This is a genomic window from Niabella soli DSM 19437 (assembly GCF_000243115.2).
Lineage (GTDB): Bacteria > Bacteroidota > Bacteroidia > Chitinophagales > Chitinophagaceae > Niabella > Niabella soli.
On sequence record NZ_CP007035.1, the window covers coordinates 2,825,232 to 2,940,574 of the forward strand.

The window sequence follows — 115,343 nt, forward strand, 5'->3', positions numbered from 1 at the left end:
GCCGGCGTCGCTTCACTGATTTTATTTTTAATCTCCAGGAAACTGAGTAAGTTAATGGAAGGTGCATAAGCATTGGCCGTGCGTTCTTTTTCCGGAGAATTGCACCGGCCCCGGAGCAGAAATGCCGTATTGAAATTTATCACTATCATTCGCAATCTTTCGTCTTTCAATCAAAACAAGTATGTCAGAAAAATCATCATTCAAACCCTTTGTGCCGGATGAGGCACGTATGGCTGAATTCACATTAAAATCGGTGTTAACCGGCGCTGCTTTTGGGATCATCTTTGGCGCCGCTACGGTTTACCTGGCCCTGAAGGCCGGATTGACCGTTTCAGCCTCCATCCCCATAGCAGTGATCGCCATTACATTAGGACGAAAGTTTTTAAAAACCACTATCCTGGAGAATAACATCATACAAACGACAGGGTCAGCAGGCGAAAGTATCGCCTCGGGCGTGGTGTTTACCCTTCCGGGATTTTTATTTTTGAGTGATGGAAGTGGCGCCCAATTCTTTAATTATATGACCATCTTAACGTTGGCGATCATTGGGGGCATCCTCGGCACCCTGATGATGATCCCCCTGCGCCGGTCTTTGATCGTTAATGAACATAAAACCCTGCCCTATCCCGAAGGAACTGCCTGCGCAGATGTACTGAAGGCCGGAGAAAAAGGCGGCGATTTTGCCAAGACCGCTTTCTGGGGCCTGGGCTTTGCCTTTGTATATGCCGTGTTGCAAAAGATCGTACACGTTATTGCCGAAACGCCGTCGTTTATAACTAAACAGACCAACAAATTCTTTCCTTCAGCCAGGGTAAGCGGCGAGATCACACCCGAATACCTCGGTGTCGGATATATTATCGGACCCAGGATTGCGGGGGTACTGGTAGCAGGAGGCGTGCTGGCATGGCTTGTGCTGATTCCGCTGTTATCTTCTGTTGTTTCACCGGAACTCATCGCAGCACAACAGGTAAAACTGGGGTATCTCACCAATATAGGTGCTGCAGGCGGTAAAGGGGGCTGGGATCCGGCAGCAAAAACATTTGGCGATTTTTCATCGGCTATTTATTACGCCTATATCCGGCAGATCGGCGCGGGCGCCGTGGCGGCAGGAGGTTTTATTACCTTGTTAAAAACGATACCCACTATCATCGCTTCATTTAAAGGAAGCCTGGGCTCCATCAAAGGGGGTGCCGCAGCGGAAACAACGGTGAAAAGAACCGAGCGCGACCTGAGCATGAAAGTTGTCGGCTTTGGCAGCCTGGCCCTGGTACTGTTGATCGCTTTATTGCCCCAGATACCCGGAAATACCATTTTTCAAAAACTGCTGATCGGCATCTTGGTGGTTATTTTCGGAGCCTTCTTCGTTACGGTTTCCTCAAGGATCGTGGGGCTCATCGGATCATCCAATAACCCGGTAAGCGGCATGACCATCGCCACGTTAATGGGCACCTGTCTTATTTTTATTGCGGTAGGATGGAGCGGGAAAGCCTATGAGCCGATGGCACTGGTGGTTGGTGGCCTCATCTGTATTGCCGCCGCCAACGCAGGGGCGACTTCTCAGGATCTGAAGACCGGCTACATCATTGGGGCCACGCCAAAATATCAGCAAATAGCGTTATTTGTAGGGGTTGTTGTGGCTTCCATTGTGATAGGATTTACCGTAAACTTCCTGGATAAGCCTACTGCTGCCATGGTGGCAAAAGGCATTACCGGCCACGCTATCGGGTCAGAAGCTTATCCGGCCCCGCAGGGAACCCTTATGGCAACGTTAGCCCGCGGAATTTTGTCGTTCAATTTGGACTGGCAGTTTGTACTGGTAGGTGTTTTTATTTCAATAGTGCTGGAGCTTTGTGGCGTAAAGTCGCTGAGCTTTGCTGTAGGTGCGTACCTGCCGCTTTCTACCACGCTCCCTATTTTTATCGGAGGGTTAATAAGAGGCGCTGTAGACAAAAAAGCCGGCAAGGCCGCAAGTGCTGAAGAAGAAGAACTGGGCCGCGGCAATCTTTTTGCAACCGGGCTCGTAGCCGGAGGCGCCGTTGCCGGAGTGATCATCGCGATCCTGTCCGGATTTGACGGGCCTGCAGCCGCATTAGCTAAGGTCAATGCAGAGCACGGGCTCACCCGGGTCTTGCACGAAGACGGTTATTATATTTTGGGAACACTGGCCTTCGCAACAATGGCCTTTGTGCTTTACCGCGTAGGTTTATCAAAGAATAAAGAGTAACAGCTTAGAAGCTTGACTGGATTTTTTAGTCAGCCCTAACGCGAGCCCAGAGTTTTTTGTATACGGGATTTTCTATTGATTGGGCAGATTCACATTCAAATAGCATCATTTAATCTGCTGCTATTTACAAGTATGCTGTTATGTTTTTGAGATAAAATTTAACTGCTTAAAATATGACTTACAATATAAAACAATCATCCCCCTGGTTATACGTTCTGACATTGCTGACAGTGATTTTTTCGGGAATAGCATTTTTAATTTTTTTAGATAAAAATCAAATACTGCCCAAAGGTGGACTCTGGTCATTTATATTATCCTTCGCCCCAATTTTGGGGCTTGCTTTTTATTTACCAAGATATACGGCAATCGCAAACATAGAAATTGAAATAGATAATGAGGGTATAAAAAGAAGATGGTTGAGCCAGTTTCTCCTGCACAACAGACAGGCGATAGCAATAAAATGGGCAGACATAAAGGATTATGCATTTCAGCCTGACCGGCAATTCGACCAATTCAAATTAAATTTAACGGACGGCACAAAGTTTAAATTCTACCATAATAACGACCACGACGATAAGGATGATTTTAGAAAATTCTTTTCGGACTTTATTGAAAAAGTAGAGCAGTTAAACAATGCTGACGACAATAAGTGTAATGATATCAGGCTTGGGAAAACAATTTACGAGACGACATTGGGGTTATTAGTAGCCATTTTGGCTGCAATAATGATTGTTGGATTCCCAATAATGTTGTTCATACTACCTCACAAAGGAACAACTAGTACAAGTAGTTATTTTTATCTTGCCGCTTCATACATAGGAGCTATATATTTTGTATTTCAGGTATATATTCACAGAAAGAGAAGAAAAGAATATGAAAACAGGTTCAAATAATCATCATTCAAACTTGACGAGGTACTTTTTGGTCGACTAATTCACAACTACTGCTAATTGAGGCTGGCGTCAGGCAGGCTGAAGTGAAGATGTAATGTATATTTTGGGTGGTTCCTAAAAATTGCCTGAAACTTTTTAGCCGGGGAAGCAACCGTGCGATAAGTCTGAAGTAAAAAACAAAAATTCCCGCCTATTTTTGCTGCTGACAGTCAGTTGTCAGCACCGGTTGTTTCCTTTGTGTAGTTAAATACTACAGATGGAAAAATCAGATCTCACCAAAATCTACCGTTCCTATTTCACCGCAAAAACACAGCCGGAACTTGTTACAATAGCGCCCGCTCAATTTCTTTCCATTATTGGTAAAGGCGACCCTTCGGGCGACAGTTTTAAAAAACATATCGAAGCATTGTATTCTACCGTCTATACGATCAAATTTGCATTTAAAACACAAGGAAAAGATTTTGTGGTTTCAAAGCTGGAGGGACTCTGGTGGTTTGACGAAAGCCGGTTTGGAACACCCGCCGCTTCGGAAACGCCGTTAGCTATTCCGCGCAGCGAATGGGAATACCGCCTGCTGATACGGCTGCCGGAGTTTATCACAAAAAAGGAAGTACAGAACGCCCAGGAAGTTGTGCTACTAAAAAAGCGGTTGATCGAAGCTCAGTATCTTGAATTATTTGAAATGAATGAAGGACTTTGCGTGCAGGTACTGCACCAGGGGCCTTTTACTACAGAACCCGGATCATTAAAAAAAATTATTGCCTTTACAGAAGAACGGCGGCTCACCCGCAACGGCCTGCATCATGAAATTTATTTATCAGATTTCAGAAGAACGAAGCCGGATCAGCTTAAAACCATTTTGAGGGAGCCGGTAAAATATTTTTGGCCGGGAAAGCGGTAAGACGGCAACGCAGAAACGACGAAAAAAATAAATACTTCCCGCCGCTGCGCCTTCCCGGCTATTGCTTATTTACATAAACGCATCACTTTCCCGGTAAGCCGCAATTAGCCTGTCTTCACCGGCTTTTCCGGGTTGAGAGATACCATGTTCCATACCCAGGATACCTTTATACCCTTTTTCGTGTAACCATTTAAACACATTCTTATAATTGATCTCCCCGGTAGTGGGTTCTTTTCTTCCGGGGTTATCACCGATCTGGACATAACCGATCTCCTCCCAGGCCAGGCCCATATTGGTGATCAGGTTGCCTTCGTTTTTCTGCATGTGATAAATATCATACAGGATCTTGCAGGAAGGACTGTTCACCGCTTTGCAGATCGCATAAGTTTGCGCCGATGTTCTTAAAAAAAGATCGGGCGTATCGCTCAACGGTTCCAGGACCATTACAATACCATGCGGCTCCAGGATCGCAGCGCCTTTGCGCAATGCTTCCACCACATTCGCCGTTTGAATATCCAGTGGTAACCTGCGGTCAAAATCCCCGGGAACCACCGTAGTTAATTTACCCCCGCAACGCTTGGCCGTTTCCACGGATTTGCGGCAACCGTCAAGAAATATATCAATATGCTCCTGCTTTTTGGTGGCCAACGTATTAGCGCCGTTCCCTCCCTTGGGCAAAACAAAAACACCCATATGCATCCCCAGCTTCGCCAGCGCTTCGCCTATTTTTGTTTGCATTTCGGGCGTGCGGCTGGTCATGCCATTATCCTCAATGGAGCGGAACCCCCTTTCGTACATATATTTTATCTGATCCAGAAAATCCTTACCGGCGCTATTGGCAAACATCCCATCATGGGGAGCATAGTCCAGGTTAAAGGGTTTATCGGCGGCAGCCGTAGTTCCGGAAGACCGCGCCCACAGGCCCGTGCCCATACCCAGCGCGGTTGCCGTTAAAACATTATTCTTTACAAAGCTTCTGCGATTCATAATGGCAATATTTATTTTCGAATTAAATATAGTAAACTTTGATATTTATAAAAAAGGAAAAGTATATATTTTTAAATTGTTGTATTTTATTACCATAATAATTGTCAAAATAAAAATTTAACTATCTTCGGATCAATGAAACAGATGATTGCCGCAGTTTTGTGCCTCAGTACTGCCCTCCTTAATGCCCAGGACAAGAAAGACGCCCCTTTTCAGAAATATGAGCAAACGATCTCCGGGTCTGATGTAAAATTCACCATGGTGCCCATCCCCGCAGGGAGTTTTAAAATGGGCCGTAATGCCAAAGATCCCGGCAAGGATGCCGACGAATTGCCACCGGTAACCGTAAAACTGGATGCCTTTTATATGGGCGAAAAAGAGGTCACCTTCGACGAATATGTATTGTACCTTAATGATGAAAGCCTCGGTCAGAATGTAGATGCGGATGCCGTTACCCGGCCTACCACGCCTTATATCGATCTGACCCTGGGTATGGGAAAAGAAGGTGGCTTTCCCGCCAACAGCATGCAGCAACGCGCGGCAATTATGTACTGCAAATGGCTTTATGCAAAAACAGGCGTCTTTTACCGGTTACCTACAGAAGCGGAATGGGAATACGCTGCACGCGCGGGTGCCGAAGGTCCCTGGTTTTTTGGAGCAGATGAAAAACAACTGGGCGATTATGCCTGGTACGAAAAAAACAGTGATGGCAAATACCACAAAGCCGGTCTGAAAAAGCCCAACCCCTGGGGACTGTATGATATTTATGGTAATGTTGCTGAATGGGTGCTGGATCAATACCAGGCTGATTATTATACAACATTGGGCAAGGAAGCTACCAACCCGGTGCGTATTCCCGAAACCCGCCACCCGCGCATTGTACGGGGTGGCAGTTATAAAGACGATGCCCCGGAGCTGCGCAGCGCCAAACGAACCCAATCGGATCCCATCTGGAACCGCCGCGACCCCCAGATACCTAAAAGCAAATGGTGGAATGCTGATGCGCCTTTTGTAGGCTTCCGGCTGGTACGCCCGGCCAAACAACCCGATAAAGAAACTATTGAAAAGTTCTTCTCAACCTACATTTTGTAATGAAATTGTTCAAACCACATAGATACAGTAGAAGTCATAGCGCTCAAAGCGGTATAGATTCCCCGCCGCGACGGGGAACATAGCTGATGTGTTTTTATGTTCCTTTTTTCTGCTATCATAATTCTATGTACCTATGTGCCCGCCCGGATGAACTCCGTTCGGACAGGGTTAAGTTTAAAAAGTGTAAACAAGTTTAATTTTTAGCGATTAAATACCATATAACATGAGCAACAAAACAACAAGAAGAGATTTTGTAAAAAACGGATCGCTGATCGCCGGCGGTCTTTTGGTTGCCCCATCCCTGGGTAACATCAACTTTTTTTCCGGAGCCAAAGGAGAAATAAAGATAGCCCTTATCGGCTGCGGTGGCCGGGGTACCGGAGCGGTAACACAGGCTTTATCAACAAAGCAGAATGTGAAGTTAGTGGCTATGGCCGATGCGTTCAGGGATCGCCTGGATGGATGTTATAAGACCATCACCGCAAAAGATATGTCGGACAGTGGTTTGAAGGGAAACCTGCTCAGCAAGATCAATGTGCCCGAAGAAAATAAATTTGTCGGATTCGATGCGTATAAAAAAGCAATAGCATTGGCCGATGTGGTTATTCTTACTACACCGCCGGGCTTTCGGCCCATCCATTTTGAAGAAGCTGTAAAACAGAATAAACATATTTTCTCGGAAAAACCGATGGCAACCGATCCCGCAGGTATAAAAAAAGTGCTGGATGCGGCAGCAATTGCCAAGCAGAAAAAACTGAATGTGGTGGTAGGACTGCAACGCCGCTACCAGGATTCTTACCGCGAATTATTTAAGCGCAAAGACATGATCGGTGACATCATTTCCGGGCAGGTGTGGTGGAACAACTCCGGCGTTTGGGTAAAACAACGCGAACCCCAACAAACGGAAATGGAATACCAGATGCGCAACTGGTATTATTTTAACTGGCTTTGCGGCGATCATATCAACGAACAGCACATCCACAATATTGATGTAATGAACTGGTTTATGGAAGGGCATCCCGTTAAAGCACAGGGCATGGGTGGCCGCCAGGTAAGAACCGGGAAACAATACGGCGAAATTTACGACCACCATTATGTAGAGTTCCATTATGCCGACGGAACGATCCTGAACAGCCAGTGCCGTCATATTCCGGGCACCATGAGCAAGGTGGATGAATTGATCGTTGGCACAAAGGGCTCGATATTTGGCGATGCGTCTGTGATCAAAGACCGCTCGGGAAAAGTGCTGTTCAGCTTCGACAAAAAGGGAGGCGAACGCAATCCTTATCAAACGGAACATGACGAGCTGTTCGAAGCGGTAGCTAAAGGCGAGTATAAATTTTCGAATGCAGATTACGGCGCCACCAGCACCATGACTTCCATTATGGGTCGGATGGCAACCTATAGCGGCCAGGTGATTGAATGGGATAAGGCAATCAACTCCGGCATTGATATTATGCCCAAAGAATACAGCTTTACAGCAACGCCTCCCGTATTGCCTAATGCAGACGGTTTTTACCCCGTTGCCATGCCGGGCAAAACGAAATATTTTTCGTAAGAATTAACTCAGGTACTTTAAAAAGAAAAGCCCGGTTTTACTCCGGGCTTTTTTAATTATTGCCGTACAATTTCTAAAATCATTAAGTCGTTAACAGACCCTGATGGTTATTAAGCGGCTTCAAAGAGTTCCTCCACCTTCTTCCAGTTCACCGCGTTCCAGAAGGCTTTTAAATAATCCGGGCGTTTGTTCTGGTATTTTAAGTAGTACGCGTGTTCCCACACATCTACTCCTAAAATGGGCGTACCTTTTACTTCAGCCACATCCATAAGCGGGTTATCCTGGTTGGGGGTTGAAGTTACTTCCAGCTTGCCATCCTTAACGATCAGCCAGGCCCAGCCGCTTCCAAAACGGGTAGCGCCGGCAGTATTCACTTTTTCTTTTAATCCGTCCAGTGAACCAAAGGTTGCATTGATGGCATCCGCTAATTTACCGGAAGGAGCGCCACCGCCATTGGGACCAAGAATCTCCCAGAAAAAAGAGTGGTTCCAATGGCCACCACCATTGTTCCGAACCGCCGCAGAAATACTCCCCGCATTTTTTACTAATTCATCCAACGATTTAGTTGCGTTCTCCGTTCCTTCAACCGCCTTATTTAAATTATCAACATACGCTTTGTGGTGCCTGTCGTGATGGATTTCCATTGTTTCCTTGTCAATGTGCGGCTCCAGTGCATCAAATGCATAAGGGAGGGCTGGTAGTGTAAATGCCATGATCTTATTATTTTTTAGTTGTGATTAAATCATTTGCTTTGTAACTATAACAAAAGTAGCCTATTATAGTTGTGTAACACAAACAAATACAACAAAAATTCAGCCATAGCAGATTCAAAAGTATTATTTAAAAGTTAGTAAAATAATTAGCAAAAACCAGGTCGAACATATTAACGTTTGCTTTTTTAGTTTTTAAATAAGCACCCGGCATCATTATTTTATTGAGATCCCGGTAAAGAACCAGTTCTGTTTTAAAATGCGATTTTAATAATTGATCTATAAGAGCTATTTCTTCCTGGTACCGCCGGTAACCGGCCTCATTATTAAGACAAAACTGATCATGATCCAATAACATTGCCCCATTATATTCCATAAAATCCGTCACCACTATACTATGCCAGGGCATTAAAACACTTAAGAGGATGTGCACTTTAAACAACCCACGGTTTTCGTTGGACGCATAATCCAGGTAAAAACAAAATTTATTAAGATACAATTCCGTCTGATCTTTTAACTGATGCGGCGGAAACCGTTCCTTTAAAGCGCGCATAAACGCCTCCCATTGCGGGCTAAGCCTTTCCTTCATGATCCGGGCCGAACGCTTCCTTCTTGCATAAGCCCTGTCATACCCCACCTGGTCCGCAGCCGGGGTCAAACCCTTCGGGTAATAATCGTATACCTTTTTTACAAGCTGCGTCTTATTCATATTTAATATTTTAAGTATATTTTATTATAATATTAAAACGATTTTTTTATCTTTTATAATTAAAAAATGACATAAACAATATACAAAATAATTAGTAAATACCAGTAAACAAATGAAATAATTAATATATTGATAATTCAATATATTTAAATAAAGTACCGAACTTCTCCGATCGATTTTATAGATAGCATAAAAACTACGCCGGAATTTTATAAAGAATAGTGATAATGGGAACAGGAGGCCGTCAATCAAAGGCCGCCGGAAGGCCTGAAGGTCTTGTTTTTCAATGGGGTTTGCCGCGGCCAAAGAATGTTTTTGGCATATTTTCAATGGCAGGCGGTTACCGCTTATTTCTGAAAAATTCCTTCATCAATGCAGCACATTCTGTTTCGAGGATACCTGTAGTGAGTTGTGTTTTGGGATGAAAAGGCGAGACGCCGGGTTGTACGCGACTAAAACCGTTCTTGCTGTCTGAAGCGCCCCAAACCACCCGGCTGATCTTGCTCCAGTACAAAGCGCCGGCGCACATAACGCAGGGCTCCACCGTAACGTAAAGCGTCGCGTCCGGAAGGTATTTTGCGCCCAGGTGATTAAAAGCAGAAGTCAACGCGATCATTTCCGCATGAGCGGTAGGATCATTCAACTTTTCGGTCATATTATAGCCGCGTGCAATTACCTTTTGCTGTGCTACTACAACGGCCCCGATGGGAATTTCTTCCTCCTCAAATGCCCGCGCAGCTTCCTTTAAAGCCAGTTGCATAAAATATTCGTCCGTCACGTAATTTGTTTTAACAAAGAAAGCAAAATTAAAAATACACAAGATAGAATTATAAGCAGAACAACATTTTTATTCTCGCAGATTGCACAGATTTACACAGAACTATTTGCATTTTCAGTTCAATCTCTGATCTTTTCTGTGAAAATCTGTGTTTTCTGTGAGCCATTTTTTAAGTTATGCAAAACAATTCATTTGTGCATTCTGTACAACTAATGTTAAGTCAAGTCAATAATATCTGTTGCCACTAAGACACGAAGGCGCAAAGAATAATGACTTAGTGGCCTTGTGCCTTTGTGGCCTAATAAAATGTATTTGACATAGCACTTAATTGTTTTAACCACAGGGGAAAGAGAGCGTTAACACAGAGAACGCAGCGCCCTGCTAATCAATGGGCCTCCTCTGTCATCTCTGCACCTTCTCTGCATTATTCTCTGTGGTTTATCTTTATATTCCGTTGTATCCCTAAATCATGCTGCAATGTAGAACGATGGAATTCGTGGCTTCTCGGAGCTAAATAATCCGGAATTTGTTAACTTGTTCGCCCATTACGGGTTTAAACTGTTAACTATTATACGCATGTCGTTTCCCAAACAAAAAATAGAAGAAAAATTTAAAGAAACCTACCAGCGCCTGAACGAACAGCAGCGGATGGCAGTGGATACCCTGGAAGGACCGGTAATGGTTATTGCCGGCCCCGGCACGGGCAAAACCCAGATCCTGGCGGCCCGCATCGGGAAGATCCTGCTCGAAACGGACGCGCTGCCGGAAAACATTCTTTGTCTTACCTATACAGACGCGGGCGTGGTAGCCATGCGCAAACGCCTGCAGCAATTTATTGGTGCGGACGCCTACAAGGTTAATATTTACACCTTTCATGCTTTTTGCAATGATGTGATCCAGGACAACCTATCCCTTTTTGAAAAAACTGCGCTGGATCCTGTTTCTGAACTGGAACGCATTGAGTATTTTAAACGGCTGATCGATGGCTTCCCCAAAAATCATCCTTTAAAACGGTACCGGGGAGATGTATATTTTGATGCGCTGCACCTCCAAAACCTGTTCTCCGCCATGAAACGCGAGGGCTGGACGCCTGAATTCATCAACCAAAAGATTGATGCCTATATCAATGATCTTCCCAACCGGGAAGAATACATCGCCAAACGGGCGGTAAAAGAATTTAAAAAAGGCGACCTGCGCACGGACCAGATTGCGGAGGCAACGGAAAAGATCGAACGGGTGCGCGCTGCGGTAAATGAATTCAACCGGTTTCAAAAACTGATGAATGAAGAACGGCGCTATGATTTTGACGACATGATCAATTGGGTCATCCGCGCCCTTGAAGAAAATGAATCTTTACTGCGCGACTACCAGGAACGGTATCATTACATTCTGGTAGATGAATTCCAGGATACCAGCGGTACGCAGAACCGGATCGTACAGTTATTGATCAACTTCTGGGAGCGCCCCAATGTGTTTGTTGTGGGCGATGACGACCAAAGTATCTATCGCTTCCAGGGGGCGAATGTGCAGAATATGCTGGACTTTGCACACCAGTATCAGCAGGATCTGAAAACCGTGGTACTCACCAATAACTACCGTAGCATCCAGCCCATTTTAGACGTATCAAAGTCGGTGATCTCAAAAAATACCGAGCGGCTGGTAACCCAGCTTCCGGGCCTCAGCAAGGAACTGATCGCCGCCAACAACACCATCAATCAGCTTACCAACCCTCCGGAATTAACCGAATATAATAGCGAAAAGGAAGAAATGGCGGGTATTTGCTTGAGCGTGGAACAACTGGTAAAACAAGGTATCGCCCCGGGACGCATCGCTGTAATTTATAAAGAGAATAAATACGGGGAGGAATTAGCCAATTATTTCCGGCTGATGGGCATACCCGTTTTCAGCAAGCGGCCCATCAACCTGCTGCAACACCCTTTTATAAAAAAGATCATCACCATTTTAAGATATCTTGAGGAAGAACATGACATCCCTTATGGAGGCGATGAATTATTATTCGAAATACTGCACTATGATTTTTATAAGATCCCACCGATAGAAATTGCGAAATTGAATACAGAGGTCAGCCGGCGGCAATATAAAGGTGAAGCAACATCGCTGCGGCAATTGTTATCCGAAAAAGCAAAGGCGCCCGCAATCGATTTGTTTGATGCCGGCCTTCATGAAGGACTAAAAAACTTCAATGCCGTTTATGAACAACTGATCGCCGATGTATCCAATGTTACCTTGCAACAACTAACAGAGAACATCATCCGCTATGCAGGCGTATTGCCCTATACACTGCATCATGCGGAAAAAGCACTATTAATGCAGATGTTATCTTCTTTTTTTGATTTTATTAAAGAAGAGAACAGCCGGAACCCTGCCCTGGACCTGGAAGCGCTGATCAGCATCATCAACACCATGGAGAAAGAAAAGATCCCGCTTTCATTAATGCGCACTATTGGCAACGACAAAGGCGTAAACCTGCTAACGGCCCACGGGAGCAAGGGTTTGGAGTTTGAATATGTATTCCTCGCCGGAACCAATGCCAGCTATTGGGAAAAGAAACGGTCGATGCCGGTGATCTTCAAATTGCCTGATACGCTGTTTAGTTCGCAACCCGACGGAGATACCCTTGAAGAACTGCGGCGGGTGTTTTATGTGGCCATTACACGTGCAGAAAAATATCTGTACCTCTCCTGGTCCAAAATGAATAACGCAGGAAAGGAATTAGAGCCCTCCCGGTTTATTGCGGAGATACAGGAACAGCACGAGATCGTAATAAACTATCGTGAAATCGACAGCGATACAATGACCGCTTTCCGCCAATTGCAATTCACCGCCCAGGCTCCCACCATTGTTGCGAACGAAGATGATTTTATCACGCCCCTCCTCGATAAATTTGTAATGAACGTAACAGCGCTGAATAATTACCTTGATTGTCCGTTGAAATTTTATTATCAGAATCTGCTGCGCATCCCATCGGGTAAAAACGAGAATACGGAATTTGGAAGTGCCATCCACTTTGCATTGGAGCGCTTTTTCAAAAAAATGAAGGAAGACAAAGAGAGTAATTTTCCGGAGGTAGCCACCTTATACGAAGATTTTAAATGGTATATGCAACGCCACCGGCAGAACTTTACCAAAGAAGCTTTTGCCCGCAGGATGGAGCAGGGCGCTATTATCCTTCCTGAATATTATAACAATTATATTGACGCCTGGAACAAAGTGGTAGTGGTGGAGCTAAACATCAAAAACGTTGTATTGGATGGCGTGCCGCTAAAAGGGAAACTGGACAAACTGGAATTTAATGGTCGCGATGTAACTGTGGTGGATTATAAAACCGGCAGTGTAACCTATGCCCAGACAAAATTAAAAGCGCCGAATGAGAAAGAGCCCCTGGGAGGTGATTACTGGCGCCAGGCGGTATTTTATAAATTGCTGGTAGATCACTATGAACTAAAAAACTGGAAAGTAGCCAGCGCCGAATTCGATTTTATTGAGCCTGACGAAAAGAAACAATTCGTTAAACATAAAATCCTATTGTTGCCCGAGCATGCTGAAATAGTAAAACAACAGATAACCACCACCTGGCAACATATTCAAAACCGGGAGTTTTATAAAGGTTGCGGAAAAGAAGATTGCCATTGGTGCAATTTTGTGAAAGACAACCAGCTTTATACCCACCTGGAAGACGTAGACGAGGACCCGGACCTGTAGTTGACGGCTCGTAAAAAATAAGGATGAGTGACCAATTTACCTTTTCCGCTCCGGCAGGAGCAGCGTGTTTATAGAAAATATACGAGTGAGGATTGGGCTCCGTGTGTACGCGGCATCCTAACGGAGCCGGTGCGCTTCATCACTATGATGTTGCAAACACAGGGCTCCTATGGAGCCATAGCCATTTCGTCTGAATTCAACGCTTCTTTATTAAAGGGGAATTTGTTATATATCCAAAAATAATAGCGCCCGATTAGTTATTAGAAAAATTTTTACTTTTATATTGCAACCAAAACCAAACCGCATTTATATGACAAATATTTTTTCACCGGAGGGAGCTCAATCTTTTATAAAGCGTATCGACTTATTAACGCCCAAAAGTCAGCCGCAATGGGGTAAAATGAGCGTAGATCAGATGTTAGCGCATTTATGTGTGATGTACGAGCTGGTATACACCGATAAACATCCCCGACCGAAAGGATTTGTGAAATGGATCTTAAAAACCTTCGTCAAGAAAACAGTGGTTAATGAAGTTCCTTATAAGCACAACATAAGAACGGCGCCTTTTTTCCTGATCACCGGCGCGCGTGATTTTGAAAAAGAACAGGCACGCCTGATCGGGTACATCCGGCAAACCCAGGAGTTGGGCGGCGCTTATTTCAATGGGAAGGAATCGCATTCTTTCGGGCCGCTAACGGAACCGGAATGGAATAATCTTTTTGCCAAACACCTGGATCATCATCTCCGGCAATTTGGTGTTTAAAAGTCATTAATGGAAATCGGGGAAGCAAAAAATATGATCCGGGCACTGCCACTCTCCGGCACGGTCCCCCAGCTATGGGCAGATCTGGGTTGCGGCAGCGGCTTATTTACCCGTGCGTTGCTCAGTCTGCTTCCTCCAGCCGGCACTGTTTACGCGTTTGACAAAAGTCCGCAGGCTTTCAACGAACCAGGCATACAATTCTCCCGGCTTGATTTTGAAAAACAGGCGCTTCCGGTGCCACTATTGTCCGGTATTTTAATGGCCAATTCGTTGCATTATATCAGCAACCAGTTAGAGTTGATCACCCGGCTGAAAACCCAATTACGACCGCAAGGTATGCTCGCAATAATAGAATACGACACACGGGAAGCCAATCCCTGGGTGCTCTACCCTGTACCACCGGAAAAAGCAAGGAGACTGGCAATTGATGCAGGGTTTACAAATTTCAGCTTGCTTAACACCAGAAAATCGATTTACCAGGGAGGAGGTATGTATCTTGCCGCTATCTCCTGATATTGTATCAACTATTAAATGATAGATAAATCTCCCGCGGACTGCGCGAACGGCGCAGATATAACTTAATTTTAAAGCGAAAGATCCTATTAGTATGGAATCGCAAACAGTAGTACAGGAAGTTATTTACAATGCTCCTGTTGAAAAAGTGTGGCAGGCGCTTACCGACAAAGACCAGATGAAACAATGGTATTTTGACATTCCTGATTTTAATACAGCGCCAGGAAGCCGTTTTGATTTTTATGAAGGTCCGAAAAAAAAATACCGTCACCGGGCTACCATTACCGCATTGATCCCTTTGCAAAAATTACAGCATACCTGGGCCCACCCGGATCAAAGCAAGGGCACTTCTTTGCTCACCTGGGAGCTGTTTCCCAAAGGCGATCAAACCCGCGTACACCTCACCCATTCCGGCTTAGAGCAGTTGGCTGATGGCGGCCCCGCTTTTGCAAAAGAAAATTACGAACAGGGTTGGAATACCATTATGAACACGTCACTTCGCAATTTTCTGGAACGGTGAGTATTATTTTGGAAGAACCTGTTTTTTGTTTTGTTTCGATCTTCGGTACGGTTTTATAACGCACAATAAAAACAATACACAATCCCAATCCTGAAAGGGCCAACAGTGCCCCTACCAACGAGGGATAATTATATCCATACCCGTTTTTTAGCGGAACGCCACCCAAAAAGGCCCCCAGGGAATTGGCAATATTAAAAGCCGCCTGCATGATTGCAGCCGCCATCATTTCTGATTTTTTCGCAGAACGGATCATCATAATATTTACGGGCGTACCCAACGACATGGATAGGGCGCCGCAAATAAAGGTTAACGCCAAAGCTACCGGCTGATTTCCTGAAAAGAAGAATACACAAACCAATCCTGCCACCATCAGGCCCAATAAGATGGCGGATGCCTTTGCAGGAGGCATATGGTCTGCCATATAGCCGCCTATAAGGTTTCCGACCACCATGCCGGCTCCCGCAAGGATCATAATCGAAGACATGGTGTTCTCACTAAACCCGGTAACCTGTGTCATCAGCGGCGCTATATAACTAAACCAGGCAAACAGGCCTCCAAACCCAATCCCTGTAATGGCAATGATCAGCCAGGATCTTTTTGTCATCAGGAACTGCATATCTTCTTTAAGACTGGTCACTTTCTGGCTGGGAAGCGCCGGAAGCCAGAAATGCAGAAACAGAATAGTCAGCAGCCCTATTGATGACACCACACCAAACGCATACCTCCAGTTTAGGTGATGCCCGACAAACGTAACCAGGGGCACCATGGCCAGGTTGGCAACAGTTAACCCTGCAAACATCATTGAAATCGCCTGCGCCTGTTTGCCTTCTTTTGCCAGGCGTGAGGCAACGATCGATCCTACACCAAAAAAAGCGCCGTGTGGTAAACCTGAAAAAAAGCGCGCTAAAAATAAGGTATAGAAGCCGGGGGCCAACGCCGATAACCCGTTAAATAAGGTAAACAGCGCCATTAACCCGATCAGGATTCTTTTAGGCGGATATTTAGCCGATAGCGCCACCAGCACCGGGGCGCCTACCACCACTCCCAGTGCATAGGCTGAAATAAGGTAGCCCGCTGCCGGTATGGATATATTCAGCGAAGCGGCCACATCCGGCAACAAACCCATGATCACAAATTCTGTAGTACCGATGCCTAAGCCCCCCAACGCCAATGGAAATAGTTTTCTATTCATTCAAATTTATTTAATGTGTATAAAGTACACATTTTTAACCAATTAAAAAAATACGGCACCTCAATGGGAAGCGCCGCGGGTGCAAAGGTACAATTTTTTAAATTAACCGGCTTTTTCGGCCTTATAACCGTTCTGCAGGAGCGCCTGAACAACGGCTTTTTCGGCAATAGCACTGCCGGTGATCGTTAATATTCTATCTGTATCCTTCAGGTCAACGGCCCAGTCTTTTACTCCGTTGATGCTGTTCAGCGCCGGAGTTACTTTACTTATGCATCCTTCGCATTTCAGGTTTGTTTTAAATTTTACTATGTCCATTTTTTTGAGATTTATTTATACAAAGTTCCTAAGAACCGATACTATGGTTGTTACAGCATTCCTTCCATTATTTACAACATTTCCGGTTGCCGCAGCAACTTTTTACATTATTCCTTGTTCTATCCATTACCGCTATTAAATAATTGACAGTTAAAGGCAATTAAAACATCGCACCATGACAGGAAATCCGTTAACCGGCGTCCGCTACTCCATACTGGATCTTGCAACGGTTTGCAAAGGCGACACTGTTCACCAAACCTTTGAACGCAGTCTGCACACCGCACAGCACGCAGAAACCTTGGGCTATACGCGTTATTGGTTCTCCGAACATCATAATATGGAAAGCGTGGCCAGCGCCGCTACTTCCCTGCTGATCGGGTATGTGGCCGGGGGCACCCAAACGATCCGCGTGGGTTCCGGCGGTATCATGCTGCCCAATCATTCACCGCTGATCGTTGCGGAACAATTTGGAACGCTGGGCACCCTATACCCGCACCGTATCGACCTTGGGTTGGGCCGCGCCCCGGGCACGGATGCGCTAACGGCCATGACCATCCGGCAGGCTCCTATTAATATGCCTTACGATTTTAAGGAAGCCATTGAATCCTTGCAACAATATTTCAGGAAAGAAAATAAAACGGCAAAAGTGCGGGCATTGCCCGGGGAAGGCGTTGCCCTTCCGATATGGATCTTAGGCTCCAGCACAGACAGCGCCTTCCTTGCTGCCGAAATGGGGTTGCCGTACGCATTTGCCGCCCATTTTGCACCGCAGCAGCTAAAAGCCGCCCTGGAAATTTATCACAGCCGTTTTCAGCCGTCCGCTGTTTTAAAAGAACCGTATGCGATGGCCTGTGTTAATGTTATTGCTGCAGACAGTACTGCAGAAGCGGCATCCCTTTCAACCTCCTTATACCGCATGTTCCTGGGCATTTTTACCAACAGCCGCTCACCCTTGCAACCGCCGATCCCTTATGAAGAAATGGAGCAGTTATGGACGCCGGAACAAAAATATGGGGTAATGCATATGCTATCGGAAAGTTTTATTGGCACCAAAGAAAAGATCAAAGAGGAACTTACTGATTTCGTTACCGCAACCGGCGTTAAAGAATTAATGCTTATTTCACAGGTTTTTGATCAGCAAAAAAAATTGCATTCTTACTCCCTTATCAGCAACTTGTTTAAGGGCCGCTGATCAAAGTGCAACCCCGTGGCTGTCTTTTTTTGCAACCACTACAAAGCCTGTAGCCGGTTCTTAATACTTTTTAACCGCAGGGAAAGCGCTACCTGGGCAACGCCCAGCATCAATACCGCTACAGCAGTGTAAACTACGATGGTAAGCCCACCAAATACAGGGTTCGAGATCATCATCAGGGCAAAAACAATACCTAATATGGCCGCCATCAACGCCCAGCCCCAGCCCGATATGCCCAGTTTTTTCAACGCAAATGCGTGCATAATCCCCAGCACAGCCCGGAACAGGATCACAAACCCGATATACATCGGCAACACCGCCATGGTAAGCACAGGCGATGCAATCAGGAAGATCCCAAACACGGTGTCCACAATGCCGCCAAAAAGCGCCCAGCCCCAGCCCGCATCATGCCTCTTACTACTTACGGCATACAATACTTCAAAAATACCGGAGACCAAAAAAGCCGCGGCAAAAAAAACGGACAAGGCAAGGTAAGAAGCCAGCGGCTGATTCAAAATATAAAATCCCAATAAAATAAATAAGATACCCGAAACCAGGAGCAACCACCAATTCTTCAATCGCTCCTGCAGCATTTGTGTAGCCATTGTTTTTTGTTTTTGTGGTGAAGGACAAACTCTTTTACACCATTAAAATTACGCTATAGTTTCGCAACGTTCAAAAAACAATGTTTGACCCATATTCTGTAATTATCGTATCTTCCTTACAAGAATTGTTCGCTAATGAAATATTGTCTTTTTGTTTGGTTGCTGGCCTGCAGTGCAATGTTGCCCACCAGCGCACAGCATGTTGCTGATGCAGCTATCCTGAAATTGATGGATCAATATAACGCAATCGGGCTGTCTGTTGCCGTTGTAAAGAACAATAAAATCATTTATAACAAATCTTATGGCTATAAAAACAGGGAAGATAAAACCCTGATTCAAAATACCGATCTGTTCCGTATTGCATCGATCTCCAAATCTTTTACCGCAACCTCGCTGATGCAACTGGTTGACGCAGGAAAGATCAGTTTAGATGATGAAGCATCCAAACTGATCGGCTTTAAAATCAATAACCCAAAATTTCCCGATGTCCCGATCACCTTGCGCATGCTGCTGTCGCACACCTCCAGCCTGAATGACCAAAACGGTTACTTCAACCTGGATGTGATCAACCCGGGTAAAAACCCCGATTGGGCCCGGTGTTACAATGATTATAAACCCGGAACCGGTTATGAATACTGCAACCTGAACTTTAATCTTGCCGGAAGTATTCTTGAAAAGATAACAGGCGTGCGCTTTGACCAATACGTACAACAACACATCCTGCTGCCCCTGCATCTTTACGGCGGGTATAATGTTGATTCGCTCGACAGGAACCGCCTGGTGCCGCTGTATGAATATAACGATTCAACCAAAAGCTTTGCGGTAGCGCCCCGCGCTTATGCATCGCCCAAAGCAACCCTGGCGCACTATACAATGGGCTACAGCACGCCTGTTTTCTCACCTACCGGCGGTATGAAAATATCTGCACTGGACCTGGCAAAGTACATGATGCTGCACATGAATTACGGCACCGGCAATGGCGTGCGGATCATTTCGGAACAAAGCAGTAAGACGATGCAAACCAAGCTTTCTGATAAAGAGCATTACGGGTTGGCCTTATACTATACTGATAGCCTGATCGCAGGGAAACGAATGGTAGGGCATACGGGAGATGCCTACGGTTTGTACAGCAGTATGTTCTTCCAACCCGAAGAAAAATTCGGGTTTGTAGTCATCACTAACGGTTGTCTTCTTCAATATAAAAATTCGGTAGTAGCCTTGCTGTATGATGCGATAAATCTTCTTTACCAGGATTTCATTCAATGATGATACCTGATGTTAATGCTCCAGCAGATCAACATATTCCTGCGTATCATAGTTTTCCATGCCCACCATACTTTTTATTAACGCGCCCTTCTCGTCAAAAATAAAAGTAGCGGGGATGCCTTCCACATTAAATAAGGACGGTAGCTGCTCTCCAGGGAAGAAGACGGGCAACTCAATTTGCTGAGCTTTTTTAAATCCGATGCCGGCAGCGGGATCGTCGTCGACCGATAATAAAACAAACGTTACTTTATTTTTATCTGTTTTTTTAGATAATTTCTGAATGGAAGGCATTTCTGCACGGCAGGGCGGGCACCAGGAAGCCCATATATTTACAAATACCTTTTTACCTTTTAATGAATCAAGCGCCACGGCCCGTCCCTGTTCATCCATCATTTTAAAATGGGGAAGACCTGCAGTATGACTGCTATCTGCAGCAGGCTGATGCACGGTATCGTTTTGCACCGGCGCTGCAACAGTACCTGCCGCTTCCGCCGTTTTTTTATCCGCCCCGCTTTTACAGGCGGCTATTGTCAGTAGTGCAGAAAGCAATGCACCTGAAATAATTCTTGTTGTCATTTACTGGTTTTAAAGATATGCCGGATACTATTCAATTTACCGGATCGATGCGAATATAGACAAAAGCCCCGTAACCGGCGGCGTACCGCTCACCACACCAATAGCCAACCCTATTCCTAAATAGCCGCGTCCCCGAAGTGGGTGTACTCATTCAGCTTGGAAAGCTCTACTACAGTACCTTTTCCTTCCGGGGATTCATAGTATACCGGAACAAATTTTGCGCCATTCACAAACTCATCAAAGGTGTAGCTGGTGCGGGCTATAACGGTATTGGAAAAATCTTCATCAAATGCCTTCAGATACACCATCATTTCAAAATCGGCCGCCGCCAGCTCTTCCATCGTCATATTATAGACAGGACTGTCTTCGTTAATCGGATGCACTACCGTCCAGGTAATATGCAAGGTATTAATCGTATTGAATTGCAGGGGTAGTGAATAATATTTATAATTGGTGTCCCCGTTCGTATTAACCAGCATACTTATTGTTACCTGTATCGACACTTCGCTCAGCGTTGCATTTTTTATAGGCGCCAGCCGGAACATGATCGACTTGCCGCCCCGAAAAGGAGCGATAACGGCATGTTTACTAAACCGGATATAGGCTCTGGGTTTTACAAACCGGCCGTACAGCAGGCCGGTGATGATGGCCAGCGTCAATATGCCCACCAACGCCTCAATAGAGGCAATCGTATTAGTAATAAATCCCACAGGGCTGATACGTCCATAACCAACCGTAGTAAGTGTTTGAGACGAAAAAAAATAGGCTTCCTCAAAAGTCTCGAGGGGCGTTCCCCTCACTAATCCCTGCAAATGAGGGATACAGAAAAAATAATAAACCGTTGCAAATAAAAAGTTGATGGTGGTATAAAAGCCAAGGATCAGCAATACAAATTTAACGTTCCCGAGGTTGATCAGATAGTTATAGATACTGTATTTATCAAAAACAGAACCGGTCTTATTAATAACATTTGCAGACCCGTCCTTATTAATAAAACGGGCGAATTTAGAACTGACGGCTGTGTTTAATCCCGTATTATCAACGGTTTTGCCCATATCGCGTTTTCTGCCTATTGCCATTGTGTGAAATTATCGAAAAGCGACAATATTTCAAACGGGGATGCTGAATGCAGAACGCAAAATGCTGAATGCAAGATCAGGAGCCGGGAATCTGTATTCTGGGATAGATGACCAACGTCAAACGCCAGGCGATAACCGAAGAACGCAAACTGAACCTGCAAACTGAACCTGCAACCTGAAACCTGCAACCTGATCAGGCCTTGATCATCAAAATGGAACCAGCGGCGATCAGCACCACGCCCAACAAAATTTTCCAGTTAAAAGATTCACTTAGAAAAAGAAGCGATAAAATAAAAACAAACGGAACGCTTAATTTGTCCACTGCCGCTACCTGTGCCGCCCGGCCCAGTTGCAGCGCACGAAAATAACATAGCCAGGAAAGGCCGGTAGCTACGGCGGATATTATTAAAAAAATAAGCGAGTGTTTCGATATTGTGGCCAGCCCCTTCTGCTTCTGTTTTACAAAAACAATAGCCCAGGCAATGACCAATATTACTACTGTTCTGATGGCGGTGGCCAGGTTGGAGTTAACATTTTCAACACCTATTTTTGAAAAAATAGCGGTAAGGGCTGCGAAGAAAGCGGATAACAATGCATAGTACCACCACATAATAAAAATTTAGGGTAATAGTTTAACGAAGCCTAATCCATAGGAGTGAGCTGCCACCTGCGGGTAAAAATAGACGGTTTTATTTTCCTTGTTCTTTTTATTTCCGATCTGCAATTTGTTATAGAGGAGATAAGAGAGGTTGGTAGACGCAATACCAAAACCAGCGCCGGCAACAATATCGCCCAGCCAGTGCCGGTTTTTATACATACGCAACGCCCCCGTTGCTGTTGCGGCAACATAACCACCAATGCCGTACCAGGGCGATACATCCTTATATTCCCGTCGTAAAAATTCGGCGGAAGCAAATGCTGTTGAAGTGTGCCCGGAGGGATAGGACAAATTATTGCTGCCGTCAGGCCGCTCTTCTTTGGTAAGATGTTTCAGCGGCGTAACAAGGGCTGCGTTGATCCCAAGGGCCATTCCGTAAAGGATCAATTCGTGGGGAGCCGTATTTTTTCCCTTTATCCCCAGTGCCTGTAAACCAAAAACCGCCGCACCTGGTGCAAATTGTAAGACGTTATCCACGCGGGTTTTGAAGCCCGGGTGGCTCTGTGTAATTTTATCCTGCAAGGTTACATTCCAACGCTTTAAACCGGTACCATCAATAAGCGAACCTGCCGCAATTAATGCAGCGGGTGCAATAAATTGCTTTATTTTGATCTCATTGCCCGAGGCGGGTGCTGTGGCTTCTATTGAATCTGCAGGTGCCGCGGGAGGTTGGCCTCCTGCAACGGCAGCATCCTGTGCAAACACTCCTGCACTTCCGGAAAACAACAGAATGATCAGCACAATTTTCTTCATCAGCCTATTCTTTGTTGATCGCTTTTCAGCAAATATTTTCTTAACAAGCAACCTCTCTTCCTGCTTATAAATGTAGCCGGACGGATAAATTTATTACACGTCCCTCAATCGAAGCCCACAAGGGTTGAAACTGCGGATCTGTTATGGAACCGGTATACAGAGACTCTGCCTTGCTCTGACGATAATTTAACAGGTTCTCGCAATTCACTACCAAACTTACATGTTTCCCGATATCTTTTCGCACCATAGCCGCCATAAACATATAGTCCGGTGTGTTGGTAGCATCCAATCGTTTCTGGCTTCCAGTATAAGAGCCCTCCAACCCTACCATCCAGCCGTCTTCATCAAAATCGCGCACGAGCGTAAAGGCCATCCGGTTCCTGGGCGTTAGCGGCATAAATTGATTTTGCGCCAAATAATTGCGCGTAACCACTGTGTACGTATATCCTGCATACAGCTCCCATTCATGAATAACCGCTTTTATATAAGTATCAAAACCGCGGCTCACCACTTTTTTATCGCCATTCTGGTAATGAAGATAATTAGTAGCATCCACCGTACCGTAAATAGGGTCGGCAATCTGCGTTAAAAAGAATGCCTGGTTAATAAAGATCCGGTTACCGTTTTCCCATCGCTTTTTATAATTCACTTCCGCATTATAGCCGATCGATTTTTCAGGCATAATATTATCCGAGAGTGCTGCAATTCTGTCCGGGGTATAATCCATATACCAGGGCGTAAATGGATTCGGTGCTTTATAGCCCCATCCTATTCCCAGGCGTGTGGCCCAATGTTCCCCGAGCTTGCTGAAAAATGCCAATCGTGGTAAAAAGAAGTTGCCGTATTGCTGGTGAATATCATCCCGCAGGCCCAACTCTAACGTGGCAACCTCTTTAATGTTCCAGGTGTTCTGGGCAAAAGCGCCAACGGTATTGTTGTTCAACGCAGCAATGGGTATAAATAAATTTTGATGACTGGCTTTGAACTGGTCACCGGTCACATTCACCCCGGCCACAAAACTGTTCTTATTACCATAGGGAATCAGTGTCGACAGCTCGCTGTAATAGCTCAATTGGTTGCCCCTGTAATTCAGTTGCGCGTCCGAATAATTATTGGTAAAGTTGCTTACGGTATTTTTAAAATACAGGTTCTTACCATCGTTCAGGTGATGCTCCACGACGAATTCCCCGGTTTGCCGCAGGGTATTATTCTGCTCAAAATATTGATGGAAAGTATCGGCATGTCCATCCAGCACCTGCATGTCGCCCCCTTTTGAATTATTGGCGCTGGCACTATACCCAAAAATAATGGTGGTATTCTTCGGATAGAAAAACAAGCGGGGATGAACATTGTAATTGTCCAGACGCGGCACATCGGAAAAACCGTCCTTATTCACGTCCACAGGATTTTGATGCGTGTACCCCCCAAAGAATGTATACCCCATGCCCTTGTAACGTTTGGCCAGGTACAGGTTCGCATCGCTTTCTTTTAAGGTGGTCTGGTTCAGTGTTAACACTCCTTCCTGTTCTGTAGTGGGGCGTCGTGAAATAATATTCACCAGCCCGCCGATGGCCCCGCCACCATACAGAGTAGAGGCAGAGCCTTTTACCAATTCAATCTGCTGCAGATCCAATGGCGGAATGGTTAAAATACCAAAGCCTCCGCTGAAGCCATCATACAAAGGCATTCCGTCACGAAGTATTTGAGTATACCGGCCATCCAGTCCCTGGATGCGTACATTCGAGTTACCCGACACCGCGCTCGTTTGCTGAATTTGCACCCCGCTTATGTCGCCAAGAACACTGGCAATATTGGACGGCCGGATGGTATTCTCTTCACCCATCTCCTCTTTGCCTAGTACTTCAACTTTTATGGGCGCATTTTCTATCGGCTGATTATTCCGTGTGGTAGACACCACCACTTCCTCCAGTTCCTTTTCGTCGGCATCCATTTTTACCGGAAGAATTGTATCGCCGGTGATATTGATCAGCAATTTTTCCCGTTCATATCCTACTGCGGAAAAAGAAAAGCTGTGAATGCCCGCCTGTAGCGATAAGGAAGCGGCGCCGCTGGAATCAGCAACAGCAACGGTCTTTGCATTTTCTGATACGGTAACACCCGGAACCGCTTTGTGTGAAACAGGATTTTGAAATTGAAACTGCACCCGTGATTGGGCCTGCACGCCAGCAACCGCACAACAACTCATCAACAAAACTAAAACCTTATACATCTCTTCCACTACGTTTAATCTTTTTGCGCGCGCAGGAAAGCACCTTTTGCATCAAACAAATAATCCGTCTTTTTTATTTCAGCTTCATACTGAATGGTTCCGTCTGGCTTTACAATCTTGGCCGTTTCTTTTATGGGGCCCAGTTTCTTCTGTGCGATAAATTCTTTTGCAGCCCTGGGAAATTCTTCCTGGGATATGGCGGTTTCGGTTTCCTGCAGCTTGCCCTTCTCATCATATAAGGCACTGGTCTTTACATTTTTGCTGGTAAAGGAAGCTTCATAATTTCCGTCTTCCAGTTCCCATTTGGCTTTTACACCCGGGTATTGTTTTTGAAAGGCTTCCTTAACAGAAGCGGGAGGGGCTTTCACTGGTTTATCCTGTGCGAAGCCGGTTGCGGCTATTCCCAGGAAAAGGCTGGTCATTACGATAACTGTTTTCATTGTTTTTTTAATTAGAATAAAGCAATAAAAAATAACGATGTAAAAATGGGAGGCGATGTTGAAGAAAAACGGAATTTTCAAAGGCCACAATGCAGATAGAAAGAAAATATATCCGATTAGCAATCCTGTTCGAAATGGTAATAAATTCAGAATTCGAAAAAGTCTAAGAAGTTGTTTAGACTTTCAGGCTTCATTGCATTTCCCGCATTCCGATAAATCGGAAGCCGATTTTTTGCGCAGATCCCAGATAGCTATCGGGATCGCAGAAAATCAATCTGCGGAATCAGCGGGAAGGCCAGGCACACTACCGGAACACTACAGAAAAACAATGTTTATTATCGGCAAAATCATAAGTAAGTTTGTATCCATATAATGCCGTGATCTGTTTGCAGATCTCCAGCCCAAGGCCCATGCTTTTTACGTTGGCTGATTGTTTGCTAAACCGGTGAAAAATGTGTGCAGGATCCAGCGGCCCGTCCCCGGCTGTGTTTGAAATAGTAAATACTTTTTCTTTAAGACTGATATATATAGCACCTTCCCGTACCGTATGGCGCAATGCATTGGAAAAAAGATTACCGATAAGAATATCGATCAAAGAACTGTTGCCGCGAATGGTCAGTGCATTGATAGTTTCCCGATGCAGCGGGATATTTTTTTCCTGCGCCATCTCCGTAAATTGTTCCATTTGGTTTTCAATGACCTTTTGCAGCGCTATCGATTCCGTTTCGGGGAACTGATTGTTTTCAATTTTGGTAAGCAGCAGCAGGCTCCGGTTCAGCCGTTGCAGCTTCCGCACGGCTGTGGTCAATTCTTCTACCAGCCCCGCCTGCTCCTGGTTTACGGAAGTTTGTAATAACAGGTCCAGCTTGCTTTGTATTACCGCCAGGGGTGTCTGCATTTCATGCGAGGCATTTTCCGTAAATTCTTTTTGCGCCTTATAAAGCGACACGTTGCGTAGTAATAATTGCCGCAATGCCTCATTAAGATTGCTGAATTCTGTTATGCGTGTGCTGGCAAAAACAGGGGTAGCATGTTTATCAATACGGTAATGCGTCAGCTTCAGCAGCGTATCCTGAAATGGCTGCAGCATCTTTTTTGAGAACCAGCGGTTCATATAAAAGAGGCCGGTGAATAGTAACATAATTACAAGCAATTGTATCGTAAACACACTTGCAAAGAGATCATCATCTTCAAGCATTGATTTTTGTATCTCCAGCTCATAGTTCCGGCCATGCACATTAATAACGGTGTGCAGGATGCGGTGCTTCACCCGTTCATCATCTTCCGGTATGTACACTTTTTTGCTATAAAAACTGTCGGCTCCGGTTGTCAGTGTTGTTGGTTTTATTATTACACTGTTATTGTAGGAGGTAAAATTGATCGTTGTGTCCCGGTTCATCGTTTGGGCCACCCAGTATTTCTGATAGGTAAGCGACTCATCCAGGTTATTGAACATGATATGCTTTACCAGCAAATAAAATAAGGGCACCGATAACAAGGTCAATAAAAAAGTAAACAGTGCATACCGGGACGATATATAATAAATCAGCTTCACAGGATTTCCAGTTTATACCCCATACCATAAACCGATTTAAAATAATTATCACATCCCGCTGCCGCCAGCTTTTTTTTCAGGTTTTTTATATGCGCATAAATGAAATCGAAATTATCAAACAGATCTGCATCAGCGCCCGACAAATGCTCTGCTATAGCCGTTTTGGAAAGTACCCGGTTTTTGTTCACAATAAAATAAACCAGCAGGTCAAATTCCTTTTTCGTAAGCTCTACTGCTTCACTATTAATCGTAACAATGCGGGACGAAGTATCCACCTTTATTTCATTCAACACTAATTCACTACTGCCTTCAAATCTCCTGCGCCGGATCACCGCCGCCACACGGGCGCTTAGCTCAGGCAGGTAAAAGGGCTTGGCCAGGTAATCGTCTGCGCCTAGTTGCAGCCCGGATATTTTATCAGTCATTGAGTCCTTGGCAGAGATCACGATAACGCCGTCCGTACGCTTATCCTGCTTCAGAGCCTTTAAAACATCCAACCCGTTCCCGTCCGGCAGCATAATATCCAGCAGGATGCAATCATAATCAAATGTCTCCGTTTTTTCAATAGCCTCTGAGTAGGTAGTAGCAACTTCGCAGGAATAGTTTTCCTGTTTCAGGTAAGTAGCAATACTTTTACTGAGCGCGGCTTCATCTTCTACAATAAGGATCTTCATCACCGGCAAAGGTGAATAATAAAATTGAATGAAAGCTGAATTTTAGCTGTACCCCGGCCCTTAGAAGTGCACATCAATGATACTGCTTAACGGGATCAGCACCCCCCCTTTAATGGAAAGATACCTTTCCGCTAGTGACCAAACAGTCGTTTCAATAGATTTTGGTCCTTCCGTAGTATTAAAGGTTATGGTCGTTTTGCTTTTAAACTCATTGCCCAGTCGAACAGCGTATTCCAGCCGTTCTCTCCAGTGAGCGCTGCGGTCTTCTTCCGAATGGATTATCTGATAATGTTCAATCTCTTCCTTTGGGATCAAATTTTCAAACATACGGTCTTCTTTTTATCAATAATTCAAATCAAATTTAATAGTATTTATTATACTTGCTTAAAACGATTTTACTTTTTGTGCCTGCAGCGCCGGAGCGCCTGCCGGCAGCGATTCTTTTACCTTTATTTCATGAATGGATATGTGTAACTTTTTTGAAGGGTAGCTTCATATTTAAGTATATTTGGTATAATGAGCAAGTACAGGTCAAATTGTCCACTCGCCCGCTCGCTTGATATTGTGGGAGACAAGTGGACCTTATTGGTGTTACGGGAAATTGTGGCTTTCCGGCGCACTACTTTTAAAGAAATAGCGCAAATGAAAGAGGGCATCGCTTCCAATATTCTGGCGGACCGGCTGGAAAAACTTACAAAGGAAAAACTGGTAACCCGCAAACAAAGCACCACCAACCGGCTCGTTTACTACTACCAGCCTACACAAAAAGCCATAGACCTGTTACCGATGGCGCAAGCCTTAGCAGCCTGGTCTGTAAAATATCTCTTCAGGAAAAACGAAACACCGGCAGCAATGAGTCTTTAAAATATAGTGCCGCACCAGAACTTTTTAACAGATTTTATTAAAAAAGAAACAACCCCTGCCGCATGGAAAACATCATTACAGGAATGGGGCACCGCTGGTATCTTCCATCAGAAAAGTTAATCATTACCATAAAATAATCCATTATTTTCGCAAACTTATTTTTAGCATGACCCGATTTTTAACCCTTATAAGTATCCTTGCTATTTTATTGACGCCCAGCAGGTCAGCAGCGCAGTCGAGAACAGCATTTTATGAGGCATTTGCCGGCAAATCAACTACTGCTATTGATGCCCAGCTCCGCCAGTTAGGGAATTACGCCGGCGGCGCTGAAAAGCAGGCATTTGCCGGTGCGCTGGAGATGCGTAAGGCCGGGTTGCTGAACGTGCCTGCAAAAAAATTGGCGCTTTTTAAACAGGGGCATAAAAAACTGGAAGCCGCTGTTGCTGCCAGCCCGCAAAACGGGGAATTCCGGTTGTTGCGTCTTATGATACAGGAAAACGCCCCGAAAAACCTGGGCTATTCCAAAAATATCACAGAAGACAGCAAAATGGTAAAGGAACAATATACCTCCCTGCCACCGGCTGCCCGGCAAAGCCTCAGGAATTATAGTAAAATATCAAAATCACTAGCTGGACTTAATTAAACATGAATAAAAGGATATTAGCGGTTTACTACACACAATCCGGGCAAACAAAGCAAATTCTAGACTCTTTTTTGCAGCCAATGATTGCGCAGGATGTGGAGATCGATTACCTTCAGGTGCGCACCCAACACGTGTTTCCGTTTCCCTGGAGCACTCCTGTTTTTTTTGATACGGTTCCGGAATCGGTGGAAGTAATCCCGACTCCCCTACAGCCCTGGACCACAAAATATGACCGGTACGACCTGATCGTGCTGGCATGGCAGCCCTGGAATTTATCGCCCAGTATTCCAATAAACTCCATTTTACAGGACGATCGGTTTAAAGCGATCATAAAAGATACGGCGCTTGTAAGCATCTGTGGCTGCCGGAATATGTGGATCAACGCCATGGAGAAAAACAAAAAATTGTTTGCAGTTGCGGGAACAAAACACGTGGGCAACATCGCCCTGGCAGACCGGCACCTGAACCACCTTAGCTATATTACTATTTTTCACTGGCTGGGTACCGGGAAAAAAGACCGGAAATGGGGCATCTTCCCGCTGCCCGGTGTGTCCGACAAAGATATTGCCGGCGCAGCCGTTTTTGGCACTACCGTGAACGACTCCCTGGCAGCCGGAAATTGGGAAAATCTGCAGCCCGCATTGCGGAAGCAGCAAGCCGTGAATGTTAAATATTCCCTGATGTTTATTGAACGAAAAGCAGGGAAAATTTTCCAGAAATGGGTGAATATCATTAACCAACACCCACAGAAAAGGAAAAACATTCTTGTTGCATATAAATATTATCTTGCGGTGGCACTGTTATTGGCCTCTCCTATAATATTATTAGTAGATTTGATATTGATCCGGCCGTTTAACCAAAAAAAGATAAAACAGCAATTAGACTATTATTCAAGTGTAGATTATAACCCGAATATATGAACGACGTTTTTATTAACCGTACCTCGCATTATTTCCCTAACAACCCGGTTTCCAATGATGAAATGGAGGAATACCTGGGCTATATCAATGGAAAACCATCAAAATCAAGAAGAATTGTATTAAGAAATAACGCTATAACTAATCGCTATTATGCCCTGGAAAAAGGCGGAAAAATAACGCATACCAATGCGCAACTAACCGCGGAGGCCGTCAAAGAGCTTTTCAAAAATGACCCGGAAGGCATTAAACATATAGATGTATTGTCCTGCGGCACCTCGTCGCCCGACCAAATGATGCCTTCCCATGGCTGTATGGTACATGGCTGGCTGCCGGAGCTGGGCTCCATTGAAGTAGTGTCGCCTGCGGGGGTTTGCTGCGCCGGTATGCACGCGTTGAAATATGCATATATGACCATAAAAGGCGGTGACGCCCATACGGCGATCGCTACCGGGTCCGAACGTTTTTCAGCCTCATTGGTGGCCAACCAGTTTGAAGACGAAGTGCATAAACTGGAGGCCCTGGAAGAAAACCCTTACATCAGTTTTGATAAAGAGTTTTTACGCTGGATGCTATCCGACGGAGCAGCAGCCTTTTTATTATCCGATAAGAAAAATGAGGAAGGCCTTAGCCTGAAAATTGAATGGATGGAAGGCATTTCTTATGCCGACCATATGGAGGCCTGTATGTATATGGGCGCCGAAAAGCAGCAGGATGGCCATCTTAAAAGCTGGCTGGAATTTGATCATGAGGAACAGAATGAGCATTCCATCCTCAGCATTAAGCAGGATGTGAAGCTGCTAAGTCCGAATATTGTGCCGCTGGGTGGTAAAATTTTGCCGGAATTATTTGAGCGCCGCGGTCTGAACCCGGATGATATCACCTGGTACCTGCCCCATATGAGCAGTAATTTCTTTAAAGACAAAATATACGACGAACATATAAAACTGGGGCACCACATTCCCTACGAAAAATGGTTTGTAAACCTCAGCAGCGTGGGCAATGTAGGCGCCGCCTCCGTTTATTTTATGGTGGACGAGCTGTATAACAGCGGCAAGTTGAAAAAAGGCGATAAAATATTTTTACTGGTGCCGGAAAGCTCCCGTTTCAGCTATATGTATGCGCTGCTGACGGCGGTGTAGGATGCGAATAGGCAATGATGAAAAGTGAAAAGCATAAACAGTTTTTCACTTTTTTTGTTCCCGATTATAGCTGTTTGTTTCTGAAACTATTTAACCGCGAAGGCGCCAGGACGCGAGGCTTTTTAAATCTGCGCCATCTGTGAGCCTTACACTCTCTATTTTGACACACTAAATACCTTTTCAAAATTGCTTAAATTTGTAGGGAATCAGTTTTTGTGACAACAGCATTAAAACGCGAAAAATTGAGTAGGATTGCCGGACGATGCAGGGAGTGACACAACAGGCGCTGATAGTAATTCAAAAGCCCGATCAAAAATAAAAATGAAAAAAGAAGAAATTCCGCAGGATGAGGGTGCCTTGGGCAAAATTGCCAAAGAAGTGACCTATATAGTGGACGAGCAGGGCAACTATGCCACCGCGCAAAGTACCGGCTGGGAGGTGAAAACCGAAGCGCTGAATGTGGCCTGGCATGATGTGGAAGAAAAGATCGAAACAGCCAAACAAAAAGTATTAAGCGGCGAAGCCAGCCCCCTGCTTTATTTTATGGAGAAAAAGATCATGGATCCCGGCATTTTGGCCTCCTATATGGGCCATTGGAAATGGACCATAAAAAAACATTTAAAACCATCCGGCTTTCAAAAACTTTCAGAAGAAAATTTAAAAAAATACGCAGCACTTTTTGAAGTGTCCGTTGAAGAACTGAAAAATCCTTTTAACAAATAGGTCATGACTAATGGCTCATAGTTCATGGTGCTGCTATGAACTATGGACTATGAACTATAAACCATAAACGATATAACTTGGAATCTCAAACAGCAAATTTCAACCACCTCCAGGCTGCTCATTGTGAAAATGGCGTCACCACTGCTTTATTGGCCCATTATGGCGTGCATAAATTAACCGAGCCGCTTGTTTTCGGCATCGGCTCGGGACTGTTTTATATTCAATTGCCCTTTATGAAAGTAAATGGCGGACCCGCGATTTCCTTCCGCACTATGCCGGGATTAATTTTTAAACGCACCTGTAAATCCTTAGGCATTCCGGTGACCCGTAAGAAATACCGCTCCCACGAAAAAGCAATGGCAGAACTGGACGAGCGGTTGCGTGCCGGCAAACCTACCGCCTGCCAGGTAGGGGTTTTTTACCTGACCTACTTCCCCAAAGAATACCGCTTTCATTTTAATGCGCATAACCTGATCGTGGTGGACAAACGGGATGACAACTATATCATCAGCGACCCTATTATGGAAGGACTGGTATCATTGAACAGTTATGAACTGGAGCGTGTTCGTTTTGCTAAAGGCGCTTTTGCCCCACGTGGACAAATGTATTACCCCGGCGACAATCTGAAAGAAGCCACGGATGAGCAACTCCGCCAGGCGATCATTACCGGCATTAAGCGCAATTGCCGGGACATGCTGCATATTCCGGGGAATTTTGGGGGTGTCAGCGGCATTGCTTATACCGGGAAACAGATAAAAAAATGGAAAGAAAAACTGGGGGACCAAAAGGCCCGCAGCTACCTGGCACAATTAGTACGCATGCAGGAAGAAATTGGTACCGGCGGCGGCGGTTTCCGTTTTATCTATGGCGCTTTTCTGCAGCAGGCAAGGCAGTACCTGCATATGGATGAATTGCTGGATCTGTCGAAACAATTTACCGCTGCCGGTGATAAATGGCGCGATGCGGCCATACAGGCGTCGGGTATTTATAAAGGCCGGTTAACCACACAGGCTGATTATGACAATATGGGTGATCGCCTGATCGAAATTTCGGCGCTGGAAAAACAGGCCTTTCAGCAATTGAAAGCACTGATCAAAAAAGCGAAGTGAAGTTGCAGGTTTCAGGTTACAAGTTAGCGCCGGCATTAAGCATCAAGCATTCCGCGTTAAGCATTCAAGGCGAAAAGCCCGTTGTCCGAATGGGCCCTACCTGTAACCAGCAACCTGTAACCGGGAACAGAATTTAACGCTTTCACATTCCCGCATTAGTCTCTTTTGGATTAAATTTGCTGCATTCAAATACTATGTCGCAATCATCCTCCATCTTTCAGAAGAAAAGCAAAGAAAAAGCGTTTGACCGGGATCACCGCAAAGTGATCAATTTTAACATCGCTAAATATAATGCCGCTGTTCCCGGCGGGCAGGAGCAGTTTGCAGACCTTAACCTGGCGCGCGAACGGGCCAAAAATTTAAAATGGAAGGCCATTGAAGTGCTGGACCAGACACTGGAAAACTTCGAAGCTAATATTACCAAACGCGGCGCTAAAGTGATCTGGTGCGAAGATGCCAGACAGGCTAACGAAGCGATCCTGGAGATCTGTAAAGAAAAAAACTGCAAGACCCTGGTAAAAAGCAAAAGCATGGTTACCGAGGAACTACACCTGAACGATCACCTGGCTAAACATAATATTGAAAGTGTGGAAACCGACCTGGGTGAATATATTCAGCAACTGGACGGCGAACCACCTTACCATATTGTAACTCCGGCCATGCACAAAAGCCGGGAACAGATTGCACAGCTTTTTGCTGAAAAACTGGGCACCGACCCCAATGACAGCGCTGAGCAGTTAACGCTTACGGCGCGAGAAAAACTGCGGCAAAAATATATGGATGCCGAAGTAGGCGTTACCGGTGCTAATTTTTTAATTGCCGATATCGGAGGCATCGCTATCACCGAAAACGAAGGCAATGCCCGCCTGAGCTGCTCGATGCCCAAAACACATATCGTAGTAGCAGGTATTGAAAAAGTGATCCCTTCCCTAACCGACCTGGCGCTGTTCTGGCCGCTGCTCAGCAGTTTTGGAACGGGCCAGCGTATTACCTCCTACAGCACCGTTGTTACCGGCCCCCGGCAGGAAGGCGAAACCGATGGCCCTGATGAAATGTATATTATCCTTTTAGATAATGGCCGCACCAAAATGCTGGCCAATGAAAAAGCGCGCGAGGCCTTGTACTGCATCCGCTGCGGCGCCTGCTTAAATGCCTGCCCCGTGTATAAAAATATTGGCGGACATACGTATAACACCACTTACAGCGGCCCTATTGGTTCGGTGATCACCCCGCATTTAAAAGATATGAAGGAGTGGAAACACCTGAGCCATGCCTCCTCTCTTTGTGGTAATTGCACCGAAGTGTGCGCGGTGAAGATCAACCTGCACGAACTGCTGCTGGAAAACCGGCACGAAGCAGTAGAAGAAGGCTATGCACCCGTAGTAGAAAAAATATCCTGGAAACTCTGGAAGACCGCCATGCTAAAGCGCGGCATGATGAATATAGCCAATGGCAATATGAAAACTTCCTTTATTAACGCCGTTGCCGGCGCCTGGACCAGGAACCACAGCAAGCTGAAATTTCCCAAAGAGTCGTTCAACGAACAATGGAAGGAGAAGAATAAGAAATGAGAAACGTAAAATAAGGAATGTAAAACGTCATCCTGAACGAAGCAAAGCGAAGTGAAGGAACTCTTCCTTACCGTCGCACAGGTCTCCTTGTCCCACAAGTTACCTGGGCGGGACACTGGGACAATAGCGACACATAGAAATTTGCCTCCTGCCCTCTGAAACCGTCATTCCGAACGAAGCGAAGAGAGGAATCCCATTCTTATATCAGCAAAGTAAGTTGCAATACTTTTTTTTTAAGTAGGAGATCTCTCCTCGTCAGGCAAAGTCTTCCTCGTCGAGATGATGCTTCTTTCTATTACAGTCCCGCAGCCCGCACAAAAAAAGTGCAGAACCCTGATCCTGCACTTTCAATTTTTATATCCAACGGTTACTTAATCGTGAAATGTCAAAAGTGAAACGTGAGCTTCTGATGTTTATCGTTTCACGATACTATACGCCACTTTACAAGTAACCCATATACGTCTTCTCTTTACGATTCACAACTGCTACACACGGTAAGTGTGTTCACCAGCTCTTTGGAAACCGACTGGCTGCGCTGGTAATACAGGGTTTTTACGCCCAGCTTCCAGGCCTCAATCAGCAGCTTGTTCACTTCTTTCACCGGCAATCCCGGAGGAATGTTCAGGTTCAGGCTCTGGCCCTGGTCTACAAACTTCTGGCGGATAGAAGCCTGCTGAATGATCTCCAACTGGCTGATCTCACGGAAGGTCTTGAACACATCTTTTTCATGCTCGGTTAAACCCTCTACGTGCTGCACGCTGCCGTGGTTCAGCATAATACTGCGCCACACATCTTCTGTATCCAATCCTTTTTCTTCCAGCAACGCTTTCAGGTATTTGTTTTTACGGATGAAGTTTCCTTTTGACAAACCCGCTTTGTAATAATTGCTTACAAAGGGCTCAATTCCCGGAGAAGATTGTCCCAGAATTGCGGAGGAAGAAGTAGTGGGCGCAATGGCCATAACCGTAGTATTGCGGCGGCCATAACCTTTAAGCAGGTCCGGTTCCCCATAAATGCGGGCCAGCTCTATGGTTGCTTTTTCTGTTTTTTCCTGCAATTCAGCAAAGATCGAGTGCGTCAATTGCTTCGCCTTCATACTTTCAAAGGCGATCATGTTGCGCTGCAAATAAGAGTGCCAGCCCAAAACACCCAGCCCAAGCGCCCGGTGCCGTTTTGCAAAACGGTTGGCATTAGCCAGATAGTGGTTGCCTTCTGTTTTGGCAATAAATTCCTGCAGTACTGCATCTAAAAAGAACACGGCCAGCTTGATGGCATCGGTATCTTTCCACTCATCATACAATTCCAGGTTAAGAGAAGACAAACAACAGATAAACGATTCGTCCTCTGTAGAAGGCAGCATGATCTCCGAGCACAGGTTGCTTCCGTGCACCGTAAGGTTCTGGTCTTTATATACCTGGGGTTTATTGCGATTCACATTATCCGTATAAAAAATATACGGCAATCCCTTTTGCTGGCGGCTTTCCAATACCCGCGCCCATATTTCGCGCTTGGCAATATCTCCATCGATCATTTCCTGCATCCAGTAATCCGACACACAAACGCCGGTAAACAGGTTCTGTATGGGATGCCCGATATCTTTAATATTTAAAAACTCAGAAATATCCGGATGGTCAATATCCAGGTAAGCGGCAAATGCCCCGCGGCGCACTCCACCCTGTGAAATCGTATCCATTGCGGTATCAAACAGGCGCATAAAGCTTACCGCACCGCTGCTTTTACCATTATCGGTAACCGCACTGCCCCGCCCGCGCAGGGAACCAAAATAGGCAGAAGTGCCCCCACCGATCTTGGTTTGCATGATCACTTCGCCCAGTTTATGTGTAATGCCTTCGATATGATCCGGCATATGCACGTTAAAACAGGAAATGGGCAATCCTCTTTCCGTTCCCATATTGGCCCAGATGGGGGAGCTGAAGCTCATCCAGCCATTCTCCACCATTTCTTTAAAGGCGTCCTTCAGTTCCGGCTTATACAGGCGCTGCGCCGCCGCGCTGCATACCCGGTCGATCGCTTTCTCTACGGTTTCTCCGTTCAACAGGTAGCCCCTGTTCAGTATCTGCTCACTTTCTTCGTTTTTCCACCAAAGCCTTTCCATATATAAATTTCTTGTTTGAGGTTTATTGTTTCTTGTTGCCCTACACTTTTATTTTTTCCCCAGCTGTAATGCAGAGGGCATCCCGGTTGCGTCGCACTCTTCATCGTTCCGGTCACGGGGCATCAAACCCACTGCATCTTAAAAAAGATCGTTGTAGGTAATGCTCTTGTCGTGCTTGGTGTATTCTACCGGGCGTTTGGCAAAAAAGTCGTCCAGGCTGTTGGCAAACACTTCTTCTTCAAACCACTGCATCGGGCGGTATTGCTCCAACGTCACATTGAACTGTTTGGGGAAACCCAGTTTTTCAAAACTTTCATCCACGCGGAACTTCATAAAGTTCAGCAGGTCGGTTTTATTGATGGTATCAATTTCGCCTTCGCTAAAGATCCAGTCGATAATTTTGCTTTCCACGGCAATAGAATCCCGTACCAGGGCCATAATGCGGTATTGCATGGCTTCATCGATCAGTTCCGGGTATTCTTCTTTTATTTTATTGATCAGGTACACACCGGCATTGGCATGTATTTGTTCATCAACAGAGGTCCAGGCAATGATATTGCTCACATTCTTCATCAGCCCGCGGAAACGGGTAAAGGAAAGGATGATAGCAAACTGGCTGAAAAGGGAAACGTTTTCGATCAGGATCGAGAACAGGATCAGCGACAGGGTATATTCCCGGGGATCGGAAGATTTGGCATCTTTTAACGCTTCCGAGAGATATTGGATCCGCTCTGCGATCACCGGCTCATGGATCAGTTTTGAGAACTCATCATTATATCCCAGCACTTCCAACAGACGGGAATAAGCCTCTGAATGACGAAACTCGCATTCGGCAAACGTACTGCCCAGCCCGTTCAACTCCGGCTTTGGCATGTGGTTGTACAAATTGCCCCAGAACGATTTTACCGCCACTTCGATCTGCGCAATGGCCAGCAGACTGTTCTTAATGGCATTACGCTGCGCTACGTTCAAATGGCTGTGAAAATCCTGCACATCGGCTGTAAAATCCACTTCAGAATGTACCCAGAACGATTTGTTGATCGCTTCGGTAAATTTCAAGACCTCCGGATACTCGAAGGGTTTATAATTAATACGTTTATCAAATAAGCCCATAATATATTGTTCTTTAAAAATCAGTTTTTTAAAGGGTTATAGAGGCAACGATATGCCGCCGGAGAAACCTCACCCCCCTCCGGGACAACCTACTGCTTTTCACCCTGAAAGCATCACAAACGAGATACTGGAAAGGCTCTTTGGCAGTAAACCAGCGCGCCGGTTTATCAAAAAAGCCGACTACAAATTAATCATATAAAATCCAGACAATATAAAGTTGTTATACACAGCCTGTGGAAATATTTTACCTTCAGAATTGAAGCATTTCCCCGCCCCTTTCCCATAATTTTCCTATTTTATAGTCAGCACATTATAACAAAAAAATACCTGTTAGGTTTATAAAACCTAACAGGTATGGACAGATTTACTGAACGTTAATACGCTTGTTTATATAGCATTTTTTGTGCAGCCGTTGCCCACAATATAATGGCGTTTGCGATGGCTTCTATTGCCGCCAAAAAATCGACTGAAGCTACTTTTAATTGTAGCAGCACCATTGTGATTACAGCACAAACAACCAATGCAGCGGCGCAAAAAAAGTAGGGCCGCACTTTCATAAAGAAGGCCATTGGCACAAAATGAATGCCCACAATAATAGAAATTGCAGGGATCAGGTAGTCCTCTAAAGAGCCGTTCGTCAGCAACTGAAAAACAATATTCAGCAAAATAATTTCAATAATGAAATTGAGCCAGAAAAGCAGTCGCACTTTGCGATTGGCCCTGCTTTCCGGGGCAACGGGCGGGGGCATTGTTTTGCTGATCTTAATAAGCCCGGTTGCGTATCTTATAATACCAAAACAGATCACCACACTGATAACAGCAAGTAGCGCGCCGGCAGTTTTCGGCAACCGGACTAATCCGTAGCACATCCAAAAAAAACCGATGCGCGCGCCAACCAGCGTGCCAACGCCACGCCCCCTTACCACCTGCCCGCGGCTTCTTGTTTCCGTATTATTCATGCGTTAGTCCTCATATTTCCGGAAAACAGCCGTTGCAATATGTCCGCCAAAACCGAAGGTATTACTCATGGCATATCGTATTTCCCTGTGTTGCGCATGATGCAGGGTAAGGTTAAACACATCTTTGTACTCCGGTTCAATATCTACAGCATTGATGGTAGGCGGCACGATGTTAGTCGCCACGGCCTTAATACAGGCGATGGCTTCCACAGCGCCCGCAGCCCCTAATAAATGCCCCGTCATGGATTTGGTAGCGCTGATGTTGATAGCGCTCTCCCGTCCAAATACCCGTTCTGCTGCTTTCAGTTCACTTAAATCACCCTGATGCGTGGAGGTGGCATGTGCATTTAAATAATCAATATCTTTTGGGGTAAGGCCCGCGTCATCCAGCGCAGCCAGCATACCCAGCCGCGCGCCTTCTCCTTCGGGGTGGGTACCGGTAAGATGATAGGCGTCGGCCGCCATGCCGCCGCCGACGATCTCGGCAATGATTGGCGCCCCACGCTTTTTGGCATGTTCCAGTTCTTCCAGTATTAAGGCTCCGGCTCCCTCACCCATTACAAAACCATCGCGCGATACATCAAAGGGCCGGGAGGCGGTAGCCGCCTGTTCATTATTGGTAGATAATGCTTTTGCCGCATTAAAACCGCCGATGCCACATTCATTGATCGCCGCTTCGGAACCACCGGAAATGATCATATCTGCCTTTCCCCAGCGGATATAGTTGAAGGCATCAATAAGCGCGGTATTGGAAGTGGCGCAAGCAGAAACGGTGGTAAAATTGATCCCGCGCAGTCCGTATTTTATAGAGATCACTCCGGAGGCGATGTCCACGATCATCTTCGGAATAAAAAACGGGTTGAACCGGGGGGTACCATCTCCATGGGCAAACTCCATCACCTGTTGCTGAAACGTTTGTATACCGCCATTGCCCGATCCCCAGATCACACCAATGCGGTCCCGGTTCAGTTGCTCAAAGCTAATGCCTGCATTTTTTACGGCCTCGGCCACGGTAATCAGCGCGTATTGCGTATAAACATCATAGCGCCGGGCCTCTGCCTTTTCAATATGATGGAGCGGGTCAAAATTTTTTACCTCGCAGGCAAACCGGGTTTTAAACTTAGAAGCATCAAACCGGGTAATGGGCGCCGCTCCACTGACACCGTTGATCATCGATTGCCAAAGATCAGGAACATTGTTCCCTATAGGCGTTAACGCCCCCAATCCGGTAATAACAACTCTTTTCATCTTATAATTTTTAGTTTTGCAGGATGGAATTTCGTATAAAAATTTTTAATACGAAATTTTATCTGTCAGGTGTGCAGTAGGGGCGTTTGAAAAGCCTCCTGCAACGGGATCGTTATTTCCTCCAACTGATCTTCCCATCTTCCAGCATTTGTATTTTTTCTTCACGTGTAAGAAAGTTGATCACCGTCCAAATGTGGTCTTTATCGGTACCCTGTAATTGTGCCATAAGCTGCGGTATCGTGCAAGGTTCTGTAAGTGTTTCCCTTATCGTAGTTTGGATGGATTCAAAAACCTCACGGGTCAATTGGTTATTTCTTCGTTTTAAACAATTATCGCAGACACCACAATCTTTGATGTCGGCATCGCCAAAATAATTACCGATTATTTTGCTGCGACATTCTTTTTCGGCAACTGTATAATCGCTCATTTGGATTACGCGTTCCGCAAACAGCCGTTTCCGGGCGGTATAATTCTTTGTGTTGATCTGTAACTCCGCTATTTTTATGCGCGTGCGGGTCAGCATGAGCTGCGGATCTTCCTTGCGGGGCTGGTAATCAATAATCCCATCCGCATGGATCCGGAACAATTGCTCCTTCACCATTGAAGCATCTGTTTTCATGAGGTAGGCAATATAACTTTCAGAAATACCGATCGGGTAATCGTAGATCCCTTCATAGGTTCGTAAAAGCGTTTTAATCAGCGGCTCCAGGTCTGCATGCGTAGCTTCATATTCGTAGAGGCTTTCCTTGTAAGCCGTAAAGCGCACGGTAGCCGGTATAAAAACCTGTTCATTAAAGGTCAGCCAGCCATCCTGCTCCAGGGCTTTTAAACTGTAAATAGCGGAAGTTATGTCCAGTCCGAATTTTTTTATAAAATCCTTCAGGTCAAAGTCATAAAACTCGCCCGGGGCCTCTCCTTCGGGCAATTGCAGGTAACTAACCACACCACCATACACATTACGAATGGTTTCCATTGACGGGAAACGCTGCTCCGGCAGTTGCTGTAAAGCATCCATATCGGCCTCATTGTATAGCAACACGGCGTAGGATTTTTGCCCATCCCGCCCGGCCCGGCCCGCTTCCTGGTAATAATTTTCCAGGCAATCCGGCACATCGGCATGGATCACCGTACGCACATCCGGCTTATCGATACCCATTCCGAAGGCATTGGTACAAACGATCACACGCGTCTTGTTCTGAACCCAGTCCCGTTGTTTTTGGGTTCGTTCTTCAGCCGGCAGGCCCGCATTGTAGTAATCGGCCGCAATCCCTTCCAGCAACAGCAGGTCTTTGATCTCCTTGGTATGCTTGCGGGTTTTACAATAAATAATCGCTGAACCCGGAACATTTTTCAACACCTCAATGATCTTATGAATGCGACTGGCGACTTTAAAAACGCTGAAGGAAAGATTAGGCCGCTCAAATGATTGCCTGAAAACAAGAAATTTATTTTCTCCCTCGGGGGATAATTTCAAACAAATGTCTTCCTGCACTTTTAGCGTAGCCGACGCGGTAAGCGCAATCACCGGTACACCGGGCAGCTCTTCGCGCAGGCGGGCAATACGCAGATAAGGCGGACGAAAATCATAGCCCCATTGGGAAATGCAGTGTGCTTCATCTACCGCAATGAAATTCACCTGCAATGCAGGAAGGTATTCTTTAAAAAGATTTGTTTCCAGCCGCTCGGGCGAAACATACAAAAACTTACAGTTGCTGTGCGCGGCTGTTTTGAGTACATTGACCACTTCCTTGCGGGCCATGCCGGTATGTATGGCAAAGGCAGTGATATTCTTTTTGCGCAGGTTCTGAACCTGGTCGTTCATCAGGGCGATCAGCGGGGAAATAACGAGGCACAGGCCCTCTTTAAATAACCCGGGAACCTGATAACAGAGCGATTTGCCACCACCGGTAGGCATCAAAGCCAATACATCTTTCCCCTCCATTGCGGCGCGGATAATATCAAGCTGCAATGGACGGAATTGGTCAAAACCAAAATAATTTTTTAACGTTTCCTGCAGCGCCTGTTCCATAAAAAACTATACGTTTCGCTTTCGTTTAAAATGATTGCTGTTGAGATACTTTCCTATGTTTAAACTACTGATCAAGCGTTTGTTATTTATAACTCAAAATTAATGCGGATTTTGTTCCCGGGCAAACCGGGGACCATATTTTAACGTCCGCTCAATAAAACAGGGGGAGGCAGCACCCTGAGAAACGATGCCCGGCAGATCGCACAGATTAACCCAGAAAAACGCGCTTCCTGCAATCAGTGAAAAAACCTGTGGAAATCTAAGGGCAATTAAACCACTTTCTTTACCACCAAACGACCGCTGTTCAGCGCTAGCACCACATCGCTGAAGGCCATAACCAGGGCGCCAAACATTGGGGTTAATAAACCGAAAGCGGCAATAGGGAGGGCCACAATATTATAGGCAAATGCCCAGAAAAGATTCTCTTTAATAGTTTTATAAGTGTGTTTTCCCAAACCCATCGCCAGCGGCAGATTTTTTAACCCATGATTGGTGAGCACCACCTGGGCCGTTTGCATGGCTATCTGTGACGCGTCGCTCATGCTGATCCCAATGGTGGCTTTCGCCAGCGCCGGCGCATCATTAATACCGTCCCCCACCATGGCCGTAGGAGCCTGTGCATTTTTTTCAGCAATGATGGTCAGTTTTTCTTCCGGCTTTTTTTCAGCGATCACTTCGTCAATACCCAGCTCATCGGCGATTTGTTGCGCCTTCAACCGCCGGTCGCCACTGAGTAAAATCGTTTTAATGTTCTTGCTGTGGAAATAGTTGACAACGCTTCGCGCTTCCGGGCGTAGTTCATCTTTCAGATCAATGGTACCAATAAGCTGACTATTTTTTGTGATGTAGATATTGTGATCTGCCGGAATGGTTGGATCGCTAACAATAGCATACGAACCCGCTGCATATTCAACCCCTGCTTTATCGGTGGCAAAAAGGCCTTTCCCTTTTTCTTCCCGGATCGTTTTCCAACGGGTTTCTTTATTCATTTTCCATGTACCGGCCAGACTTTTGGCAATGGGGTGATTCGAATATTTTTCGAGCGAATACACCAGGGTTTTGAATGTTTCTTCATTGATAGAAGCATCCAGGATCTTGAAACCAGCAATGGTAAAATTCCCTGTGGTTAAGGTTCCTGTTTTATCAAAAACAATCTGTTTAATGTCTTTAAAATTCTCCAGTGTAGTGGCATTGCGGAACAGGACGCCATTTCGCGCCCCGCGGCCCAAACCCACGGCTATGGCAGCAGGTGTGGCCAGCCCCATAGCGCAGGGGCAGGCAATGACCAGTACCGCGATCGCACGCATTAAGGAAGGCGTAAAATCTTTCAGGATCGCCCAGTTGACCACTAACGCCGCCAGCGCAATCAGCAAAACAAGCGGAACAAAAACAGCGCTGATCTTATCAGCCATTTGCTGTACCGGCGGTTTTTCTCCCTGGGCTTCATTTACCATATTGATGATACCGGCCAGCACACTGTCTTTACCAACAGCCGTTACCTGAGCCTTCACGGTACCATCCACCATAATACTGCCGCCGATCAGTTTGTCTTTTGATCGTTTGGCCACGGGAACACTTTCACCCGTGATAATGGCTTCGTTCACCTGGGCATCGCCCCATAATATTTTACAGTCGGCAGGCACCTGCTCCCCGTTTTTAATTAATATCAGGTCCCCGGTTCTTAAGGCGCTACTTTCCACTGGGAAAATATTTTCATTATGGTCATGATCATAGGCGATCATATTGGCCATAATGAGCTGCGTTTGTGCCAGTTTTTTTAATTGTGCCTGTGTAGAGGAAACGGTATGCTCTTCCATATAATTGCCTAGGAACACCAATGTAATGACGGTAGCAGCGGTTTCATAAAAAATATATTCGTGCTGGTTGGTCAGCGTTCCATACAAACTATATACAAACGCGGCCAATGCACCAATGGTTACCAATACGTTCATATTGGGCATGTGGTTGCGGATGCTTTTGAAAGCACTTACACCGAAATAAGATATACCCACCATTAGTACCGGCAGGGTTAAGGCAAATTGTATCCAGGGCTGCATCAGCCATGAATGCTGCAGGGCAGGCAGCATATGCAGCATCAGCACCAGAGTGAACGGGAGACAGAACCAGAAACGCTGCATATTGGTTTTTAACCAGCCGCCTTGTTTACCGTGATCGTGGGCATGGTCATGCATATGGGCCTCCTGATCTTCAACGATACTATACCCCAAACCAGACAAGCCTTTGGATAAAGCCGTTTCATTCTTCTGGCCTTTCAGATCAAAGCTGACATCGCCCGTGGCGAAGTTCACTTTAACATTTTCCATGCCTTCCTTTTCCAAATATTTATTGATGGTAAGTGCACAGGTAGGACAGTCCATTCCTGCTACTTTCCATTTTACTTTTTCTTCAATTTCCATAACACAAAATTATAACAACCCTGAAAGGGAATGGCCTGTAACCCTTTGTATTATTAAAACCATGTTGCAGAACCCCGATCTTTTATTGTAACGCGGTTTCAAAAATTATCCCTGTCACTTTCATTATTTCAAAATGCAACTATTGTTATGCCAAACGTCAACAGCCAAACGATAAGCATGGGAAGCTCATATTTATCACCCGCCTGACCTCATTCGGGCAGGTTTCATCGCTGTCGATACTATACACCCTTTTACTATCAACAAAACATCCGCATCATCCCTCTATTTGGCGATTGACTTTGCCTTTGCAGGGAATTAGCTTTGTATCAGCAACGATTTAAAAGAGCAGTATATATTGAATGGACTTTGTTTCTCTGAACTACCGGAATGATGGCCGGCGCCTCTCTTTAAAACCGTCAGGAAAAGACGCGAACGGGATGAATATGTCTCTGTTTGTTAGCTGAACTGGTATGATTGCATGATATACGCCGGATGACCGGAACAAGAGCGGCCGGCATTTTCTTCTGCAACAACGATTGTTTTTCCAAATTATTTTAAAATACTAAAACATACCATTATGATTATTTCCATGCAAGGCAACTGGACCGTGGCCGTAAAAGAAAAGTTTGCATCCTTCCCGCAGCGTTTTATTATAACGGGAGCCATTTCAGGAAATGGCGTTTATACGGGAGACCCGTCGACCCCTGCAGTTTATGTAACCGGGGCCCTTTGGTCCATAGCCATTCAAAATGACCCGGGAAGCGGTTTTCAGCTCTCGGATACCCGGATAAAATTTCCGACGATGGCCGGGACCAATTATTCTTTTGATATTGAATCCAATGATGCCGGTGGCGATGGTGACTTCAACGACCTGGTGCTTACCTGCACCACACCCGCTGCCACTGATGATTTTATTATTTATGGCAATGTTTCGCTCTATAGCGGCTTGTGCCGGTTCAATCCCTGCCGGCCGCGCTACCTCGTCATCGATACGTATTCCCAATTATTAAAAGCATTGGAAAACGACCGGCTGCGGGCTATCCTGACCAAATACTACCCGGAAAGAATACCGCACATCAAATTACCCAATCCACCTGATCCACCTCCCTATTTTACGCCGATGGTTATTAATGTGCTCGGAGAAGAACAGATCCCTGAAAAAGCTGCAAATCTTTTCCGGCAAACCACCAACCTGAAAGAAAACTCCCGCGCCAGGGCTGCGGTTACTGAAACGGCACTTGCCGATACCAGTTTTGTAAAACGGGTTACTTATTCAAAAAGCCCGGCAGGTAGTGCCGCTATTACCAGCCAGGAAAGAGCGGCGCTCTCCAAAATTATAGATGGCATCCGGCCTACCTGTCATATTGAAGCGGCGCAGCATTTCACGCTCAGTTTTGCAGAATACGATCGCACCCCGTCAGAACTGGCAGGGGGAAGTTATACCGGCAACGGACCGCACACTAATTTGGGCAGCGCCATCACCGACATAAATGGAAATTATATTTTCCGGTTTAAGCAAACCCTGAGTGAGCTGGTCAATGAAATATTACACGATGTGGCCCCCGGCGAAAACTACCTCGTTCAGGCCTTACCCGATGTTATTGTAAAAATAACCGACAGCCTGCACCCATCCGATACTGTTTTTGAAAGCGCTCCTTATTTTAATATCCAGCACCTCAAACAAATTGACATTTGCCTGCCCAAAGAAAAAGTACCGCCCACTTCACTTTGCTTCAACGGCAATCTTATTGGCAGCCTGGGCAATGTATTTATTGGCGGTGCACAAAACAGCAATGCCAGTTTTGCGCAGCTCGAGCGGCTGGGCTACAACAATCATCTCCGTCCCGATGGGAAAATAACCGTGCATAATAACCAGGCCGGCTTTGGTGTGGATTGCGCGGCATGGGCAGGACTGGTGGATGTAAAAGGATGTATGTACAATCTGAAAAGATCAAATTCCGATCCTTTAATTGAACGCTATACGATCCGCTACTCTAGCGACGGCGTTAACTGGCAGTTTGTGCAGCAGGATTATTCCCATCCAAGGTTTTCCAAACGATTCCTCCCGAACTACAGCGGTGATCCGGTAGGGCCTTTCTTCCATACCGTGAATGTGCCTAATGTAGGCGGCGCGGGTAGCAGTGCGCAGAATGTGCCTACTTATATTAATATTCAAAAGCAGGTATATTTTGATGGCATCGACTGGGAGTTCAGCAACCTGGATCGTTATATGCAACTGAATACGGGGCTTTATGATGGCAGCAATAATACGCCGGGCACGGTTTATTTTTTAGTGGAGGGATATGATGCCGCCGATAATGTGGTTTCGGGCGCAAGGGATCTCATCGCCTTATACATCCATAACCGGGCTATGGATTATGGAATCAACAGCGTCCAGTTTACCGCTCCTATAGAAAATCTTCCCTGCGGGTTATATAAAATGACCGACGCAGAAATGAATACTCCGCTCAATATTCAATTCATTGCAAAAGACGATTGGGGCTTTGTAAATGCATACGGGTTATCCATAGGCAAATGTCCATCCCCTATAGAAGTGGATATTACCGCACCATCGATCCTTGCAGGAACCGTAACAAACGGTGTGCTGAAGGATGGAACAAATGCTTCCAATATTGATGACATGACGATCAACGATACCGCCGGATGCCCGGGTTACACCGGCACTTCCGATGATTTCGGAACCAGCGGGCTGGTAACCGTAACCTTGCAACCCGCGGCAACAATGGGCGGCTGGCTGCGGGCTACGGAACAGTTTGGAGTGATCTCCGTCGGACTGTCGGCATCCATCCGGAAAACCAACGGGTATAATTCCGGGGTAGATAACCCTTCGCCTGTGAGCGCATCTTTTTATATTGAAAGAAAATAAATGGTTTTTATTTTATTATGCCTGGCGGTATGGCGGTTGACGCATTTGATTTCAAAAGAAGACGGACCTTTTGATATCATTTATCGCATCAGAAAAGCAGCAGGAGCAGGTTTTTTCGGAAGCCTGCTCGACTGCTTTTACTGTGTGAGTATTTGGGTGGCGGCGCCCTTCGGCCTTTACGCCGGCAATGGCTGGTTTGAAAAGATCCTGTATTGGTTAAGCTTATCAGGAGCGGCCTGCCTGTTGGAACAGGCAACAACGCATTCAAATAATACACCTCCGGAACTACCGGACTATAAAGAAGATTAACTATGTGCAATTGCGGAAATAGACGGCAGCAATTTCAACAACAGGTGGTGGCGCGGCATTACGACCAGCCTGCAGAAAATGCTGTAGAAAAAAAAGTACAGGATGTCACCTTTGAATACATCGGTAAAACAGCGCTTACCGTTACCGGCAGCATTACCCGGAAACGTTATTATTTCAGTCATCCTGATCAGGTATTGAAGGTCGATTACAGGGATGCGCCGGGCATGATGGCCGTACCGTTGTTAAAAAAGGTAAATCTGACTAAAGAGCGCCTTCAGTAACAGTTATAATGTCTGTATTTTGATCAATGATGGGCTGAGGCTGGCTATAAAAGCAAAGTGGCGGATGCAAAACCATTAAGGGTTAAGATGCTCATTAAGCCGTTTTCTTAATAAACGTAGTAGCTTAATGTTAAAAAAACTTTCATTGTGCGGCTCCTGGTTAGTTTCTACCCTGCTGTGCGAGGCTTGCAGCCTCGAGCAACTTTTCTATCGCCTTTGGCGATACATTGCGTCATTATGTGTATAGCCCTCCATTAATAGAAAGCACCTGTCCCGTAATATAGGCGGCTTCTTTAGTTGCAAAAAAACCAACGGCATGCGCCACTTCTTCCGGTGTTCCAAAGCGGTTGGCCGGGATCAGTTGCTTCATCTGGTTTTCATCGATATCACCGGTCATATCTGTTTTTATAAACCCCGGAGCTACTGCGTTTACCGTAATACTTCTTTTGCCCACTTCCTGCGCCAATGCCTTAGTGGCCGCAATAACGCCGCCTTTAGCAGCAGAATAATTCGTTTGACCCGCCAGGCCTTTCAGCCCCGAAAGCGATACCACGTTAATAATACGGCCGTAGCGCTGGCGCAGCATGCTGTTAACCACAAGCCGCGTAACATTAAAAAAGCCACCCAGGCTGGTGTTCAGCACATCATCCCATTGTTCATCTTTCATCCACATCAGTAATACATCATCCTTGATGCCGGCGTTGTTCACCAGTACTTCAATCGTCTTGTCCGTATTGGCTTCCATCCAGCCGCCCAGTATTTTTTGAACCGCGCCGCGATCCGCAACATCAAAAGCCAGCAGCTCGCTTGCAACCCCTGCTTTTTTTACTTCGGCCAGGGTCTCTTCCGCTTTTTCTTTATTGCCTTTATAATTGATAAGAATATTGAATCCCTGCCGGGCCAGATGTATACAAACAGCCCTGCCAATGCCACGGGATCCTCCGGTAACTAATGCCCAGTTCATAATTTTTAATTTATCGTTCCTGGTTTATGGTTTAAACAATAAACGAAAAACCAGAAACTAACAATTTTAAAACGGCTGCTGCGTTTTCATAAAATCACGCACATTTGCCAGGTCTTTATAAAGCGGCCGGTCCGATACATACTCGGGGAAGATCGTGCGCAGTGTTTCATACACCTTTTTTGTTTTTGCTGCCATCAGCTCCTTTTTGTCAAGGAAGTCAATCGCCTGCAGCACGGTCATGGCCTGTATTGCCAACACTTCGTACCCGTTGCTAATAACTTTTTTAGCCAGTTCTGCACTGTTGTATCCCATGCTTACAATATCCTGGTTGTCGTTATTATTGGGAATACTATGCACATACATGGGAAACGACAGGGTCTGATTTTCCGCTGTTGTGGAAGTTGCCGTAAACTGGATACCCTGCATACCAAAATTAAGCCCCAGTACTCCAAGGTTCACAAACGGCGGAAATTTCTGATTCAGCCGTGCATTCAATAAATAATTCAACTGCCGCTCGCTCAGCATGGTTAATTTAGTAATGGCGATCTTTAATTTATCCATCTCGAAGGAGACATAATCGCCGTGAAAATTACCACCATGGAAAATATTATGACTGGCCACATCCACCACGGGGTTATCATTAACAGAATTGAGCTCATTTACCACCGTTTCTTCTGTATGCGCCAGTGTATCATACACCGGCCCCAAGACCTGTGTAATACAGCGCAGCGAATAATACTCCTGTACTTTGTCTTCAAATACATCGTGCTGAATATTATCAGGGTTGTATAAATGTTCGGAGCGGCTGCGGATCAGTTTGCTATCGCTAAGCAGGGCACGCATCATCCGTGCAATATGCTGCTGCCCCGTATGATGTTTTACACTATTCAGTTCGTGCGAGTAGTGGTCGTCATATACTTCCATGAGCTCGTTGGTCATGGCGGAGAGCATCACCGCCCAGTTCAGCAATTGCTGCGCCTGCAACAAATTAAGCAGGCCAACACCGGTCATGGCCGACGTGCCGTTGATCAGCGCCAGACCTTCGCGCACCTGTACTTTTAACGGTTCCAGCCCTGCTTTTTGAAACGCCGCCGCCGCCGGTTGTATCGTTTCTTCAAACCAAACCTCTCCCTCACCGATAATACCCAACGCCAGATGGGCCAGTTGCACCAGATCGCCGCTGGCGCCCACGCCCCCATGCTCAAAGATGCAGGGGATCAGGTTGCTGTTGATCATGGCCGCTATCAGTTGCGGCAATTTGGGATCAATGCCGGAATAGCCCTGCATTAAATTGTTTAACCTGGCCAATAGTACCGCTTTGCCCAACAGGGGTTTCAAAACATTTCCACCGCCGCTGCTATGACTGCGGATCAGGTTATATTGCAGTTCCAGAATGTTTTCCTCGCTGATCTTATACTGCGCCATAGGTCCAAAACCAGTATTGATGCCGTAGATCAATTTGTTGCTGGAAAATTGTTTTAAAAATTCAAAACTGGTGTTTACGCGTTGTAAGGCTTCCGTATCCAATGTAATAGGCTGGCCTTCTATAATAACAGCATTAAAATCCTGCAATGAAAGCCGTTCTCCTCCTACTTTGATCATTTTCTATTTAAAAATTGGTTAAACAAGCGGCAAAAAAACGAAATATCTCGCGGGTATCAAAATAATTGTTCAGGCCGGGGCACAGTTGTTTATGCTCCATTGCTCCCTTCCTAACATCCAGAAAAGCATTTTCAAAAATCATTTTACCCGCTCCCCAAGGTTTTGAATTCCATCATACAGTTTTGTAAAACAGGCCCATTGGGTCTTATTCTGGCCGGAAGCATCCGGCGTTTTATTGTAGAACTCCTTCAAAAAATCGGCGTTGTGCGACCAGATCGTTTGCATCATGCCATAAAAAAGGGGTTTTAGCTGTTGAGTGGCCGTATTCCTGAAATTGACCATATCGTTCAGTTGCTGCACGGCAACATCCGGATTGCGCCAGGGGCAGGTAACGACCTTAAACCCTTTCATGGCAAAATACACGGGCGTCTTATCTGCACGATCATAATGCCAGTCGCAAACGACAATATCCTTAGGTACCAGATCTATCGCCGCCTGTGTATGATTCTGGCTGGCCTCCCAGATTCCCAAACCGGTGGTAGTGGCATCCAGCATCCGGTCGCCCCATATCCAGAGCGTTCTTTTTGACAGCGCCAGATGGTCCCTGACCCGCCTTACCTCATCAGCAAATAGAACCGCTTTATCCTTTTTGCGGCAACGCCGGCACCCTGATTCACCAATGTAAAACACTTCATCCATTCCCGCATGAAAGGCATCGGTTTCAAAAGCATCGCATATTTCATCGACCAGTGCAAATACTATTTTATGCACCCGTGGATGCCGCGAGCAGTAGCTTTTGCAATACAGGCCATCGGCATTCGGCCAGGCATATTTTTCAGGCATTTTCACCCAGGGCGTTTCATCAAATTCAGGATACTGTTTCAGCAGGTTATACGTTTTGTTAGCCCAGGACTGGTGCCCCAGGAGATTGATCTGCGGTATTATTTTAATATGATTATTGCTACAGGCCGCTACCATTTTTTTTACATCCTGCAGCGATAAAGCGATAGTGTCCCGCAGCTCGGGATGGCTCTTAAACTGGTAGTTGAAATCGATCCGTAAAACCAATGTATTTACTTTTCTCGGCGCCAGCTCATTATTTATAAACGTAACAAACGAGTCTACTCCTGAGGGGCGTGGCGCTTCAATACAGAACCCGCGGACAGGCAACAGGCTATCCGGATTGTTTTGGGCGCCGGATCTGGCAAAAAATAAACAGAGGAAACAGCATACAAGCAAAAAATATCGGAAGGCAATTGTTCTCATACACTAATCTACGCAAAATTTTGCTTATTAGATAAATGGTCGAAGGCACACCGGCGACGGCGCCCCTTTTTATTTTTCCTTACCGGGAAAACAGGCATTGCCGCTTGAAATTGCGCTGTAGCAATTATTACGCGCCCGGCTGCAGTGCTGCTATGAAATTTGGTTGCGTCGCACTCTTCAACTGTTGCACTACTGGCACCACGCCGCTTACCAACGCTTCGCCAAAGGCGAAAAGCTGCGAACGCTACGAGAGAATTCATACTGCTGCGCAGAAAAAAGCACAATATGACTATCAATATAAAATATGCAACGACTGTGTATCTTCAGATGCTTTCTTCCCCAACTAAAAAACATCAAAAAAAATCGAACACTGCATGACACTAAATAATGTCCTCCTGCATTCCTTATTCAATATTTCTTATGCTACATTCTCCGGAGTCCGCCGCTTAAAAAACGACATTGGTATGGTTATACCCTCTTGTCAATAAACCGTACCGGCTTTCGGGCGCCGTCCGGAAATTGCAGTTGCTGCATTTCCTCTCTGGTAAGGTATTTTATATGCGGCATCACCCGCAGGCGCGCCTGTAAATAGGATTTGATGCGGTTGGAGGTGTCCTCGGAAGTGTTGACCGGTACAAGGTATAACAACACTTCATCGGTACCAATCTCATTGCTGTACACTTCGGCCACATATTCTTTAATGGCGTCTATTTTATGAATGATCTCAAAAAGAGCCGGCGCAAAAAGCGTGGTGCCTTTAAATTTGATCATTTGTTTTTTACGTCCGATAACCGGCGACAGGCGGGTAGTATGGCGGCCACAACTACAAGGCTCATAATAAGCGCGGCAAAGATCACCGGTTTTATAACGCAGCAGGGGCATACCTTCCACGCCCAGCGTGGTGACCGTTACTTCGCCAATTTCGCCCGGAGGCACAGGCTGGCCTTCATCATCGATTAATTCCAGGATAACCAGCTCAGGGTTCAGATGCCCTCCCCTGCCGGCGCTGCACTCCGTAAAAGCTGTTTGCATTTCTGTAGAGGCATAGGTTGAATAAAGCCGGATCTTCCAGTCCTCCGTAATTTTCGTCCCTAGTATATTTAATGACAGGTCTTCGTGACGGAGATTTTCACCAATGCAGATCGCTTTTTTTACGGAAGACTTATTGGGGTCAATACCGTTCTCTTTTGCATATTGGATCAGTTTTACAATAAAGGAGGGCACAGCAACTATGGAAGTGGGTTTCAGGCGTTCAATTACTTCCCATTGCAAAGAAGGAACGCCAGGCCCCACGCGCACCAGCCCCGCCCCTAATTTCCGGATGCCTAAATAATAGGCAATGCCCGCCATAAATTGCCGGTCAAGGGTCAGCATCAACTGATAAATATCCGAAGCACTGCCATCCGCACATACAAAAGAGCTGTACTCATTGTAGGCAAGGCGTTGCAGGTCATTTTCAGTAAGCGCTATCGTAACCGGGCTGCCCACCGTACCGGAAGTGGCCATGTATTCCACCACCTGGTACCGGGGTACGCATAAAAAATCGCTGTTGTACTGTTGCAGATGTTCTTTTTCGGTAGGCGGGATCTTTACAAGGTCTTCGATATGACGGATCGCGCCCGGCTCTATTCTATTTTCCTTAAATAGCCGTTTGTAAAACGGCGAATTTAAATTAAGGTAAGCCAGCAGGTTTGCCAGTTTATTTTCCTGGTAGGTTTTGATCTGCTGCGCAGATTGAAAGGATAAAGAAGGTAACTCGTTCATTGAATCAAAAGTAGGATTTATTAATCCTCTATAACCACCACTGCCGCCGCAATATTTTTTAAATGACTTAGAGAGATTTTCACTTTATCCAGTGAAAGATATTGCAAGGTTGCCGCCGTTTGTCCGGTGAGTTTCAGTTCCGGTTTACCATTTTCATCCCCAAGGACGATTATTTCATTAAATGCCGTGCCAGTGGTCCAGCCGGTGCCCAGCGCTTTAAAGAAGGCCTCTTTTGCAGCAAAGCGGGCCGCATAATGCTCGTATTTATGGGTCTTGGGCTCACAGTAATCAACTTCTTCCGGAGCAAAGATCAACTCCCGAAATCCCTGCTCCTTTTGAATTTTTTCCGCAATGCGTTCTGTTTCTATTACGTCTAATCCGATACCAGTGATCATATTTTTTGTTTCAGGTTTCAGGTTCAAAGTTCCAGGTTTCTTTCAAACGTTAAACATGAAACCTTGAACCGGCCCTACGGGCCTAGGGCACCGGATCGTATCCGCTTCCACCCCAGGGATGGCAACGGGAAATCCTTTTTATCGATAACCACAACCCCTTAAACGGCCCGTATTTTTTAAAAGCTTCCAGCGCATAATGACTGCAGGTAGGCGTATAACGGCATTTGGGACCCATCCAGGGAGAGATCACCAATTGATAAAAACGGATCAGCAGCACAAATGGCAGACTTAATATTTTAAGAAATCCTTTCACTGGTGGTGGTAATTATTTTTTGTAACCCTTTCCCAACTTGTTTATATATTTCGTCAAAAACCGGCAATTCTTTCCCTGTAAACAATAAAAACAGACAAAGGTTTGATTGCCGCTGCAGCACTGCAGCTTTCAATTCATGCTGCTGCAGGCGGTAGGCCTCCCGTAACAGGCGCTTGATACGATTGCGATCCACGGCCTTTTTAAAATAACGGCTATTGGCGCCCACACCGCATTGCACTGTTCCCTGTTCATTTGGTTCCTCAGTAAAAAGAAACTTTATCGGACCCGAGTAAACCCGTTTCCCGGTTTTAAAAACCGCCTGTAGCTTTTTCCGGCTCTTTAACCGGTCTTGCCGGGGAAATGTATTTTTTGTGTTAATAGTGCTGCTGTTTAAATTGCAAAAATAAAAATTTGACCGCGCATTTTCGCAGGCACTAAAGTTATGATTAAAACGATTGCAATTATCCTGTTCTGGTTTACAGCATTTACCTGCACCACCGTGGCAACCGCCCAGGTAAACCTTTTTGTTGCACCCAATGGGCAGGATACCAATGACGGCACACTTTCCAAACCCTTCAAAACACCGGAGCGGGCGCTGCACCAGGCGGAACAATTTCCCCGAAAGCAGGTAACGATATTCCTTCGTAAAGGAAAGTATTATTTAGCGCATCCGCTCAGTATAAATAACAGGCTCAAAACGCGGTCCCTTACCCTTGCTGCATTCCATGATGAAAACGTCGTCATCAGTGCAGGGCGCCCGCTGCGCCTGAGCTGGGAACCTTACCGACAGGGGATTTACAAGGCCAAAGTTCCCGCGGGGGTGAATTTTGAGCGCTTATACGTAAACGGATCCCTGCAGGTACTGGCCCGCTACCCCAATTACGACAGCACCGCAAAAGTATTTAACGGTACCAGCGCCGATGCCATCAGCCCGCAACGGGTAAAAAGATGGAAAGACCCGGTTGGAGGCTATGTGCATGCCTTGCATGCGGGAGAATGGGGCGGGTTCCACTATCGCATTACCAATGTGGACGGGGCCGGCAACCTGCAACTGGAGGGCGGTTGGCAAAATAATCGCCCCGCAGCAATGCACAAACAATATCGCTTTGTTGAAAATATATTCGAAGAATTAGATGCACCCAGCGAATGGTTCCTCGACAAAAAAACCGCGACCCTCTACTATCTGCCCAATAAGGGCGTTGATCTTCGTTCGGCAACAATAGAAGTATCCCGGTTCAGGAACAGTATTGAACTAACCGGCACCTCTGCAAATCCACTTAAAAATATTGTGATCAGCGGCATTACCTTCTTACATAATGAACGCAGTTTTATGGAAACAAAGGAGCCTTTGCTTCGTAGCGACTGGACCATTTACCGCGGCGGTGCGCTGCTGCTGGAAAACACGGAAAACTGTAAAATAACCGACTGCCGCTTTTTTGACATCGGAGGTAACGCCATCTTGCTAAGTGGGTATAATAAACAGGATACGATCAGCAATAATCATATCAGTAATGCCGGCGCTTCCGCAATTGCCTTCGTGGGTAAACCGGACGCCGTGCGTTCGCCCCTTTTCCGGTATGCTGATTTTATTTCTTATGACAAGATCGATAAAACGCCGGGGCCAAAATCGAACAACTATCCGCAGGATTGTATCGCCGTTAATAATCTTGTACATGATATCGGGCGCATTGAAAAACAGGCTACGGGTGTTGAGATCGAAATGGCGGCCCGCGTCACTGTAAAAAACAACAGCATTTACAACACACCGCGCGCAGGTATTAATATTGGTGACGGCTGTTTCGGAGGGCATCTTATCGAATATAATGATGTGTTCAACACGGTATTGGAAACGGGCGATCACGGCGCTTTTAATTCCTGGGGGCGCGACCGGTACTGGAATGCTAACCGGAAATATATGGATAGCCTGGTGGCCCTGCACCCGGAACTGATCTTATTGGATGCGCAACAAACCTCTACCATCCGGAACAATCGCTTCCGTTGTGATCATGGCTGGGATATTGACCTGGATGATGGCTCCTCCCACTACCATATTTATAACAATCTTTGTTTAAATGGCGGGCTAAAACTGCGCGAAGGTTTTTACCGCACTGTTGAGAATAATATAATGGTGAATAATACGTTTCACCCTCATGTATGGTTTCAAAGCAGCGGGGATATTTTCCGTCATAATATTATTATGACCCCTTACGCTCCTATCGGGATGAAACATTGGGGCAGGGAAATTGATTCCAACTTTTTTAATTCCAAAGCTGATCTGGAAAGAGCGCAAGCCCGTCAAACGGATGTGCACAGTCTTTTTGGCGACGCGCTTTTTGTTAATCCCTCCCTGGGAGATTATAACGTAACCCCACAGTCTGCGGCATTGAAAACGGGATTTGAAAACTTCCCGATGGATTCCTTTGGCGTTCAGGATCCGGCTTTAAAAAAACTGTCGGCAACCCCGGTATTACCCGTGTTGATGCGCAGTGCTGTTATTGGGGAAAATGCAGCGCCCCTCCGCTTGCTGGGGGCGGTTTTAAAATCGGTTCAGGGACCGGGAGATCGTTCGGCGTATGGATTACCCGATGAACGGGGAGTAATTATTGTAACATTAAGCAGCAACAGTCCATTGAAGACGGCGGGCCTGCAGGAAAATGATGTGATCCGGAAAATGGATGGCGCCGATATCCTTAATACCGATGACCTGGAAAAACGCTGCCAGACCAGCCGGTGGAAAGGATCCGTAAAAATGGAGGCGATCCGGAATCAGCAGCTAGTGCAGGTAACACTGGCGTTAAAATAAAGGGGCTTTATCAAAAGTAGTTTTAAACCGCTGTGTCCACTGTGGTTATGTTTCTGAACTTTTGAGATAATCTCTAAAATAAAACAGCCCCAAAAAGGGGCTGCTAATTCTTTTAATAAGCTGAGTTGCTTATTTCAATTTCCTTTCGTCAGAAACCGTTAATTTTTTACGGCCTTTTGCACGGCGCGAAGCTAATACTTTGCGACCGTTGGCAGTTTGCATACGCTTACGAAAGCCGTGAACTGTTTTACGGCGGCGACGATGGGGTTGAAATGTACGTTTCATACTATTTTAAAATTTTCACTTTTTTTTGAATGCGCATGGGAGAACATGCTGATTTTCAATACTTTTCAACCAGGCACCACCCCGGTTGGTTTGTGAAAGGACCGCGAAGATAGGAAAAATATCTGGTTTGAGCAGCTAAAATCAGGAGCAGCCACATAATTTTAAGCCACTGCTGTGAGATAAAAACAGCGCTAGATGAATGATTGCTTCGCCAGGTAATCATGACTGAACTTGATGCTTTCAAACATATCGCCCTTGCTGGTATCCTGCTCTACGAACCATTTTTTCAACCCGGCCTTTTTTCTTGCAGCAAAAATCCGGGCAAAATCAATAGTCCCATGTCCCACCTCCGTAATATCCTTTGATCCGGCGGCCATGTCTTTCACATGCCATAAAGGGAAACGCCCGGGATATTTATTAAAATACGCCACCGGATCATGACCGGCTTTGGATATCCAGTACAAATCCATCTCCATATTTACCAATGAAGCCGGCGTGTTTTTGATCAGATAATCATACACCAATGTATCGTTATACTTTTCAAATTCAAAGTCGTGGTTGTGGTAGGCAAACCCCATTCCTGCAGGAGCTGCTTTTTCTGCCGACTTCGTTAGTAAACCGGGTAATTTAGCATACACTTCTTTAGTACGTTCATTAGGGAACAGAAACGCGCACACCATGTACCGAGCTCCGATGGCATGAACATCCTCTACCGCTTTTTCCCAACCATCTGTTAGGGTTCCTTTTGATTTTACCATCAACCCGGTGGTATGGTGGGAGCTGGTCACCTTCATGCCGGTATTTTTCAAAATAGTTTTAAACTCGCCCGGCGTTTTCCCAAAAAAACTGCCATTGTAGCCATAAATCTCCAGTTCATTATAACCGATTGACACCAGTTTTTCCAAGGTACCTTCCAAATCTTTTGCAACGGCATCCCGTACCGAATACAGTTGCAGGGCCATGTACTTTTTCTTAGCGTTTGCTGCAAATACATTCGTTGTATATAAACCTGCTGCTCCCAGGCCCAGGGTTTTTAAAAAATCGGCTCTTTTCATTGACTTTCCGTTTTTGTAAATAAAAAAATTGCTCCCTGAAGTTAGCAGATATTGATCAAAATGCAAACAACGAGATTTCTCTTCATCCCGCGAAGCGGGACTCATCGAAATGACGTGTTAAGATATGGTCAGTGCTTCGGGTGAAAGTTATAAAGTAATTTGTTTGCTGCTGACCGGCGCACCAAAAAAAGCGGAACCGTGATTATCAAAATCTTCCGCGGAATCCGTTGTAAAAAACAGGCGCCCGCCGTTTTTGCTGCATTGCTGTTCTATTTCCGGATGGCGTTGCAGGTAATCCGCCAGGCTTTTGGCAACCAGTTCTCCCTGTGAAACTAATTTCACATCAATGGGCAGGTCTTCCTGTATTTTATTTTTTAACAACGGATAATGGGTACAAGCCAATAGCACCACATCAATATGCGGGCCTTTATGAAATAAGGAATGCAGGTTCTTTTTAATAAAGAAATCAGCTCCATGCGTATCGATTTCATCATTCTCAACAATAGGCACCCACATGGGGCAGGCTTCCTGGTATACTTTTATATCCGGAAAAAATTTATGGATCTCGATGGGATACGATTCGGAGTTTACCGTGCCCTTTGTTGCCAGGATGCCGATCTCGCCCATTTCTGAATAATTGCCAATTACTTCCGTGGTAGGGCGAATAACCCCCAGCACCCTTTTTTCAGGAGCGATCCTTGACAGATCATTTTGCTGAATGGTGCGTAATGCTTTTGCTGATGCTGTATTGCAGGCAAGGATCACCAGCGAACAGCCCTGGCTGAAAAACCATTCCACACATTGCAGCGTGTATTCATAAACCGTTTCAAAGGAGCGGTTTCCGTAAGGTGCCCGGGCATTATCACCTAAATAGAGATAATCATATTGCGGCAATATATTAACCAACTCCTTCAGCACGGTTAATCCGCCGTAGCCGGAATCAAAAACGCCGATGGGCGCTCCGCTATTTCTGATTTCTGATTTCTGATTACTCATTTCTGACTTCTCTTAATATCTGCTCCCAGTGCCTGTAGCCGGGTGTCGATCTGCTGGTAGCCCCGGTCTATTTGTTCGATATTCTGAATAATACTTTTTCCTTCGGCGCTTAAGGCCGCGATCAGCAAGGCCACCCCCGCACGGATATCCGGACTGCTCATGGTAATACCCCGCAGCCGCTGTTCCCGTTCTAACCCTATCACTACGGCCCGGTGCGGATCGCATAAGATGATCTGCGCGCCCATTTCTATCAGTTTATCTACAAAGAACAACCGGCTTTCGAACATTTTCTGATGGATCAATACGCTTCCATGCGCCTGTATGGCCGTCACCAGCACAATGCTCAGCAGATCCGGCGTAAAGCCCGGCCAGGGGTGGTCGTAGATGGTTAATACACCGCCGTCAAAATAACGTTGTATGGTATAACTTTCCTGCTCCGGGATAAAAATATCATCCCCTTTAAATTCCATTTGAATGCCCAGTTGTCTGAACTTATCCGGAATAATGCCCAGATCGTTAATACCGGCATTTTTTATGGTGATCTCGCTTTGCGTCATGGCAGCAAGGCCAATAAAGGAGCCCACTTCTATCATATCGGGCAACATCGTATGAGTGGTGCCTCCCAGGTAATCCACCCCCTCAACGGTTAACAGGTTACTACCAATGCCGCTGATCTTCGCCCCCATCCGGTTCAGCATTTTGCAAAGCTGCTGCAGGTAAGGCTCGCAAGCCGCATTATAAATGGTGGTGGTACCGCTGGCCATGGAAGCCGCCATAACAATATTTGCGGTTCCGGTTACCGATGGTTCGTCCAACAACATATATGTGCCTTGCAATTTATCTGCTGTCAGATGAAAAAAACCGTCCTCCTGATTATAATCGAACCGGGTGCCTAATTTTTCAAATCCAATCACATGGGTATCCAGTCTTCTGCGGCCTATTTTATCGCCGCCGGGCTTGGGAATAAACGCTTTTTTAAACCGCGCCAGCATAGCGCCCGCCAGCATTACAGAGCCGCGCAAGCGCCCGCTTTTCTTTTTAAAATCGGCGCTGTGCAGGTAATCCACATTCACATCGTCGGCCTGGAAGGTACAGGTATGACGATCGGTCCGCCGCACTTTTACATTCATTTCCCCCAGCAATTCTATCAGGAGGTTTACATCCAGGATATCCGGGATATTATGGATGGTGACGGTTTCAGGCGTCAGCAGCACGGCGCTGATGATCTGTAATGCTTCATTCTTGGCCCCTTGCGGCTGAATTTCGCCTTTCAGGCGATTACCGCCCCGCACTTCAAATACGTTCATATTATTGATAGCTGTTTATGCAGCGAAGATAATTTTTTTGGCTCTTAAAAATTTAAGCTGATGGATTTAAAAAACGAGTAAACTTACACGTAATCCGCTTTCGTAGAGATACCAGCATCAACATACGATAATATTCGTATATTTAAATCCAATTTGATGCCTATGCCTATCCAATTTATCTCTGCAAAAACCATTGTCCGTCAATTAAAGCAAATAGGTTTACTGATACCTTTTATTCTATATTGCACTTTTGCGGTGGGGCAGCAACAGGATACTACCGTTTTCCGCGTCAGCGGCCGGATTAAAAACTTTGGAACAGGAATTTTGATCGGAACTATAAGGGCGTTCGGAAACGATTCCATAAGACTGGATACTATTGAAGTAAAACATGACTCTCTAAATCATACCACCTGTGTGGAAGCGCCACAGGTGATAAAATATGAACCAATAGACGACCGGTTTGCCCGATACCGCAAAGTGATAAAGAATGGAGACAGTGTGGCTGTGGATTTTGCTGATGGGCAGCTTAAATGTATGGAAGTAGTGGCAGCCCCTGGATTGAATATTACAATTAACGGAACAGCAGGGAGATCCTTAACCGCCTACCCGTCTGGTTCCGCTGAAAATGAGCAACTGGCTGCGCTCCGGAAAAAATTTTATCCATTGATCGACCAGCTCAGTGATCTGGATTATAGCGACAGAAAAATACGCGATTCTGTTTTAAAAGCTGAAGATCGGCTTACTACAGCAGCTACAGCTATCCAATCTGATTTTGTGAAAAACAACCCCTCTTCTATTGTTTCTTCTTTTTTGATCTGGAAGCAATTTGAACTGCTCAATAAAAAAAACCCTGATAAGGCTGACAGCCTGTTTCAACTGATCCACCCTATCGATAAGGACATTTACAAACAACTAATGCTATTGGCACAACAGAATCGCAATAAAACGATAACGGAGTTGTCAGTCGGTCAGTTGTTCCCCGATTTTAAAACAAAATTCGTTTATAAAAATTCGAGCTTTAATTTGAAGCAAACACTTGGGAAATACACCTTAATTGACTTCTGGGGCACCTGGTGTATTCCATGCGTAAAAGAGCTACCTAAGCTAAAATCCTATTGTGATAAATTCAGCCACAAATTAAACCTGGTAAGTATCGCAAGCGACGATTATGTGCGCTGGAAGGCTTTTCTTGATAAAAAGAACTATAACTGGGTCCAGATTTTGGATCAGGACATTCCAAAATTATCTGAACGCTTTGTTGTTCAGGTTTATCCCACTAAATATTTACTTGATCCCGAAGGTAAAATTTTAATGATCTTCAAAGATGTGACAGAGGAGGTTTGGGAGCAACTGGATCATTTATTGATGCCATAAAAACTTAAGATTGCACTTAGTCCCATAATGCCTTTGGCATTTCTCTTTTGAGCGCCTCCGCCATTTCTGCAATCGCTTCTTTAATACGCCGATTCGAGTTCCCTTGCTTCTCCAGTTGCATAGTAACGGAAGTTCGCATAACAATCTCATTTGCCATTTCTGTGGCCCGCTTTTCAATTATTTTTTCCAGTGAACCTCCTTTGGGTAAAAAGCCATACACCAACTGCAACCCCAATGCGTCGGCGGTTTCCCTTAATGAGTTGATCGTGGCGCTCCCTTCTGCTTCGCTTTTTTCTATTTTCATTACGCCCTGCGGTGTGATGGAAAGTCGATTACCTAATTGCCTCAAAGACATCCTGAGCGTTTTGCGAATAAGATTCAGCCATCCTTTTGAAGGTGGCTTAACATCTATGAATGGCTGCAGCACCTGCAATTTTTTGTCAAGTTGCCGGATAATCAGTCTGGTGTCGGGATTTTTCATTTTTTCGGCAAATTTAAACTAATTGGTTTAAATATTTATCCATAATTTAAACTTATAAGTTTAAATTATTTTATAAAACTTAACCAGTAAAACTAATAATTATCTGTTAATGAATAAGTTGCAAACAGAAAACTGTACTGCTTAATAATACGGGCTAATTAACACATAAATAATCGGCCCGGTAACCGCCACATAAAACCAGATCGGCCAGGTGAGCTTTGCTATTTTACGGTGCCGGGGGTATTCCCCGATCAAACCGCGGTAGGCGGTAAATAAAATAAAGGGGAGAATGATGCCCGCCAGCGGGATATGCGTGGCCAGGATAAAGAAATAGATATACCGGATGGCGCCCTGGCCACCGAATTTAGTGTCCCCTGCCAGTAAATGATGGGCGATATAACTCAGCAGGAACAGGATGGAAAGCACCATAGCCGTCAGCATCAGTCGCTTGTGCCGCTCGTATTTCCCGTTTTTTGCGGCAAACAATGCTACCAGCAACAACACGGCCACTATTGAATTAATGACTGCATTGATCCGTGCAAAAATATGCACATCAAAGCCGATGTCGGTTTTCAGTTGTACCCGGCCCAGGGCCACTACTACAGCAAATACGATAATGGAAAAAGTGTAGATAAGGATTTTCGCCTTTTTATCATTCTTGGTCCAGGACGGAGTTAACATTTTGCTTCTTTTTAAATACGATAAGGAACAGCCCGATCAGCAACGCTGCAAACAAAAAAACAGCCGCCAGGAAATTCATTTGCCCCGATAAAGGTCCTTTTTCATTGGGCTTCTTTTCCAGGGTTAGCAGGATAAGGTCTTGCGATAATTTGGCCAGCGACGCACTATCCAATCCGTGATAAAACCCTCTGATCACCCTGCTGCTGTCGATCAGCACAAAATGATCGGTATGTATAAAGCTGGTATCAATGCCCTTGCCATCCACCAGCCCGATCTTCATATCATTCAACGCCAGGTCATAAATTGTTTTTTTATCACCGGTTAACAGGTCCCATTGATCGGGATCTACCTGGAACCGGTCGGCCCAGGCCTTTAGTTGTGGTACCGAGTCCCGCTCAGGATCGATGCTGAAAGAAAGAAACTGTACGTCTTTATTCATCCGGTCGCCCACCCGTTGCAGGTTCGTGACCGATTGTTGTAGCCGCCGCATATTCATCGTTAACCGGGGACAAATGGTAGGACAATGCGTAAAGAAAAAATCGGCTATAATCGTTTTACCCCGGTACTTGTCAAGGGTCACGGTGTCACCCATCTGGTTCGTCAGTTTAAAATTACTAAGCTGATGCCAGATGGTGTCGCTTACTTTTTTGCCATCCTTTAACCGGGAGTTTATCGAATCAGGAAAGAACCGCGGAGGTAATATTACCGCCGTCTTGCTATAATGATCAACAATAAAATAACAGGCTACCGGTAAAATAATAGCCAGTAATATGCCGTAGATTGCTGTTTTGTTCAAATCAAAAGTATTATGAAGGTGCAAAATTCGTGAAAAGCTTTTAAAGCGCCGGAATATATTTTTTATTCCCCCGGCAGCGGGTAATGCGGCTATTCGTTAAAGTATTTGTGTTATTTTTAAAGCTTCTAAACAATAAACAATGAATACAAAAAGCCTTCTGACTGGTGTAGCAATAGCAACAATGCTGATTACAGCCTGCAACACAAATAAAAACGGGACTCCGGATGTTTCCACCAAAGATACGTTATCCAAGCCGGTAGAAACCAAGGCCCCCAATAGCAATTATAAACCTGCTTTTGAGGGACAAACACGCATTAAAGGGATACATACCCAAACGCCGTTGGACGTTAAAGTAATTGCAGACGGTCTCCGCTATCCCTGGGGTATTACAACGCTTCCGGATGGCCGTTTCCTGATCACCGAACGGGAGGGAACGATGCGCATTGTTACCCCTGCCGGCCAGGTGAGCGCCCCCATTACCGGCCTGCCAAAAGTTGATGCTGCCGGCCAGGGAGGCCTGCTGGATGTGGCAGTAGACCCGGACTTTTCAAAAAACAGGATGATCTACTTCACCTTCTCACAGGATGTGCCGCCGGGTACCCTTACTGCGGTAGGCAAGGGCAAACTCTCTGCAGATGAGAAAATGATAGAAGGGGCCTCCGTTATTTATCAGGCCCTGCCTGCGTTTCCCAGCAAGTTGCACTATGGCGGGCGATTGATTTGGGATAAAGAAGGTAATTTATTTGTAAGTACAGGCGAGCGTTCAGATACCGTTTCCCGCCCGCAGGCCCAGCATTTAAATTCCGCATTGGGTAAGGTCCTGCACATTACAAAAGAGGGAAAACCTGTTGCAGGCAACCCATTTATTAACACGCCTGACGCAAGACCGGAAATATATTCTTACGGACACCGGAATGTACAGGGACTGGCGATCAACCCCGTAACCGGTGAGTTGTGGGAAGATGAATTCGGGCCCCGGGGCGGCGATGAGGTAAACCGCATCTTACCTGGAAAAAATTATGGCTGGCCCACCATTACTTATGGGCTTGAGTATAGCGGTAAAAAAGTAGGCGATAGTCTTACCCAGAAACCAGGATTAGAGCAACCGGTTTATTATTGGGACCCGGTGGTGTCCCCCAGCGGCAGTATCTTCTATACAGGCGACCTGATCCCTGAATGGAAAAACAACCTGTTTATTGGTGCATTAAGCGGTATGCATATTGTACGTCTGGCTATTGAAAATAATAAGGTAGTGGGTGAAGAACGGTTGCTGGCAGATCAGCAGCATCGTTTCCGTGATGTGGTGCAGGGTAGCGACGGCGCATTGTATGCGATTACCGACGGAGAGAAAGGCCGCTTGTATCGTATTGGAAAAAAATAAAAAAATGCCGGAAAATTATACCGGTTCTGTTAACTACCATCTTATTAATTTAAAACCCCAAAGCGTGTATACTAAACTATTTACTGCAATAACAGCGGTACTTATGCTGGCATCCTGTACCCCCCATGAAAAAACAGGAGCTGATGATGAAGGCTTGTCCGTTTTCAATGCAGATAGCCTGGTAAAGCATATTAAAGTACTGGCTTCAGACTCGTTCCAGGGACGCAAGCCGTTTACAGAAGGAGAGGTAAGAACGATCGCCTACCTGCAGGACCAGTTTAAAGCTGCCGGTCTGGAGCCAGGTAATGGCAACAGCTACCTGCAGGATGTGCCGATGATCGATATCCTGTCCCAGCCGGACCCTGTAATGCAGGTACAGTCTCCAAAAGGGACGCTGCAACTAAAGGGCTTTGACGAGTATGTGCTTTCCACTCCAAAAACAGATCCCGTTATCAGTCTGGATAAAGTTCCCGTTGTTTTTGCCGGCTACGGCGTGGTAGCCCCTGAATATAACTGGAATGATTATGCGGGGCTGGATGTAAAAGGCAAAATCGTAATGGTGTTGGTTAATGACCCGGGCTTTAATAATGGCGATACTACGTTGTTTAAGGGCAAAACGATGACCTATTATGGCCGCTGGACCTATAAATTTGAAGAAGCCGCGCGTCAGGGGGCCCGCGGCTGCCTGGTGATCCACAGTACGGCAGCGGCAAGCTACCCGTTCAGCGTGTTGCAGAACGGCTGGAATACTTCCGCCCTGCGGCTGGATAATAAAAATGAATCCTTGCTGGATGCGGAAGGCTGGATCACTATGGACGCCGCAAAGAAACTTCTTGTTGCCGGCGGTCAGGACACCAGCATTATTGCTAAAGCAGATATCCGGGGCTTTAAACCGGCGCCGCTGAATGCAACGGTTTCCACCCATATTCGAACAAAAGTTACTTATAATAAATCACACAACGTTATAGGTAAAATAACCGGCACTAAATATCCCAATGAATATATTCTTTACACCGCGCACTGGGACCATTTAGGCATCGGCAAGCCAGATGCAACCGGCGACTCTATTTATAACGGCGCCCTGGATAACGCCAGCGGTACTGCCGGGTTGCTTGAATTTGCCCGTGCCTGGAAAAGTTTAAAAACACCCCCGGAGCGCACGATTGTTTTTCTGGCCGTTACCGGCGAAGAACAGGGGCTGCTGGGCTCTGCTTATTATGCGCAACACCCGGTTTACCCGGTTGCGACAACGGTTACGGTTCTTAACGTGGATGAGGTAAATAATTATGGTAAAACAAAGGATGTAATGCTGATCGGCAACGGACAATCGGATATGGACGACATTTTAAAGGAAGAAGCCGAAAAACGCGGGCGCTATATTTCCTATGATGCAAGTCCGGAAGCCGGCCACTATTTCCGGTCGGATCATTTTAGTTTTGCCAAAGCCGGTATCCCCGCATCAGGCCAGGGGCTTGGCATTGACGTTATAGGCAAAGGAAAAGACTATGGCCGGAAGATGCAGGAAGCATTCAATGCCCAGCATTACCACGCCCCCTCAGATCAATACAATGCCTCCTGGGATTTAAGCGGTGCTATTGATGACCTGCAACTGATGTTTCTTATCGGCAAACGACTGGCCTATTCGCATACCTGGCCCGGCTGGAAGCAGGGATCGGAGTTTAAGGCAGAACGGGACAAGACGGCTGCTGAACGGAAATAATAGTGAATCGTGAATAGTCAATGGAGAACCCGATTAATAATGCTGCTGCTTGGTTATGATAAATAAAGACTTTCTTAAAACACTTATAGTACCCGCTATGGCCGTGGCTTTCAACGTAACGGCCCAAAATGCCCCCGGCGTTTTAACGGTGCAAAAGATCATGCGCGATCCCAAATGGATCGGGAGCTCGCCATCGGATATTGAATGGGGCAACGATCGGAAAACGATTTATTTTTCCTGGAACCCGGATAATGCGACAGATGATTCTCTTTATAAAATAACCGCAACCAATAAAACACCGCAAAAGGTTTCGCTGGAAGAGCGGAAACAATTTATTCCGGAGGACCAGCTAAAATATAATAAGAGCCGCACTGCCGCCACCTGGGCTAAAGACGGCGATATTTTTTATCAGCATTTTCCGGGAAAATTAATCCGCATTACTCAAACCCGGGATGCCGAATACAATCCGGTGTTCAGTTTTAATGAAACCAGCATCGTTTACACACGATCGCAAAACCTTTACGCCTGGGATATAACCAACGGCGCCACCCGCCAACTGACCAATTTTACAGCCGACCCGCCCCCTGCTGGCAAAAAAGCCAGTCAACAGGAAGAATGGTTGCAGCATGATCAATTGGCACTTATGCAGGTGTTAAAAGAACGGAAGGAAAAAAGGGTCGCAAACGAAGACTATGAAAAACGGCTCGAAGAAAAACCATTGCGACCGATTCACCTTAACGGGGGCCAGTTGTCCGGTATCTCTATTAGTCCGGATGGGCGTTTTATCACCTATCGTATCTACACGTCGGGCAATGGCAAAAGAACCATCGTTCCCAATTATATTACGGAGAGTGGTTTTACTACTGATATTAACGGGCGAACCAAGGTGGGTAGCCAGCAGGGATCCGCTGCTTTTTATATGTATGACCATACAAAAGACACTGCCTACAAAATAAAAACCGAACCCATTCCGGGCATCCGGGATATCCCGGCTTATATAAATGATTATCCGGAGGAACTGGCAAAAATGCAAAAGGATACAGCATTGCGCGATATAAACTTTTACGGGGAGGAATGGTCGCCGCGCGGTGCTTATGCGTTACTGGATGTGTATGCGGACGACAATAAGGACCGCTGGTTATTGCTGCTTGACACTGCAACGCGCCGCTTAAAATTGGTAGACCGGCAGCACGACGATGCCTGGATCGGTGGCCCCGGCATTGGCCCGCGCTCCATAGGCTGGATCGATGACCAGACCATCTGGTTCCAAAGCGAAGCAACGGGTTATTCGCACCTGTATACGTATGCATTGGCCACCCAAACAAAAACAGCCCTTACCAGCGGCAAATACGAGGTACAGGAAGCAAGCTTATCCAACGACAAAAAGTCCTTCTACATCACCACAAACGAAGTACACCCGGGGGAAAAGCAATTTTATAAACTGGACTTACAATCGAAAACAGCCCGGCGCATAACTACCCTGGAAGGGGCCAACGAAGTGAGCATTTCACCAGATGAAAAATACATCGCGATAAGAAATTCTTATAGCAACAAACCCTGGGAGCTGTACCTCCAGGAAAACAGGGCCGGCGCAAAACCCATTCAGATAACGGATAAAGCGCAGAGCGATTCGTTTAAACAATACCATTGGCGCACACCAGAGGTGATCACCTTTCCTGCCAGGGATGGAGCGGCCGTTTACGCAAGAGTATACAAACCTGAAAATCCAAAGCCCGGTATGCCGGCCGTCCTGTTTGTGCACGGGGCCGGCTATCTGCAAAACGCGCACAAATGGTGGAGCTTGTATTTCCGGGAATATATGTTTAATAATTTATTAGCCGACAACGGCTATTATGTAATGGACATCGATTACCGCGGAAGCGCCGGCTATGGCCGTGACTGGCGTACGGGCATTTACCGGCATATGGGCGGCAAGGATCTGACCGACCAGGTAGATGCGGTAAAATACCTGGCGGCTACTTATAAGATCGATACCGCCAACCTGGGGATGTACGGCGGATCCTACGGTGGCTTTATGACCCTGATGGCCCTTTTTACCACACCCGATGTTTTTAAGAGCGGGGCCGCCTTACGGCCGGTGACGGACTGGGCAAATTATAATCATGGTTATACGGCTAATATTTTGAATGAGCCGTTTACCGATAGCATAGCCTACCGCAGAAGTTCACCAATCTATTTTGCAAACGGACTTAAAGGCAACCTGTTGATCTGTCATGGTATGGTAGATGTGAATGTGCATTTCCAGGATGCTGTAAAACTCACACAGCGATTGATCGAACTGGGAAAAGACAACTGGCAACTGGCCCCCTACCCCATGGAGGACCACGGTTTTGTAGAGCCCAGCAGTTGGACGGACGAATACAAACGCATTTTTAAATTATTTGAGCGCACACTGAAGAAATAAAGCGTCACAGTGTTGTTTCACCCAAGGACGCAGCGGATTGGTTTCAAATCTGTGTAAATCCGGGGAATCTGTGAGCACTAGATTTCCCGCAGTGATACAGTGGAGCAAGAGCGCAGCGGTTGGGGTTTCTCGCAAAGACGCAAAAGGAGCAAGGGCGCAAAGGGTTACGTTAAGACACGGTGTTTTCAGATACCCTCCGATGGCAAGGCACGGATGGCGCTTTTTCTTCTGCGTAAGTCTGCGAAGTCAGCGGGAAACTATCCTTTATTTTTCCTAACTTTATTGCAAGCCCAGCGCCTATGCACACACCTGCTTCCATATTTTTGGGAAAAGCGCCTTTTCTGAAATTACTCCCACCTTTAATAGCAGGGGTTATCTTACAATGGTATTGCCCCCTGTCTTTACATTTCAGTATAACAGGATTGGGTATTGCATTAATTGCTTCTTTTTTATTTCGCTTTTTACCGGCATACCTGCGTTTCCGGCTGAAAGGGCTGCAAGCCCTGCTGATTGCTCTGGGTCTTTTTTTTATTGGAATGACCCTGACAACGGTAAATGACGTTCGTTTTAAACCAGACCGGGTCGGACGTGCGTATAAGCAGGGGATGTATGTGGAAGTAACTTTATTGGAAAACCCAGTGGAAAAAAATCGCTCTTATAAAGCTGCTGCTGCAACAGATCATCTTATTTCTGATAACATTGCCACCAGCACCAGCGGTCAGTTGATCTTATATTTTAAAAAAGACTCCGCTATTAAACAATTGCACGCAGGAGACCGATTGTTATTCAATAAAGCACCGCAGGAGATCAGCAACAGCGGGAACCCCGGCAGTTTCGACTATAAACGCTATGCCCTGTTCAACGGAATAACCCACCAGGTATATCTTACCGGTAATGATTTCGTTCAATTACCACCTGACCAAAAATTTAGTCTGGCCCTTTGGCTATACAACACCCGAAATACAATCCTCAGCATTCTTAAAAAATATATCCACGGCCCCAGGGAACTGGGACTTGCCGAAGCCTTGCTGATCGGCTACCGGGATGATCTTGACAAACAGTTGTTGCAATCTTACAGTGATACCGGTGTGGTGCATGTAATTGCGGTTTCCGGCATGCACCTGGGCTTGGTGTACTGGTTGTTGACCCTCGCTGCAGGCCCCTTATTAAAATACCGCAAAACAAAAGGTTTGTACACGATTGTTATTCTGGGAGTCTTATGGCTTTTTACCTTATTGACCGGAGGGGCAGCTTCCATTGTAAGAGCCGCGGTTATGTTCACCTGTATGTTGCTGGGCAAGCAGATCAGCAGAAATGCATCCATTTACAATACCCTGGCAGCATCAGCTTTTATATTGCTTTGCTACAACCCTTACTGGCTTTGGGACATAGGATTTCAATTGTCTTATACTGCCGTATTAGGCATTGTTATTTTCTACAAACCCATTTACCATCTTGTTTTCATCCGCAATAAACTATTAAATGCCGTTTGGCAGCTTTGCGCGGTAAGCATCGCAGCACAGGTATTAACCACACCCATCGCTGCTTACCAGTTTCACCAGTTTCCCGTTTATTTTTTAATTACCAATATTTTGGTGGTTCCCCTTTCAAGCCTGGTACTGATCGGAGCGCTCCTATTAGTGATCGTAGCTCCTGTTTCGAAAGTTGCCGCTTTCATAGGCATTATTTTAGATAAAGGGATCTGGTGGATGAATTCGATTATTGAAAACCTCAGCCAGTGTCCTTTTGCGCTATGGGAAGGCATCCGGATCAGCACCTTTCAAGTAGTACTGTTGTACGTTATTATAACAGGAATTGCCACCTGGCTGCTATTGCAAAAACGATATGCTCTGTGGGTGGGAATGATAAGTTTATGCATGATAATGACGGCCAGGGTCCTTTCCTTCAATCATGCGGAAAAACAGAAGCAATTAATTATTTATAATATCCCCGGGGGCCGCGCGGTTGATTTTATTGAGGGAAGGGAGCACTATTTGCTTAGTGATTCTTTGACGGTAACAGATCCGGTTATACAAAAAAACATCTTTCAGCCCGCCGCCGTCTTATACCGCCTGCGCCAGGTGCGCCGCATCCCGAGCGCCGACAAAAACAATCGTTTGTTTATATTTCAGCGGCAACCCGTTTTGTTGGTCGACGGACCCGTGGAAACAATTGATGCACGCGGAAAGATAGCACTGGCCATACTTTCGGGCAATTCGCGGCTCTACGTTGCAGACCTGATCCAGCGGGTACAGCCCACACAAATTGTGATTGACGGGTCGGTGCCGGCCTGGAAAGCCCGCTACTGGCAAAAAGATTGCGATAGCCTGCTCATACCCTGCCATAATGTAGCACTTAAAGGAGCTTTTGTAATGAATCTTTGAAGGCTTACCTTTGCGGCTCCAATTCAATTTTATGAACAAAAAGATACAATCTGCACTGATCTCCGTTTTTTACAAGGACGGACTGGAACCCATTGTAAAAGAACTATCCCGGTTGGGCATTATCATTTATTCTACCGGCGGTACCCAAAAATTTATTGAAGACCTGGGCATCAATGTTGTTCCGGTGGAACAATTAACCACCTACCCTTCCATATTGGGCGGGCGCGTAAAAACGCTGCATCCATCCGTGTTCGGAGGTATTTTGGGAAGAAGGGAGCTGGAATCGGATGTACAGGAGATGGCAGAATACAAAATACCTGAGATCGACCTGGTAATTGTAGACCTGTACCCTTTTGAAGAAACCCTGGCCAATACGACGGAAGAAAAACTGATCATCGAAAAGATCGATATCGGCGGCCCTTCTATGATCCGCGCTGCCGCTAAGAATTTTAAAGATGTAGTAGTGGTGGCAGCAAAAAAAGACTACACTGCCCTGGAAGAATTATTAAAAACGCAGGAAGGCACCACCAGCATTGAGCAGCGCAAATCCTTTGCTGCAAAGGCTTTTGAGATTGTGGCGCATTACGACGTGGTGATATCCAATTATTTTAACGGCAACAATGGTTCTTATTTTCTACAATCCGTAAATATTCCCAAAGCCATGCGGTACGGAGAAAACCCGCACCAGGCAGGTACTTTTTACGGCGACCTGGATCAACTGTTCAACCAGTTGAATGGAAAAGAGCTCTCCTATAATAACCTGGTGGATGTGGATGCCGCCGTGCAACTGATCCGTGAATTCCAGGGAAGCGCAGACACCGTGTTTGCTATTATCAAACATACCAATGTATGTGGTGTAGCGGCCCGTGCAATTGTAAGTGAAGCCTGGAAAGATGCGCTGGCCGGTGATCCGGAGAGTGCCTTTGGCGGTGTATTGGTGACCAACGGTACCGTAGACGAAGCTACAGCAAATGCCATCAATGAAATTTTCTTTGAAGTGCTGATCGCACCTGCGTATGATGAAGCGGCGTTGAATATTTTAAAGTCGAAGAAGAACCGGATCTTACTGCAATTAAAGGCTGAAGGCTTAACGCAGAACGCTCAAAACAAATCGGTTCTCAATGGTGTGTTGACACAGCAACAGGATAACGGTAATTATGCAGAATGGAAGGAAGCAGGTGGCCGCGAAGCGACCGCTGCTGAAAAAGCGGACCTCGAATTTGCCAATATTATCTGCAAGCATTTAAAATCAAATGCGATTGCGCTGGTAAAAAACAAACAGCTCGTGGGCAAAGGCGCCGGGCAAACCAGCCGGGTGGATGCGGTACGCCACGCATTGGAAAAAGCAAAACAATTCGGCTTTGATCTGAATGGCGCCGTACTGGCCAGCGACGCCTTTTTCCCTTTTAATGATAGTGTGCAGATTGCGCACAGTGCGGGCATTACGGCCTTTATACAGCCGGGCGGCTCTATTCGCGATAAGGATTCTGTTGAATATACCCAGCAAAATAACCTGGCAATGGTAATGACCGGCATGCGGCATTTTAAGCATTAAACAGTACAAATAAAGGGAGTTGGCCGGTAAAACGGTAAGGCGGTAAAGCAGAGAACATTAGCTTCCCGTTTTACCGGCTATTCATTCGTCCAGGGCTTTTGATACCGCCACTTTTTTATTGTTCTGATTAAGGTTCTATCCAGGCTTCGTTTTCCTTTAGCAGGTTAATGAGCTCTTCTACTGCAATATCGCTGTTCACATTCCGCTTTACTACTTCCTTGCCTTTGTACAAGGTGATCTTGCCCGGACCGCTGCCCACGTATCCAAAATCTGCATCCGCCATTTCCCCCGGGCCGTTTACGATACAACCCATAATGGCGATCTTTACTCCCTTGAGGTGATTGGTAACGGAACGGATCTTTGTAGTGGTTTCCTGCAGATCAAACAAAGTACGTCCGCAGGAGGGACAGGAAATATATTCTGTTTTTGAGATACGGGTGCGCGTTGCCTGTAAAATACTGAAGGCGGTATTATTCAAAAACTGGTGCACGCTGTTATTGTTGAGGTAATTCCTTCCTGAAGAATTAACTATCGACACAGCAGCATCTGCTTTTTGTCCCATCCCCAAACAAATACCATCGCCAAAGCCATCTAAAAACAAGGCGCCGGTTTCGGTTGCAAGATGAATAAGGTGCTCATCGGCAGTTTCCCAGTTGCTGTTTGTTTCCAGGATAATAGGATGGGTGCAATTTTTTTCCTGCAAAAGCATACAAAAACGACGCACGCTTTGCATCGCATTTTTATTATCGCTGCTGAGGAACAATACGGTATTTTTTGCCTGAACCAGGTTATCTAAAGCGGCATCACTCAACTCCCCGCCGTCAGTGCAATTGACCGATACAAAATTGATGTGGCTATCTCCTTCTGTGTAAGCTTCCGCAGTATAAAAAGGGAAGCATTTGGTTTTATCTTCCACCAGCAGCCATTGGCTGTGGGGGGTAATTATTTTTAGGGTGCCCGGCAAAGCAAAGCCGATAGCCGGATCATCCAGGTAAATATAATCCGCCGCCGCATCTGCTATATGCCATTTATCGGTAACCTGATCGTAGGTATAGCCAATGCTTTCGAGGTCCTGTGGCATAACTGTTTGCCGGTTACTAAAATTTGCAACAACTACAGGAACCTGCCCTCCGCCGATATTGCTTACGGGGGCCGAGATGCGCCGCTTGTATTGGAAAGGGCTGTATTTTAAGGTTGACAAGTTTAGGGGTTGATAAGTTGATAAGAAATCAGATACTTCTCTGTTAACTTTTAAACTTTTAAACTTGTTAACCTCATAACGCTTCACGATATCCCGGCAAACAGGAATTTCCAACTCCGGATCTTCCGTTAGCGACACACGAATCGTATCCCCAATGCCGTCTTCCATCAATGTGCCAATACCTATCGCCGATTTAATGCGACCATCTTCTCCGTCGCCGGCCTCGGTTACGCCCAGGTGCAACGGATAAATTTCCCCGAACTCTTCATCCATCGTTTTAATAAGTAAGCGGTAGGCCTGCACCATAACCTGGGGATTGCTGGCCTTCATGCTCAGGATGATCTGATGATAATCTTCACTCCGGGCGATACGCAGGAACTCCATAGCGCTTTCCACCATTCCCATCGGGGTGTCGCCATAGCGGCTCATGATGCGGTCACTCAGGCTGCCGTGGTTGGTACCGATGCGCATGGCCGTACCATATTCCCTGCATATTTTTACCAGCGGAGTAAACCGCTCGCGGATGCGGTCGATTTCTTCGGCATATTCCGCATCGGTATATTCGATCTGTTCAAACTTCTTTTTATCTACATAATTGCCCGGGTTCACCCGCACTTTTTCCACGATGCGGGCGGCAATTTCCGCGGCATTGGGCGTAAAATGAATATCGGCCACCAGAGGGGTATTATAACCTCTTTTATGCAATTCATTTTTAATATTCAGAAGATTCTCCGCTTCTTTTTTGGAGGGGGCGGTAATCCGTACCAGCTCCGCCCCTGCTTCAATACAGCGGATCGACTGCTCCACGGTTGCCAGGGTATCCATAGTATCGGTGGTGGTCATGGTTTGCACCCGGATGGGATGATTATTGCCTAATAACAAATCTCCTATCCTTACTTCTTTGGTTAACAGTCTTTTATATGAAGTGAGTGACGCCGCGTATAATTCCATGCTGCAAAGATAGTTATTGTTCATTTGCCGGAAGATTCCGATGCAGAAACAGGTACATAACACTTTTCTCAGATATTGCAGGGATTAGCACAGATCATTGTTAGATCGACGCTTTTCTGTAGAGTTCAGTATACTTCCGCAAACAGCATTTTACAAAGCCCGCTGGCGACTTAACTGAAATTCAAAAAATTTTGTGTGAATCTGAGAAATCTGTGAGAAAAACTAAAGCAACGAATAAAAGTAACATTTAATATATTGCTCACAGATTCCACAGATTTTCACAGAAGCTCATCAAACATTTCCTCATTTATTATCTCTCATTCCTTATTTTTAATTCCCAATGAAAGCTTCACACTGGAAAACGGTCTTTATTTGCGTAACTGCCGCGTATTTTACAGGAATGACCTTGCATAACCCTGTTATTGAATCTATTTTTAAGCCTTTGCTGGTAGCAGCATTACTGGCCTATTTTATTGCAGCAACAAAGGGGATTCGTTCCTCCCTTAAAAAATGGGGCATTGCCGCATTGGGGTTTTCTATTGTGGGCGACAGTTTGCTGTTATTCGCCAATAGTAATGAAATGTATTTTATTTTAGGATTGGTTGCTTTTTTAATCGCGCATATTTTCTATATCCTGTGCTTCCACGCTATACGCACACAGGCTTCCCTCCCCGGCAGATGGTATAGCGCCGTAATTGTTGGGGTGTATTATTTTTTTATAACGAGCTTTTTAATACCACACCTGGGGGCACTTAAAATACCCGTACTCGTGTATGGGTTAGTGATCAGCTTTATGTTACTGCTGGCCATGAACCTTTATGAATTGCCCGATAACAAAACCGCCCGGTTCATTTTAACCGGGGCCATTTTCTTTATTATTTCCGATTCGGTTCTGGCCATTAATAAATTCTACCATCCCGAGGTATGGGGCGGCTGGGCGATCATGCTCACCTATGTATTGGCGCAATGGTTATTGACAAAAGGGCTTATAAGGCATCTTTTGCTGGCTCGTCCGCAAAAACGGTAACAGGTTTATGCAAGAAACATTCCTGTTTTCGAAGTACCTTCGGTTACCAATGACGCTCTTTCCACGCAATTGGCATTGATCTCTGCATTCAGGTATACGGCATCGGCCCCGCTCAGTACATCAATAAGCAGTAACAGTTCCGAATAACGACAGCACAAGGCCGGCACCCCGCCCTCGTCCCAGCAGGGCTGGCTAAGTTTCGTTGAATCGGGTTTCAGATACACAATGCCTGCAACATTCGCGCATTTTTCATCAAATAGCAAGATCGAATCGGCTCCCGTATTTAACGGGTCGTTCCGATAATAGAAACCCTTAATGATTTTTGAATAACGCATAACAATTGATTTAAAGGTTGTATTTTTCAAGTGCATTAATGTCACTAAAATACTTATTTTCTTATACCAACAAAATTAAAGCCAGCATTTTCTTTCCACAATGGTATAAATACGGTATTTATGAAGGCATTACACGATTAATCAATCGTCTTTCCATAGACGCTCCTGCTATCGAATAATGCGCGCAGGTTCATAATCATTTAAATAAATACCGATAAATTTGTCACTTATACATCTTAATAAAAAATATGCAACAGGTAGATTTTTTAGTGATTGGTACCGGAATTGCCGGCCTTACCTATGCCTATAAAATGGCAAAAAAATTCCCCGAAAAAAAAATATTGGTGCTTACCAAGGCGGCAGCTGATGAAACCAATACCAAATATGCCCAGGGAGGCGTAGCGGTGGTGAATGACCTGGAGCATGATAGTTTTGAAAAACATATTGAAGATACGTTGATAGCGGGCGATGGTCTGTGCAACGAAAAAATAGTAGAAATAGTGGTGAAGGAAGGACCGGAGCGTATTGATGAAATGATTGACCTGGGCACGCATTTCGATAAGGGGGCCGACGGAGATTATAAGCGCGGCAAGGAAGGCGGCCACAGTGAATTCCGCATTCTGCATCATAAGGACGTTACCGGCTGGGAGATGGAGCGGGCGCTTTTAGAAGCCGTGGAGGGCTGCCCCAATATTGAGCTCCTCAAGCATTGCCTGGTCATTGATATTATTACGCAACACCACCTGGGCTACCTGGTTACCAAAGCAACGCCGGATATTGAATGTTATGGAGTGTACGTGCTCAACTTAAACACCAATGAAATTGAGACCATCCTGGCAAAAACAACCTACCTGGCAACAGGAGGCAACGGGCAGGTATACCGCACCACCACCAATCCCGGCATTGCCACGGGCGATGGGGTGGCCATGGTGTACCGGGCCAAAGGACGGATCGAAAACATGGAGTTCATCCAGTTTCACCCAACGGCCTTATTTGAAGCCGGGTTGGTAGGGCAGGCCTTTTTAATAACAGAAGCTGTGCGGGGCGACGGGGGTATTTTACGTAATAAAGAAGGCGAAGCTTTTATGGAACGCTACGATGAACGCAGGGACCTGGCACCCCGCGATATTGTTGCCCGCGCTATCGACAGCGAAATGAAGCGCACCGGTACCGAACATGTGTGGCTGGATTGCCGCCATTTTGAACTGGAAAAATTCCTGGAGCATTTTCCCAATATATATGAAAAATGCAAAAGCATCGGCATCGATATTACCAAAGATATGATCCCCGTATCGCCGGCAGCGCATTATAGCTGTGGCGGTATAAAGGTGGATGAATGGGGGCAGACCTCCATCCGCAATCTGTATGCCGTAGGAGAATGCAGCAGCACCGGGCTGCATGGCGCCAACCGCCTGGCAAGTAATTCCCTGCTGGAAGCCATGGTATTTGCGCACCGCTGCTTTGAACATGTAGCGGAAAAAGCACAAACAGGCACGCTGAATGAGCACAATTATGATGGACAGATCCCCGAATGGAATGCCAAAGGCACCATGCAGCCGAAGGAGATGATTCTGATCACCCAGAGTCTGAAGGAGCTGCGCCAGGTAATGACCGATTATGTAGGCATTGTGCGGAACAATATAAGATTGCAGCGCGCATCCCGCCGGCTGGACCTGCTTTGGGAAGAGACCGAACAACTGTACAAATCCAGCAAGGTTTCGCCACAGTTGCTGGAGCTGCGCAACCTGATCACAGTTGGATATCTGGTCGTAAAAGGCGCCATGTTCCGCAAGGAAAGCAGGGGACTGAATTATAACACGGATTATCCTGAAAAAAGCGCATTGGTGCAGAATGTTGTTTTGTAATTTTACAACCGGCAACCGGGAGGTTCAAAGTTCAACGTTCAATGTTAAACTTTGAACTTTCAACTTTGAACTTTCAACAAATTATTAAGTGTATTATATCGTTTACGGATTTTTGTATCTATGTTCCCTGTTACCCCTTCGGGCATTATACCTGCTTGCTGATTTTTTTTACGCCGTCATCTATTATGTTATAGGCTACCGTAAAAAAGTGGTGTTGGACAACCTGGCCATTGCTTTCCCCGAAAAAACCATTGAAGAGCGCACCCGCATTGCAAAAGATTTTTACCACAAGTTTATTGACTCCCTGGTGGAAACGGTAAAAGTGCTTTCGGCATCCGATGCATTTTTTGAAAAACGTTTTACCGGCAACTGGGACCTCATCAATCAATATTACGACCAGCAGCGCAGCGTACAATTGCATTTAGGGCATACGTTTAACTGGGAATGGGGCAATGTGCAGGTGGTGCGCAAGATCAGACACCGGTTCCTTGGCGTGTACATCCCTATCAGCAACCCCTCCCTTAACAGGGTTTTTAAAAAACTGCGCTCCCGCAGCGGGGCCGTTTTACTGGATGCCGCGCGCATGACACGGGAATTTATGCCCTACCGCCGCAGTATGTATTGCCTGGGGCTCATCGCCGACCAAAGTCCCGGCCGCGTAGACAAGGCCAAATGGTTCTATTTTTTTGATCGCAAAACGGCATTTACCATTGGCCCCGCCAAAAGTGCTATCACCAACAACGCGGTGGTTTTGTTTGCCGCCATTGAACGGGTAAAGCGCGGTTATTATAACGTAACCTTTACGCTGGCCGAAGAAGATCCGAAAACCAACAGCACAGAAGAGGCGCTTACCAGGCAATTTGTACGCTTTCTGGAGGCCACCATCCGCAACAATCCTGACATGTGGCTATGGAGCCACCGCCGGTGGAAACATGAATGGAAGGATGGGGATGAAATGGGAGAATAGCCCCTGTTTAACCGCAATATGCAATGTATTTCACGCGGAGACGCAGAGGAGCAACGACGCGGCGTATTTCACGCAAGGACACAGAAAAAGCAACTCCTTCGCGTCCTGGCGTCTTTGCGGTTGGGCTTGTTTTCAAAAAAATACCGACCTTCCTAAAGTAATTTTCCATTTGGCCCGTCATCCCTATTGATGCAGGAGCAAAAAGCGTACATATTGGCGGAAGAACAGCATCAAAATATCATCCAGACGGTTAAGGAGTATGGTAGCAGGCTCTTTGGCTTTATTCGCAAAAACGTGAATACGGACGCCGATGCCGAAGATATTTTGCAGGATGTGTGGTACCAATATGCCAACGCCAGCGCCACGCAGACCATTGAACAGGTAAGCGGCTGGTTATTTAAAGTGGCCCGTAACAAGATCACCGATAAATACCGGAAAAAGAAAAATACCCTGATCGATGATTATGCTTTCGAAAATGAAGCGGGGGAAACCTCCTTCCGGGAGTTGCTGTTTACCCTGGATAATGACCCTGAATTGGCGGATATTAAAAAACTTTTTTGGGAAGAACTGTTTGCGGCCCTTGACGAATTACCAGAGAACCAGCGGGAAGTTTTTATGCTGAACGAGCTGGAAGAAGTGACGCTGCAGGAAATTGCAGACCGGAATAAAGAGAATATCAAAACAATCATCAGCCGGAAACGCTATGCCGTCCAGCATTTGCGCAACCGCCTGCAATATTTGTATGATGAACTGATTAATTATTAAATTACATTATTATGAATTATAAAAGAAGAAGGCCGCCAAAATTTGTATTTGTCTTTTTTGCATTGTTTGCATTACTGGCTTTTGGCGGGCTGGTAATGTTGCTGTGGAATGCGATCCTTCCGGAACTGCTGAATACAAAAAGAATATCCTACTGGCAGGCCGTAGGGCTATTAGTGCTTTCGAAGATCCTTTTTAGCTCTTTTCGTCCGGGCGGAGGCCCCGGAAAACATTTTGGTCCCGGGGCGCGGTTACAGGAAAAATTTAAAAATATGACCCCGGAGGAGCGGCAAAAATTCCGGCAGGAATGGAAAGAACGCTTCAGAGATGACTGGCGCCGGCATTGCAGGCCACCGGAAGAAGATCGACCTGGTGAACCCTGACGAAACCCGCGTGAGGAATGCAAAAGGCGCCTGAAAGGCGGTGTGCAGCGCAGCGGAGCACGGAACCCTGGCGCAGCCCGGCCCCGGGCAGGAGTGATGCCTTTTTATTAACCGCACCATGTGCCTGGTACAGTAGCCAGCAAGGAATAAGGAATATGGCCCGGGGACACGCCCAATAATTATAAAATCTATTTTTATGAACAACAACGATCGGCTGAAACATACCATACCGGTGAACATTGAAGACCGGGACGACTGTTACCGTTTGACCGCTTATGCCGCGGGATTCCCGGAGGAAAGCATTACTGTTTCAATCCTCAACGATACCCTTATTATTAAGGGTCATGCGGATACGGATGCGGACGCACAGGTATCTTTTATCAAACAGGAATACCCCATTAACGGGTTTGAGCGGCGATTGCTCCTGGACAACCGGATAGAAACGGATTGCATTTCCACCCGTTTTGAGCAGGGCGTGCTGACTGTTTTTCTTCCTAAAAAAAGCGAGATATCGCTGTTGGATTTACAAAAACAGATGGATCTTGCTATTCCGGGTTAAAAGTTTCCTGCGGATCTTATGCAGATGACCTGGAATGATCAGCGGGGAAATAACCGCAGCGAAAATCAGTTTCCGTTTTTTGTGCGGGTGGTTCTTCTCCGTATACGGCTGAGGCTCTCGGGTTCAATGCCCAGTATCGATGCAATATACTTCAGCGGCACCCTGTTAATAATAGCAGGATCATTTTGCACCAGTTCCAGGTACCGCGTTTCCGCTGATTTGGTGCGACGCTCCGTGGCCATTTCAACTTCCCGGATAAATAAAGCTTCTGCTATTTTCCGTCCAAAACGTTCGAATACTTTTGCCCGCTCATAACCCTCCTGCATTCGGTCAAAATGCATCTGGAGCAGGGTGGTGTCTTCCAGTGCTTCAATACAGATCATAGAAGGTTTCCTGGTAAGAAAGGAGGCATATTCCGAAACCCACATATTTTCCCGGAACAGCCGCAGGGTTTGATCTTTGCCGCCATGCTCGCTGTAATAGCGAATCAGGCCTTTATCTATATAAAAAACATAGTTCACAGGGTCGCCGATGCGAATGATCTTTTCGTGTTTTTTACAATGCCGCGGTTCCATCAGCGATAAAAAAAAATCCAGATCGTCCTCAGGAAAAGGCATGAAGTGCTTCAGGTTATTAATCAGGTTATCGTACATGTTTTACAAGGATTACTGAGACTGACGAAAAGTGTTTTTTCCAGTAAGGCGGCGAGAGGTAAGATCGTCCCGCCTTTTCGGTTTTCCGGTTAACCACCGGCTCGCGGCTTTTTGGCCCGCCCTCACTTTTTTTTGCGCGCTCCCATCGCGTAGCGAATACCCCCAAGCAGGTGTTGCAGAAACATGGGATCCGAATAAGATTCATCTGTATGTCCCAGGCCGGTATAAAAAACACGTCCGCCTTCAAACTCATGATACCAGGCAATGGGATGAAAAGCGCCGTTCTTACCCCCTTCATAGCTTTTTTCATCCAGTGTGATCAATATATGCAGCCCCTTATTGATGTCCTTATAATTATACCATTCATCCTTCCGGGTCCATTTTGCCGGCAAGTGGCGGGTACTGCCGTTATTGCGGTCTACCACATCTAATGTAGCGGTTTGCTGTTTGGGATGGCTCAAAAACCAGGCGCCTATCATTTTATTATACCAGGGCCATTCATATTCCGCATCGGCAGCCGCATGAATGCCCATAATACCACCGTGATCATGCACGTACTGCTGCAGCGCCTTTTGCTGGTCTGTATTAAACAAGGTTCCGGTTGTGCTCAAAAAAATAATAGCTGCGTATTGCTTCAGGTTGTCATTAGTAAATGCGGCTGCATCCGTGGTGCTATCCACCAGGAAACCGTTTGCTGCACCCAGTTGATAAATGGCGTCCAGTCCTTTTGCAATGGAAGCGTGGTGAAATCCGGCCGTTTTATAAAACACCAGTACTTTGGGTTTCGCTGCAAAGACGCCCGTCGCCAGCAACAACACACACAAAAGAATGCTTAATTTTTTCATAATATACTATTAACTCATTATCCGAATGAATGCTAAAGATACTGATGGTTCATTTAAAAATAACAGGGCTTTCTTCAAAATATGCCGTTCTTTACCGGAGCACAGTAAAAAAGAAATCAATTTATTCTTGTTACCTTTGCGTTTTGAAAACCTTATACAAATTATTCATAATATGAAAGAGATTATATTCTCACTCCCCCAGGAAGCCCTTGGAACCGCAAGTTCAGTTGTTTTATTAGGTGATTTTAATGATTGGGATTTAGACAAAGCGATACTTTTAAAGAAAGGCAAAGATGGCATTTGGAAAGCAGCCGTAAAGCTGAAGCCCGGACATACCTACGAATACCGTTTTTTACTGGATGACGGGCGTTGGGTAAACGACTGGGCAGCGACGGCCTATGTGCACAAGCATCATTTTGGCATCGACAACTCTGTTATTACCATTGGGGAAGATACTGTTGTAGCGAAAGAACCTGCAAAAGCGGCGTCCGCCAGGGCAAAAGCCCCCGCAAAAAAAGCAGCAAAAGCTCCGGCGAAGCCTGCCCGTTCGACAGGCGGGAAAATTGCCGAAATCATTAAAAATGATCTAACAAAAATTGAAGGGGTCGGTCCGGCGATTGCCAAATTGCTGGAAAAAGAAAATATTCACTCTTTCAAAGACCTGTCGAAGGCCACTGCAAAAAAATTAAAAGAAATCCTTGACGCCGCCGGCAGCAAGTTTGCAATGCACAATCCCAAAAGCTGGCCCAAACAGGCTAAACTGGCAGCCGCAGAAAAATGGGAAGAGCTGAAAGCGTTGCAGGATGAGCTCATCGGAGGAAAATAAGAAATAAGAAATTACAAATCAGCAATAAGTAAGGGGCCGGTTGGAACGATACTTTCCGGTTCCTTATTTATTGAACACTGCGTTTTTGGCCGGCAAGACGCTTACGGCGGTAAGCTGTATGCGATTACCAGCCTGAGAAATAAAGAATAAGAATTTTCAAATCAGAAGTAAGAAAGGACTTCAATTGGAACGATCCTTTCTCGGTTCCTCATTTATTATTTTTTATTTCTCATTTATGCCGTTCTTTCTGCCCAAAAACAGGCAAACAACCATACATACCAGGAACAGCATACCCACCAGTTGGTGAAAAATACTGAGGATAAATTTGCTGTTGTTGAGGTAATTCATCAAGGCCAGAACGCCCAGCGTAACCTGAACAAGGACAATACCCAAAGGCAGAAAGCGCATTTTAGACAAAGCTGTTGTTTTCGGCAACCGGGTTAAGCGAAGGGTATAAAAGATCATCAGAACAGTGATCAAATATGCCAGGCTCCTGTGTGTAAACTGGATGGTGATTAAGTTATGCGTAATATCATCCAGGAAACTGCCTTCTGTAAACAGTTGTCCCTGCGGGTACCAGCTCCCGTTAATGGTGGGCCAGGTAATGGCGGCTTTTGCGGCATGGGTCCCGGCCATAAAAGCGCCGTAGGTAAGCTGTAGAGTAATGACTACCAGCAGGGCAATGGTAAGATTTCTTAAAGGCGTATTATAAGCAAGCCTGTTTTCAGGAACGGTCAATTTTAGCGCAAACCACACCACATAACACAGCAGCAGCAAGGCCGACAGGAAATGAATAGCCAGGCGGACGGGACTTACATACACCAGATCCGTACCGATACCGCTTTTCACCATGATCCAGCCGATGGCGCCTTGCAACCCGCCCAGCAGGAATAAGATGATCATGGGCCAGAGCATACTGCGGTCGATCTTCTTTTTTATAATAAAATAAACAAAAGGGATAATAAACACAACGCCCATCAGCCGCGCCCAGTCGCGGTGAAACCACTCCCAGAAATAAATGGACTTAAAATCTTGCAGGGTGAAATAATTGTGTATGTATTTAAACTGCGCAATCTCCTTGTATTTATTGAATGCTTCCACCCAGGCCTGTTCGTTCATCGGCGGCAGTGCGCCCAGGATGGGTTGCCATTCGGTAATGGAAAGTCCCGACCCGGTTAGCCGGGTAATGCCCCCTAATAAAACCTGTATAATGATCATTCCGGCGCCGACAAATAACCAGGTGGCCACCGGTTTATTCTTTTGTAACTGCATAACGCGCAAAAGTATTAATTATTTGTCGTTTGCAGTTTTTTGTTTGATGTTAGAATCCAGAATCAGTCATGGAGCCTTTTGCGTTCCGCATTGAGCGTTCCGCCTTCAGCATCCCGTCACAAACGGCTATCTTTGCAAAAATTTTTTGAGATGCTGCAATTACAATTGTTACGGCAGGATACGGAAGCCGTAAAAAAAAGACTGGCCATAAAGAACTTTAAAGACCTGGCCCTGGTTGATGAGATCATTGCACTCGATGATCAACGCAAGAAGGCCCAGTTGGAATTTGATACCACCCAGTCCGTTGTAAACAGCGCTTCCAAAGAAATAGGCCAACTGATGGCGAAGGGCGACAAAGCAGCAGCGGAAGAAAAAAAGGCCGTTGTTGCGGACGCAAAGAAGAAATTACAACCCATCAGCGAACAGTTGGCCCAGGCAGAAAAGCTGGTGCAGGAAAAGCTGGTGCTGCTGCCCAACCTCCCGGCAGCATTGGTACCCGTGGGAAATGGTGCAGAAGATAATGAAGTGGTACGGGAAAGCGACGCCAAGCCCATATTGCCGCCAAACGCGGTTCCTCATTGGGATTTAATAAAAGCCTACGACCTGGTTGATTTTGAGACCGGTGCAAAAATTACCGGCAGCGGTTTTCCTTTATACAAGGGCCAGGGCGCTAAGCTGCAACGCGCACTGGTACAGTATTTCCTGGATTTTAACCTGGAAGCCGGCTATACAGAATACCTGCCTCCTTTTATGGTAAATGAAGCCTCCGCCTTTGGAACCGGGCAATTGCCGGATAAGGAAGGCCAGATGTACTATATGCCGGCCGATAATTATTATATGATCCCGACGGCTGAAGTGCCGGTGACGAATATTTACCGTGATACCATTTTAAAACAGGAACAATTGCCCGTTAAAATGACCGCCTACTCGCCCTGTTTCCGCAGGGAAGCCGGCAGTTTTGGCAAGGACGTGCGCGGCCTCAACCGGGTGCACCAGTTTGAAAAGGTAGAGATCGTGCAACTCACCCATCCAGAAAAAAGTTATGAGGCGTTGGATGCTATGGTAGCACACGTGGAAAAATTATTACAAAGCCTGGAACTGCCTTACCGCATTTTAAGACTCTGCGGCGGCGATATGGGCTTTACTTCTGCCCTTACCTACGACTTTGAAGTATATAGTGCCGCCCAGGAGCGTTGGCTGGAAGTGAGCTCTACGTCTAACTTTGAAAATTATCAGACCAACCGGATGAAGATCCGCTTTAAGGATGAAAATGGTAAAACGCAGTTGGCACATTCGCTCAACGGCAGTTCCCTGGCCTTACCCCGCATCTTTGCCTGTATTTTGGAAAACAACCAGCAGGAAGACGGCATTAGATTGCCAAAGGTGCTGGTGCCTTATTTTGGGAAAGAGGTGATTTCGAAATAGCGGCTGTTCAGGGTTTCCCGCAGATAGCGCAGACCTTCGCAGAAATATTATTGTTTTATAGCTTTTGATGTTTGATTCGCACTTTGCAAAATAAATGATAAGGCATTTTCATTCTTATCTAAGTCAAACTCAATTGTTGTATCATCGAACTGTTTAATAAAAAAGGAACGGGAACTCATGGGCGTTAGCAAAAATTTATCTTGCCCTGCCTGTTGATAATAGAGCAGTCCATTTTCTAAAAAAACAGTGATGCTATCTTTATCCCGAAGGTATCTGCCTTCGAATTTCTTTAGCTGTTTCGCAGGATAAAAAACTTCTTTATAAATTTTTAGAGGCGGCAGCGGCTTTTTGTAAAGCGCATCCTGGATGAACGGGATGTAATTAAGTCTGTTGGAATGATTCGTAAGAATAATGATTGTCTTATCTGTGTTAATATCCCGTTCAATATAAGAAACGTATCCCGGCCAGCTCCCGAAATGAGATACCCTGATCCCACGTCCGCCGGTGCTGTCAATCGACCAGCCAAATCCATAAGCCGTTCTCGCCCCATCTTTCAGCATAGCCGGTGTAAACATTGCCGCCCGGTCTTTATCTGAAATTAATTTGTCTGTATAGAGTGCCCGGTCCCATTTCAACAGGTCAATAACAGTAGAATTTACCGTACCATCGCCATACACACCATCCAGCCATTTTACAAACTGGTAGTTTTTTATGCTGTCTGGTAACAGATATTTTTTTCGTTTTTCATCATACACATACCCCAACGCATAATTTTTTATTGTATGCGGTGCAAATCGCCTTCGGTAAACCATAGTTCTGGACATTCCCAAGGGATCAAAAATATTGGCCCTCAAAAAATCGGGATAAGATTTTCCCGAACAACGCTCTATGATGCTCGCTAAAAATACATAGCCGGTATTGCTGTAATCAAAACGGGTGTCTGGTTCAAATAATAATTTAGGGTGTGTATTTGCAAAGAAATTAATAACGTCTTTATTCGAGACAATTTTATTTTTATTCCAGGAGCTATCCATCAGCCTGAGATAGTCTGGAAGCCCACCGGTGTGATTCAGCAAATTACGCACCGTTACGTTTGAATAGAAAGAGAGTTCGGGAATATAACTGCCAATGCTTGCCTCCAGGTTTAGCTTCCCATGCTCCTTTAAGATCAGTACCGCCATTGCAGTAAACTGCTTTGTTAAAGAAGCTAATTCAAATACTGATTGGTCATTTAAATGCGCCTTTGTCTTCTTATTAGCCACGCCAAAACTTTTCTTATAAACGACCCTGCCCTTTTCGGCAATAAGTACATTGCCATTTAGTTTATCAGCCTCGTATAGTTTGTTAAGTACACTGTCTATTGTGCTAATTCTATTTTGTCCTGAAGTTGTTTGTATAAATAAGGAGGAAAGGGCGATTATAAACAGATAATATTTCATAAGTGGTATGGTAGCCAGAATGAAGACTTCACAATGCTTGAAAGTTAAGAAAAAAATCTAATTTTCGCCATATACCTGTTCATCTCAGCTACCATGCATCCACCATTGCCGCCGGTTTTATAATTTCCTAAAAATTCATTTTAAAAATTTATACATTAGAACACTCAAACCCCTTCCGATGTATAAATTTTTTACACTCTTACTTTGTATTTGCTATTCTATTTACAGTACTGCGCAAAACTATGATCCCAACAAAGTTTTCGCCCCGGGCTTTTATACGTTTAACGGCAACGCCTTCCGCGCCGCAGATGGCACACCCGGACGAGCTTATTGGCAAAACCGCGCCAATTATGCTATTGAAGCGGCGTTTGATACCACCACCAATATCCTGAGCGGAACTGAAGTCATCGAATACATCAATAACAGTCCGAATACCCTGGATTATCTCTGGCTGGAGCTGGATCAGAATGTAGACAAAGAAAATTCGCGCGCCCAATCATTGACCGCTCCGGGCCTGGAACCAGCACCGGACAAGGGGTTCAAACTTGCGACCGTTGAACTCAACAACGGTGGCGCCTGGCAGCAGGCAGCTTATCAGGTACAGGACACACGTATGCAATTACGCTTAAAAAAAGCGCTGGATTCCGGAAAATCACTGAAACTTAAGATCCGTTTTTCTTTCAAACTACTAAAATCTTCCGCCGCCGACCGGGCCGGGATCCTGCAAACAAAAAACGGGAAAATCTTTGAGTTTGGCTACTGGTTTCCCCGCCTGTGCGTGTATGACGATCTCAACGGCTGGAATACGTTGCCTTATATTGGCGGAGGTGAATTTTATTTTGAGTATGGCAATATCGATTATAAAATAACGGTTCCTGCAGGGATGCTGGCTGTTGGCTCCGGGCAGTTGCTGAATGGAAAGGAATTATTGAGCGATAAAGTATTGACCCATCTTTCAAAAGCCCACGCTTCGGATAAAACAGTGGTCATTTATTCGCAGGAGGATATAAAAAAGCAATCTCCCACAAAAAAAATATCCGGAACCGTGACCTGGCATTTTGCCATGAACAACACGCGCGACGTGGCTTTCGCACTTTCAAAAGCCTTTATCTGGGATGGGGCAAAAATAGATCTCCCTTCAGGAAAAACAGCTTTCGCGCAATCCGTTTACCCGGAAGAAAGCGTTCAGGGTAAGAGCGAATGGAATCATGCCACTGAATATGTAAAAGCTTCGGTGGAGGACTTCTCAAAGAAATGGTTTGAATATCCCTATCCGGAAGCGACGAATGTTGCGGGGCCTATTGGCGGCATGGAATTTCCTGCACTGGCCTTTGATTATTACCGGGAAGGTGGCAAAGGCCTGTGGGCGCTGGTCTCCCACGAGATCGGGCACACCTGGTACCCGATGATCGTAGGTTCAGACGAGCGGCGTTACCCATTTATGGACGAAGGATTTAATACTTTTATTGATATTTATGCCCAGGAAGATTTTAATAAAGGCCAGTTTGCGCCCAAGCGCGATGGGGAATATGCGCCCAAAGGAGGCAACCCTGCTGATGAAATTATCCCGGTGATCAAAGCAACAAAGAACGGACCCACCCTGCTATCGCCGCCCGATGGCATGGATTATAAATATGTGCACCCGCTGGCCTATTTTAAAACGGCCTTTGGTTTGGTATTGCTGCGCGATATCATCCTCGGGAAAGACCGGTTTGATTATGCTTTTCGCAGCTACACCAAAAACTGGGCTTTCAAGCATCCTTCGCCCGTTGATTTTTTCAGAACGATGGACAATGCCGCGGGGGAAGATCTGAGCTGGTTCTGGCGGGAATGGTTTTACAATAACTGGGAACTGGACCAGGCCATTACCGATGTAAAATATGTAGACGGCGATCCTGCAAAAGGCGCGCTGATCACTATTGAGAACAAAGAACAAATGGTTATGCCGGTACCCCTTGCTGTTGCAGAGCGTAACGGGCATACGCAGCATATCCGGGTGCCGGTGGAAGTATGGCAATTGGGCGCTAAGCATACCATCAAAGTCAATACTACATCGCGCCTGGCTTCCGTAGTAATCGATCCAAAAAATCAATTGCCGGATAGTAACCGGGAAAACAATAAATGGAAACCCTGATCATTTAAAAAATGAAAGGGATCAGGCGCCAGGTATGTTTCCCGTAATCAATATACTGTTGTCCAAAATGTTTCACCAGCAGCCGTTCTTCAATCCGGATGCGGTTATAAAAAGCCAGCCTCACGGCAATCAATACTACAAGCAACGCGATCTGGTTATTGAGGGAAATGCCAAATCCTGCAAAAGACAATAAGGAAGCTGCGTAGGCGGGATGACGGATATATTTATAACAGCCGTCAGTTTTTAGTACATGCTCCTGCCTTATCGTAACATTCGTTGTGAAAAATTTCCCCAGGGAAGCTATGATAAAAAAGCGCAATAAAATCCCGAGGATCAACAGCCCCAAACCCATATATACAGCGCTTTTAGTTCCTGAAATAGGAGCTGCAACATTTAATGAGATATATACTGCTGCCGTAGTAGCGGCAATAATAACAATCCAGATAATGGCCAGGGAATGTTTATCCTCTCCTTGCCGGTCGGCAGAACGGGCGCGAAAGGCCCTGCTGATAATTATTTCTGAAAGGAGCCAAAACAGGTAAATGAACTGCATGACTTAACAGGTAATCGCTAGCTGCGCATTTATTTTAAAAAAGGTTGCTGTGTCGTTTTTGAGCGTCCCGTTAATGGTTATTGTTGCAGCGTCGGGTTGCTGATAGTTAATTGCTACAATTAACGAAGGAGTTTGCACGGGATCTACCATTGAAAGAAACTTGCATTGCGCCGCATCATTCAGGAATAATTTTTTCCCGGTTGCTTTTTCTGTCAGCTCTTTTATGATTTGCAGCATACATACGCCTGGTAATACAGGCTGTCCAGGAAAATGCCCTTCAAATATTTTATGGGCGGCGTTTAATTCTATTGTTCCGCTTATAGCTCCCGCCTGGTCTTCAAAGCTGCTAATGGTATATAAATTGTTATTCAGCATTATCTGTAATCATTTTCAGATCAATGGTAAAGTTAAAATTTTTATGGCGGATGTTTACAAACTCAGGCATACCGTCCATTAATGGGCCGCGTGTGGCTTCCAGCACTTTCTTCTTTGCATCGCCCCGTTCCATCCTCAGCAACTGTGCACACTTCGCATCCGTTATATAGTAATAAATGTCGGAGCCATCACGAAAAGCGTAATAATATTCATTATTCTTTGTATAGACCTTTGCGGTAGCGGCGTTCAGGTGGTTCATCAAAACAAGCTCAAAATCCTTTTTAAGCGTTTTCTTTACCGCATCCCTATCCATTTTAGGGATAATTGAATGAACGGTAAATACTCCATTCTTTGCAAATTCAAAATCGAAAAAAGAGAATCCCACTTCATTGGTAAAAACGATGCGCGTGGAGCTATCCGGCATTTGTTTGATCAGCAGGATACCGCTTAAATGATTGCCCACCACATCAACCGATGTTTGATACAATGCCCGTTTAACAATTGGCTTGAATTTGTCGATGCAATGATCCGTTCCTTTCGCGCTTTTCAGGTTTTTATAAGCAACCGGTGCGCAACTGTTCAGCAACGCCAGCGCACTAATTAATAACAAAAAGCGCATCGGGTAAAGTGGTATTTAATTTTTGACCGGAATAACGGATAGTCGTATTGTCCCCTCTGGTGTCGATCATCTGCACCTCGCTCACCACAAAGCTTCCTTTTGCCATGGTTACTTTTACCTGTCTAAAAAGCGCTTTCATCTCTTTGGTAACCGGTGTCATAGCAGCCAGATAGCTGCTATTGTTCTCTAGTAATTGTACAGAAAAATCAGGATTATCAAAAACCGTCCCTTTAATACAATCCATCATCAACTGATTGATCTGTTGAAATAGTTTGCTGGAACCGGCAGACATTTTATTTGTTTTTTGTCCGTCCTTAATACTTACTTTATTTCCGTTCAGCACCATCAGATATTGATAAGGAGTTGTGTACTCCATGCGAACCCGGTTATCCCGTTTAAAATAAAACTTTCCTTTTGAGGTTAGTTTTTCGGAAAGCATACTCAGGCTTTTCACCTGTGTAAAATCTGCTGCAATGCTGTTTATTTTTTGGGAAGCCACCGCAAATTGCCGTTTAATACTTGCCGCATCGCCAACGGGTTTGTATTGTGCAAAACCGGCCAACGAGAGGTCCGCAAATAATACCAATAGAAATAGTTTACGCATAGGGTTGCAAATGTACCAATTTATCCAGGGGTACCACGGTATAACCCTGCTCTTTAACATATTCTAAAAACCTGGGTAATATAAAAACCGTAGTATGTATGGTATCATGAAATAAAAAAATAGCACCGGGCTGTAACCCGTCTTTGGCTTTTTGCAGCAATTTGGATTCATCTTTTGTCACCGTGTCCATGGTGCGCACCTTCCAGCCAATCACTTTGTAATCCAGCGCCCGTGCCGCTTTGCTAACATTCGGATTAGTAACGCCATAGGGCGGCCGGAACCACTTCATATTTTTACCGGTTAACCGATAAACCAACTTCTGTAGTTGTTGCAGCTCTGCTGTCATCCGTTTGGAGGAATGCATATCGAACCAAAAATCATGGTAATAAGAGTGACTGCCAACAAGATGCCCGTCTGCAATAATTTGTTTAAACAGGCTTTCATGTGCTGCCACCCGGTAGCCGATGCAGAAGAAAGTAGCAGGCACTTCGTATTTTTTTAAAATGGCCAATACTTCAGGAGTATGTTTTTCAATAGGTCCATCATCAAAACTGATCGCGATCTGTTTTTCTGTGGTTGTGCCCTGGCATACTGCTGGTATAAAAAACTGGGAGCCTACATAAAAACTTCCGTAAAACAACACCAGGGTATAAACCGCTATCAGCATAAAATAGCCCGACCAGTGCCAGCCCTGCTGTAGCTGCAAATAGGCAAATGCAGCCAGTAAAATCATAAAAACAAGGGTCGTATTTCGGAAGTTCAGCATACCGACAATAAATAAAGCGAAGGATAATTTAGCTTATAATTATTGTAAATTAAAATTTTTCTTGGCGCAACCATCGCTGTATTTTCAGGTACTTTTCCTGTACTTATAATATTCGATGCCAGCCACAGTGCAAACGCCGATGAAGTCGGATATTCACCACAATATTGTTTATAGGTGATTGCTGGTTTGTTTTCAAACAGCAACCGGTTTATATGGTTGTAATGCCGGCTATACCGGTTATCGCCATTGTCGCCCGTAATAACCAGGTCGATATCATTCACCGATATGCCCTGACCGGCCATAAACGATTCAATGAGATCTGTTATTTCCCCGGTGGGTTTATAAAATGTTTGCATGGCATCCAGCTTTGCCATTGCATTTACCGGTTTATTTTTATCCAGCAGGAAAAAAGCAGCGCCTTCTCCGGCTATGGTTCCCCGGGTGCCGCTACCAATAAGCATTTCGGAGGCGCCGTCTGTTTTATACAGATCAAACCGCCGCAATATTGCGTGGCTGTGCTCAATAATTTCGTCCACCCCACCTATCAATACTTTTTCCGCATCGCCTTCATTGATCAGGCTTACAGCATCCAGCAATGCCGCTTCAAAAGAATTGCCCCGGTGCACATAGGTATTGTTATAATTGTGGCATTTCAGTTGCAGTGCTATCTGTGCCCCTACGGTATTATGTGTGGATTGAATAAATGCCGTAGGCGATAACAATTCTTCCTTAAACTCCACCATGCGCGTCAGGAACTGATCCGTATCTGCCAGGCAGCCATAAGCCGTTCCCGTCACGATCGCATCAGGATTTTTTTCCTGTGCAGCCTGTAAACATTCCATAGCCGCCGACGCTCCCATTTTTATAATACGGCTCATGCGGCGGATCAGTTTTGGGTCGATGTATTTGGTATAATCCGGCTCTTTACAGGCGAACCGTTCTCCTGTATATCGTTCAGGGTTTGCCAGCAATGCGTCAAAAGACACCTGCGGGGAAACGGCATATGTGGAATGAATATACAAAATGCAGAATTAAGATTTAAAATCTAGAATATTGTTCGGGAAAAAATAAGCGCACTGCAATTACCGCCAAATCCAAAGGAGTTGGACAGCACATGATCGATCTTTTTCTGTTCAAGTACCGTAGTAACTGTAAACGGCAATTCTTTAATGGGCGTTTGCAACCGCAGATTGGGGAACACCAATCCTTCCCGGATGGCCAGCAGGGCGTAAACCGCCTCAATGGCTCCACTTGCTCCCAAAGTATGCCCTGTAAAGGATTTGGTGGAGCTCATAGCCGGGTACCGCCCCTGGAACAGTTGCGCAATAGCTGCTCCCTCTGAGCTATCATTATTATTGGTGCCCGTACCGTGCAGGTTTATATAATCAATATCCGACGGCTGAAGTTTCGCTTTTTTTAGGGCGCCCTCCATTGCCAATAAGTTGCCCTTCCCTTCGGGTGATGAGGCTGTTTGGTGATGCGCATCGTTTGCATTTGCCCAGCCGGTTATTTGAGCAACCGGTTGCTCCTTCAGCGTTGCCGCCACTTTGGGCGACACCAAAACCAGGTAGGCCGCCCCCTCACCTAAATTTAACCCGCGCCGGTTCTCATCAAAGGGCTGACAATATTCCTGATCCAGTATCATCAAAGTATTAAACCCATTTAAAGTAAAGCGGGTCAGCGCATCGGTACCGCCTGCAATGACCACATCCAATTGCCCCTGGCGGATCATTCGCGCTCCCAGGAAGATACTATTGGCCGATGAAGAACAGGCGGTGCTAATGGTAGTTACAAAATCTTTTACTCCGAGTACATCTGCAACAATTTCTGTAACGGCTCCGCATTCATGGTTTACCACCATCTGCAGATCGCCTTCACCTGCATTCTGTAAAAATTCAGGAAAAAAATCTTCGGTTTTATCCATTCCCCCCACAGAGTTGGCAGAAATAAACCCTGTGCGCCATTGAGAAAGATCGATCCCTGAACTGAGGATCGCTTCTTTCGCAGCAACCGCGCTTAATAATGCGGTACGGCTGATCTGCGCAGGCAGGGCCGCGAGCGCCGCCAGCTCCTCGTTGGATAAGGGTACTTCTGCAACCGGCAAGGCATCTTTATGAACGGATTGTAACCGCTGCATCGGACGTATACCTGCCTTCCCGGCCTTCAAAGACTCCAGGTTCTCCGCCACGTTATTTCCAATGGCTGAAATAATACCTGTACCTGCTATATAAACCGAATGACTCATTATCTAAATTTGACTATTCATCATTGCCTATTCACTTTTCACTTTCCTGATGTTCCAGGATATAATCAGCCATCGTGCTTACCGAACGGAACACATCCTGTCCCTCTTCCGCACTCTTTAATTTGATATTATACTCCTGCTGCAGCAAAACGATCAACTCCAGCGCATCAATCGAATCTAATCCCAAACCTTCCACAAACAGCGGATCATGATCACCGATATCTTCCGGTTTTTTATCCTCCAGTCTCAATTGTTTAATGATCTGTTCTTTCAGGTGTTGTATTAACTCTTGCTTATTTTCCATAATCTTTTTTATAAATTCGATCCAGGTTTTCAGGGGTAAAGGTACTGCTTCGCTCCGGTGCTTCCTGCTCTACAAGGAACAGACAGCCATCCAGCCGGTCGTCCAAAACATCCGCCCAGCCGCAAATGCAGGCTTTCAACAGGTTGCGGTCCATAAGATCCGAAACGTACCAGTGAAGCCATTCCGCATCAAACGCATCGGATACAAAGAACGCATTTTCGCCTTTGAATTTATAGCGAATGCACAGTTCGCCGATCACGATATTCGGCAACGTATAAACAAACAACGCCGGGCTTGGATATTCCTTTGAGGCTTCCCAGTATTGCGCATCGGCCTCAATGCTGCCATTGCGATTGCTGAATACCAGGCCAGTTTCTTCAGGCTTATAAAGCGTTGCAGCAAAGCTACTTTTCAATAACACATCCGTCGCAACCAGGCCCATTTTACTCAACGCATCCATCTTGTAAAACCGGGGATAGTCTACACCCAGATGCTCGTAGGCCCCCTTTAAAAAGGTTACGGATTTCTCCTGCGACCTGAAAACAACAGTATTGTCTTTTACAATAATTCCATTGCGCACGATAGCTGTTGCTGTAATATAGTATCCTGTTTCGCTCACACCCCGTTATCCCTTTTCTTTAAACCCGTTATTAATATATTCAATACTATCGCGCAATTTGATAGTCTTTGCCAGTTTTTTTAAAGCGGTATCATGCTCCCTTACATACGTATTATCCGTATCCCATACATACCCTGCCAAAACGGAGCAGATCATTTTCTTAATATCCGGATTTTGATCTTTGGCAAAAAAGATCGTATGCAAAGTAGTATCATACCATCCCATCACATAACTCCTGAAGGTATTAACGCCCTGCATCATGACTTCGGTATATTCCTTTTCCCAATCCACTTTTTCGCCTTGAAGCTGCCGTACCACCAGTTTACCCGCGATCTGACTGGAAACAGTGGCCAGTGTTACACCCGATGAAAATACCGGATCAAGGAACTCCGTTACATTTCCTGTAAGCACAAACCCGTTCCCGAAAAATTTCTCTGTGGTGGCCGACCAGGATTGCAGTACGCGGGGCTCCCATAAATATTCAATGCCCTTCATGCGTTCGGCAATATAGGGTTCGTCGGCTATTAAGCTGCGCATGATCTCTTCCGGCGATCCTGAATATTTTTCAAAGAAAGCGGGATCCCCTACAAACCCAACGGACGTAATGCCGGTGGCAAAAGGAATGATCCAAACCCAAATGTCTGGCTTGTGTACTACGATAGTAATACGGTCCGGCTCATCATCCATTTGCCGGTTCACATCTTTTGTATGCACAAAAACAGCCTTACGCGGAGGCAGGTTAGAAGGTTTATCCAACCCGAACAAACGGGGAATCACCCGGCCATAACCGCTCCCATCAATAATAAATTTCGCCTCTATCTGTTTTTCATCGCCCTGTGCGTCTGTTATGGTGGTTACCGAAGAGCCATCGTCATTAAATTTAATTGCCGTTACTGTTGTCTCATAATCTATAGGCACTCCTTTCGCTTCCAGCCCGTCGGCCAGCGCCTTGTCAAAATCCGCACGGGTTACCTGGTAGGCATGATCCCATCCATCCGTAAACTGATCGGAGAAAGAATAATCGCAGATCACCCCATCCCGGACAAACTTGGCACCGGTCTTTCGCTGAAAACTCTGTTCCAGCACGCTATCCAGCAATTCCGCCTCTTCCAGGGCTTCCATACAGCGGGGTAACAGGCTTTCCCCAATCACAAAACGGGGGAATTTCATTTTTTCCACCACGCGTACCTTGTAGCCCGCTTTGTTAACGATAGCTCCGGCTACGGTTCCGGCCGGGCCGGCGCCGATCACCAATACATCTGTTTTTTCAGTTTGCATACAGTTTTATTTTACGTTACAAGTCCTCGCTTGTTTTAAACCCAATCCTTACTCTTTGTTTTTGCGCTGTTTCTATTTTGTCTTTTTTCAATAAATAATTCAATGCCTCATAAATATCCTTGAATTGTTTATTGTATTTGCGTTCTATTCTCTTCAACTTTTCCGTCAGGTCTTTATGCTCAAAAGCGAATTTTTTTAATGCAACAAAAGCCTCAACAATTGCTATATTTACTTTGATGGCCTTCTCGCTTTTTAAAACACCGGCAAGCATTGTTACTCCGTGCTCTGTAAACGCAAAAGGTGTGACCTTTGTGTTCCTTTTATTTTGACCTGATGCGGTCGCAAATTGCGACCGCATCTTCTCCCACTCCGCCACGGTCAGCCGGAACATAAAAGATGCAGGAAATCTTTCGATATTGCGTTTGACAGCTTCATTCAGTCTTTTTGTTTCCACTTCATATAATATAGCCAGATCAAAATCCAACATTATCTTTTGTTTCCGGACTTCGTAGATTTTATTTTGTATATCCTGTAATTCCATAGTAGCAACATTGTGCTACAAATTTAGCTTTTCTTTTTACATTTCAGCAGCGTGTGGCTTAGCCCGATCCCGCTGATCTCTTCCACGATCTCAAAGCCCGCTTTTGCTATACACTTCTTAAATACACGCGAATCATACATCTGACTGTTGCCATTGGCGATTGCCGTAAAATAGATGGATAGTTGCTGAATGCAGAATGCAGAGGTTTCAAAGCGCTGATTATCCCAAAAGGCTTCCAGGATATAAACAGATCCGTCCGCATTCAATGCCTGGCCGCAGCGTTGCAGGATCGAAACAATTTCATCCTCCGAAAAACAATCCAGGAACTGGCTCATCCACACACCGTCATATCCGGTTGGAAAAACGACCGAAGCCTCCAGCACATTTGCGGGGTAAAAATCTACCCGGTCGCTCAATCCTAACTTTTCAATGTTTTCCTTTGCCATATCCGCCTGGCCCGGCAAATCCATAATTGTAATGTGGACGTCTCTATCAAATGCTGTGGATGCCAATGCCCATTTGCCGGTATTGCCGCCTATTTCCAGTAAGCGTTTTATATGATTCTCGGGTTTATAAATATGTTTCAGTACCAGGGGGAATGCGATATCTGAAAAGAAATGATCATATTCAAACCAGCTTTTCTGCTGGCGCGGATTCAACTGCGATAATCCCTCATATACGGTATTCCAATTACCCAATTCTTTCAAGCCTTCCGGCTTGCCGGTGTTTACAGATTCCTCCAAATGAAACATGCCTTTATAGCAGATATCCTGCACAAAACTCATGTTCACATTGGTGAGCGGGTCATGGAGAATAAAGTATCCTGTTTTGGTCAGCACAAACTTCTCGTCATCTGTGTATTTCACCAATTGCATACCCAGCGCGGCTTCCAGCAATACCCTTGCCCCATATTCCGGCACACCCGTTTTTTCACAAATAGCTGTTAAAACAATGCCTTCTTTATGAGCAGCGTCAATCACGCTTAAAATATTTTTATCCCTAAGGACGCGTGCCACCTGGAAAACAATAGGACCATGCGCAATAACCTGTGCCATATGTTTTGCCTGCATGGCCGAAAGGTGTTCTTTTTTGTAAAAGTCGATCATTAAAAAATTTATGGTTTTTTGTTATTCGTTTATTGTTGACGGTCTTTAATTTTTTCAATTATAATCGCCGCATTGCAGCCACCAAATCCTGAAGTTGTTTTCAGGCATGCACGAATCGGCTTCCTGATGAGCTCCCGGCAAACATTCAACGGCATTACCGTTCCGGGCTCTTCATACCCTTTAGTAGGGATGATCGTATTGTTTCCCAGCGATTCGATACTGATCACTGCTTCCAGTAATCCGGCAGCGCCCAGTGTATGTCCATAATATCCCTTGAGGCTATTCACCGGCACCTCCTGTAGCTGCGCCAGGTTAATGGCCCGGCTTTCCATATCATCATTATACAAAGTTGCGGTGCCGTGTGCGGAGATAAAATCAATTGCGGCAGCAGGACTCCCGGCTTCTTTTAGGGCGCGGTCGATCGCCATAAATAATTCTTCACCTGTTCTTGATGGACCTGAAATATGATTGGCATCATTACTTACCCCGCCGCCGCTGATCATTATCGGTTCCGCGGATGCCGGCACTTCAGTAGAAAGTACCAGCGTTGCAGCCCCTTCTCCAAGATTGATGCCTTTTCGCTGGGCATCAAAAGGCCGGCACAATTCATCACTTACGGCGTGAAAGGATTGGAAGCCCGAAAGAATAAAACGGGAGATCACATCAGCCCCGGCCACCACAACCGTTTTAAATTTGCCCGCGTCCAGTAAGCGCTTTGCTGTAATAATTGCCAGCGTACCGGAAATGCAGGCATGGGAAACAATAACCGGTTTATTTTGAAACCCAAAATGCCGGGCCAGTTTTTGCGCCGATGCGGTTAACCCTATTTCCTGTTTCAGTACTTCAGTAACCGGCTGATGCTCCAACAGGCTGATGTTTCCCTTGGTAGAAGAAAGGACCAATGCAGTATCAGCAGCTTTTGTATCGATTCCCGCCAGTTTTACGGCATCTTCAATGGATGCAGCCAAAATGTTTTCAAAACGTGTAAAGGGTGCCTGCTGTTTTTTGAAAAAGAGGTCCTCAAATAATGCCGCACAAAACGGAACCTCACTTTGCTGCGGATCCTGATGTACCTTAACGCCTGTTACATTTTTACAAAGGGCATCAAAATTTTCCTTAGCCGTTGTTCCAAGGGGAGAGAAAATATTTTGCGATAGAACGTACACTTTCTTCATGCGCCGGTAAGGTGCTTTTTCTTCCAGTCTTCAAAAAAAGGCGGGTTATTTAATAATAAGGTCTGGCTGTCTTTTTCAAGAAAGACCTGCGTGGTGGTACCGGTAGCCACCAGTTTTTTTGTTGTTCCGTGATACAGCTTGTAATTAAAAATGATCTTTGCTGCTTCACAGGGCAGATAAATTGTTTCTACCAGCACGGTATCTCCAAATCGCAACGATTGCTTATAGTTACATTCCGCATGCACAATGGGAACGACCACTCCCGCTGCAAAAAAATCAAGATAGCCTAACCCATATTCCTTTCCAAAAGCCTCACGACCATCTTCAAAATAGCGAATATAATGGCCATGCCATACAATACCCAGTGGGTCCGCCTCGTTAAAGCGAATCAAAACCTCGACCGTATTTTTTAACTCCTTCATTATCTATTTCCCCCCGTGAATGTAATTTGTGTTATCCGGCAGTAAAAATGCGCATTTCGCAGGAGGCGATTACCGCCTCCTGTATAGAGATGGTTCCTTCAACGATCGTTGCATTAAAGATCTGGTTTTTGACCGTAATGGTGGTTGTTAACAACTCCCCTGCTTTTGGCAAGCGGGCTATTTTTAATTGTTGTACCGCGCCGATAAAACCCACCGGAACCGGTTTATTTTCCTGCCGGCAAATATAGCCCATGTGTGCCGCCGCTGTTTGTGCAATATTTTCCACCAAACCGGGTTCCGTAAACAGCCCTTCTGCTACCAGGATATTGCCTTCCGGTACCAGGAACTGTGTAGTGGCGCTGGTAGCGTCACACTGTTCCAGCGTTTGCACCATTACGAAGGGAGCTCTTTGCGGGAGGTATGGTAAAATATCACTAGCTATACTCATAGTCAATAACCGGCCGGCATTTCGCAAGGCCAACGCGCTAAAATTACAGAAACTTTGGTTTGCTGCGCGAAAGGCTGCGCAACATTTTACTACGGAATTGCTAATTTTTGCCGCCTTTACTCCAAAATGGGTAATAATTATACCATTGATCAGGATAAGTCTGTACTTTCTGCTCCGTTTGCATCACAAAATCAGCCAGGATATACTCGGGCGCTCCTTTTTCCCCGCGGTCGCTGTACACGATACCGGGCGTTGCAAAAAAATGATAATGCGCCGTTGTTTCTTTCATTGCAAAAACAAAGGATACCGGCACTTGCAGCTTTGCGGCAATAATAAATGGCCCGGCGGGGAACCGTGCCGGTTCTCCCAAAAAAGGGGCGTTCAATGTTTTATTGCCCGGCAAAAACCTATCAGCATGCATGCAGACCAGCTCATTATTATTTAACGCCTCCATTATGGCGTATATGTGTGCAATAGCATCTTTTATAACAATAATATTCGCATTACGCTCACCCGTTACGCTATTGAGGTATTCTTTTATCTGTTGTTGCTCCCCATCGTACATAACGATATTAATACGGGTATTCAATCGCTTTAATAAATGCCCGGCTATTTCCCAATTGCCAATATGGGCACTCAGCAATAGCCCCCCTTTGCCGGAGGCCACCATTTGGTGCAGATGCGCTTCCCCGTCAAAATCAAACGTGAAGTTATTTTTAATACCGCTCATCAGCACAATTCGGTCTATTAAAGCTTGCCCAAACCAGTAATAATTACGATAGCGCGCCCGGGTGGCCTTAAACCCTGACAAATGCAGCCGCTCCCTGAGATAATAATTTATTGCCCCGTTCGATTGGCGGCTGAACAAAAAATAATACCCCGCCACGAAACGCAACAAGAAATAAGCAGGCGCCGTGCCGCCCCATTTCAGTAAAGCAATAAAGATGCGGTAACCGGTTGTATTGGCTTTTGAACGTCCGTCCCAGCTTGACATTTTTTACATGCATTGTTTTAAACATCCAAATATAGTAAGCCGATCACAATGCACCCCTGTTTTTTCTTTTCTTAAACCGAAGAAAAGTGATAATCAGAAGATAAAAAAGACCAATAGCAAGACTGGAAACAAAACAGCCATCATAAGGAACCTTATTGTAGAAGATAGTGTATATGCCATCATTGCAAACAGTGCAGCCTGCTGGCAATAAAGAACTTTGTGCCCAGGAAATCAGAACGGTACTGGCAATAAACAGAAGAAGAATGATTATGAGGTGTAGAAGCCAATCTCTTTTGAAATAATTTCGCAACAACCAAAAAGCCACCGGAACAAAAATAGAAAATCCATATACTACCTTTAACATAGGAAATAAGTGGAACGGCTTCCCGGCAAATTTGAGATGGCTTCCATTAAATCGTTTCATAAGGCGGGTGACCCACTGCCAATACAGCTGATCAATAAAAGTACTGCTCCAGGCAGCAACAAGAATGAGCAAAACAAAAACAGCAGTTGTTAGTATTCGATTGCTTGTGTTTGGCAAACCAGAATTTGTTCCCATATTATTCTTTGAACCGGACTATTGAACCAAACGCACTTTTGCTTTAGTCAAAGACCATTGTTCAATCAAACTAAAGGCTAACGCTTTTCCATCTTTTAATGATAATTTACGAATCGTTCCCGGAGCACGATTTCCCATCCTCACATCTTTTATTTTCTTTGATTGATAATTGGCACGCATTGTTCAAGCAATATTTTATACTATCGTTCAAAATAAGGAATCACAAAACGGAAAACAAACTGCCGACCCCCTGCACAGGCGCACAAGCGAGCGTGGCAACGAAGCTGAGATTTAGACCAAAGCCGGCTCCATAATTAGGCCGCTTCTTTTTTCTGGATCTGCTCCCGGATATAGTTATAGAAATCGTTAAAGGTGACCAATGGCAGAAAGTCGCCGGGCTGCACTTTAAAATGAAAGTTGCTTTCCAGGGCAACTACCAGGTCAATATAATCAAGACTATCAAGGTCCAATACTTCCTTAAGATGCGCCTCCGGTTGAATCAATTCAGCATCCGCCTCAAATTCCTCAATCAGAAAGTCGTTTGTTGTTTTTACTATTTTTTCCATGCTTAGCATTAGTGCTGCTTCCACTTTTTAACGATTAGGGTGGAGTTGGTACCTCCAAACCCAAAAGAATTCGACAAAAATACGTCTATATTTTTATTAGCAGTCTTTTTCACAATATTTAGGGAGGCGGAATCGGCATCGGGATGCTCAAAATTGATATTGGGGGCTATGAAACTATGTTCCATCATAATACTGGAATACACGATCTCACTGGCGCCGGCCATCCAGCATTCATGTCCGGTCATTGATTTTGTGGAACTTACGGGCGTATGACAGCCAGCAAATACTTCATTTATCGCCTTTGCCTCACTGGCGTCCCCCGCAGGCGTGCTCGTGGCGTGTGCATTGATATAGTCGATTACGCCGGGTTCGAGTGCCGCATCCTGCAGTGCCATCCGTAAAGATTTGGCTGGCCCGGCTACGGTCGGGTTCGAAATATGCTCCCCGTTGGAAGAAAACCCATAACCGATAATTTCGCCGATAATTGTAGCCCCGCGTTTTTGTGCCGATTCCAGGCTCTCCAGGATCACGGTGGCCGCTCCGCCGCTGGGAATCAGCCCATCCCGGTCCTTATCAAAGGGGCGGGAGGCCTTTTCGGGTATCTCTTCCCGGACTGAAAAGGCTCCTAATGCATCAAAAGTACCCATAGACAGGTGATTGATCTCCTGCGCGCCTCCGGCTACGATACATTGCTGCAGCCCCATCTTTATTAAAATATAAGCAAGCCCGATGGCGTGGGAACCGCTGGCACAGGCCGCGCTTACCGTAAGATTGATCCCTTTCAGCTTAAAAATAGTGGCCAGGTTCATAGTTACCGTAGAATTCAGGGTTTGAAACACGGCCGCTGACCCCACCAGCTGGGTGTCCTTTTTTTCCCGGATCAGATCAGTGGATTCGATGACCGCTTTTGCAGAACTGTCGTTCCCGTAAAGAATACCCGGCTCCATTTTCACCAGGTCGGCTTCTGTTAAACCGGCTTCTTTTAACGCTTCCACTGTTGCCATGTAAGCATATTCGCCTTCCTCCGGCAACATGATGCGGGAGCGCCGATCCAACAGCCCTTTTAAAGAGGGCCGCTCCACAAAACCCGTCAGGGCCGAACGGTACCCGAATGCCTTGCGTACCGGGTCAAAGATGATCCCCGATTTCCCGTTATACAACGAATCCTTTACTTCCCGCAGGTTTTTACCCAGGCAGGAGTAGATGCCGCGCCCTGTTATCACTACTCGGTTCATTGTTGCAAACGTACAGGAAATTTTTCGTTCATAAATTACGCCATTTTCCCTGCCGGTGGTTTATCTTGGTCAGCAAATCAAGGGATATGGAACCCATAAAAATAGCTACCGCTCAGTTTGAAAACCGTAGCAATGACAAAAAATATAATCTGGAAAAGATCAGGCAGCTTTCTGCCATTGCAGCAGCGGATGGCGCACAGGCAATAGCCTTTCACGAATGCAGCGTCACCGGTTATACTTTCGCACGCCACCTGACAGAGGAGCAACTGCTGGAAATTGCAGAACCTATACCCAACGGACCTTCTGTAGGGAAACTGCAGGAGATCGCTGCAATAAACAACATCACCGTGCTGGCGGGTCTATTTGAAAAAGATGCTTCCAACAACCTCTTCAAAGCCTATGTATGCGTGGATAAAAACGGCCTGGTGGCTAAATACCGCAAACTGCACCCCTTTATCAATCCTTTTCTGAAACCGGGCAATGAGTACGTGGTATTTGACCTGCAGGGCTGGAAATGTGGTATACTCATCTGCTATGACAATAATGTTGTTGAAAATGTACGTGCCACCGCGCTGCTGGGCGCTGATATTATATTTATGCCGCATGTAACAATGTGCACGCCGAGCCCGCGCCCGGGTGCGGGCTTCGTGGATCCGGCGCTCTGGGAACGCCGCGCAACTGACCCCACCCCATTGCGACTGGAATTTGACGGCATGAAAGGCCGCTCCTGGTTGATGAAATGGCTGCCTGCACGTGCCTATGATAATGCTATCTACGCAGTTTTTGCTAACCCTATTGGCATGGATGATGATCAGTTGAAGAATGGATGCTCCATGATTATAGACCCCTTCGGCGATGTGATTGCAGAGTGTCGTAAGCTGGATGAAGAAGTAGTAACGGCAACGCTCACACCGGAAAAACTGCATACGGCCGGTGGTTACCGGTATCGCCAGGCAAGAAGGCCCGCATTATACAAGGACATTATCGGTGCAGCGCATCAAAGCGAGCAGAAAGTAGTGTGGTTACAACAACAATCCGGGGCTGTTCAATAAAAAAAATAATGACCCATGAAAAAGGCCGTCCTTTACAGACGGCCCTGATTAATTTCTTTTAACCCATTCTTATTTTACGGTAAAGCCCGCTTCATGATCACCCCATGAAAGCGATACCCTTCCGTCGTTACTGATGGTATAGGTCAGCTTTTCTGCAAACTGCGCGGGCTTTGTGCTTTTTACCGTTACCCGCAGTGCGTCATCCGCCTCAGTGTACTCGGTGCCCCACTGATCCCATTTTTTATTAAAGATAAAAGTCCAGTCTCCACCAGTGGTTAGTACATGCAAGCCATATTTGCCTGCTGCAAGCTGTTTACCATTAATGGTAGCATCTTTACTGATCTCAAATAAGGTGGTTTTATTAGCCCCGGCGCGCCAAACCTTTCCATCCATTGGTTCTACATTTTTACCAATGGTACGTCCCTTTACCGAGGGCTGGCTATAATCGATCTTAACCGTCGCGCCTGATTTAATTGTTTTTGAAACAGTAGCTGGCGGACTTGCCGGTTTTTTCTGCATGTCATTTTGGGCGGCAGCGCCGATCACCAAGGAAATACCCGCAAGAAAGAAGAATATTTTTTTCATTTAAGTATGTTTTAAAAAATGGCGCAAATTGTTTGCCAAGTCATCTAATATAAGAATGTTTTTTTACATTTGACCCTTACAATTGCGATAAATTTTTAATGACCATTTTACCAATCGAACTAACCCCAAAACATGAAATTATCAATATCCCTGCTGCTGACACTATTCATTTTTATATCGGCAAACGCGCAAACAAGAAAATATAGTTACTATTTTGACAACAAATTAAAGCCCGTAGATCAAAAAAAGCTTCGATATACGGAAGGGGGTTCAGACAGGACTCGATTATGTGGGTCGATTTCTTTTACATAAAAGATAATAAAAAACTGTTTTCAGCTTCTTTTTCAGACACTGCTTTGAACGTATTGCAGGGAAGAAGTATTGAGTATAATCCGAGCGGCCACGCAAGTGCATTGAAAAATTACAAGGCAAATGTGCTGGACGGACTTATGGAAAAATGGGATAGCCTGGGGCAACTTACAGATTCTGTAATTTATAAGGACGGCGTTGTTGCATTAAAAAAACGCTTTTTCTATGCCCGCAAATCCCTCATTAATGAGGTTACAACGGATAGCATCAACAATACATTACTCGATATCAGCTATGACAGCACCGGCAAAAAGAGCCGTGAAATTTATTTTTCGGGCGATAAGGGTATCGAAAAGATTTATTTGCCTGATGGCACTGAAAAAACAGGTGATAGCTTGTACTCCCGGGAGGAACGGGCCGCTTCTTTTCCCGGTCGCGGCAATGCCTTTGGAGCATACTTAACACAAACCCTTGACCCCAAAGTCCCCTATCAAAACGGAGCACCCGCCGGAAGCTACCGGGTTATCGTTCAATTTATAATAGACAAAGATGGATACATTTCTAACATCAGGGCTTTAACCCAAATGGGGTATGGAATGGAAGATGAGGTAATAAGGCTCATTAAAAACTCGGGCAGGTGGGTTCCCGCGATGCAATACGGACGCCCTGTAAAAGCTTATCGAAAACAGCCGGTTACGTTTCTTGTTCAAAGATAGAAGTACAACCACCAGCATTCAGCGCCCGCCGGCTTTTTAAAATGATTTTAACGGTTATAAAAGGATCCTGTTTTAAACCTTTTTAAGGTAAAAGCTTCCATAGAATAGGTACGTTTTATTAACTATTAAAACATTTACTATGAAAACTTTTAAACTGTTTTTTATTGGTTTGATTGCAATGCTGTTTATAACCGCATTAAATTCCTGCACTGTACGAGCTTACTCTTATGGCCCGCGCCGCCAGGTTTGGGTGCCTGGTCACTGGACAACCGGGTATTATGGCGGCAGCCATTGGGTACGCGGACATTATGAATACAGGTAACTATTATTCGCTGTTGAACCCTGCCCCATCCGTACCGGCACGGGCGGGCGGGCATTAAGAAGTTAAGGGCATTTAAAAGACCTCTCAATGCTTCTTAACTCCTTAATGGTTTTACTTCAGTTTATCCAGTTCCCCTTTTACAAACTCCATTAATCCTTTGATATGGTTGGGTGAAAGATCGAATTGTAATCCGGCCGCTTCAAACAGTTGCGGCAGGGTCCTGGTTCCGCCCAGGCTTAAAGCATTGATATAATTAGTTAAAGCCTGTTCCTTGTTTTTCTTAAACTGTTGCCAAAGACCGATGGCGCCCAGTTGCGCGATCCCGTATTCGATATAATAAAAAGGCACTTCGTACAAATGAAGTTGGCGTTGCCAGTTAAAATTACGGTAGTCCTCCAGCCCGGTTGTATCAAGGGTTGCAGGGGTGAATTCTTCCAGGATCGTTCTCCACATTACACGTCTTTCTTCGGTGCTATGATTGGGATTTTCATAGATCCAGTGCTGGAATTTATCGATAGTCGCGATCCAGGGGAATATCGTCAGCACCCGCTCCAGTTGTTGTTCATGTGCCCGTTTTAATTCTTCCGGCGTTTTAAAGAATTCGGTCCAGTAATCCATGCTGAACAATTCCATGCTCATGCTGGCCACTTCCGCTATTTCCGTCGGGTATTCCTTAAAAGCCGCCAGTTGCAATGGATGCGCCAGGAAGGAATGGATCGCGTGGCCGCCTTCGTGCACCATGGTGGTTACATCATCCATAGTGCCTGCAGCATTCATAAAAATAAACGGGGCGCCCGTTTCCGCCAGCGGGCAGTTATAGCCGCCCGGAGCCTTTCCCTTACGGCTTTCCAGATCCAGCCGCCCCATGGCATTCATGGTTTTCAGGCAATCCCCAAAAAAAGGTTTCAGGTCGGTAAAACAATGGATCGCTTTCTCAATTAAATCGCTTCCGGTTGTAAAGGGGCGCAGCGGTTCAATACCCGCAGGCTCGGCATCTATATCCCAGGGACGCAGGGCGTCTAAACCCAGCTTTGCTTTTTTTTGCTGGTAGATTTCATCCACCAGCGGCAATACATGTTGTTTTACGGCTTCATGAAACTGGAAACAGTTTTCCTTTGTATAATCAAACCGGCCCAGTTCTGCAAAACGATAATCGCGGTAATTGTCGTACCCTGCATTTAGGGCCACCTGATGCCGCTTTTTTAACAGGGAGCTGAATAATTCATCCAGCGCCGTTTTATCTTCTAACCGGCGGTCGCCGATCTTTCTATACACGTCTTCCCTTTGTTTCCTGTCAGGATTCTCTAAAAATTTTGCTGCCTGCTGCAGGGTAAATTCCTGCCCGTTTACGGTTACCATCATTTTGCCGGCAATCATTCCGAACTGCTGGGCTTCCACCGCTAATTCAGATTGCAGGGGGATATTTGCCTCGCGAAACAGGTCGATATTCTTTTTTACATTACGCAAATAAGTAAAAAATTCTGGAGCCGTAAGCTCTTTTGAAAACCGGCTATCGATCAACTTTCTATTCAACTGATCGGCATAGGGCTGCATTTGGGGCTGAATCTCCGTCATGAAAAAAGTAAACGATTCCGCCAGTGCGACGTCAGTAGTGTCCCGGGTCATATTGATCTGGCGCCAGCAGGCATCTTCACTCACCACAGCTTCCAGTTCGCTGATATCCTGCAGCCAGCCATCCAGATCGGCTTTAGCTGTAAGCGGGCGATCTGCCAGCTCCTTAAAATAAGGCTCAAGTGTGGCCCAATCGGTTACTTTAAAATCTTTTGCCAGGAACCGGCGTTCCCGCGGCTGAATATTTGCATTTAAATCCATAGTAGAAATATAACTATGCAAAACCAGGTCCCAATGTAACTTAGTTTTACAATTTAAAAAACTTCAATAAAAACAACGCGCCCCGGCAGAGCGGAGCGCGTAACTATTTTAAAGTATTTTTTATTTTTTAGCGGCTCCGTCCTCAGCTGATTTTTTCGCAGCGGTTTTTTTGGCCGCCGTTTTTTTTGCAGGCGTTTTTTCTTCTACTGCCGCTGTTTTTGCTTCTTTTGTTTTAGCAGCCGCCTTTTTCTTTGGTTCTGCTTCAACCACTTCTTCTTTTACCTCTGCTGCTTCTTCGGCTTCAGGCGCTGTAAGTTTAATATCCACCCCCGCTTTCTGTAAAATGTCAAACCATTTTACCATTTTTTTCATATCTGAGGCATACACCCTTTCAAAATCCATATCAGGATATACTTCCTGAAAATAGGTTTTGATCGCTTTATCATTTTTTACATCAGGAAGCGCTGTGCTGCTGGCCTTCATGGCGTTAAAAACATCCACAAGGTTCACATTATCCCGTACCGTGTAAATTTCTATACTCTCCAGATGTGAGAACTGGTGAATACGGGAAGAGGCAAACTTGGTTGTCTGATCGTTTAACGAACGCACGATCGCGCCGTCGTTCTTGCTGCTGATCAGCTCATACAAGCCGGGTAATCCACTAACTGCTACTAACTTATTATACTCCATGGTCAATTTTTAAGTCCTGCAAAATAAACGACATTTTTTTAAACTCAGACTAAAAGACGGGTTTTATACACAAATTGGCCTGTTTAATGCGTATTTGTTAAAAAAACAGGCATTATCATTTCAATTTTGCACAATAACAAAAGTAAAGGACGAAAGTTTACTGTTTTTTAAACGTCCAATGCCCTTATGTACCTATTAACGAAAATTATGCGGCATTTTGGAATTTTATTTGTGTTGATGATAACAGGCTTTGTAACCAACGCTCAATCTGTAAGAGGAACTTTAATGGACCCGGTGGAAGGCACTACGGTTGGCGGCGCTACCGTTCAATTGAAAAATGCCGGGGATTCAAGTGTAAAAGCAACCACGGTTTCCGATAAAGAGGGGAAGTTCTTATTTAGCAATCTTTCTATGGGTAGCTATATCTTAAAAGCCACTTCTGTGGGGTTTGAGAACCTGGAGCAAAATGTGGCGCTTAAGGACAGCATGCCGGATGTTGACCTGGGTGATGTTTATATTCCCAAGAAAACCACTACGCTGGCGGGTGTTGTAGTGGTTGCTTCGGCGCCTCCGGTAGTTCAAAAGGGAGATACCACCCAGTTTAGCGCCAACCAGTACAAAACCAACCCGGACGCCACAGTGGAAGACCTGATTAAAAAAATGCCGGGGATAACAGTAGACAAGAATGGTAATGTGACCGGTCATGGCGAGTCGGTAAAAAAAGTGACCGTGGATGGAAAAGACTTCTTTGGCAATGATGCTACCATGGCCATCCGGAATCTTCCGGCCGATGTGGTTGATAAAATCCAGTTATATGACCGCATGAGCGACCAGGCCCAGTTAACCGGCTTTGACGACGGAAACTCGGTTAAAGCAATAAATATTGTAACCAGAGGCAGCGGCATGCGTGAAGCCCAGTTTGGTAAAATCTTTGGCGGCCTGGGTACGAATAATACCTATAACGCCGGTGGTAATATCAATATCTTCAATGGCGACCGGCGGATCTCCGTTGTGGGCAACTTCAATAATATCAATGCCAAAAACTTCAGCGACCAGGACCTGTTGGGCGTATTGGGTGGCGGTGGAGGACGCGGGGGACGCGGCGGCGGTAGCGGCCAGCCTTCCGGCATTAATAAGGTAAATATGTTTGGCATTAACTATAGCGACAAATGGGGAAAGAAGATCAATGTCAGCGCCAGCTATGTATTTAATAACGCCAATAACCTTACTACTTCCAACAGCGTGAAACAAACGCCGCTTGGTACGGACTCTACCCAGTTCACCTATGATAACAGCACCTCATCGTCCAATAACAATAATCACCGGTTTAATATGCGGCTGGAATACCAGATCGATTCCAGTAACAGTATTTTTATTATTCCGTCAATTGGAATTCAGAATTACAATGGAACCAGTCATGATCTTACACAATCTATAGATAACAAAGGCGATTCCATAAACTATCAGTTAGCCAATGGTAGTTATCACCGGGATGGTTATAATATCGGGAACAATTTAATGTACCGCCACTCTTTTGGCAAAAGGGGCCGGACCCTTTCCGCTTCTTTTCAAACAACCTATACCGAAAATGAAGGCAATAGTTACAATCAGCAATATACCATCGACTATAAAAAGAATTCTATTACGGACGCAAATCGTTATATAAATAATCCGACCAAAGGGTCCAATATCAGCGGCCGCCTTTCCTATACAGAACCCATCGGTCAAAAAGGAATGCTTGAATTTGAATATACCACCGGCGTGCAAAAGAACCAGGCTGATAAAAAAACCTACGATTACGACGGAACGGATTATACGCTTTTTAATCCTGGATTATCCAATACCTTTAAAAACCAGGTCCTTACCAATAACGGGGGCGTTAATTACCGGTTGGGCCGGGGCCGCGATAACCAGTTTTTTGTGGGCGTAAATGTTCAGAATTCAAGATTGATCAGCGACCGCGTGTATCCCGTTCCGGGCTCAGTTGGCCAGTCTTTCACCTCCTTTCTGCCCAACCTGCGCTGGATGAAAAAGATCGGGTTATACAGCAATATCCGCGTGTTCTACCGCGCCAGCACTGATTTCCCGTCCATCAGCCAATTGCAGGATATTGTGGACAGTACCAATAAATTGTACATTTCTGCAGGTAATCCCAATCTGAAACAATCGTATACCAATTTTGGAGCCTTACGCTACACTTATACCAATACCAAAACCAGCAAAAGCTTTATTGCCAACATCATGTTCAGGACCGCTAATGATTATATTGTTAATGCTACTACCCTTAAAGAAGGTATTACCTATACCAAACCGATCAACTTAAACGGGTACAAAAGCCTCAACTCGTTCTTTATTTATTCTATGCCACTTAAATTCATAAAAACGAACCTGAACCTGACCGGTGGTTATAGCTATGCCACCACCCCCGGCTCTTTTAATGATAATATTGGCAATACTACTACCAACAATTACAGCGGGGGTATTACGCTTAGCAGTAATATAAGTGAGTATGTTGACTTCAATTTATCCTACAATACCAATTACTATAATTCCAGCAGCAATCTGAATAGCAGGGGATCTGCTTCCAGAACCAATTATATCAACCAGGCGCCGGGCGTACAATTGAACCTGTTGTCCAAAAACGGGTGGTTTATCCAGAACGATCTTACTTCACAGATCTACAGCGGGTTATCACAAGGCTACGATACGCATTTCTGGCTTTGGAACGCGGCTGTTGGTAAAAAATTCCTTAAAAACAGGGCAGCGGAGTTGCGGTTATCGGCCTTTGACATCTTGAAACAAAATCAAAGTATTACCCGAACCATCGGAACGGCTGATAATTCTATTACAGACGCCAACACCCGCGTGTTACAACAATATTTTATGCTTACATTTACGTATAAGCTGAAAAATATAGGTAAAGGCAAAGCGTCTTCTTCTGATGGTGAATTCCGTCACCGGGAATGGCGCGACGGGCCACGCGGTGGTGGCGGTGGCTTCGGAAGAGGCGGCGGCGGGCCAATGTTTTAGGGAAGATAAAACATTCTTTGCCTGATCGCCTCCGGGCACGAACATGCAAAGGCTGATCTGCAGACAATTTTTGAAATGCAGCGATAGCATCGCGGCGGGCCCAGTGTTAAAATGTTTTTGACGCAGCATAGCAATGGTGTTCCTTCTCCGCTTTTTTTAGTAATATCGTGCCGGAATAACTGTTATTTACATTGCTCAGTGAAGAAAAACTGGTACAGGAACTCAAAGAAGGCAGCGAAACGGCGTTCAAACACGTTGTTGACAGCTACCAGAACATGGTATACAATACCTGCCTGTCCATTGTAAGGAGCGAAGAAGACGCCGAAGACATTGCCCAGGATGTGTTTGTGCAGGTGTACCAGTCCATCGGGGCTTTTAAGGGAGAATCCAAACTTTCCACCTGGATCTACCGGATTGCAACCACCAAGTCCCTGGATTTTGAGCGAAAAAAAAAGCGAAAAAAACGGTTCGGGTTTGTCCGCAGCATTTTTGGAGACGATAGCGAAATTGTCATCAACCCGCCGGATTTTCAACACCCCGGCGTGGTATACGATAAAAAGGAAAATGCATCCATTTTGTTTCAGGCAATCGATCAACTTCCTGAAAATCAAAAAGTTGCATTTTTATTAAATAAAGTAGAGGGGTTAAGTTACCAGGAAGTAAGCGCCGTGCTTCAAACATCGGTTTCTTCAATCGAATCATTATTGCACCGGGCAAAAAACAATCTCCGGAAAATATTGGAAAAGGGATATAACTATAGCCCCGAAAAGAAAACAGAAAAAAAAACGTCAAATGATTGAGTAGTCCTAAATTTTTTAAAATAACTTGTGATCCAATTATTCTAAAATGTGTTTACACATGGATAATAACAATAACATAGAAGACATATTAAACAGCTTCGATGGCATTCAAAAGGCTGAGGCTCGCCCTTTTATGTATACAAGAGTCATGGCCCGGCTGAACAATGAAGAGGCCAATTTCTGGACAAAAGCAGGTGCTTTTATTGCCAGGCCCCTGGTGATCGCCTGCTGCTTTATCACTATTATTGGCACCAATTTATTTTTCATGATTCATTCGGATACCAAACAGGAAGAAACAATAATAAGCGCCAATTCTACTGCCGAGATCCTGCAGAACGAGAACTCTATTTTGGCATCCTACACCAGTTACGATTTAAACAGATAAAAAGAAATGAACAGTACCTCGCGAAGCAAATCCTTAATATTTGTAATTATTATCCTGTTAATTACCAATATCGCTTTACTGGTGTACACTTTCGTTTTTTTAAAACGGGGGCCGCAGGATCATAAAAAAGATGGGTTTACCAGCGCCCTGCGAAAGGAAGTTGGTTTTTCCGACGATCAGATAAAACAATTTAATGTACTAAAGGAAAAAAGCTGGGCCGCTGCCAAAGCAGATATGGAACATATCCGCAGAATAAAACAGGCGCTTTTTGATCTTACCAAAGAAACTTCCGTATCGGATAGTGCCGTTATCCTCCTGGCAGACTCTATTGCCAAGCTTCAGAAAGGAGTAGAGATCAACACATTCAGGCATTTTAAAGAAACCAGACAGATCTGCACACCAGAGCAAATGCCTAAATATGATTCCCTGATGAAAAAAATCATCAGACAGGGTCGCCCCGGCCGCCCGGTGGGCGGGCCTCCGCCTAAATAATAGGGTCTCTTGCAACCTATGTGCAGGTAGAAAGCCTCTATGGGTTGACAACTCCGGGTTTTTAATATAATTTAGTAACATGAGAGCAAGATTGAGATTAATCCTGGTTATAGGACTTTTTCTATGTGTTTCACAACCAGCACTGGCGCAAAAGGAATCCGTTAGCGATAAGGTATCGGCTACCTTAGAAAAATTTGATGAGGCCATTAAACCGGAAAAGACGAAAAGAAGTAGCCTGGAAAGTATTTTTACGGATTTTTATGGCGCCCAGGAAAAGTTGCGCAATAATATCCAG

111 protein-coding genes (2 of these 111 cut by a window edge) are annotated in these 115,343 nt (G+C 45.5%); 46 read left to right on the top strand and 65 right to left on the bottom strand.

Annotation, left to right across the window (positions count from 1 at the left end; genetic code table 11):
• From NIASO_RS12045 to NIASO_RS12060, 4 genes are all read left to right on the top strand, one after another.
• Positions 1-69, top strand: partial view of a peptide MFS transporter gene (locus NIASO_RS12045; RefSeq protein ID WP_008586150.1) — the 3' end only. Its footprint begins 1,452 nt before the window's first position; only the last 69 of its 1,521 coding nucleotides appear in the window; its start codon lies off the left edge, out of view; it ends in the stop codon at positions 67-69.
• Between the two features lie 112 nt (positions 70-181).
• A complete protein-coding gene (locus NIASO_RS12050) occupies positions 182-2,224 on the top strand; it encodes an OPT family oligopeptide transporter (protein ID WP_008586151.1) in 2,043 nt (680 codons plus the stop codon).
• A 173-nt stretch (positions 2,225-2,397) separates the two neighbouring features.
• Positions 2,398-3,117: a hypothetical protein gene (locus NIASO_RS12055; RefSeq protein ID WP_008586153.1), complete on the top strand. Its 720-nt coding sequence runs from the start codon at positions 2,398-2,400 to the stop codon at positions 3,115-3,117.
• Positions 3,118-3,373: 256 nt separating this feature from the next.
• Positions 3,374-4,018: a GyrI-like domain-containing protein gene (locus tag NIASO_RS12060; protein WP_025298920.1), complete on the top strand. Its 645-nt coding sequence runs from the start codon at positions 3,374-3,376 to the stop codon at positions 4,016-4,018.
• Positions 4,019-4,087: 69 nt separating this feature from the next.
• Here NIASO_RS12060 and NIASO_RS12065 read toward each other — a convergent pair whose 3' ends face one another.
• Entirely contained in the window at positions 4,088-5,005 is a 918-nt protein-coding gene (locus tag NIASO_RS12065; RefSeq protein ID WP_008581726.1) for a hydroxypyruvate isomerase family protein, read from the bottom strand.
• A 135-nt stretch (positions 5,006-5,140) separates the two neighbouring features.
• Here NIASO_RS12065 and NIASO_RS12070 point away from each other — a divergent pair, with 135 nt between their 5' ends.
• Positions 5,141-6,097 carry a formylglycine-generating enzyme family protein gene (locus tag NIASO_RS12070; protein WP_008586158.1) on the top strand — a complete coding sequence of 319 codons (957 nt, stop codon included), beginning with the start codon at positions 5,141-5,143 and terminating at the stop codon, positions 6,095-6,097.
• A gap of 223 nt (positions 6,098-6,320) precedes the next feature.
• Positions 6,321-7,655, top strand: a complete 1,335-nt coding sequence (locus NIASO_RS12075) for a Gfo/Idh/MocA family protein (RefSeq protein ID WP_008586160.1) — start codon at positions 6,321-6,323, stop codon at positions 7,653-7,655.
• A gap of 110 nt (positions 7,656-7,765) precedes the next feature.
• On the opposite strand, the gene NIASO_RS12080 is transcribed toward NIASO_RS12075, so the two are convergent.
• The 3 genes from NIASO_RS12080 to NIASO_RS12095 all read right to left on the bottom strand — a co-directional run bounded on the left by NIASO_RS12080 (position 7,766) and on the right by NIASO_RS12095 (position 9,852).
• Positions 7,766-8,368, bottom strand: coding sequence for a superoxide dismutase (locus tag NIASO_RS12080; protein ID WP_008586162.1), 603 nt, complete (start codon positions 8,366-8,368; stop codon positions 7,766-7,768).
• A gap of 127 nt (positions 8,369-8,495) precedes the next feature.
• A complete protein-coding gene (locus tag NIASO_RS12085) occupies positions 8,496-9,074 on the bottom strand; it encodes a hypothetical protein (protein ID WP_008586163.1) in 579 nt (192 codons plus the stop codon).
• Between the two features lie 340 nt (positions 9,075-9,414).
• Complete coding sequence (locus NIASO_RS12095; RefSeq protein WP_008586165.1) at positions 9,415-9,852, bottom strand: nucleoside deaminase; 438 nt, start codon at positions 9,850-9,852, stop codon at positions 9,415-9,417.
• Between the two features lie 576 nt (positions 9,853-10,428).
• On the opposite strand from NIASO_RS12095, the gene NIASO_RS12100 reads away from it, so the two are divergent.
• From NIASO_RS12100 to NIASO_RS12120, 4 genes are all read left to right on the top strand, one after another.
• Positions 10,429-13,575, top strand: a complete 3,147-nt coding sequence (locus NIASO_RS12100) for an ATP-dependent helicase (RefSeq protein ID WP_008586166.1) — start codon at positions 10,429-10,431, stop codon at positions 13,573-13,575.
• A 310-nt stretch (positions 13,576-13,885) separates the two neighbouring features.
• Positions 13,886-14,338 carry a DUF1569 domain-containing protein gene (locus NIASO_RS12110; RefSeq protein WP_008586169.1) on the top strand — a complete coding sequence of 151 codons (453 nt, stop codon included), beginning with the start codon at positions 13,886-13,888 and terminating at the stop codon, positions 14,336-14,338.
• A 9-nt stretch (positions 14,339-14,347) separates the two neighbouring features.
• Positions 14,348-14,851 carry a class I SAM-dependent methyltransferase gene (locus NIASO_RS12115; protein ID WP_008586171.1) on the top strand — a complete coding sequence of 168 codons (504 nt, stop codon included), beginning with the start codon at positions 14,348-14,350 and terminating at the stop codon, positions 14,849-14,851.
• A 94-nt stretch (positions 14,852-14,945) separates the two neighbouring features.
• Positions 14,946-15,371, top strand: a complete 426-nt coding sequence (locus NIASO_RS12120) for an SRPBCC family protein (RefSeq protein ID WP_008586173.1) — start codon at positions 14,946-14,948, stop codon at positions 15,369-15,371.
• Here NIASO_RS12120 and NIASO_RS12125 read toward each other — a convergent pair.
• Complete coding sequence (locus NIASO_RS12125; RefSeq protein ID WP_008586175.1) at positions 15,334-16,563, bottom strand: MFS transporter; 1,230 nt, start codon at positions 16,561-16,563, stop codon at positions 15,334-15,336. The genes NIASO_RS12120 and NIASO_RS12125 overlap by 38 nt on opposite strands.
• 102 nt (positions 16,564-16,665) lie before the next feature.
• The gene (locus NIASO_RS12130; RefSeq protein WP_008586178.1) at positions 16,666-16,878 is read right to left on the bottom strand and encodes a heavy-metal-associated domain-containing protein; all 213 of its coding nucleotides are present in this window, start codon (positions 16,876-16,878) and stop codon (positions 16,666-16,668) included.
• A gap of 175 nt (positions 16,879-17,053) precedes the next feature.
• Here NIASO_RS12130 and NIASO_RS12135 point away from each other — a divergent pair, with 175 nt between their 5' ends.
• A complete protein-coding gene (locus tag NIASO_RS12135; protein ID WP_008586180.1) occupies positions 17,054-18,070 on the top strand; it encodes an LLM class flavin-dependent oxidoreductase in 1,017 nt (338 codons plus the stop codon).
• 38 nt (positions 18,071-18,108) lie between these two features.
• Here NIASO_RS12135 and NIASO_RS12140 read toward each other — a convergent pair whose 3' ends face one another.
• Entirely contained in the window at positions 18,109-18,675 is a 567-nt protein-coding gene (locus tag NIASO_RS12140; RefSeq protein WP_025298922.1) for an HdeD family acid-resistance protein, read from the bottom strand.
• Between the two features lie 135 nt (positions 18,676-18,810).
• On the opposite strand from NIASO_RS12140, the gene NIASO_RS12145 reads away from it, so the two are divergent.
• Complete coding sequence (locus NIASO_RS12145; protein WP_008586182.1) at positions 18,811-19,941, top strand: serine hydrolase domain-containing protein; 1,131 nt, start codon at positions 18,811-18,813, stop codon at positions 19,939-19,941.
• A 12-nt stretch (positions 19,942-19,953) separates the two neighbouring features.
• On the opposite strand, the gene NIASO_RS12150 is transcribed toward NIASO_RS12145, so the two are convergent.
• The 9 genes from NIASO_RS12150 to NIASO_RS12190 all read right to left on the bottom strand — a co-directional run bounded on the left by NIASO_RS12150 (position 19,954) and on the right by NIASO_RS12190 (position 28,233).
• Positions 19,954-20,517: a TlpA family protein disulfide reductase gene (locus NIASO_RS12150; protein ID WP_008586183.1), complete on the bottom strand. Its 564-nt coding sequence runs from the start codon at positions 20,515-20,517 to the stop codon at positions 19,954-19,956.
• Positions 20,518-20,633: 116 nt separating this feature from the next.
• Entirely contained in the window at positions 20,634-21,596 is a 963-nt protein-coding gene (locus NIASO_RS12155) for an ion channel (RefSeq protein ID WP_025298923.1), read from the bottom strand.
• Between the two features lie 193 nt (positions 21,597-21,789).
• The gene (locus NIASO_RS12160) at positions 21,790-22,206 is read right to left on the bottom strand and encodes an EamA family transporter (RefSeq protein ID WP_008586187.1); all 417 of its coding nucleotides are present in this window, start codon (positions 22,204-22,206) and stop codon (positions 21,790-21,792) included.
• A gap of 9 nt (positions 22,207-22,215) precedes the next feature.
• A complete protein-coding gene (locus NIASO_RS12165; protein ID WP_008586189.1) occupies positions 22,216-23,007 on the bottom strand; it encodes a phosphatase PAP2 family protein in 792 nt (263 codons plus the stop codon).
• 64 nt (positions 23,008-23,071) lie between these two features.
• Positions 23,072-25,237, bottom strand: coding sequence for a TonB-dependent receptor (locus tag NIASO_RS12170; RefSeq protein ID WP_008586190.1), 2,166 nt, complete (start codon positions 25,235-25,237; stop codon positions 23,072-23,074).
• Positions 25,238-25,251: 14 nt separating this feature from the next.
• Positions 25,252-25,677, bottom strand: coding sequence for a PepSY-like domain-containing protein (locus NIASO_RS12175; protein ID WP_008586192.1), 426 nt, complete (start codon positions 25,675-25,677; stop codon positions 25,252-25,254).
• A gap of 304 nt (positions 25,678-25,981) precedes the next feature.
• On the bottom strand, positions 25,982-27,232 hold the full coding sequence (locus tag NIASO_RS12180) for a sensor histidine kinase (RefSeq protein WP_008586196.1): 1,251 nt from the start codon (positions 27,230-27,232) through the stop codon (positions 25,982-25,984).
• Complete coding sequence (locus tag NIASO_RS12185) at positions 27,229-27,906, bottom strand: response regulator transcription factor (protein ID WP_008586198.1); 678 nt, start codon at positions 27,904-27,906, stop codon at positions 27,229-27,231. The genes NIASO_RS12180 and NIASO_RS12185 overlap by 4 nt, the downstream gene beginning before the upstream one ends.
• A gap of 60 nt (positions 27,907-27,966) precedes the next feature.
• Positions 27,967-28,233 (bottom strand): hypothetical protein, encoded by a 267-nt coding sequence (locus tag NIASO_RS12190; RefSeq protein WP_008586200.1) that lies wholly within the window; start codon positions 28,231-28,233, stop codon positions 27,967-27,969.
• Between the two features lie 189 nt (positions 28,234-28,422).
• On the opposite strand from NIASO_RS12190, the gene NIASO_RS19950 reads away from it, so the two are divergent.
• The 7 genes from NIASO_RS19950 to NIASO_RS12225 all read left to right on the top strand — a co-directional run bounded on the left by NIASO_RS19950 (position 28,423) and on the right by NIASO_RS12225 (position 34,875).
• Positions 28,423-28,770 (top strand): winged helix-turn-helix transcriptional regulator, encoded by a 348-nt coding sequence (locus NIASO_RS19950; RefSeq protein WP_008586202.1) that lies wholly within the window; start codon positions 28,423-28,425, stop codon positions 28,768-28,770.
• A gap of 166 nt (positions 28,771-28,936) precedes the next feature.
• Positions 28,937-29,413, top strand: a complete 477-nt coding sequence (locus NIASO_RS12200; RefSeq protein WP_008586204.1) for a hypothetical protein — start codon at positions 28,937-28,939, stop codon at positions 29,411-29,413.
• A gap of 2 nt (positions 29,414-29,415) precedes the next feature.
• On the top strand, positions 29,416-30,333 hold the full coding sequence (locus NIASO_RS12205; protein WP_008586205.1) for a hypothetical protein: 918 nt from the start codon (positions 29,416-29,418) through the stop codon (positions 30,331-30,333).
• On the top strand, positions 30,330-31,472 hold the full coding sequence (locus NIASO_RS12210) for a beta-ketoacyl-ACP synthase III (protein WP_008586207.1): 1,143 nt from the start codon (positions 30,330-30,332) through the stop codon (positions 31,470-31,472). Before NIASO_RS12205 ends, NIASO_RS12210 begins: the two co-directional genes overlap by 4 nt.
• Positions 31,473-31,793: 321 nt before the next feature.
• Positions 31,794-32,195, top strand: a complete 402-nt coding sequence (locus tag NIASO_RS12215; protein WP_008586209.1) for a hypothetical protein — start codon at positions 31,794-31,796, stop codon at positions 32,193-32,195.
• Between the two features lie 77 nt (positions 32,196-32,272).
• The gene (locus NIASO_RS12220; protein ID WP_008586211.1) at positions 32,273-33,304 is read left to right on the top strand and encodes a BtrH N-terminal domain-containing protein; all 1,032 of its coding nucleotides are present in this window, start codon (positions 32,273-32,275) and stop codon (positions 33,302-33,304) included.
• A gap of 194 nt (positions 33,305-33,498) precedes the next feature.
• Entirely contained in the window at positions 33,499-34,875 is a 1,377-nt protein-coding gene (locus NIASO_RS12225; RefSeq protein WP_008586212.1) for a LutB/LldF family L-lactate oxidation iron-sulfur protein, read from the top strand.
• A gap of 469 nt (positions 34,876-35,344) precedes the next feature.
• Here the strand turns inward: NIASO_RS12225 and NIASO_RS12230 are convergent, their stop codons facing one another.
• The 6 genes from NIASO_RS12230 to NIASO_RS12255 form a co-directional block, all read right to left on the bottom strand.
• The gene (locus NIASO_RS12230) at positions 35,345-36,991 is read right to left on the bottom strand and encodes a ribonucleoside-diphosphate reductase subunit alpha (protein ID WP_008586214.1); all 1,647 of its coding nucleotides are present in this window, start codon (positions 36,989-36,991) and stop codon (positions 35,345-35,347) included.
• 138 nt (positions 36,992-37,129) lie between these two features.
• Positions 37,130-38,104, bottom strand: a complete 975-nt coding sequence (locus NIASO_RS12235) for a ribonucleotide-diphosphate reductase subunit beta (protein ID WP_008586216.1) — start codon at positions 38,102-38,104, stop codon at positions 37,130-37,132.
• A 374-nt stretch (positions 38,105-38,478) separates the two neighbouring features.
• Complete coding sequence (locus NIASO_RS12240) at positions 38,479-39,063, bottom strand: hypothetical protein (RefSeq protein ID WP_008586218.1); 585 nt, start codon at positions 39,061-39,063, stop codon at positions 38,479-38,481.
• Between the two features lie 3 nt (positions 39,064-39,066).
• Positions 39,067-40,311 carry a beta-ketoacyl-ACP synthase II gene (gene fabF / locus NIASO_RS12245; RefSeq protein WP_008586220.1) on the bottom strand — a complete coding sequence of 415 codons (1,245 nt, stop codon included), beginning with the start codon at positions 40,309-40,311 and terminating at the stop codon, positions 39,067-39,069.
• A 112-nt stretch (positions 40,312-40,423) separates the two neighbouring features.
• Positions 40,424-42,340: a RecQ family ATP-dependent DNA helicase gene (locus NIASO_RS12250; protein WP_008586222.1), complete on the bottom strand. Its 1,917-nt coding sequence runs from the start codon at positions 42,338-42,340 to the stop codon at positions 40,424-40,426.
• Positions 42,341-42,609: 269 nt separating this feature from the next.
• Positions 42,610-44,757: a heavy metal translocating P-type ATPase gene (locus tag NIASO_RS12255; RefSeq protein ID WP_008586224.1), complete on the bottom strand. Its 2,148-nt coding sequence runs from the start codon at positions 44,755-44,757 to the stop codon at positions 42,610-42,612.
• Positions 44,758-45,334: 577 nt separating this feature from the next.
• Between NIASO_RS12255 and NIASO_RS12260 the strand changes: the two genes are divergently transcribed.
• From NIASO_RS12260 to NIASO_RS12270, 3 genes are read left to right on the top strand one after another with little or no spacing between them, the layout of a single operon-like run.
• Positions 45,335-47,644 carry a hypothetical protein gene (locus NIASO_RS12260; RefSeq protein WP_008586227.1) on the top strand — a complete coding sequence of 770 codons (2,310 nt, stop codon included), beginning with the start codon at positions 45,335-45,337 and terminating at the stop codon, positions 47,642-47,644.
• A complete protein-coding gene (locus NIASO_RS12265; protein WP_008586229.1) occupies positions 47,645-47,953 on the top strand; it encodes a DUF1360 domain-containing protein in 309 nt (102 codons plus the stop codon).
• Positions 47,954-47,955: 2 nt separating this feature from the next.
• Entirely contained in the window at positions 47,956-48,234 is a 279-nt protein-coding gene (locus tag NIASO_RS12270) for a hypothetical protein (RefSeq protein WP_008586231.1), read from the top strand.
• Positions 48,235-48,469: 235 nt separating this feature from the next.
• On the opposite strand, the gene fabG is transcribed toward NIASO_RS12270, so the two are convergent.
• The 7 genes from fabG to rnpA form a co-directional block, all read right to left on the bottom strand.
• A complete protein-coding gene (gene fabG, locus NIASO_RS12275; protein WP_008586233.1) occupies positions 48,470-49,198 on the bottom strand; it encodes a 3-oxoacyl-ACP reductase FabG in 729 nt (242 codons plus the stop codon).
• A 66-nt stretch (positions 49,199-49,264) separates the two neighbouring features.
• Positions 49,265-50,800 carry an HAL/PAL/TAL family ammonia-lyase gene (locus NIASO_RS12280; RefSeq protein WP_008586235.1) on the bottom strand — a complete coding sequence of 512 codons (1,536 nt, stop codon included), beginning with the start codon at positions 50,798-50,800 and terminating at the stop codon, positions 49,265-49,267.
• 138 nt (positions 50,801-50,938) lie between these two features.
• Positions 50,939-52,066, bottom strand: a complete 1,128-nt coding sequence (locus tag NIASO_RS12285) for a family 20 glycosylhydrolase (protein ID WP_008586238.1) — start codon at positions 52,064-52,066, stop codon at positions 50,939-50,941.
• A 468-nt stretch (positions 52,067-52,534) separates the two neighbouring features.
• Complete coding sequence (locus tag NIASO_RS12290) at positions 52,535-53,830, bottom strand: phenylacetate--CoA ligase family protein (protein WP_008586240.1); 1,296 nt, start codon at positions 53,828-53,830, stop codon at positions 52,535-52,537.
• Positions 53,831-53,850: 20 nt separating this feature from the next.
• The gene (gene acpS, locus NIASO_RS12295) at positions 53,851-54,225 is read right to left on the bottom strand and encodes a holo-ACP synthase (RefSeq protein WP_008586241.1); all 375 of its coding nucleotides are present in this window, start codon (positions 54,223-54,225) and stop codon (positions 53,851-53,853) included.
• 82 nt (positions 54,226-54,307) lie between these two features.
• Positions 54,308-54,538: a membrane protein insertion efficiency factor YidD gene (yidD, locus tag NIASO_RS12300; RefSeq protein ID WP_044046321.1), complete on the bottom strand. Its 231-nt coding sequence runs from the start codon at positions 54,536-54,538 to the stop codon at positions 54,308-54,310.
• Positions 54,522-55,091 carry a ribonuclease P protein component gene (gene rnpA / locus NIASO_RS20510; RefSeq protein WP_084568300.1) on the bottom strand — a complete coding sequence of 190 codons (570 nt, stop codon included), beginning with the start codon at positions 55,089-55,091 and terminating at the stop codon, positions 54,522-54,524. The genes yidD and rnpA overlap by 17 nt, the downstream gene beginning before the upstream one ends.
• On the opposite strand from rnpA, the gene NIASO_RS12310 reads away from it, so the two are divergent.
• A complete protein-coding gene (locus NIASO_RS12310; protein WP_008586243.1) occupies positions 54,981-57,341 on the top strand; it encodes a PDZ domain-containing protein in 2,361 nt (786 codons plus the stop codon). The two genes, rnpA and NIASO_RS12310, sit on opposite strands and share 111 nt — an antisense overlap.
• A 129-nt stretch (positions 57,342-57,470) precedes the next feature.
• Here the strand turns inward: NIASO_RS12310 and rpmH are convergent, their stop codons facing one another.
• The 4 genes from rpmH to murA all read right to left on the bottom strand — a co-directional run bounded on the left by rpmH (position 57,471) and on the right by murA (position 60,984).
• The gene (gene rpmH / locus NIASO_RS12315; protein WP_026309617.1) at positions 57,471-57,626 is read right to left on the bottom strand and encodes a 50S ribosomal protein L34; all 156 of its coding nucleotides are present in this window, start codon (positions 57,624-57,626) and stop codon (positions 57,471-57,473) included.
• 191 nt (positions 57,627-57,817) lie between these two features.
• Positions 57,818-58,681 carry a sugar phosphate isomerase/epimerase family protein gene (locus tag NIASO_RS12320; protein ID WP_025298928.1) on the bottom strand — a complete coding sequence of 288 codons (864 nt, stop codon included), beginning with the start codon at positions 58,679-58,681 and terminating at the stop codon, positions 57,818-57,820.
• Positions 58,682-58,828: 147 nt separating this feature from the next.
• The gene (murI, locus tag NIASO_RS12325) at positions 58,829-59,677 is read right to left on the bottom strand and encodes a glutamate racemase (protein WP_008586247.1); all 849 of its coding nucleotides are present in this window, start codon (positions 59,675-59,677) and stop codon (positions 58,829-58,831) included.
• Positions 59,674-60,984, bottom strand: coding sequence for a UDP-N-acetylglucosamine 1-carboxyvinyltransferase (murA, locus tag NIASO_RS12330; RefSeq protein WP_008586249.1), 1,311 nt, complete (start codon positions 60,982-60,984; stop codon positions 59,674-59,676). Before murA ends, murI begins: the two co-directional genes overlap by 4 nt.
• A gap of 162 nt (positions 60,985-61,146) precedes the next feature.
• Between murA and NIASO_RS19720 the strand changes: the two genes are divergently transcribed.
• Complete coding sequence (locus NIASO_RS19720; protein WP_025298929.1) at positions 61,147-62,358, top strand: TlpA family protein disulfide reductase; 1,212 nt, start codon at positions 61,147-61,149, stop codon at positions 62,356-62,358.
• Between the two features lie 16 nt (positions 62,359-62,374).
• Here the strand turns inward: NIASO_RS19720 and NIASO_RS12340 are convergent, their stop codons facing one another.
• The 3 genes from NIASO_RS12340 to NIASO_RS12350 all read right to left on the bottom strand — a co-directional run bounded on the left by NIASO_RS12340 (position 62,375) and on the right by NIASO_RS12350 (position 64,316).
• Positions 62,375-62,839 carry a mobile mystery protein A gene (locus tag NIASO_RS12340; RefSeq protein ID WP_008586253.1) on the bottom strand — a complete coding sequence of 155 codons (465 nt, stop codon included), beginning with the start codon at positions 62,837-62,839 and terminating at the stop codon, positions 62,375-62,377.
• A gap of 141 nt (positions 62,840-62,980) precedes the next feature.
• The gene (locus NIASO_RS12345; RefSeq protein WP_008586255.1) at positions 62,981-63,520 is read right to left on the bottom strand and encodes a DUF420 domain-containing protein; all 540 of its coding nucleotides are present in this window, start codon (positions 63,518-63,520) and stop codon (positions 62,981-62,983) included.
• On the bottom strand, positions 63,492-64,316 hold the full coding sequence (locus NIASO_RS12350) for an SCO family protein (RefSeq protein WP_025298930.1): 825 nt from the start codon (positions 64,314-64,316) through the stop codon (positions 63,492-63,494). Before NIASO_RS12350 ends, NIASO_RS12345 begins: the two co-directional genes overlap by 29 nt.
• A gap of 139 nt (positions 64,317-64,455) precedes the next feature.
• On the opposite strand from NIASO_RS12350, the gene NIASO_RS12355 reads away from it, so the two are divergent.
• The 5 genes from NIASO_RS12355 (at position 64,456) to purH (ending at position 73,781) form a co-directional block, all read left to right on the top strand.
• A complete protein-coding gene (locus tag NIASO_RS12355) occupies positions 64,456-65,697 on the top strand; it encodes a PQQ-dependent sugar dehydrogenase (protein ID WP_008586258.1) in 1,242 nt (413 codons plus the stop codon).
• Between the two features lie 4 nt (positions 65,698-65,701).
• Positions 65,702-67,417 (top strand): M28 family metallopeptidase, encoded by a 1,716-nt coding sequence (locus tag NIASO_RS12360; protein WP_008586260.1) that lies wholly within the window; start codon positions 65,702-65,704, stop codon positions 67,415-67,417.
• Positions 67,418-67,472: 55 nt separating this feature from the next.
• Positions 67,473-69,842 carry a S9 family peptidase gene (locus tag NIASO_RS12365; RefSeq protein WP_008586262.1) on the top strand — a complete coding sequence of 790 codons (2,370 nt, stop codon included), beginning with the start codon at positions 67,473-67,475 and terminating at the stop codon, positions 69,840-69,842.
• 299 nt (positions 69,843-70,141) lie between these two features.
• On the top strand, positions 70,142-72,226 hold the full coding sequence (locus NIASO_RS12370; protein WP_008586264.1) for a ComEC/Rec2 family competence protein: 2,085 nt from the start codon (positions 70,142-70,144) through the stop codon (positions 72,224-72,226).
• 31 nt (positions 72,227-72,257) lie between these two features.
• Positions 72,258-73,781 carry a bifunctional phosphoribosylaminoimidazolecarboxamide formyltransferase/IMP cyclohydrolase gene (gene purH, locus NIASO_RS12375; protein WP_008586266.1) on the top strand — a complete coding sequence of 508 codons (1,524 nt, stop codon included), beginning with the start codon at positions 72,258-72,260 and terminating at the stop codon, positions 73,779-73,781.
• 127 nt (positions 73,782-73,908) lie between these two features.
• On the opposite strand, the gene ispG is transcribed toward purH, so the two are convergent.
• A complete protein-coding gene (gene ispG, locus NIASO_RS12380; protein ID WP_025298932.1) occupies positions 73,909-75,933 on the bottom strand; it encodes a (E)-4-hydroxy-3-methylbut-2-enyl-diphosphate synthase in 2,025 nt (674 codons plus the stop codon).
• A gap of 340 nt (positions 75,934-76,273) precedes the next feature.
• Between ispG and NIASO_RS12385 the strand changes: the two genes are divergently transcribed.
• Positions 76,274-76,960 carry a lysoplasmalogenase gene (locus NIASO_RS12385; RefSeq protein ID WP_008586270.1) on the top strand — a complete coding sequence of 229 codons (687 nt, stop codon included), beginning with the start codon at positions 76,274-76,276 and terminating at the stop codon, positions 76,958-76,960.
• A gap of 5 nt (positions 76,961-76,965) precedes the next feature.
• On the opposite strand, the gene NIASO_RS12390 is transcribed toward NIASO_RS12385, so the two are convergent.
• Positions 76,966-77,295: a hypothetical protein gene (locus NIASO_RS12390; protein WP_008586272.1), complete on the bottom strand. Its 330-nt coding sequence runs from the start codon at positions 77,293-77,295 to the stop codon at positions 76,966-76,968.
• 248 nt (positions 77,296-77,543) lie between these two features.
• On the opposite strand from NIASO_RS12390, the gene nadB reads away from it, so the two are divergent.
• From nadB to NIASO_RS12415, 5 genes are all read left to right on the top strand, one after another.
• The gene (gene nadB / locus NIASO_RS12395; protein ID WP_025298934.1) at positions 77,544-79,160 is read left to right on the top strand and encodes an L-aspartate oxidase; all 1,617 of its coding nucleotides are present in this window, start codon (positions 77,544-77,546) and stop codon (positions 79,158-79,160) included.
• Between the two features lie 88 nt (positions 79,161-79,248).
• Positions 79,249-80,127, top strand: coding sequence for a lysophospholipid acyltransferase family protein (locus tag NIASO_RS12400; RefSeq protein WP_008586277.1), 879 nt, complete (start codon positions 79,249-79,251; stop codon positions 80,125-80,127).
• A gap of 213 nt (positions 80,128-80,340) precedes the next feature.
• Positions 80,341-80,892: an RNA polymerase sigma factor gene (locus tag NIASO_RS12405; RefSeq protein ID WP_025298935.1), complete on the top strand. Its 552-nt coding sequence runs from the start codon at positions 80,341-80,343 to the stop codon at positions 80,890-80,892.
• 11 nt (positions 80,893-80,903) lie between these two features.
• Positions 80,904-81,272, top strand: coding sequence for a hypothetical protein (locus tag NIASO_RS12410; protein WP_008586281.1), 369 nt, complete (start codon positions 80,904-80,906; stop codon positions 81,270-81,272).
• 196 nt (positions 81,273-81,468) lie between these two features.
• The gene (locus NIASO_RS12415; protein ID WP_008586283.1) at positions 81,469-81,831 is read left to right on the top strand and encodes an Hsp20/alpha crystallin family protein; all 363 of its coding nucleotides are present in this window, start codon (positions 81,469-81,471) and stop codon (positions 81,829-81,831) included.
• A 65-nt stretch (positions 81,832-81,896) separates the two neighbouring features.
• Here the strand turns inward: NIASO_RS12415 and NIASO_RS12420 are convergent, their stop codons facing one another.
• Both NIASO_RS12420 and NIASO_RS12425 read right to left on the bottom strand, forming a co-directional pair.
• Complete coding sequence (locus NIASO_RS12420) at positions 81,897-82,484, bottom strand: Crp/Fnr family transcriptional regulator (RefSeq protein ID WP_025298936.1); 588 nt, start codon at positions 82,482-82,484, stop codon at positions 81,897-81,899.
• 122 nt (positions 82,485-82,606) lie between these two features.
• Entirely contained in the window at positions 82,607-83,329 is a 723-nt protein-coding gene (locus NIASO_RS12425) for a ThuA domain-containing protein (protein ID WP_008586285.1), read from the bottom strand.
• Positions 83,330-83,501: 172 nt separating this feature from the next.
• Between NIASO_RS12425 and NIASO_RS12430 the strand changes: the two genes are divergently transcribed.
• Positions 83,502-84,155 (top strand): helix-hairpin-helix domain-containing protein, encoded by a 654-nt coding sequence (locus NIASO_RS12430; RefSeq protein ID WP_044046650.1) that lies wholly within the window; start codon positions 83,502-83,504, stop codon positions 84,153-84,155.
• Between the two features lie 222 nt (positions 84,156-84,377).
• Here the strand turns inward: NIASO_RS12430 and NIASO_RS12435 are convergent, their stop codons facing one another.
• On the bottom strand, positions 84,378-85,427 hold the full coding sequence (locus NIASO_RS12435; RefSeq protein ID WP_008586289.1) for a COX15/CtaA family protein: 1,050 nt from the start codon (positions 85,425-85,427) through the stop codon (positions 84,378-84,380).
• Between the two features lie 132 nt (positions 85,428-85,559).
• Between NIASO_RS12435 and serS the strand changes: the two genes are divergently transcribed.
• The gene (serS, locus tag NIASO_RS12440; protein WP_245605178.1) at positions 85,560-86,852 is read left to right on the top strand and encodes a serine--tRNA ligase; all 1,293 of its coding nucleotides are present in this window, start codon (positions 85,560-85,562) and stop codon (positions 86,850-86,852) included.
• Positions 86,853-86,899: 47 nt separating this feature from the next.
• Here the strand turns inward: serS and NIASO_RS12445 are convergent, their stop codons facing one another.
• Positions 86,900-88,291 carry a serine hydrolase gene (locus NIASO_RS12445; protein ID WP_008586294.1) on the bottom strand — a complete coding sequence of 464 codons (1,392 nt, stop codon included), beginning with the start codon at positions 88,289-88,291 and terminating at the stop codon, positions 86,900-86,902.
• Positions 88,292-88,469: 178 nt separating this feature from the next.
• On the opposite strand from NIASO_RS12445, the gene NIASO_RS12450 reads away from it, so the two are divergent.
• Positions 88,470-90,425 (top strand): M1 family metallopeptidase, encoded by a 1,956-nt coding sequence (locus tag NIASO_RS12450; RefSeq protein WP_008586295.1) that lies wholly within the window; start codon positions 88,470-88,472, stop codon positions 90,423-90,425.
• A 4-nt stretch (positions 90,426-90,429) separates the two neighbouring features.
• Here the strand turns inward: NIASO_RS12450 and NIASO_RS12455 are convergent, their stop codons facing one another.
• The 20 genes from NIASO_RS12455 to NIASO_RS12545 form a co-directional block, all read right to left on the bottom strand.
• Positions 90,430-90,978, bottom strand: coding sequence for a methyltransferase family protein (locus NIASO_RS12455; RefSeq protein ID WP_008586297.1), 549 nt, complete (start codon positions 90,976-90,978; stop codon positions 90,430-90,432).
• Between the two features lie 3 nt (positions 90,979-90,981).
• Positions 90,982-91,353, bottom strand: a complete 372-nt coding sequence (locus tag NIASO_RS12460) for a beta-hydroxyacyl-ACP dehydratase (protein ID WP_008586298.1) — start codon at positions 91,351-91,353, stop codon at positions 90,982-90,984.
• Positions 91,343-91,972 carry a hypothetical protein gene (locus NIASO_RS12465; protein WP_008586301.1) on the bottom strand — a complete coding sequence of 210 codons (630 nt, stop codon included), beginning with the start codon at positions 91,970-91,972 and terminating at the stop codon, positions 91,343-91,345. The genes NIASO_RS12460 and NIASO_RS12465 overlap by 11 nt, the downstream gene beginning before the upstream one ends.
• Positions 91,950-92,576, bottom strand: a complete 627-nt coding sequence (locus NIASO_RS12470; RefSeq protein ID WP_025298937.1) for a LolA family protein — start codon at positions 92,574-92,576, stop codon at positions 91,950-91,952. Before NIASO_RS12470 ends, NIASO_RS12465 begins: the two co-directional genes overlap by 23 nt.
• Positions 92,569-93,342 (bottom strand): polysaccharide deacetylase family protein, encoded by a 774-nt coding sequence (locus NIASO_RS12475; protein WP_025298938.1) that lies wholly within the window; start codon positions 93,340-93,342, stop codon positions 92,569-92,571. Before NIASO_RS12475 ends, NIASO_RS12470 begins: the two co-directional genes overlap by 8 nt.
• Positions 93,336-94,364, bottom strand: coding sequence for a beta-ketoacyl synthase chain length factor (locus NIASO_RS12480; protein ID WP_008586307.1), 1,029 nt, complete (start codon positions 94,362-94,364; stop codon positions 93,336-93,338). The genes NIASO_RS12475 and NIASO_RS12480 overlap by 7 nt, the downstream gene beginning before the upstream one ends.
• 23 nt (positions 94,365-94,387) lie before the next feature.
• On the bottom strand, positions 94,388-95,587 hold the full coding sequence (locus NIASO_RS12485) for a beta-ketoacyl-[acyl-carrier-protein] synthase family protein (RefSeq protein ID WP_008586309.1): 1,200 nt from the start codon (positions 95,585-95,587) through the stop codon (positions 94,388-94,390).
• 31 nt (positions 95,588-95,618) lie between these two features.
• Entirely contained in the window at positions 95,619-95,891 is a 273-nt protein-coding gene (locus NIASO_RS12490) for a phosphopantetheine-binding protein (RefSeq protein WP_008586311.1), read from the bottom strand.
• Complete coding sequence (locus NIASO_RS12495) at positions 95,881-96,510, bottom strand: hypothetical protein (protein ID WP_008586313.1); 630 nt, start codon at positions 96,508-96,510, stop codon at positions 95,881-95,883. The genes NIASO_RS12490 and NIASO_RS12495 overlap by 11 nt, the downstream gene beginning before the upstream one ends.
• 6 nt (positions 96,511-96,516) lie before the next feature.
• On the bottom strand, positions 96,517-97,788 hold the full coding sequence (locus NIASO_RS12500) for an NAD(P)/FAD-dependent oxidoreductase (protein WP_008586314.1): 1,272 nt from the start codon (positions 97,786-97,788) through the stop codon (positions 96,517-96,519).
• Between the two features lie 16 nt (positions 97,789-97,804).
• Positions 97,805-98,275, bottom strand: coding sequence for an ORF6N domain-containing protein (locus tag NIASO_RS12505; RefSeq protein WP_245605179.1), 471 nt, complete (start codon positions 98,273-98,275; stop codon positions 97,805-97,807).
• A gap of 77 nt (positions 98,276-98,352) precedes the next feature.
• Positions 98,353-99,435: an SAM-dependent methyltransferase gene (locus NIASO_RS12510; RefSeq protein WP_008586318.1), complete on the bottom strand. Its 1,083-nt coding sequence runs from the start codon at positions 99,433-99,435 to the stop codon at positions 98,353-98,355.
• A 29-nt stretch (positions 99,436-99,464) separates the two neighbouring features.
• Positions 99,465-100,610 (bottom strand): beta-ketoacyl-[acyl-carrier-protein] synthase family protein, encoded by a 1,146-nt coding sequence (locus NIASO_RS12515; protein WP_008586319.1) that lies wholly within the window; start codon positions 100,608-100,610, stop codon positions 99,465-99,467.
• The gene (locus NIASO_RS12520) at positions 100,607-101,032 is read right to left on the bottom strand and encodes an acyl-CoA thioesterase (RefSeq protein ID WP_008586321.1); all 426 of its coding nucleotides are present in this window, start codon (positions 101,030-101,032) and stop codon (positions 100,607-100,609) included. Before NIASO_RS12520 ends, NIASO_RS12515 begins: the two co-directional genes overlap by 4 nt.
• 31 nt (positions 101,033-101,063) lie before the next feature.
• Positions 101,064-101,480: a 3-hydroxyacyl-ACP dehydratase gene (locus NIASO_RS12525; RefSeq protein WP_025298939.1), complete on the bottom strand. Its 417-nt coding sequence runs from the start codon at positions 101,478-101,480 to the stop codon at positions 101,064-101,066.
• A 100-nt stretch (positions 101,481-101,580) separates the two neighbouring features.
• On the bottom strand, positions 101,581-102,474 hold the full coding sequence (locus tag NIASO_RS12530; protein ID WP_008586325.1) for an LpxL/LpxP family acyltransferase: 894 nt from the start codon (positions 102,472-102,474) through the stop codon (positions 101,581-101,583).
• Between the two features lie 43 nt (positions 102,475-102,517).
• Entirely contained in the window at positions 102,518-103,033 is a 516-nt protein-coding gene (locus tag NIASO_RS12535; RefSeq protein WP_008586327.1) for a hypothetical protein, read from the bottom strand.
• 18 nt (positions 103,034-103,051) lie between these two features.
• Positions 103,052-103,213 carry a hypothetical protein gene (locus NIASO_RS20215; protein ID WP_008586329.1) on the bottom strand — a complete coding sequence of 54 codons (162 nt, stop codon included), beginning with the start codon at positions 103,211-103,213 and terminating at the stop codon, positions 103,052-103,054.
• Between the two features lie 134 nt (positions 103,214-103,347).
• Positions 103,348-103,599, bottom strand: coding sequence for a phosphopantetheine-binding protein (locus NIASO_RS12540; protein WP_044046654.1), 252 nt, complete (start codon positions 103,597-103,599; stop codon positions 103,348-103,350).
• Between the two features lie 8 nt (positions 103,600-103,607).
• Positions 103,608-104,834, bottom strand: a complete 1,227-nt coding sequence (locus NIASO_RS12545; protein WP_025298941.1) for a beta-ketoacyl-[acyl-carrier-protein] synthase family protein — start codon at positions 104,832-104,834, stop codon at positions 103,608-103,610.
• 86 nt (positions 104,835-104,920) lie between these two features.
• Between NIASO_RS12545 and NIASO_RS12550 the strand changes: the two genes are divergently transcribed.
• Positions 104,921-105,886 (top strand): nitrilase-related carbon-nitrogen hydrolase, encoded by a 966-nt coding sequence (locus NIASO_RS12550; RefSeq protein WP_008586336.1) that lies wholly within the window; start codon positions 104,921-104,923, stop codon positions 105,884-105,886.
• Between the two features lie 69 nt (positions 105,887-105,955).
• Here NIASO_RS12550 and NIASO_RS12555 read toward each other — a convergent pair whose 3' ends face one another.
• Positions 105,956-106,471 (bottom strand): DUF2911 domain-containing protein, encoded by a 516-nt coding sequence (locus NIASO_RS12555; RefSeq protein WP_008586337.1) that lies wholly within the window; start codon positions 106,469-106,471, stop codon positions 105,956-105,958.
• Positions 106,472-106,758: 287 nt separating this feature from the next.
• Here NIASO_RS12555 and NIASO_RS19725 point away from each other — a divergent pair, with 287 nt between their 5' ends.
• Both NIASO_RS19725 and NIASO_RS12565 read left to right on the top strand, forming a co-directional pair.
• Positions 106,759-107,496: an energy transducer TonB gene (locus NIASO_RS19725; RefSeq protein WP_008586340.1), complete on the top strand. Its 738-nt coding sequence runs from the start codon at positions 106,759-106,761 to the stop codon at positions 107,494-107,496.
• Positions 107,497-107,635: 139 nt separating this feature from the next.
• Entirely contained in the window at positions 107,636-107,818 is a 183-nt protein-coding gene (locus NIASO_RS12565) for a hypothetical protein (RefSeq protein WP_008586342.1), read from the top strand.
• A 111-nt stretch (positions 107,819-107,929) separates the two neighbouring features.
• Here the strand turns inward: NIASO_RS12565 and NIASO_RS12570 are convergent, their stop codons facing one another.
• Together NIASO_RS12570 and NIASO_RS12575 are read right to left on the bottom strand one after the other, a co-directional pair.
• Positions 107,930-109,651, bottom strand: a complete 1,722-nt coding sequence (locus NIASO_RS12570) for a M3 family oligoendopeptidase (protein ID WP_008586344.1) — start codon at positions 109,649-109,651, stop codon at positions 107,930-107,932.
• 120 nt (positions 109,652-109,771) lie between these two features.
• A complete protein-coding gene (locus NIASO_RS12575; protein ID WP_008586347.1) occupies positions 109,772-110,341 on the bottom strand; it encodes a DUF5606 family protein in 570 nt (189 codons plus the stop codon).
• 237 nt (positions 110,342-110,578) lie between these two features.
• On the opposite strand from NIASO_RS12575, the gene NIASO_RS12580 reads away from it, so the two are divergent.
• From NIASO_RS12580 to NIASO_RS12600, 5 genes are all read left to right on the top strand, one after another.
• Positions 110,579-113,371 (top strand): TonB-dependent receptor, encoded by a 2,793-nt coding sequence (locus tag NIASO_RS12580; RefSeq protein ID WP_071842289.1) that lies wholly within the window; start codon positions 110,579-110,581, stop codon positions 113,369-113,371.
• A gap of 191 nt (positions 113,372-113,562) precedes the next feature.
• Positions 113,563-114,171: an RNA polymerase sigma factor gene (locus NIASO_RS12585; RefSeq protein ID WP_008586350.1), complete on the top strand. Its 609-nt coding sequence runs from the start codon at positions 113,563-113,565 to the stop codon at positions 114,169-114,171.
• A gap of 58 nt (positions 114,172-114,229) precedes the next feature.
• On the top strand, positions 114,230-114,556 hold the full coding sequence (locus NIASO_RS12590; protein ID WP_008586352.1) for a hypothetical protein: 327 nt from the start codon (positions 114,230-114,232) through the stop codon (positions 114,554-114,556).
• Positions 114,557-114,562: 6 nt separating this feature from the next.
• Positions 114,563-115,048 carry a Spy/CpxP family protein refolding chaperone gene (locus NIASO_RS12595; RefSeq protein ID WP_008586354.1) on the top strand — a complete coding sequence of 162 codons (486 nt, stop codon included), beginning with the start codon at positions 114,563-114,565 and terminating at the stop codon, positions 115,046-115,048.
• Positions 115,049-115,127: 79 nt separating this feature from the next.
• Positions 115,128-115,343, top strand: the 5' portion of a protein-coding gene (locus NIASO_RS12600) for a hypothetical protein (protein WP_008586356.1). The gene runs 171 nt beyond the window's last position; 216 of the gene's 387 nt are visible here — the first part of the coding sequence; the start codon lies at positions 115,128-115,130; the stop codon falls past the right edge of the window.

Coding starts and splice junctions, on each gene's coding strand:
- NIASO_RS12230 (WP_008586214.1), bottom strand. CDS start 36,991: ATGGAAAGGCTTTGGTGGAAAAACGAAGAAAGTGAGCAGATACTGAAC.
- NIASO_RS12130 (WP_008586178.1), bottom strand. CDS start 16,878: ATGGACATAGTAAAATTTAAAACAAACCTGAAATGCGAAGGATGCATA.
- NIASO_RS12415 (WP_008586283.1), top strand. CDS start 81,469: ATGAACAACAACGATCGGCTGAAACATACCATACCGGTGAACATTGAA.
- NIASO_RS12530 (WP_008586325.1), bottom strand. CDS start 102,474: ATGTCAAGCTGGGACGGACGTTCAAAAGCCAATACAACCGGTTACCGC.
- NIASO_RS12430 (WP_044046650.1), top strand. CDS start 83,502: ATGAAAGAGATTATATTCTCACTCCCCCAGGAAGCCCTTGGAACCGCA.
- NIASO_RS12580 (WP_071842289.1), top strand. CDS start 110,579: ATGATAACAGGCTTTGTAACCAACGCTCAATCTGTAAGAGGAACTTTA.
- NIASO_RS12290 (WP_008586240.1), bottom strand. CDS start 53,830: ATGAACGAGTTACCTTCTTTATCCTTTCAATCTGCGCAGCAGATCAAA.
- NIASO_RS12455 (WP_008586297.1), bottom strand. CDS start 90,978: ATGCAGTTCATTTACCTGTTTTGGCTCCTTTCAGAAATAATTATCAGC.
- NIASO_RS12445 (WP_008586294.1), bottom strand. CDS start 88,291: ATGAAATATTATCTGTTTATAATCGCCCTTTCCTCCTTATTTATACAA.
- NIASO_RS12340 (WP_008586253.1), bottom strand. CDS start 62,839: ATGAAAAATCCCGACACCAGACTGATTATCCGGCAACTTGACAAAAAA.
- rpmH (WP_026309617.1), bottom strand. CDS start 57,626: ATGAAACGTACATTTCAACCCCATCGTCGCCGCCGTAAAACAGTTCAC.
- NIASO_RS12515 (WP_008586319.1), bottom strand. CDS start 100,610: ATGAAGAAAGTGTACGTTCTATCGCAAAATATTTTCTCTCCCCTTGGA.
- NIASO_RS12365 (WP_008586262.1), top strand. CDS start 67,473: ATGATAAATAAAGACTTTCTTAAAACACTTATAGTACCCGCTATGGCC.
- NIASO_RS12390 (WP_008586272.1), bottom strand. CDS start 77,295: ATGCGTTATTCAAAAATCATTAAGGGTTTCTATTATCGGAACGACCCG.
- fabF (WP_008586220.1), bottom strand. CDS start 40,311: ATGAAAAGAGTTGTTATTACCGGATTGGGGGCGTTAACGCCTATAGGG.
- NIASO_RS12140 (WP_025298922.1), bottom strand. CDS start 18,675: ATGGCTACACAAATGCTGCAGGAGCGATTGAAGAATTGGTGGTTGCTC.
- purH (WP_008586266.1), top strand. CDS start 72,258: ATGAACAAAAAGATACAATCTGCACTGATCTCCGTTTTTTACAAGGAC.
- NIASO_RS12075 (WP_008586160.1), top strand. CDS start 6,321: ATGAGCAACAAAACAACAAGAAGAGATTTTGTAAAAAACGGATCGCTG.
- NIASO_RS12510 (WP_008586318.1), bottom strand. CDS start 99,435: ATGATCGACTTTTACAAAAAAGAACACCTTTCGGCCATGCAGGCAAAA.
- NIASO_RS12475 (WP_025298938.1), bottom strand. CDS start 93,342: ATGCTGAACTTCCGAAATACGACCCTTGTTTTTATGATTTTACTGGCT.
- NIASO_RS12125 (WP_008586175.1), bottom strand. CDS start 16,563: ATGAATAGAAAACTATTTCCATTGGCGTTGGGGGGCTTAGGCATCGGT.
- NIASO_RS12570 (WP_008586344.1), bottom strand. CDS start 109,651: ATGGATTTAAATGCAAATATTCAGCCGCGGGAACGCCGGTTCCTGGCA.
- NIASO_RS12265 (WP_008586229.1), top strand. CDS start 47,645: ATGGTTTTTATTTTATTATGCCTGGCGGTATGGCGGTTGACGCATTTG.
- NIASO_RS12465 (WP_008586301.1), bottom strand. CDS start 91,972: ATGCGCTTTTTGTTATTAATTAGTGCGCTGGCGTTGCTGAACAGTTGC.
- NIASO_RS12050 (WP_008586151.1), top strand. CDS start 182: ATGTCAGAAAAATCATCATTCAAACCCTTTGTGCCGGATGAGGCACGT.
- NIASO_RS12240 (WP_008586218.1), bottom strand. CDS start 39,063: ATGAATAATACGGAAACAAGAAGCCGCGGGCAGGTGGTAAGGGGGCGT.
- NIASO_RS12055 (WP_008586153.1), top strand. CDS start 2,398: ATGACTTACAATATAAAACAATCATCCCCCTGGTTATACGTTCTGACA.
- NIASO_RS12175 (WP_008586192.1), bottom strand. CDS start 25,677: ATGAAAACAGTTATCGTAATGACCAGCCTTTTCCTGGGAATAGCCGCA.
- NIASO_RS12200 (WP_008586204.1), top strand. CDS start 28,937: ATGACCCGATTTTTAACCCTTATAAGTATCCTTGCTATTTTATTGACG.
- NIASO_RS12310 (WP_008586243.1), top strand. CDS start 54,981: ATGATTAAAACGATTGCAATTATCCTGTTCTGGTTTACAGCATTTACC.
- NIASO_RS12110 (WP_008586169.1), top strand. CDS start 13,886: ATGACAAATATTTTTTCACCGGAGGGAGCTCAATCTTTTATAAAGCGT.
- NIASO_RS12550 (WP_008586336.1), top strand. CDS start 104,921: ATGGAACCCATAAAAATAGCTACCGCTCAGTTTGAAAACCGTAGCAAT.
- NIASO_RS12085 (WP_008586163.1), bottom strand. CDS start 9,074: ATGAATAAGACGCAGCTTGTAAAAAAGGTATACGATTATTACCCGAAG.
- NIASO_RS12450 (WP_008586295.1), top strand. CDS start 88,470: ATGTATAAATTTTTTACACTCTTACTTTGTATTTGCTATTCTATTTAC.
- NIASO_RS12360 (WP_008586260.1), top strand. CDS start 65,702: ATGCCGGAAAATTATACCGGTTCTGTTAACTACCATCTTATTAATTTA.
- murI (WP_008586247.1), bottom strand. CDS start 59,677: ATGAGTAATCAGAAATCAGAAATCAGAAATAGCGGAGCGCCCATCGGC.
- NIASO_RS12540 (WP_044046654.1), bottom strand. CDS start 103,599: ATGGAAAAAATAGTAAAAACAACAAACGACTTTCTGATTGAGGAATTT.
- NIASO_RS12565 (WP_008586342.1), top strand. CDS start 107,636: ATGAAAACTTTTAAACTGTTTTTTATTGGTTTGATTGCAATGCTGTTT.
- NIASO_RS12505 (WP_245605179.1), bottom strand. CDS start 98,275: ATGTTGGATTTTGATCTGGCTATATTATATGAAGTGGAAACAAAAAGA.
- ispG (WP_025298932.1), bottom strand. CDS start 75,933: ATGGAATTATACGCGGCGTCACTCACTTCATATAAAAGACTGTTAACC.
- NIASO_RS12280 (WP_008586235.1), bottom strand. CDS start 50,800: ATGATCAAAGTAGGAGGAGAACGGCTTTCATTGCAGGATTTTAATGCT.
- NIASO_RS12520 (WP_008586321.1), bottom strand. CDS start 101,032: ATGAAGGAGTTAAAAAATACGGTCGAGGTTTTGATTCGCTTTAACGAG.
- NIASO_RS12595 (WP_008586354.1), top strand. CDS start 114,563: ATGAACAGTACCTCGCGAAGCAAATCCTTAATATTTGTAATTATTATC.
- fabG (WP_008586233.1), bottom strand. CDS start 49,198: ATGAACTGGGCATTAGTTACCGGAGGATCCCGTGGCATTGGCAGGGCT.
- NIASO_RS12575 (WP_008586347.1), bottom strand. CDS start 110,341: ATGGAGTATAATAAGTTAGTAGCAGTTAGTGGATTACCCGGCTTGTAT.
- NIASO_RS12355 (WP_008586258.1), top strand. CDS start 64,456: ATGAATACAAAAAGCCTTCTGACTGGTGTAGCAATAGCAACAATGCTG.
- NIASO_RS12170 (WP_008586190.1), bottom strand. CDS start 25,237: ATGTATAAGGTTTTAGTTTTGTTGATGAGTTGTTGTGCGGTTGCTGGC.
- NIASO_RS12215 (WP_008586209.1), top strand. CDS start 31,794: ATGAAAAAAGAAGAAATTCCGCAGGATGAGGGTGCCTTGGGCAAAATT.
- NIASO_RS19720 (WP_025298929.1), top strand. CDS start 61,147: ATGCCTATCCAATTTATCTCTGCAAAAACCATTGTCCGTCAATTAAAG.
- NIASO_RS12150 (WP_008586183.1), bottom strand. CDS start 20,517: ATGACAACAAGAATTATTTCAGGTGCATTGCTTTCTGCACTACTGACA.
- NIASO_RS12065 (WP_008581726.1), bottom strand. CDS start 5,005: ATGAATCGCAGAAGCTTTGTAAAGAATAATGTTTTAACGGCAACCGCG.
- NIASO_RS12155 (WP_025298923.1), bottom strand. CDS start 21,596: ATGGCAATAGGCAGAAAACGCGATATGGGCAAAACCGTTGATAATACG.
- NIASO_RS12590 (WP_008586352.1), top strand. CDS start 114,230: ATGGATAATAACAATAACATAGAAGACATATTAAACAGCTTCGATGGC.
- NIASO_RS12080 (WP_008586162.1), bottom strand. CDS start 8,368: ATGGCATTTACACTACCAGCCCTCCCTTATGCATTTGATGCACTGGAG.
- NIASO_RS12500 (WP_008586314.1), bottom strand. CDS start 97,788: ATGCAAACTGAAAAAACAGATGTATTGGTGATCGGCGCCGGCCCGGCC.
- NIASO_RS12410 (WP_008586281.1), top strand. CDS start 80,904: ATGAATTATAAAAGAAGAAGGCCGCCAAAATTTGTATTTGTCTTTTTT.
- NIASO_RS12135 (WP_008586180.1), top strand. CDS start 17,054: ATGACAGGAAATCCGTTAACCGGCGTCCGCTACTCCATACTGGATCTT.
- NIASO_RS12185 (WP_008586198.1), bottom strand. CDS start 27,906: ATGAAGATCCTTATTGTAGAAGATGAAGCCGCGCTCAGTAAAAGTATT.
- NIASO_RS12420 (WP_025298936.1), bottom strand. CDS start 82,484: ATGTACGATAACCTGATTAATAACCTGAAGCACTTCATGCCTTTTCCT.
- NIASO_RS12115 (WP_008586171.1), top strand. CDS start 14,348: ATGGAAATCGGGGAAGCAAAAAATATGATCCGGGCACTGCCACTCTCC.
- NIASO_RS12535 (WP_008586327.1), bottom strand. CDS start 103,033: ATGGGAACAAATTCTGGTTTGCCAAACACAAGCAATCGAATACTAACA.
- NIASO_RS12205 (WP_008586205.1), top strand. CDS start 29,416: ATGAATAAAAGGATATTAGCGGTTTACTACACACAATCCGGGCAAACA.
- NIASO_RS12100 (WP_008586166.1), top strand. CDS start 10,429: ATGTCGTTTCCCAAACAAAAAATAGAAGAAAAATTTAAAGAAACCTAC.
- NIASO_RS12345 (WP_008586255.1), bottom strand. CDS start 63,520: ATGTTAACTCCGTCCTGGACCAAGAATGATAAAAAGGCGAAAATCCTT.
- NIASO_RS12145 (WP_008586182.1), top strand. CDS start 18,811: ATGAAATATTGTCTTTTTGTTTGGTTGCTGGCCTGCAGTGCAATGTTG.
- NIASO_RS12435 (WP_008586289.1), bottom strand. CDS start 85,427: ATGCAGTTACAAAAGAATAAACCGGTGGCCACCTGGTTATTTGTCGGC.
- murA (WP_008586249.1), bottom strand. CDS start 60,984: ATGAACGTATTTGAAGTGCGGGGCGGTAATCGCCTGAAAGGCGAAATT.
- nadB (WP_025298934.1), top strand. CDS start 77,544: ATGCAACAGGTAGATTTTTTAGTGATTGGTACCGGAATTGCCGGCCTT.
- acpS (WP_008586241.1), bottom strand. CDS start 54,225: ATGATCACTGGTATCGGATTAGACGTAATAGAAACAGAACGCATTGCG.
- NIASO_RS12555 (WP_008586337.1), bottom strand. CDS start 106,471: ATGAAAAAAATATTCTTCTTTCTTGCGGGTATTTCCTTGGTGATCGGC.
- NIASO_RS12460 (WP_008586298.1), bottom strand. CDS start 91,353: ATGCTGAATAACAATTTATATACCATTAGCAGCTTTGAAGACCAGGCG.
- NIASO_RS12285 (WP_008586238.1), bottom strand. CDS start 52,066: ATGAGAACAATTGCCTTCCGATATTTTTTGCTTGTATGCTGTTTCCTC.
- NIASO_RS12370 (WP_008586264.1), top strand. CDS start 70,142: ATGCACACACCTGCTTCCATATTTTTGGGAAAAGCGCCTTTTCTGAAA.
- NIASO_RS12165 (WP_008586189.1), bottom strand. CDS start 23,007: ATGAAGAAAATTGTGCTGATCATTCTGTTGTTTTCCGGAAGTGCAGGA.
- NIASO_RS12545 (WP_025298941.1), bottom strand. CDS start 104,834: ATGAACCGAGTAGTGATAACAGGGCGCGGCATCTACTCCTGCCTGGGT.
- NIASO_RS19725 (WP_008586340.1), top strand. CDS start 106,759: ATGTGGGTCGATTTCTTTTACATAAAAGATAATAAAAAACTGTTTTCA.
- NIASO_RS12255 (WP_008586224.1), bottom strand. CDS start 44,757: ATGGAAATTGAAGAAAAAGTAAAATGGAAAGTAGCAGGAATGGACTGT.
- NIASO_RS12160 (WP_008586187.1), bottom strand. CDS start 22,206: ATGTGGTGGTACTATGCATTGTTATCCGCTTTCTTCGCAGCCCTTACC.
- NIASO_RS12120 (WP_008586173.1), top strand. CDS start 14,946: ATGGAATCGCAAACAGTAGTACAGGAAGTTATTTACAATGCTCCTGTT.
- NIASO_RS12385 (WP_008586270.1), top strand. CDS start 76,274: ATGAAAGCTTCACACTGGAAAACGGTCTTTATTTGCGTAACTGCCGCG.
- NIASO_RS19950 (WP_008586202.1), top strand. CDS start 28,423: ATGAGCAAGTACAGGTCAAATTGTCCACTCGCCCGCTCGCTTGATATT.
- NIASO_RS12525 (WP_025298939.1), bottom strand. CDS start 101,480: ATGAGTATAGCTAGTGATATTTTACCATACCTCCCGCAAAGAGCTCCC.
- NIASO_RS12470 (WP_025298937.1), bottom strand. CDS start 92,576: ATGCGTAAACTATTTCTATTGGTATTATTTGCGGACCTCTCGTTGGCC.
- NIASO_RS12485 (WP_008586309.1), bottom strand. CDS start 95,587: ATGAGTCATTCGGTTTATATAGCAGGTACAGGTATTATTTCAGCCATT.
- NIASO_RS12250 (WP_008586222.1), bottom strand. CDS start 42,340: ATGGAACAGGCGCTGCAGGAAACGTTAAAAAATTATTTTGGTTTTGAC.
- NIASO_RS12490 (WP_008586311.1), bottom strand. CDS start 95,891: ATGGAAAATAAGCAAGAGTTAATACAACACCTGAAAGAACAGATCATT.
- NIASO_RS12425 (WP_008586285.1), bottom strand. CDS start 83,329: ATGAAAAAATTAAGCATTCTTTTGTGTGTGTTGTTGCTGGCGACGGGC.
- NIASO_RS12060 (WP_025298920.1), top strand. CDS start 3,374: ATGGAAAAATCAGATCTCACCAAAATCTACCGTTCCTATTTCACCGCA.
- NIASO_RS12190 (WP_008586200.1), bottom strand. CDS start 28,233: ATGTTTGAAAATTTGATCCCAAAGGAAGAGATTGAACATTATCAGATA.
- NIASO_RS12235 (WP_008586216.1), bottom strand. CDS start 38,104: ATGGGCTTATTTGATAAACGTATTAATTATAAACCCTTCGAGTATCCG.
- NIASO_RS12320 (WP_025298928.1), bottom strand. CDS start 58,681: ATGAAAAGAGCCGATTTTTTAAAAACCCTGGGCCTGGGAGCAGCAGGT.
- NIASO_RS12260 (WP_008586227.1), top strand. CDS start 45,335: ATGATTATTTCCATGCAAGGCAACTGGACCGTGGCCGTAAAAGAAAAG.
- NIASO_RS12270 (WP_008586231.1), top strand. CDS start 47,956: ATGTGCAATTGCGGAAATAGACGGCAGCAATTTCAACAACAGGTGGTG.
- NIASO_RS12225 (WP_008586212.1), top strand. CDS start 33,499: ATGTCGCAATCATCCTCCATCTTTCAGAAGAAAAGCAAAGAAAAAGCG.
- NIASO_RS20215 (WP_008586329.1), bottom strand. CDS start 103,213: ATGCGTGCCAATTATCAATCAAAGAAAATAAAAGATGTGAGGATGGGA.
- NIASO_RS12070 (WP_008586158.1), top strand. CDS start 5,141: ATGAAACAGATGATTGCCGCAGTTTTGTGCCTCAGTACTGCCCTCCTT.
- NIASO_RS12210 (WP_008586207.1), top strand. CDS start 30,330: ATGAACGACGTTTTTATTAACCGTACCTCGCATTATTTCCCTAACAAC.